This window comes from Streptomyces sp. NPDC020801, from assembly GCF_044334385.1.
Taxonomy (GTDB): domain Bacteria; phylum Actinomycetota; class Actinomycetes; order Streptomycetales; family Streptomycetaceae; genus Streptomyces.
Map to the genome: position 1 here is coordinate 175,310 of NZ_JBIRST010000006.1, position 115,343 is coordinate 290,652.

At 69.7% G+C, this 115,343-nt stretch carries 90 protein-coding genes, 3 tRNA genes and 2 pseudogenes (1 of these 95 cut by a window edge); 56 read left to right on the forward strand and 39 right to left on the reverse strand.

The window, feature by feature from the left end:
- The 4 genes from rplI to rpsF all read right to left on the reverse strand — a co-directional run.
- Positions 1-133 carry the 5' end (the start) of a 50S ribosomal protein L9 gene (gene rplI / locus ACH4UM_RS14930; protein WP_398178085.1) on the reverse strand. The gene continues 314 nt to the left of window position 1, outside the view, so only the first 133 of its 447 coding nucleotides appear in the window; it begins with the start codon at positions 131-133; its stop codon lies off the left edge, out of view.
- A gap of 18 nt (positions 134-151) precedes the next feature.
- Positions 152-388, reverse strand: coding sequence for a 30S ribosomal protein S18 (gene rpsR / locus ACH4UM_RS14935; protein WP_003949403.1), 237 nt, complete (start codon positions 386-388; stop codon positions 152-154).
- Positions 389-430: 42 nt separating this feature from the next.
- Positions 431-1,021: a single-stranded DNA-binding protein gene (locus ACH4UM_RS14940; RefSeq protein WP_398178088.1), complete on the reverse strand. Its 591-nt coding sequence runs from the start codon at positions 1,019-1,021 to the stop codon at positions 431-433.
- Positions 1,022-1,095: 74 nt separating this feature from the next.
- Complete coding sequence (gene rpsF, locus ACH4UM_RS14945) at positions 1,096-1,386, reverse strand: 30S ribosomal protein S6 (protein ID WP_398178091.1); 291 nt, start codon at positions 1,384-1,386, stop codon at positions 1,096-1,098.
- A 298-nt stretch (positions 1,387-1,684) separates the two neighbouring features.
- Here rpsF and ACH4UM_RS14950 point away from each other — a divergent pair, with 298 nt between their 5' ends.
- From ACH4UM_RS14950 to ACH4UM_RS14960, 3 genes are all read left to right on the forward strand, one after another.
- Positions 1,685-2,008, forward strand: a complete 324-nt coding sequence (locus ACH4UM_RS14950) for a hypothetical protein (RefSeq protein ID WP_398178094.1) — start codon at positions 1,685-1,687, stop codon at positions 2,006-2,008.
- Positions 2,009-2,222: 214 nt separating this feature from the next.
- The gene (gene femX, locus ACH4UM_RS14955; protein ID WP_398178097.1) at positions 2,223-3,344 is read left to right on the forward strand and encodes a peptidoglycan bridge formation glycyltransferase FemX; all 1,122 of its coding nucleotides are present in this window, start codon (positions 2,223-2,225) and stop codon (positions 3,342-3,344) included.
- Positions 3,345-3,441: 97 nt separating this feature from the next.
- A complete protein-coding gene (locus tag ACH4UM_RS14960) occupies positions 3,442-4,473 on the forward strand; it encodes an alanine racemase (RefSeq protein WP_398178099.1) in 1,032 nt (343 codons plus the stop codon).
- A gap of 141 nt (positions 4,474-4,614) precedes the next feature.
- Here ACH4UM_RS14960 and ACH4UM_RS14965 read toward each other — a convergent pair whose 3' ends face one another.
- Positions 4,615-6,123 carry a glycosyltransferase family 87 protein gene (locus ACH4UM_RS14965; protein ID WP_398178102.1) on the reverse strand — a complete coding sequence of 503 codons (1,509 nt, stop codon included), beginning with the start codon at positions 6,121-6,123 and terminating at the stop codon, positions 4,615-4,617.
- Between the two features lie 2,164 nt (positions 6,124-8,287).
- Positions 8,288-9,046, reverse strand: a complete 759-nt coding sequence (locus tag ACH4UM_RS14970) for an ATP-binding cassette domain-containing protein (protein ID WP_398178105.1) — start codon at positions 9,044-9,046, stop codon at positions 8,288-8,290.
- Between the two features lie 1,056 nt (positions 9,047-10,102).
- Here ACH4UM_RS14970 and ACH4UM_RS14975 point away from each other — a divergent pair.
- Positions 10,103-10,195, forward strand: a complete 93-nt coding sequence (locus ACH4UM_RS14975; protein ID WP_398178654.1) for a hypothetical protein — start codon at positions 10,103-10,105, stop codon at positions 10,193-10,195.
- A gap of 190 nt (positions 10,196-10,385) precedes the next feature.
- On the opposite strand, the gene ACH4UM_RS14980 is transcribed toward ACH4UM_RS14975, so the two are convergent.
- Positions 10,386-13,070 carry a transglycosylase domain-containing protein gene (locus ACH4UM_RS14980; protein ID WP_398178107.1) on the reverse strand — a complete coding sequence of 895 codons (2,685 nt, stop codon included), beginning with the start codon at positions 13,068-13,070 and terminating at the stop codon, positions 10,386-10,388.
- A 396-nt stretch (positions 13,071-13,466) separates the two neighbouring features.
- On the opposite strand from ACH4UM_RS14980, the gene ACH4UM_RS14985 reads away from it, so the two are divergent.
- The 4 genes from ACH4UM_RS14985 (at position 13,467) to ACH4UM_RS15000 (ending at position 17,379) form a co-directional block, all read left to right on the forward strand.
- On the forward strand, positions 13,467-14,150 hold the full coding sequence (locus ACH4UM_RS14985; protein WP_398178110.1) for a helix-turn-helix transcriptional regulator: 684 nt from the start codon (positions 13,467-13,469) through the stop codon (positions 14,148-14,150).
- A 45-nt stretch (positions 14,151-14,195) separates the two neighbouring features.
- Entirely contained in the window at positions 14,196-15,278 is a 1,083-nt protein-coding gene (locus ACH4UM_RS14990) for an inositol-3-phosphate synthase (protein ID WP_398178113.1), read from the forward strand.
- Between the two features lie 201 nt (positions 15,279-15,479).
- The gene (locus ACH4UM_RS14995) at positions 15,480-16,742 is read left to right on the forward strand and encodes an MFS transporter (RefSeq protein ID WP_398178116.1); all 1,263 of its coding nucleotides are present in this window, start codon (positions 15,480-15,482) and stop codon (positions 16,740-16,742) included.
- Between the two features lie 127 nt (positions 16,743-16,869).
- A complete protein-coding gene (locus ACH4UM_RS15000; protein WP_398178119.1) occupies positions 16,870-17,379 on the forward strand; it encodes a hypothetical protein in 510 nt (169 codons plus the stop codon).
- A 109-nt stretch (positions 17,380-17,488) separates the two neighbouring features.
- On the opposite strand, the gene ACH4UM_RS15005 is transcribed toward ACH4UM_RS15000, so the two are convergent.
- Positions 17,489-18,964, reverse strand: coding sequence for a CCA tRNA nucleotidyltransferase (locus ACH4UM_RS15005; RefSeq protein WP_398178122.1), 1,476 nt, complete (start codon positions 18,962-18,964; stop codon positions 17,489-17,491).
- Positions 18,965-19,262: 298 nt separating this feature from the next.
- Here ACH4UM_RS15005 and ACH4UM_RS15010 point away from each other — a divergent pair, with 298 nt between their 5' ends.
- From ACH4UM_RS15010 to trxA, 7 genes are all read left to right on the forward strand, one after another.
- The gene (locus tag ACH4UM_RS15010; protein ID WP_398178125.1) at positions 19,263-21,776 is read left to right on the forward strand and encodes a DUF6049 family protein; all 2,514 of its coding nucleotides are present in this window, start codon (positions 19,263-19,265) and stop codon (positions 21,774-21,776) included.
- Between the two features lie 45 nt (positions 21,777-21,821).
- Positions 21,822-24,143 (forward strand): murein biosynthesis integral membrane protein MurJ, encoded by a 2,322-nt coding sequence (murJ, locus tag ACH4UM_RS15015; RefSeq protein ID WP_398178128.1) that lies wholly within the window; start codon positions 21,822-21,824, stop codon positions 24,141-24,143.
- 118 nt (positions 24,144-24,261) lie between these two features.
- Positions 24,262-25,980, forward strand: coding sequence for a protein kinase family protein (locus ACH4UM_RS15020; protein ID WP_398178131.1), 1,719 nt, complete (start codon positions 24,262-24,264; stop codon positions 25,978-25,980).
- A gap of 27 nt (positions 25,981-26,007) precedes the next feature.
- Complete coding sequence (sigM, locus tag ACH4UM_RS15025; RefSeq protein WP_398178134.1) at positions 26,008-26,733, forward strand: RNA polymerase sigma factor SigM; 726 nt, start codon at positions 26,008-26,010, stop codon at positions 26,731-26,733.
- Positions 26,730-27,683 (forward strand): hypothetical protein, encoded by a 954-nt coding sequence (locus ACH4UM_RS15030; RefSeq protein ID WP_398178137.1) that lies wholly within the window; start codon positions 26,730-26,732, stop codon positions 27,681-27,683. Before sigM ends, ACH4UM_RS15030 begins: the two co-directional genes overlap by 4 nt.
- Before the next feature lie 169 nt (positions 27,684-27,852).
- Positions 27,853-28,824, forward strand: a complete 972-nt coding sequence (gene trxB / locus ACH4UM_RS15035) for a thioredoxin-disulfide reductase (RefSeq protein WP_398178140.1) — start codon at positions 27,853-27,855, stop codon at positions 28,822-28,824.
- Between the two features lie 44 nt (positions 28,825-28,868).
- Positions 28,869-29,201 carry a thioredoxin gene (gene trxA / locus ACH4UM_RS15040; RefSeq protein ID WP_398178142.1) on the forward strand — a complete coding sequence of 111 codons (333 nt, stop codon included), beginning with the start codon at positions 28,869-28,871 and terminating at the stop codon, positions 29,199-29,201.
- 94 nt (positions 29,202-29,295) lie between these two features.
- Here trxA and ACH4UM_RS15045 read toward each other — a convergent pair whose 3' ends face one another.
- The 9 genes from ACH4UM_RS15045 to rpmH form a co-directional block, all read right to left on the reverse strand.
- Complete coding sequence (locus ACH4UM_RS15045) at positions 29,296-29,913, reverse strand: GNAT family N-acetyltransferase (RefSeq protein WP_398178145.1); 618 nt, start codon at positions 29,911-29,913, stop codon at positions 29,296-29,298.
- A 327-nt stretch (positions 29,914-30,240) separates the two neighbouring features.
- A complete protein-coding gene (locus ACH4UM_RS15050) occupies positions 30,241-31,344 on the reverse strand; it encodes a ParB/RepB/Spo0J family partition protein (protein WP_398178148.1) in 1,104 nt (367 codons plus the stop codon).
- Positions 31,341-32,414 (reverse strand): ParA family protein, encoded by a 1,074-nt coding sequence (locus ACH4UM_RS15055; protein ID WP_398178657.1) that lies wholly within the window; start codon positions 32,412-32,414, stop codon positions 31,341-31,343. The genes ACH4UM_RS15050 and ACH4UM_RS15055 overlap by 4 nt, the downstream gene beginning before the upstream one ends.
- Positions 32,415-32,716: 302 nt before the next feature.
- On the reverse strand, positions 32,717-33,433 hold the full coding sequence (rsmG, locus tag ACH4UM_RS15060) for a 16S rRNA (guanine(527)-N(7))-methyltransferase RsmG (RefSeq protein ID WP_398178151.1): 717 nt from the start codon (positions 33,431-33,433) through the stop codon (positions 32,717-32,719).
- A gap of 116 nt (positions 33,434-33,549) precedes the next feature.
- Positions 33,550-34,062 (reverse strand): protein jag, encoded by a 513-nt coding sequence (locus tag ACH4UM_RS15065; protein WP_398178154.1) that lies wholly within the window; start codon positions 34,060-34,062, stop codon positions 33,550-33,552.
- Between the two features lie 15 nt (positions 34,063-34,077).
- Complete coding sequence (gene yidC / locus ACH4UM_RS15070; protein ID WP_398178156.1) at positions 34,078-35,370, reverse strand: membrane protein insertase YidC; 1,293 nt, start codon at positions 35,368-35,370, stop codon at positions 34,078-34,080.
- Positions 35,371-35,373: 3 nt separating this feature from the next.
- A complete protein-coding gene (gene yidD / locus ACH4UM_RS15075; protein WP_398178159.1) occupies positions 35,374-35,727 on the reverse strand; it encodes a membrane protein insertion efficiency factor YidD in 354 nt (117 codons plus the stop codon).
- Entirely contained in the window at positions 35,724-36,095 is a 372-nt protein-coding gene (rnpA, locus tag ACH4UM_RS15080; protein ID WP_398178161.1) for a ribonuclease P protein component, read from the reverse strand. The genes yidD and rnpA overlap by 4 nt, the downstream gene beginning before the upstream one ends.
- Positions 36,096-36,116: 21 nt before the next feature.
- Positions 36,117-36,254, reverse strand: coding sequence for a 50S ribosomal protein L34 (gene rpmH / locus ACH4UM_RS15085; protein ID WP_003956500.1), 138 nt, complete (start codon positions 36,252-36,254; stop codon positions 36,117-36,119).
- A gap of 399 nt (positions 36,255-36,653) precedes the next feature.
- Between rpmH and dnaA the strand changes: the two genes are divergently transcribed.
- The 9 genes from dnaA (at position 36,654) to ACH4UM_RS15130 (ending at position 49,585) form a co-directional block, all read left to right on the forward strand.
- Complete coding sequence (gene dnaA / locus ACH4UM_RS15090; RefSeq protein WP_398178164.1) at positions 36,654-38,723, forward strand: chromosomal replication initiator protein DnaA; 2,070 nt, start codon at positions 36,654-36,656, stop codon at positions 38,721-38,723.
- A gap of 838 nt (positions 38,724-39,561) precedes the next feature.
- The gene (gene dnaN / locus ACH4UM_RS15095) at positions 39,562-40,692 is read left to right on the forward strand and encodes a DNA polymerase III subunit beta (protein ID WP_398178167.1); all 1,131 of its coding nucleotides are present in this window, start codon (positions 39,562-39,564) and stop codon (positions 40,690-40,692) included.
- A 181-nt stretch (positions 40,693-40,873) separates the two neighbouring features.
- Positions 40,874-41,749 (forward strand): phosphogluconate dehydrogenase (NAD(+)-dependent, decarboxylating), encoded by an 876-nt coding sequence (gene gnd / locus ACH4UM_RS15100; RefSeq protein WP_398178170.1) that lies wholly within the window; start codon positions 40,874-40,876, stop codon positions 41,747-41,749.
- A 52-nt stretch (positions 41,750-41,801) separates the two neighbouring features.
- On the forward strand, positions 41,802-42,923 hold the full coding sequence (gene recF / locus ACH4UM_RS15105) for a DNA replication/repair protein RecF (protein ID WP_398178173.1): 1,122 nt from the start codon (positions 41,802-41,804) through the stop codon (positions 42,921-42,923).
- Positions 42,920-43,462 (forward strand): DUF721 domain-containing protein, encoded by a 543-nt coding sequence (locus ACH4UM_RS15110; RefSeq protein ID WP_398178176.1) that lies wholly within the window; start codon positions 42,920-42,922, stop codon positions 43,460-43,462. Before recF ends, ACH4UM_RS15110 begins: the two co-directional genes overlap by 4 nt.
- 412 nt (positions 43,463-43,874) lie before the next feature.
- A complete protein-coding gene (gyrB, locus tag ACH4UM_RS15115; protein WP_398178179.1) occupies positions 43,875-45,956 on the forward strand; it encodes a DNA topoisomerase (ATP-hydrolyzing) subunit B in 2,082 nt (693 codons plus the stop codon).
- 42 nt (positions 45,957-45,998) lie between these two features.
- Positions 45,999-48,593: a DNA gyrase subunit A gene (gene gyrA / locus ACH4UM_RS15120; RefSeq protein ID WP_398178182.1), complete on the forward strand. Its 2,595-nt coding sequence runs from the start codon at positions 45,999-46,001 to the stop codon at positions 48,591-48,593.
- Positions 48,594-48,611: 18 nt separating this feature from the next.
- Positions 48,612-49,373: a DUF3566 domain-containing protein gene (locus ACH4UM_RS15125; RefSeq protein ID WP_398178185.1), complete on the forward strand. Its 762-nt coding sequence runs from the start codon at positions 48,612-48,614 to the stop codon at positions 49,371-49,373.
- A gap of 135 nt (positions 49,374-49,508) precedes the next feature.
- Positions 49,509-49,585, forward strand: a tRNA-Ile gene (locus tag ACH4UM_RS15130).
- A gap of 502 nt (positions 49,586-50,087) precedes the next feature.
- Here the strand turns inward: ACH4UM_RS15130 and ACH4UM_RS15135 are convergent.
- A complete protein-coding gene (locus tag ACH4UM_RS15135) occupies positions 50,088-50,444 on the reverse strand; it encodes a DUF6344 domain-containing protein (RefSeq protein ID WP_398178188.1) in 357 nt (118 codons plus the stop codon).
- Positions 50,445-50,781: 337 nt separating this feature from the next.
- On the opposite strand from ACH4UM_RS15135, the gene ACH4UM_RS15140 reads away from it, so the two are divergent.
- Both ACH4UM_RS15140 and ACH4UM_RS15145 read left to right on the forward strand, forming a co-directional pair.
- Entirely contained in the window at positions 50,782-50,910 is a 129-nt protein-coding gene (locus ACH4UM_RS15140; RefSeq protein ID WP_003999697.1) for a DLW-39 family protein, read from the forward strand.
- A 187-nt stretch (positions 50,911-51,097) separates the two neighbouring features.
- Positions 51,098-52,495 (forward strand): hypothetical protein, encoded by a 1,398-nt coding sequence (locus tag ACH4UM_RS15145; RefSeq protein WP_398178191.1) that lies wholly within the window; start codon positions 51,098-51,100, stop codon positions 52,493-52,495.
- Positions 52,496-52,552: 57 nt separating this feature from the next.
- On the opposite strand, the gene ACH4UM_RS15150 is transcribed toward ACH4UM_RS15145, so the two are convergent.
- On the reverse strand, positions 52,553-54,331 hold the full coding sequence (locus ACH4UM_RS15150) for a protein kinase (RefSeq protein WP_398178194.1): 1,779 nt from the start codon (positions 54,329-54,331) through the stop codon (positions 52,553-52,555).
- Between the two features lie 138 nt (positions 54,332-54,469).
- On the reverse strand, positions 54,470-55,018 hold the full coding sequence (locus tag ACH4UM_RS15155; RefSeq protein ID WP_398178197.1) for a helix-turn-helix domain-containing protein: 549 nt from the start codon (positions 55,016-55,018) through the stop codon (positions 54,470-54,472).
- A gap of 183 nt (positions 55,019-55,201) precedes the next feature.
- Between ACH4UM_RS15155 and ACH4UM_RS15160 the strand changes: the two genes are divergently transcribed.
- Positions 55,202-55,274: transfer RNA gene (locus ACH4UM_RS15160), tRNA-Ala, on the forward strand.
- 78 nt (positions 55,275-55,352) lie between these two features.
- Here ACH4UM_RS15160 and ACH4UM_RS15165 read toward each other — a convergent pair.
- Positions 55,353-56,096 carry a DUF5324 family protein gene (locus tag ACH4UM_RS15165; RefSeq protein ID WP_398178200.1) on the reverse strand — a complete coding sequence of 248 codons (744 nt, stop codon included), beginning with the start codon at positions 56,094-56,096 and terminating at the stop codon, positions 55,353-55,355.
- 330 nt (positions 56,097-56,426) lie between these two features.
- Here ACH4UM_RS15165 and ACH4UM_RS15170 point away from each other — a divergent pair, with 330 nt between their 5' ends.
- Together ACH4UM_RS15170 and ACH4UM_RS15175 are read left to right on the forward strand one after the other, a co-directional pair.
- Positions 56,427-56,960: a peptidylprolyl isomerase gene (locus tag ACH4UM_RS15170; RefSeq protein ID WP_398178203.1), complete on the forward strand. Its 534-nt coding sequence runs from the start codon at positions 56,427-56,429 to the stop codon at positions 56,958-56,960.
- Positions 56,961-57,109: 149 nt separating this feature from the next.
- Positions 57,110-58,051, forward strand: coding sequence for a rhomboid family intramembrane serine protease (locus tag ACH4UM_RS15175; RefSeq protein WP_398178204.1), 942 nt, complete (start codon positions 57,110-57,112; stop codon positions 58,049-58,051).
- A gap of 259 nt (positions 58,052-58,310) precedes the next feature.
- Here the strand turns inward: ACH4UM_RS15175 and crgA are convergent, their stop codons facing one another.
- Complete coding sequence (gene crgA, locus ACH4UM_RS15180; RefSeq protein ID WP_398178207.1) at positions 58,311-58,565, reverse strand: cell division protein CrgA; 255 nt, start codon at positions 58,563-58,565, stop codon at positions 58,311-58,313.
- 140 nt (positions 58,566-58,705) lie between these two features.
- Between crgA and ACH4UM_RS15185 the strand changes: the two genes are divergently transcribed.
- Genes ACH4UM_RS15185 through ACH4UM_RS15210 form a run of 6 tightly spaced genes read left to right on the forward strand, consistent with a single transcriptional unit; the run spans position 58,706 to position 62,856 of the window.
- Entirely contained in the window at positions 58,706-59,485 is a 780-nt protein-coding gene (locus tag ACH4UM_RS15185) for a DUF881 domain-containing protein (protein ID WP_398178209.1), read from the forward strand.
- 25 nt (positions 59,486-59,510) lie between these two features.
- Positions 59,511-60,200, forward strand: a complete 690-nt coding sequence (locus ACH4UM_RS15190; protein ID WP_398178212.1) for a class E sortase — start codon at positions 59,511-59,513, stop codon at positions 60,198-60,200.
- Between the two features lie 52 nt (positions 60,201-60,252).
- Positions 60,253-60,414, forward strand: a complete 162-nt coding sequence (locus ACH4UM_RS15195) for a hypothetical protein (RefSeq protein WP_030939017.1) — start codon at positions 60,253-60,255, stop codon at positions 60,412-60,414.
- Positions 60,411-61,049, forward strand: coding sequence for an aminodeoxychorismate/anthranilate synthase component II (locus ACH4UM_RS15200; protein ID WP_398178214.1), 639 nt, complete (start codon positions 60,411-60,413; stop codon positions 61,047-61,049). The genes ACH4UM_RS15195 and ACH4UM_RS15200 overlap by 4 nt, the downstream gene beginning before the upstream one ends.
- Positions 61,046-62,092: a class E sortase gene (locus ACH4UM_RS15205; RefSeq protein ID WP_398178217.1), complete on the forward strand. Its 1,047-nt coding sequence runs from the start codon at positions 61,046-61,048 to the stop codon at positions 62,090-62,092. The genes ACH4UM_RS15200 and ACH4UM_RS15205 overlap by 4 nt, the downstream gene beginning before the upstream one ends.
- A 14-nt stretch (positions 62,093-62,106) precedes the next feature.
- Entirely contained in the window at positions 62,107-62,856 is a 750-nt protein-coding gene (locus ACH4UM_RS15210; protein WP_398178220.1) for a class E sortase, read from the forward strand.
- 244 nt (positions 62,857-63,100) lie between these two features.
- On the opposite strand, the gene pknB is transcribed toward ACH4UM_RS15210, so the two are convergent.
- From pknB to ACH4UM_RS15240, 6 genes are all read right to left on the reverse strand, one after another.
- Positions 63,101-65,107 carry a Stk1 family PASTA domain-containing Ser/Thr kinase gene (pknB, locus tag ACH4UM_RS15215; protein ID WP_398178222.1) on the reverse strand — a complete coding sequence of 669 codons (2,007 nt, stop codon included), beginning with the start codon at positions 65,105-65,107 and terminating at the stop codon, positions 63,101-63,103.
- Between the two features lie 171 nt (positions 65,108-65,278).
- Positions 65,279-66,763: a peptidoglycan D,D-transpeptidase FtsI family protein gene (locus ACH4UM_RS15220; protein WP_398178225.1), complete on the reverse strand. Its 1,485-nt coding sequence runs from the start codon at positions 66,761-66,763 to the stop codon at positions 65,279-65,281.
- On the reverse strand, positions 66,760-68,196 hold the full coding sequence (locus tag ACH4UM_RS15225) for an FtsW/RodA/SpoVE family cell cycle protein (RefSeq protein WP_398178228.1): 1,437 nt from the start codon (positions 68,194-68,196) through the stop codon (positions 66,760-66,762). Before ACH4UM_RS15225 ends, ACH4UM_RS15220 begins: the two co-directional genes overlap by 4 nt.
- Before the next feature lie 27 nt (positions 68,197-68,223).
- A complete protein-coding gene (locus ACH4UM_RS15230; protein WP_398178230.1) occupies positions 68,224-69,795 on the reverse strand; it encodes a Stp1/IreP family PP2C-type Ser/Thr phosphatase in 1,572 nt (523 codons plus the stop codon).
- A 120-nt stretch (positions 69,796-69,915) separates the two neighbouring features.
- Positions 69,916-70,434, reverse strand: a complete 519-nt coding sequence (locus ACH4UM_RS15235) for an FHA domain-containing protein (protein WP_398178233.1) — start codon at positions 70,432-70,434, stop codon at positions 69,916-69,918.
- A gap of 10 nt (positions 70,435-70,444) precedes the next feature.
- The gene (locus ACH4UM_RS15240) at positions 70,445-71,311 is read right to left on the reverse strand and encodes an FhaA domain-containing protein (protein ID WP_398178235.1); all 867 of its coding nucleotides are present in this window, start codon (positions 71,309-71,311) and stop codon (positions 70,445-70,447) included.
- A 579-nt stretch (positions 71,312-71,890) separates the two neighbouring features.
- Between ACH4UM_RS15240 and ACH4UM_RS15245 the strand changes: the two genes are divergently transcribed.
- Positions 71,891-71,974: transfer RNA gene (locus ACH4UM_RS15245), tRNA-Leu, on the forward strand.
- Positions 71,975-72,175: 201 nt separating this feature from the next.
- Here the strand turns inward: ACH4UM_RS15245 and ACH4UM_RS15250 are convergent.
- Complete coding sequence (locus ACH4UM_RS15250; RefSeq protein WP_398178238.1) at positions 72,176-72,907, reverse strand: hypothetical protein; 732 nt, start codon at positions 72,905-72,907, stop codon at positions 72,176-72,178.
- A 7-nt stretch (positions 72,908-72,914) separates the two neighbouring features.
- Between ACH4UM_RS15250 and ACH4UM_RS15255 the strand changes: the two genes are divergently transcribed.
- A complete protein-coding gene (locus ACH4UM_RS15255; protein ID WP_398178241.1) occupies positions 72,915-73,898 on the forward strand; it encodes a hypothetical protein in 984 nt (327 codons plus the stop codon).
- A 41-nt stretch (positions 73,899-73,939) separates the two neighbouring features.
- Here the strand turns inward: ACH4UM_RS15255 and ACH4UM_RS15260 are convergent, their stop codons facing one another.
- Positions 73,940-74,788, reverse strand: coding sequence for a hypothetical protein (locus ACH4UM_RS15260; RefSeq protein WP_398178243.1), 849 nt, complete (start codon positions 74,786-74,788; stop codon positions 73,940-73,942).
- Between the two features lie 96 nt (positions 74,789-74,884).
- On the opposite strand from ACH4UM_RS15260, the gene ACH4UM_RS15265 reads away from it, so the two are divergent.
- The 4 genes from ACH4UM_RS15265 (at position 74,885) to ACH4UM_RS15280 (ending at position 77,833) form a co-directional block, all read left to right on the forward strand.
- Positions 74,885-75,073 carry a hypothetical protein gene (locus ACH4UM_RS15265; protein ID WP_398178246.1) on the forward strand — a complete coding sequence of 63 codons (189 nt, stop codon included), beginning with the start codon at positions 74,885-74,887 and terminating at the stop codon, positions 75,071-75,073.
- A gap of 28 nt (positions 75,074-75,101) precedes the next feature.
- A complete protein-coding gene (locus ACH4UM_RS15270) occupies positions 75,102-75,560 on the forward strand; it encodes a hypothetical protein (RefSeq protein WP_398178249.1) in 459 nt (152 codons plus the stop codon).
- A gap of 338 nt (positions 75,561-75,898) precedes the next feature.
- Positions 75,899-76,537, forward strand: a complete 639-nt coding sequence (locus ACH4UM_RS15275; RefSeq protein ID WP_398178252.1) for a hypothetical protein — start codon at positions 75,899-75,901, stop codon at positions 76,535-76,537.
- Between the two features lie 33 nt (positions 76,538-76,570).
- A complete protein-coding gene (locus ACH4UM_RS15280; RefSeq protein WP_398178254.1) occupies positions 76,571-77,833 on the forward strand; it encodes a helix-turn-helix domain-containing protein in 1,263 nt (420 codons plus the stop codon).
- A gap of 7 nt (positions 77,834-77,840) precedes the next feature.
- Here ACH4UM_RS15280 and ACH4UM_RS15285 read toward each other — a convergent pair.
- The 3 genes and pseudogenes from ACH4UM_RS15285 to ACH4UM_RS15295 form a co-directional block, all read right to left on the reverse strand.
- Positions 77,841-78,015 (reverse strand): annotated as a pseudogene (locus ACH4UM_RS15285) (3-dehydroquinate synthase); the annotation flags it as partial.
- Between the two features lie 40 nt (positions 78,016-78,055).
- A pseudogene (locus ACH4UM_RS15290) lies at positions 78,056-78,187 on the reverse strand (hypothetical protein); the annotation flags it as partial.
- A 25-nt stretch (positions 78,188-78,212) separates the two neighbouring features.
- Positions 78,213-79,184: a LuxR C-terminal-related transcriptional regulator gene (locus ACH4UM_RS15295; RefSeq protein ID WP_398178257.1), complete on the reverse strand. Its 972-nt coding sequence runs from the start codon at positions 79,182-79,184 to the stop codon at positions 78,213-78,215.
- A gap of 418 nt (positions 79,185-79,602) precedes the next feature.
- Here ACH4UM_RS15295 and ACH4UM_RS15300 point away from each other — a divergent pair, with 418 nt between their 5' ends.
- The 12 genes from ACH4UM_RS15300 to ACH4UM_RS15355 all read left to right on the forward strand — a co-directional run bounded on the left by ACH4UM_RS15300 (position 79,603) and on the right by ACH4UM_RS15355 (position 104,085).
- Positions 79,603-79,773 (forward strand): hypothetical protein, encoded by a 171-nt coding sequence (locus tag ACH4UM_RS15300; protein ID WP_189289577.1) that lies wholly within the window; start codon positions 79,603-79,605, stop codon positions 79,771-79,773.
- Between the two features lie 7 nt (positions 79,774-79,780).
- Positions 79,781-80,080, forward strand: coding sequence for a hypothetical protein (locus ACH4UM_RS15305; RefSeq protein WP_398178259.1), 300 nt, complete (start codon positions 79,781-79,783; stop codon positions 80,078-80,080).
- Positions 80,081-80,553: 473 nt separating this feature from the next.
- Positions 80,554-80,790 (forward strand): MbtH family protein, encoded by a 237-nt coding sequence (locus tag ACH4UM_RS15310; RefSeq protein WP_398178262.1) that lies wholly within the window; start codon positions 80,554-80,556, stop codon positions 80,788-80,790.
- Positions 80,790-82,379 carry a condensation domain-containing protein gene (locus ACH4UM_RS15315; RefSeq protein WP_398178265.1) on the forward strand — a complete coding sequence of 530 codons (1,590 nt, stop codon included), beginning with the start codon at positions 80,790-80,792 and terminating at the stop codon, positions 82,377-82,379. The genes ACH4UM_RS15310 and ACH4UM_RS15315 overlap by 1 nt, the downstream gene beginning before the upstream one ends.
- The gene (locus ACH4UM_RS15320) at positions 82,315-83,634 is read left to right on the forward strand and encodes an MFS transporter (protein WP_398178268.1); all 1,320 of its coding nucleotides are present in this window, start codon (positions 82,315-82,317) and stop codon (positions 83,632-83,634) included. Before ACH4UM_RS15315 ends, ACH4UM_RS15320 begins: the two co-directional genes overlap by 65 nt.
- 8 nt (positions 83,635-83,642) lie before the next feature.
- Positions 83,643-84,686 (forward strand): TauD/TfdA family dioxygenase, encoded by a 1,044-nt coding sequence (locus ACH4UM_RS15325; RefSeq protein WP_398178271.1) that lies wholly within the window; start codon positions 83,643-83,645, stop codon positions 84,684-84,686.
- Positions 84,687-84,688: 2 nt separating this feature from the next.
- Complete coding sequence (locus ACH4UM_RS15330) at positions 84,689-88,510, forward strand: amino acid adenylation domain-containing protein (protein ID WP_398178274.1); 3,822 nt, start codon at positions 84,689-84,691, stop codon at positions 88,508-88,510.
- Positions 88,503-94,190, forward strand: a complete 5,688-nt coding sequence (locus ACH4UM_RS15335; RefSeq protein ID WP_398178277.1) for an amino acid adenylation domain-containing protein — start codon at positions 88,503-88,505, stop codon at positions 94,188-94,190. The genes ACH4UM_RS15330 and ACH4UM_RS15335 overlap by 8 nt, the downstream gene beginning before the upstream one ends.
- Before the next feature lie 62 nt (positions 94,191-94,252).
- Positions 94,253-101,539, forward strand: coding sequence for an amino acid adenylation domain-containing protein (locus ACH4UM_RS15340; RefSeq protein ID WP_398178280.1), 7,287 nt, complete (start codon positions 94,253-94,255; stop codon positions 101,537-101,539).
- 25 nt (positions 101,540-101,564) lie between these two features.
- Entirely contained in the window at positions 101,565-102,404 is an 840-nt protein-coding gene (locus ACH4UM_RS15345) for a thioesterase II family protein (protein WP_398178283.1), read from the forward strand.
- 253 nt (positions 102,405-102,657) lie between these two features.
- Positions 102,658-103,107 (forward strand): cysteine dioxygenase, encoded by a 450-nt coding sequence (locus ACH4UM_RS15350; RefSeq protein ID WP_398178659.1) that lies wholly within the window; start codon positions 102,658-102,660, stop codon positions 103,105-103,107.
- 417 nt (positions 103,108-103,524) lie between these two features.
- On the forward strand, positions 103,525-104,085 hold the full coding sequence (locus tag ACH4UM_RS15355) for a GNAT family N-acetyltransferase (protein ID WP_189289568.1): 561 nt from the start codon (positions 103,525-103,527) through the stop codon (positions 104,083-104,085).
- Between the two features lie 379 nt (positions 104,086-104,464).
- Here the strand turns inward: ACH4UM_RS15355 and ACH4UM_RS15360 are convergent, their stop codons facing one another.
- The 6 genes from ACH4UM_RS15360 to ACH4UM_RS15385 form a co-directional block, all read right to left on the reverse strand.
- Entirely contained in the window at positions 104,465-104,866 is a 402-nt protein-coding gene (locus ACH4UM_RS15360; RefSeq protein ID WP_398178285.1) for a hypothetical protein, read from the reverse strand.
- Positions 104,867-105,052: 186 nt separating this feature from the next.
- Positions 105,053-105,259 (reverse strand): hypothetical protein, encoded by a 207-nt coding sequence (locus ACH4UM_RS15365; protein WP_398178288.1) that lies wholly within the window; start codon positions 105,257-105,259, stop codon positions 105,053-105,055.
- A 38-nt stretch (positions 105,260-105,297) separates the two neighbouring features.
- The gene (locus tag ACH4UM_RS15370) at positions 105,298-106,734 is read right to left on the reverse strand and encodes an MFS transporter (protein ID WP_398178291.1); all 1,437 of its coding nucleotides are present in this window, start codon (positions 106,732-106,734) and stop codon (positions 105,298-105,300) included.
- A 6-nt stretch (positions 106,735-106,740) separates the two neighbouring features.
- Entirely contained in the window at positions 106,741-107,937 is a 1,197-nt protein-coding gene (locus tag ACH4UM_RS15375) for a type III PLP-dependent enzyme (protein WP_398178294.1), read from the reverse strand.
- Complete coding sequence (locus tag ACH4UM_RS15380; RefSeq protein WP_398178297.1) at positions 107,934-109,628, reverse strand: IucA/IucC family protein; 1,695 nt, start codon at positions 109,626-109,628, stop codon at positions 107,934-107,936. Before ACH4UM_RS15380 ends, ACH4UM_RS15375 begins: the two co-directional genes overlap by 4 nt.
- A 72-nt stretch (positions 109,629-109,700) precedes the next feature.
- Positions 109,701-111,287: an IucA/IucC family protein gene (locus ACH4UM_RS15385; RefSeq protein WP_398178300.1), complete on the reverse strand. Its 1,587-nt coding sequence runs from the start codon at positions 111,285-111,287 to the stop codon at positions 109,701-109,703.
- A 498-nt stretch (positions 111,288-111,785) separates the two neighbouring features.
- Between ACH4UM_RS15385 and ACH4UM_RS15390 the strand changes: the two genes are divergently transcribed.
- The 3 genes from ACH4UM_RS15390 to ACH4UM_RS15400 all read left to right on the forward strand — a co-directional run bounded on the left by ACH4UM_RS15390 (position 111,786) and on the right by ACH4UM_RS15400 (position 114,967).
- Entirely contained in the window at positions 111,786-112,544 is a 759-nt protein-coding gene (locus ACH4UM_RS15390; protein WP_398178303.1) for a response regulator transcription factor, read from the forward strand.
- Complete coding sequence (locus ACH4UM_RS15395) at positions 112,541-114,031, forward strand: sensor histidine kinase (RefSeq protein ID WP_398178305.1); 1,491 nt, start codon at positions 112,541-112,543, stop codon at positions 114,029-114,031. The genes ACH4UM_RS15390 and ACH4UM_RS15395 overlap by 4 nt, the downstream gene beginning before the upstream one ends.
- A 189-nt stretch (positions 114,032-114,220) precedes the next feature.
- Positions 114,221-114,967, forward strand: coding sequence for a response regulator transcription factor (locus ACH4UM_RS15400; RefSeq protein ID WP_398178662.1), 747 nt, complete (start codon positions 114,221-114,223; stop codon positions 114,965-114,967).
- Positions 114,968-115,343 lie beyond the last annotated feature (376 nt).

Genomic DNA, 115,343 nt, shown 5'->3' on the forward strand with positions numbered 1-115,343 from the left:
TCTCGCCACCCTTGGTCCAGCGGATCGCGAACTTCCGCGGGATCAGGTAGTTGCGAGCGTAACCGTCCTTGACGTCGACGACGTCGCCCGCGGCACCGAGGCCGGAGACCTCGTGGGTGAGGATGATCTTCATGAGTGGCTCATCCTTCCCTTAGCGCGCGGTGGAGGTGTAGGGCAGCAGCGCCATCTCACGGCTGTTCTTCACGGCCGTGGCGACGTCACGCTGGTGCTGCGTGCAGTTGCCGGTCACGCGGCGGGCACGGATCTTGCCGCGGTCGGAAATGAACTTCCGCAGCATGTTCGTGTCCTTGTAGTCCACGTACGTGACCTTGTCCTTGCAGAAAGCGCAGACCTTCTTCTTAGGCTTGCGCACAGGCGGCTTCGCCATGGTGTTTCTCCTGTGTGATCAAGAAGTTTGGGTGCGGCCCGCCTAGAAGGGGGGCTCGTCCGAGTAGCCGCCACCGCCGCCGGAGCCGGAGCCGGAGCCGCCGCCCCAGCCACCGCCGCCCTGGTTGCCACCGGCGGGAGCGCCGGTCGCCCACGGGTCGTCGGCAGGAGCACCGCCGGCCTGCTGGCCGCCGCCGGAGCCACCGCCCCAGCCCCCGCCACCCTGGCCGCCACCGCCGCCGTAACCGCCCTGGCCCTGGCCGCCGCGGCCGGCGGTCTTGGTGACCTTGGCCGTGGCATTGCGCAGGCTGGCGCCGACTTCCTCGACGTCCAGCTCGTAGACCGTGCGCTTGACGCCCTCGCGGTCCTCGTAGGACCGCTGCTTCAGCCGGCCCTGCACGATGACGCGCATGCCTCGCTGGAGCGACTCGGCGACGTTCTCCGCCGCCTGGCGCCAGACCGAGCAGGTCAGGAAGAGGCTCTCGCCGTCCTTCCACTCGTTCGTCTGGCGGTCGAAGGTGCGGGGCGTGGACGCGACACGGAACTTCGCGACCGCCGCACCGGAGGGGGTGAAGCGCAGCTCGGGGTCGTCGACAAGATTGCCGACGACCGTGATGACGGTCTCGCCTGCCATGGGGAACCTCTCGGCGGGTGTGCTGCTGGCTGCTTGGTGCTACTCGAAACCCGAGATCAGCTGAGCGGGAGAGCTCAGTGGGTCTCGGGGCGGAGGACCTTGGTCCGGAGGACCGACTCGTTCAGGTTCATCTGGCGGTCGAGCTCCTTGACGACCCCAGGCTCGGCCTGCAGGTCGATGACCGAGTAGATGCCCTCGGGCTTCTTCTTGATCTCGTACGCGAGACGACGACGGCCCCAGGTGTCGACCTTCTCGACCTTTCCGCCACCGTCACGGACGACAGAAAGGAAGTTCTCGATCAGCGGGGAGACAGAACGCTCCTCGAGATCGGGGTCGAGGATGACCATCACCTCGTAGTGACGCATGTGGAACCCACCTCCTTTGGACTCAGCGGCCACGGTCGTTCCGTGGCAGGAGGGTTGTGATGCGTACGCAACAGTGTTTGCCAGTAAAACAGCCGCCACTGACAATCGCGGCCAGTCGGCGGAGTCTTCAGGCCGATCTCCAGGCTGTCCTGACATTCGGTCCGGGCAGACACCGGTGCAGACGGTACAGAGTACCTGCACCGCCGCTCCGGTTGAAATCGGGCCGCAGGACCCGTCAACCTGGACACCTCGGGTGTGTATGGCGCTACGATGCGCCGACTTTCGCAGGAGGTGCCCCATGGCACAGACGATGCGACCGAACGCCGCAGCAGGCAGCAACGGCCTGCTCGCCACGGACGGCAAGCCCCATCCCCTCCAGGACGCCCTGCTCGTGGTGACCCTGGTGCTGGGTGTGATCGCCTTCATCACCGGACTCTTCTTCCACAGCCTGCACCTGCTGAGCTCCTGGGCAGGTCTGGTGGGCATCCTCACCGGCGCGTACGGCCAGTGGATCTCGGTGACGACGCGCGAGCGCTTCGGGCTGATCCTCGGCCTCGGCGCCTCGGCCGTCGGCTTCTACCTCGGCCTGGCGTACGGCGGTCTGTTCGGCGGCATCTTCTAGCCGGTACCGGGCACCACGGCCGCTCACGACCGGCGGCGTCCGCCGAACGCCGCGGACGCCGCCCGTACGGCCACACGCAACGCCCCGGCGGCCGACAGGCCGGGGCGAAGGTTGCGTACGGCCAGTCTGCGCGCTCCCCGGGCGCAGTAGGCTCTGGCGCGAGAGCCGGAGCCCCTGTACCCATGGGGACACGCCAGCCCGAGGAGCGCCCCGAATGAGCCTGACCCTGAGGACCATCAGTCGAGAGCAGCATCTGGCCTACATCCAGAGCCTGCCCGCGGCGAGTCACATGCAGGTTCCGGCGTGGGCGGACGTCAAGGCGGAGTGGCGCTCGGAGAACCTCGGCTGGTTCGACGACCGTACCGGCGAGATGGTCGGCGCGGGCCTCGTCCTGTACCGCCAGCTGCCCAAGATCAAGCGGTACCTCGCCTATCTGCCCGAGGGCCCGGTCATCAACTGGTTCGCGCCGAACCTTGACGACTGGATCCAGCCGATGCTGGCGCACCTGAAGCAGCAGGGCGCGTTCTCGGTGAAGATGGGCCCGCCGGTGGTCATCCGGCGCTGGAACGCCGAGTCCATCAAGAGGGGCATCCAGGACGGGGACGTCAAGCGTCTGCGCGACCTGGAGGCCGACTTCATCGAGCCGCGTGCCTTCGAGGTCGCCGACAAGCTGCGCCGCATGGGCTGGCAGCAGGGCGAGGACGGCGGCGCCGGCTTCGGCGACGTCCAGCCCCGCTACGTCTTCCAGGTGCCGCTCGCCGGCCGGTCCCTGGAGGAGGTGCACAAGAACTTCAACCAGCTGTGGCGCCGCAACATCAAGAAGGCCGAGAAGGCCGGCGTCGAGGTCGTCCAGGGCGGCTACCAGGACCTCGAGGAGTGGCAGCGGCTGTACGAGATCACGGCCGTACGCGACCACTTCCGGCCCCGCCCGCTGTCGTACTTCCAGCGCATGTGGTCGGCCCTCAACACCGAGGACCCCAACCGCATGCGGCTGTACTTCGCCCGGCACAACGGCGTGAACCTGGCCGCGGCGACGATGCTGATCGTCGGCGGACACGTCTGGTACTCCTACGGCGCCTCCGACAACATCGGCCGTGAGGTCCGGCCCTCGAACGCCATGCAGTGGCGCATGCTGCGCGATGCCTACGCGCTCGGCGCCACGGTCTACGACCTGCGCGGCATCTCCGACTCGCTGGACGAGACGGACCACCTCTTCGGTCTGATCCAGTTCAAGGTCGGCACGGGCGGGCAGGCCGCCGAGTACCTCGGCGAGTGGGACTTCCCGCTGAACAAGCTGCTCCACAAGGCGCTCGACATCTACATGTCGCGCCGCTGACCTGGCGTCCGCGCTGCGGCACCGCCGACGTCGTTCGACGCTGCCGGCAGCTCCCCACCTGACACCCCTGCCCACGAGAAAGGTTCCGGGTCCGGCCATGGCGCTCACCCTCTACGTCGACACCGCGCGCTGGCGGGCGCATCACAAGCACGTCCAGGAGCAGTTCCCGGGACTCGTCCCGGTCTGCAAGGGCAACGGCTACGGCTTCGGTCACGAGCGACTGGCGGAGGAGGCCACCCGGATGGGCTCGGACGTCCTCGCCGTCGGCACGACCTACGAGGCCGCTCGCATAAAGGACTTCTTCAGCGGTGACCTGCTGGTGCTGACGCCCTACCGGCGCGGCGAGGAGCCCGTGCCGCTGCCCGACCGGGTGATCCGCTCGGTGTCGTCGGTCGACGGGGTCTACGGCCTCGTCGGCGCCCGCGTCGTCATCGAGGTGATGTCCTCGATGAAGCGGCACGGCATCAGCGAGCAGGACCTGCCGCAGCTGCACGCCGCCATCGAGAACATCCGCCTGGAGGGCTTCGCCCTGCACCTGCCGCTGGACCGCACCGACGGCTCCGACGCCGTCGAGGAGGTCATCGGCTGGATGGACCGGCTGCGCGCGGCCCGGCTGCCGCTGCACACGATGTTCGTCAGCCACCTCAAGGCCGAGGAACTGGCCCGGCTGCAGCAGCAGTTCCCGCAGACCCGCTTCCGCGCCCGCATCGGCACCCGGCTGTGGCTCGGCGACCACGAGGCCACCGAGTACCGCGGCGCGGTCCTGGACGTCACGCGCGTCGCCAAGGGCGACCGCTTCGGCTACCGGCAGCAGAAGGCGGCCTCGGACGGCTTCCTGGTGGTCGTGGCGGGCGGCACCTCGCACGGGGTGGGCCTGGAGGCCCCGAAGGCGCTGCACGGCGTCATGCCGCGCGCCAAGGGTGTCGCACGGGCCGGCCTGGCCACGGTGAACCGGAACCTCTCCCCGTTCGTCTGGGGCGGCAAGCAGCGCTGGTTCGCCGAGCCGCCGCACATGCAGGTCTCGATCCTGTTCGTGCCCTCGGACGCCCCGGAGCCGAAGGTCGGCGACGAGCTGGTGGCCCATCTGCGGCACACCACCACGCAGTACGACCGGCTCGTGGACCGCTGAGACCCCGCCAGGTGAGCCACTGAGAAACCCCCGCCACACTCCTGGCACGCCAAAGGCCGTACACGGCAGGCACCGTGTACGGCCTTTCGCACAGGACCCCCCGGGGGACTTCCCGTAGGACTCCCCGAGAGCCCTGTTCGCTCAGGGCGAACCGTCCTGGGGGGAGATCGCTTCCCGGCTGCCCCACTCCACCTGCGGCCCGTCGAAGTGGGCCGCGTGGCGCGGCGGATGGGCCGCGCCACCGAGGACGAAGACATCCTCCGCGCCGTCGAGCACACCGCCCGAGGGGTCGTCGTCCCCGGCCCGGCGCACCACGTCCCGCTCCGGCATGAGGATGTCGCGCACGACGATCGCGCACAGGTACAGCGTGCCCAGCAGGTGCACGGCAATGGCCCAGTGGTAGCCGGCAGTCGGCAGGCCCTTGTGGGCGTCGCCGCTGGTCGTGTACGCGAGGTACATCCAGATCCCGAGGAAGTACGCCACCTCGCAGGCCTGCCAGATCAGGAAGTCCCGCCACTTCGGGCGGGCCAGCACGGCCAGCGGGACCAGCCACAGGACGTACTGCGGCGAGTAGACCTTGTTGGTGAGGATGAAGGCCGCCACCACCAGGAAGGCCAGCTGCGCGAAGCGCGGCCGGCGCGGTGCGGTCAGCGTCAGGGCCGCGATGCCGAGGAAGGACAGCAGGACCAGCAGCGTGGCCGTGGTGTTGACGAAGTCGGTGCTGGGCGGATTGCTGGTGTTCTGGGCCCAGATCAGCCAGAAGGACCCGAAGTCGACGCCCCGGTCATGGCTGAACTTGTAGAACTGCCACCAGCCGTCGGTGGCGAAGGCCATCACCGGCAGGTTCACCACCAGCCAGGCGACGACCGCGGCCGCCAGGGCCTTGCCGAAGTCCCGCCACTTGCCCGCACGCCAGCACAGCACGAGCAGCGGACCCAGCAGGAAGACGGGATACAGCTTGGCGGCCGTGGCGAGCCCCAGCAGGACGCCGAAGGCGAGCGAGCGTCCCCGGGACCACATCAGCATCGCGGCGGCCGTCAGAGCGACCGCCAGCAGGTCCCAGTTGATGGTGGCGGTCAGCACGAAGGCCGGCGCCAGCGCGACCAGCAGGCCGTCCCACGGCCGCCGGGCGTGCGTCCGGGCCACACAGACGGCGATGACGGCCGCGCACACCATCAGCATCCCGGCGTTGACCATCCAGTACCACTGCTCCTGGTGCTGGATCGATCCGCTGCCCGGGGTGAACCAGGCGGCCACCTCCATGAACACGCCGGTCAGCACCGGGTACTCGAGGTACGGCATGTCGCCGGGGAGCTTGTCGAAGTAGGGCACGAGACCGTCGGCGAATCCGCGCCCCTGGTAGAGGTGCGGAATGTCCGAGTAGCAGGCCTTCGTGTACTGCGAGCTCGCACCGAAGAACCAGGCGCTGTGATAGCAGGGCGCCTTCTGGACCAGCCCGAGGGCGAACATGCCGATCGCGACGAGCGCGACGATCCGCACGGGGGTCCACCAGGACGTCCCTGGCAGGGCGCGCCGCCCGACGGGACCGCCGATCAGCTCGCTGCCGGCCGCGGCGACCTTGTCCTGCCTGGTCGGCCGCACCGGCTCGGGCTCGTGCGCGCTCGCTTGCGTCAATTCAGCACGGGGCATGCGGACATCCTGCCGTAGGTGCCTGAGCTCCGCATCGCACGCACGGCACGCATCCTGGACAGGCACAGCGAAGCTTCGCCCACATCCGGCACACCCGCCACCGCTCCGACCCTGGTCCTTGTGCGTACCGCATGTCACCGGTGCATCGCTTACCCGACGATCTATCACACTCCCACGCAGCCGCACCAATTAAAGGTCGGTAGTCTCCGGTCCTGTTTCAGGGACCCGTCATCTCATAGCGCAACGTGACGTTCACCCGGTTCGACGCAGGAGCAGTCTAAGGCTCCGGATTCTCCATGATGTCACCTCCAGGCTAGCTACTCCGGAAATCAGGCTCAGTCCGGCTGTGACCCAGGCAACGGGGCTGGAGAGAGGAGCCGCTGTCCAATCCCATACGGCTCCATCGCTGAACCACACGAGAGGGAAAACAGAAACCAGCGGAAGGACCCATATCAGTTCTTGCCGAAGAAAGCGCGCGGAAAGGATAGCAAGCCCCAACCACACAAGAAATGATCGCGCGAAGATGCCACCGAGTTCTGGACCCACCGCAATGGATTCGATCAGCCATGACACAGCACACACGACGGCTGCGAGACCAGCAAAATGGATCAGCCGAACACAGCGTACACGAGGGCCAGCCATGACCTCTTGCTCCGGCATGGATCCGCTTAGCGAACCAGCAGAAAAGACTGCCGAGAGCAAAGGAAGCTCACGGCGGAATGGAATCCCACTCGACACTGCACTCTCCCCTAGGGCGGGAACGGGAAAACGAACACCGCCCAGGAAGGCGGAGAGTAGCGCAACGATAGTGATGCCCAAAATGACGATACCCGTGCGGTGGACCCGAATGTAAAGTATCGCACTCGTAGGTGTAAGGTACTTCAAGCAGGGCACCCGACCTTACGAAGTTGTTCCCGCTCTCGCGAGATCCACTTACGTTGCTCTCTCTCCGGCAGTTGAACTGCACGCGCTGCGACCTCTTGCGCATTCCCAACACCGGTCACATGCATTCCCTCATCGGCCCTCTTCGGATCCTCTCCCATGGCCCGATACTCCAACCAGAGATCAATGCGGTTGGCTGCGTCCCATGCGCGGACAGCGTTCTCAGGGGGAAGGCAACTACGGAAAGAAAGGGATGATACCTGCCCAGCCATGGCAACAGCGGCACCGCGTACGCGGCCCTCGGGGATATCGAACCCTGCATCACCGTGCGAGGTTGATCGCAAACCTTCCTCATAGAAGGTGCTCGGCGTGCGCACCCAGGATTGAGGCACATCCTTTAGTCGCTGAGCCATCGCCGTGAGTCTCGCAAGGTACTTGCGATGCTCCGGCCAAACGCACACCTGAGGTGCTGCATCTGTCGCACGAGCACAGAGTTCCTCTGCCTCCGAAGCTTTCCTGTCCGTGTGTATGGGGCCAGCAGCGGGAAACGCCGCAAGCACTGCCAGACAGCATATGACTACGCCGAAGAAGAACCCGCGATTTTTCGTCGCAGGAAGAGGCCGTCTTGGCAAATCTCTATGCCTATGTGGTAGCTCGGGAGCCAGAACAGCTAGCGCAGCGAGCAACGCCGCCAGCAAGAGCCGAAGTACTATAGGAAGGGTGCGCGCGGTCTCGGACGGCGAACCCGAAATGACGAATATACCGTAGCTTTGACCAACGGCAAGGAGTAGTACGAACCCTCCCAAAGCGCAAATTACAGGGGTGAAAGCAGGCGACGGCCAATATCTACCAGCCAAGTGTCCCACTGCGGCGAACATAGTAAGCGTCGCAGCCCCCAGCAAGAGATAAGACGGCCAGAGGAATCCCGGCCCCGCATCCGAAAACGACACGACGGCGGCTACGACGGCCCCGAACGCATAAGCCGAGAATCCCATGGTGAGAGTAGCTGCGAGACGGGCAATCTCGATAATCCAAGCCGGGCGAGCGGCTGCCAGCAGGAACTCTGGCATTTCTGCCCGAGACGATCGCCCTGCCTGCCATGCGGAGACTGCCGCCAGAACCGGCCCGAGAAAGAGTGTAACCAGTTGGGCGGCAGCACTGGCCTCAGGCCATACACCCACCCAATAGCGAGAGCGCCCGAACAGAACTGCCAAATCTACTGTAATTAGCAAGGGGAATGCCGCCAATAGCGGAGAACGCCGCAGCTCAATGCGATAAACCTTCAGCATGCAGACCCCCGAACGCCCGTAGTTGACGTGAGGACAGTCATGTAGCCGCGTTCCAGTGGACTGTCACCAGGAGCCGATTCGGCGCCGATCTCAGAAAGACCCTTTGGGGCGCCTCGATACCTGATCTGCCCCCCATGTAGAACGAGCACCTCGTCGCAGGCTGCCCCTATGTCTTCCACCAAGTGCGTGCTGAGCAAAACCGCTATTCCGTCTCGTGCGAGAGACCTAATAAGTTCGCGGAAATCCAGACGTTGGGCAGGGTCGAGTCCAATTGTAGGCTCGTCAAGGAGCACCAGTGAGGGATTGCCGACAATGGCAGCGGCAATCCCTACGCGGCGGAGCATTCCACCGGAAAGCGACTTCATTTTGTCTCGGGCGCGGCCGCCAAGGCCGACTGACGCTATTGCGTGATCAGTAGCGGCTTCGGCCTGGCCTTCCGGCACCTCTCGCAACCATGCACAGTAACGAACGAATTCGGCAACTGAGAAATTCGGATAGTAGCCGAATTCTTGCGGCAAGTAGCCAATTCTTCGTCGGACACGGCGCGCTGCGGCCTCTGTCTTTATTTCCTCATCGAAAAGTTCCAGGCTTCCGACCTGAGGAGGTGTGACCGTGCTGAGCGTACGTAGCAGCGTTGTCTTGCCGGCGCCATTGGGACCGAGCAATCCGGTCACTCCAGGGCTGATCGTCAGACTCAGCTCATCTATGACTGGGCGGTGGCCATAGCCCTGGCTGAGCCCGGTGAGTCGCACGAAAGGGGAGGGCAATACAGGTCTCCAAAAGGCGATGGGGCCGCTCTTGAAGCGGCCCCACGAGAGTTTCCTACCGAGCTAGTTCCCTATCCGTAGGTGACTAGTACGGCGCCGTGACTGTGGTCTTGTTGATGGAGAAGATGCACTCAAACGAAGTGAATTTACCCACGTACCCCGGCGTAAGAACGTCGCCGCCGTACGAGTCAGCTTCAGACGCACAGTCGTATTTCGCACTGTAATACCCGTTGGCAGTAGCACCCTTGCAGTAGCCGTGGCCGGATGTGCTGTACCAGTAACCACGGCAGCCTCTTTTCCAAGTGGACTCGTAGCTGGCACTTGCCGTGGGAGCAGCAAGGCCAATGGCCGCTGCCGTAAGCGCTCCAATAGCGACAAACTTGCTGACGTTACTCCGGGTTCTCCACAGAGGAGCGGTGGAAGAAATGGACTTCGTCACTGATTTAGCCCTTCTCGCGATGATGCGGCGAAAGAGATGCGGGGTCCTAGCGTGATGCACTGGGACCCCGTCTCGCCGAGAAACTGCAATGCCCCCCAAGCGCTGAAGGACCTCTACAAGTCCGACCCGACGACTTTGCGATCTTATGAAATTGTTCGCGACCTGTCAACACAGACTGTCCGCAAAGTCCGATAGTGGAATTTTGGAGTAAATCCAGCAGACTACCCGCCAAGTGTGAGCGCGATGTCGTTGACGTCTGCCAGTGTGTAATCGTCGCGGTTGCCGCTTGCATGAGGTATTCGCAAGGGTGGTGGGCTGACGCCCGAACGGCAGGCGTTTCGCGGGCGGACCGGATGGAGTGGCCACCGAACGGTTCGGTGCCAGCGCCTCCATCACGGTGAGGGGACGCTCCCAGCGCCGGGTTTGACTAGGCCAGGGCCTAGTCAAACCCGGCGAGCGTTCGCGGCTCATCTACCGGGCAATGATCTACCCGGAGCATAAAAGGGGCGAACGACGCAGCTTCGCGTGGACCCACTACCGCCACCTTCTCATCACGGCCCACGCAGCCCAGCCAGCCGATCGTCCTGATCTGGGACAATCTCATTGTCCACCGTGACCGCCGCATACGCGTGTTCATCGACGCCCAGCACTGGATCACCGTCCACTACCTGCCGCCGTACGCGCCCCGCAACTGAACCAGGTCGAGTGCATCTGGTTCCGGCTTCGCAGGCGCTGCCAGGCCGACACCGTCTTCACCGACCCCGTCCACCTGATGCGCACCCTCCGGCGGGGACTGCGCCAGGTCCAATACGGGCCCGACCTCATCGGCGGATGCCTTGCCGGAACCCAGCTCGCCCTGACGACACACGCCTGCGACCTCAGTAGCTAGCCTGTCGATCCTCCGAAGAACCCTCCGTTGCCATTGCCTCTGGTCGTGCCTGTGCCGCCGTTGCTGGTGCCACTCGTGTCGGTCGGTGTCGGCGACGGGGTGACACCACCGTCCGTACCGCCGTTGCCCGTCTGGCCTCCGGTGCCGGGGCAGGCGAAGAAGCCGCAGTTCGAACGGGTCGGTGTGGGCGTCGGGCTGGTCAGGGTCTGACTCGGCGTGGGCGACGGCGTCGGGCTCGACTCCTGGCTCTGGGTGACCGAGGGGGTGGGCGTGGGGCTGGGCGCGGCGTTGACGATCTCACCGATGGGCTGGGGAGCCGGGAACTGCTGCGCCGGCTGGCCCTGCAGGGCCTGCAGCATGTAGTCGTGCCAGATCTCCGCGGGGAACGAGGCGCCGTGGATCTTCTCCTGGCCACCCGTGCCGTACATCTTCAGGAACGTGCGCGACTTGTTGTTCGCGTTGTCGTCCATCCGGAACATGCTGATCGCGGTGGACAGCTGCGGGGTGTAGCCGACGAACCAGGCCGACTTGTTGCCGTCCGTGGTACCGGTCTTGCCGGCCACGTCACGGCCGGGCAGCTGGGCGTTGGTGCCCGTGCCCTTCTCGACCACGGTCTTCAGCACGTCGGTGACGTTGTTGGCGACGTTCTCGCTGAAGGCCTGCTTGGTCTGGCTCTTGTGCTCATAGACCGGCCCGTCCTTGTCCTCGACCTTCGAGACCGAGAACGGGTCGTTCTGCTTGCCACTGGCGGCGAAGGTCGAGTACGCGCCCGCCATGCGGATGGCGCTGGGGTCGGAGATGCCGATGGAGAAGGACGGGTAGGTGGTACCGGTCAGACTGCCCGGCAACAGGCCCGCGTCCAGCGCGGACTGCTTCACCTTGTCCAGGCCCACGTCCATGCCGAGCTGCACGAAGGCGGAGTTCACCGACTCCCGCATCGCCTCGCGCAGGTCGATCATGTAGCTGGGCGGGGTGCCGTAGGACTCGTGGCCGTCGTTGCTCTGCAGCCACTCCTCGCCCTTCTCGTTCTTCCAGACGTCCCCGTTGTATTCCTTGATCTTGAGGTTGTTCTGGCCGCTGAAGCGGCTCTGGGGCGAGACCTGTGTGCGTTCGTCCTGTGCCTGCGACGGGTCGCCGTGCGGGTTGCGGACGCCGTCACGCATGGCCGCCGCGAGCACGAACGGCTTGAACGTCGAGCCCACCTGGGCGCCGGTGGCGTCGGCGTTGTTGGTGAAGTGCTTGGTCCAGTCCTCGCCGCCGTAGATCGCCTTGATGGCGCCCGTGTTCGGGTCCACGGAGGCCCCGCCGAACTGGACGAACCTGTCCGTCTTCGGTCGGAGCTTGGGCTTGATGTTGGCCTTCTGGACGTTCTGCACCGCGGTCTTCAGTTCCTCGACCTTCTTCTTGTCGAAGGTCGTGTGGATCTCGTATCCGCCCTGCTGCAGCTTTTCAGCGGTGATCTTCGTGTTGTGGATCAGATACGACTTGGCAAGGTCGACAAGGTAGCCGATCTGGCCGCTCAGTCGGGTGTTGGCCCGCGGGCTCTGCACCTTCGGGAGAGCGGTGTACTGAGCCCGCACCGCCGCGCTCAGATGCCCGTACTTGACCATCTTGGTGAGCGTGTCCTGCATCTGCGCCAGGGCACGCCTCTTGTTCGCGTCGGGGGTGGCGGCCGGGTCGATCGAGACCGAGCCCGCCGGGTCGTAGTAGGTCGCGCCCTTGAGCATCGCCGCCAGGAAGGCGCACTCGCCCGGGTTCATCTGGGCGGCGTCCTTGTTGAAGTACGCGTGCGCCGCCGCCTGGATCCCGTAGGCGCCCCGGCCGTAGTAGGCGGAGTTGAGGTAGCCCGCCATGATCTCGTCCTTCTTGACCGTCGCGCCCACCTTGATCGAGATGAAGATCTCCTTGAACTTGCGGGAGATCGTCTGCGACTGGTCGTCGAGCCGTGCGTTCTTCACGTACTGCTGGGTGATGGTGGAGCCACCCTGTGTCTGGCCACCCGTGGCCATGTTGAAGACCGCACGGGCGATGCCCTTGGGGTCGATGCCGCTGTCGGTGTAGAAGGTCTTGTTCTCCTGGGAGACGACGGCGTACTGCATCGCCTTGGGGATGTCCGAGAGGTTGACGATCTGGCGGTTGACCTCACCGCCGGTACGCACCATCTCGCTGCCGTCGGACCAGTAGTACACGTTGTTCTGCGCGGTCGCGGCCAGAGCGATGTTCGGCACGGCCACCATCTTGTACCCGATCCCCGCCACCAGCACTAGGCTCCCGAGGAAGCCGATGAACAGGCCCGTCACGAGCTTCCAGGACGGCGTCCAGCGACGCCAGCCGTACTTGTCGGCACGCGGGTAGTCGATGAACCGCTTCTTGCCGGGAGGCGACGAGCGCCCTCTGCCACGTCCGGGCCCGTTCGGCCCGCCGGGGTCGGCCCCTCGGCGCCGGCCTGCGCCTCTCTGGGCGGCCCGCCGAGCCTCGGCACGGCTGCCGTATGTGCGCTCCGCACTCCCCGCGCCGGGGGAGGCCGACCCATAGGATCCGGTCCCATAGGAGTCGGCAGGAGATCCGGTGGCGCCTCGCGGTGCCGCGCGGCGGCCGGAGGACGCACCGGACTGGCCGCGTCGGGCCGCGGCACGTCCGCCTTCCTGCGGCTGCGGCGGTTTGCGACGGTGCTCGCTCATCGAACGATTACTCCTCGGGCAGGCGCACCCTTGCGCGCCTGGAAACGGCGGCTGGTTTCCGGTCCCCCCGAAGTACGGATGTGGTCGGTCGCGCATTCACCCGTACTGCACCGAGGACGAGGACGTCCCCGAGCGTCACTCGGTTCCCGGTGGTGTGCATGGCGCACAGACTACGCACCGCCAAAATCACTCAAACCTCGAAGTTCACCCCAAATCAGGCAACTTGCCTCCGGCGAATCGGTGATGTGATCCCGTTCACCCTGTCCACCCTTGTCGCATACGGAGGGTCGTTCTATCGTCGTGATGTATCGAGTCGATACATCAGCGCGACATAAAGACCGTCACGGCACCCGGGTGGCTCCCGCCAATCCGGGTCGCGGCAGAGAGGAGGCGACGATGGGCCGGCGTTCCGGGATCCTCGAGTTCGCCGTTCTCGGCCTGCTCCGCGAGTCTCCGATGCACGGCTATGAACTGCGTAAACGGCTCAATACGTCGCTGGGTGTGTTCCGTGCGTTCAGCTACGGGACCCTCTACCCCTGCCTCAAGACGCTGGTCGCGAGCGGCTGGTTGACCGAGGAGCCGGGGAACACCTCCGAGGACGCCCTGGCCGCTCCGCTCGCGGGGCGCCGCGCCAAGATCGTCTACCGGCTGACGGCGGAAGGTAAGGAGCACTTCGAGGAGCTGCTCTCCCAGACGGGCCCCGACGCGTACGACGACGAGCACTTCGCCGCGCGGTTCGCCTTCTTCGGGCAGACCTCGCGCGATGTACGCATGCGCGTGCTCGAGGGCCGCCGCAGCCGGCTGGAGGAGCGCCTGGAGAAGATGCGCGCCTCCCTCGCGCGCACCCGGGAGCGCCTCGACGACTACACACTCGAGCTCCAGCGCCACGGGATGGAGTCCGTGGAGCGCGAAGTGCGCTGGCTGAACGAGCTCATCGAGAGCGAGCGGGCCGGACGGGACCTCAAGGGCTCCGCCGCCGGGGGAACCGCTCAGCAGGACACCACAACTGGAGCGACGGGCGGCCTGCCCCGGCCCGGGGAGCCTTCCCGGCCGGATACGCCCGACGACACCGTCACGTGAGGTCCCGTCGGGGCTTCACCGAGTACACACAGGGAGCAACCGCCAATGGGTTCGGTTCGCGTAGCCATCGTCGGCGTGGGCAACTGCGCCGCGTCGCTGGTGCAGGGCGTCGAGTACTACAAGGACGCCGACCCGGCCTCCAAGGTCCCGGGCCTCATGCACGTGCAGTTCGGCGAGTACCACGTGCGTGACGTCGAGTTCGTCGCCGCCTTCGACGTCGATGCGAAGAAGGTCGGCCTGGACCTCGCGGACGCCATCGGCGCCTCCGAGAACAACACGATCAAGATCTGCGACGTGCCCTCCACCGGTGTGACCGTCCAGCGCGGCCACACCCTCGACGGCCTCGGCAAGTACTACCGCGCCACCATCGAGGAGTCCGCCGAGGAGCCGGTCGACGTCGTCCAGGTCCTCAAGGACAAGCAGGTCGACGTCCTCGTCTGCTACCTGCCCGTGGGCTCCGAGGACGCGGCGAAGTTCTACGCGCAGTGCGCCATCGACGCCAAGGTCGCCTTCGTCAACGCCCTCCCGGTCTTCATCGCAGGCACCAAGGAGTGGGCGGACAAGTTCACCGAGGCGGGCGTCCCGATCGTCGGTGACGACATCAAGTCGCAGGTCGGCGCCACCATCACGCACCGCGTCATGGCGAAGCTGTTCGAGGACCGCGGTGTCATCCTGGACCGCACGATGCAGCTGAACGTCGGCGGCAACATGGACTTCAAGAACATGCTCGAGCGCGAGCGCCTGGAGTCCAAGAAGATCTCCAAGACCCAGGCCGTCACCTCCCAGATCCCCGACCGGGAGCTCGGCGAGAAGAACGTCCACATCGGCCCGTCCGACTACGTGGCCTGGCTCGACGACCGCAAGTGGGCCTACGTCCGCCTCGAGGGCCGCGCCTTCGGCGACGTCCCGCTGAACCTGGAGTACAAGCTCGAGGTCTGGGACTCCCCGAACTCCGCCGGCGTGATCATCGACGCCGTCCGCGCCGCGAAGATCGCCAAGGACCGCGGCATCGGCGGCCCGATCCTGTCGGCGTCCTCCTACTTCATGAAGTCCCCGCCGGTCCAGTACTTCGACGACGAGGCCCGCGAGAACGTCGAGAAGTTCATCCGCGGCGACGTCGAGCGATAGCGAGACTGGGCGCAGCGCGATAGCGAGACTGGGCGCAGCGCGATAGCGAGACCGGGCGCAGCGCGACAGCGAGACCGGCCTCGCGCGACAGCAAGACACGGCACCGCGCGTCGGAAGGCGCCGCATCCGCTCCTGCCAGGGCTGTGAAGGGTCCCCGGGTTTCACGACCCGGGGACCCTCCCGTATGTGAGGCTGTGCCCCATGGCCGTCGTCCGTGACCTGCGCGTCCTGCTGCGTTTCCGGGACTTCAGACGCCTGCTCGCCATACGGCTGCTCTCCCAGGGTGCCGACGGCGTCTACCAGGTCGCGCTCGCCACATACGTCGTCTTCTCCCCGGAACGGCAGGCCTCGGCCGCCGCGATCGCCTCCGCGATGGCGGTGCTGCTCCTGCCCTACTCCCTGGTCGGCCCGTTCGCCGGCGTCCTGCTGGACCGCTGGCGGCGCCGCCAGGTCTTCCTCTACGGCAATCTGACGCGCGCGGCGATGGCCGCCGCCACGGCCGCGCTGATGGCCGCCGCCGTCCCCGAATGGCTGTTCTACGTCTCCGCGCTGTGCGTCACCGCCGTCAACCGCTTCGTCCTGTCCGGTCTGTCCGCCGCGCTGCCGCGCGTGGTCGACGCCGAGCGCCTGGTGATGGCCAACTCCCTGTCGCCCACCGCCGGTTCCCTGGCCGCGTTCGCGGGCGGCGGCCTGGCCTTCGCCCTGCGGCTGGCGGGGGCGGACTCGGACGCGGCCGTGGTGCTGCTGGGAGCCGCGCTGTACCTGTGCGCGGCGCTCGCCTCGCTGCTCATGACCCCGCAACTACTCGGCCCCGACCGGGCGTTGGTGCGTCCACGGCTGAGCACGGCGCTCAGCGGCACCGCGCGTGACCTGATGGCGGGCGTACGCCATCTCGGCGCGCCGCCGCGCCGGGTGGCCGCCTGGGCGATGGCCTCGATGACCGTGATGCGGTTCTGCTACGGCGCGCTGACGGTCATGGTGCTGATGCTGTGCCGCTACGGCCTGACCTCGGACACGGAGGACGGGCTGCGCCTGCTCGGCCTGGCGCTGGGCTTCTCCGGTGCCGGGTTCTTCGCGGCGGCCGTGGTGACGCCGTGGGCGGTGGGGCTGCTCGGTCCCGTCCGCTGGATCGTCGTGTGTGCCGCGGCCGCCGCGGTGCTGGAACCGTCACTCGGCCTGCCGTTCGCCACCGGGCCGCTGCTGTTGGCCGCGTTCGTCCTCGGGCTGACCACCCAGGGCGCGAAGATCTCCACGGACACGGTGGTGCAGTCCGCGGTCGAGGACGGATTCCGCGGCCGGATCTTTTCCGTCTACGACGTGCTGTTCAACGTCGCCTTCGTCGGCGCGGCGGGCGTCGCCGCCCTGATGCTTCCGCCGGACGGCCGCTCGGCAGCACTGGTGGTCACGATCGCCGCGATCTACGGAGCGGTTGCAGTGGCTATGGCCCGCTTTGAACGACGGTAAGTGTCACATCAATGCCACAGAGCCCCGGTGGGTTACAGGGTTGTCAGTGGGGGGCTGTAGCTTACGTGCGTCTTATTTCGACGCCATGTTCGCGTCATACTGCCTACGTTCCAGGGGGGACCCCCAAGTGACCACTCCGCCGCCACCCCAGGGCCAGAACCCGTACGCCCAGGCGCCCACCGCTCCCATGGGGCAGCAGCCCGGTCAGCCGGGTGTCCCGCAGCAGCCCTACCCGCCGCAGCAGCCGTACGCCCCCTTCCCGCAGCAGCAGGGCGCGCCGGTCCCGCCGCCGCCCGTGCCGGCGAAGCGCGGGGGGAAGAAGGCCCTGCGCATCGTCGGATCGATCGTCGTCCTGATCATCGCCGCTGCCGTCAAGTTCGGCATCGGCTGGTGGGCAAGCGAGTCCGACGCCGAGACGACCTCCGTTGGCGCCTGCATGCACAATGACGGCACGGAAAACAACGCCGACCTCAACGAGGTCGACTGCTCGTCGAGCCAGGCGCAGTACAAGGTGGTCAAGAAGTTCGACGACACCAGCGACCAGAACAAGTGCCAGGGTGTCGCCGACGCACCCGTCTGGTACGTCCAGTCGGGCGGCGGCCATGACGTGGTGCTCTGCCTCAAGGAAACCAAGTAGCACTTGGCACGACCCACGCAGAGGGGGGCGATGTTTCACGTGAAACATCGCCCCCCTCTGCGCTTCCCAGGGTCACGTTTCACGTGAAACATGACCCCGTTCCATGGCCTCAGCCCTGATCGGCCTCCCGCGCCCACCACTCCTTGAGGGCCGCCATCGCCGCGTCATGCCCCATCGGGCCATTCTCCAGACGGAGCTCCAGCAGGTACTTGTACGCCTTGCCCACGGCCGGGCCGGGCTTGACTCCCAGGATCTCCATGATCTGGTTGCCGTCGAGGTCCGGGCGGATCGCGTCGAGCTCCTCCTGCTCCTGGAGCTCGGCGATGCGCTTCTCCAGACCGTCATAGGCACGGGACAGCGCGGCCGCCTTGCGCTTGTTCCGCGTGGTGCAGTCCGAGCGGGTCAGCTTGTGCAGGCCGTCGAGAAGAGGGCCGGCGTCGCGGACATAGCGGCGGACCGCGGAGTCCGTCCACTCTCCGGTGCCGTAGCCATGGAAGCGCAGGTGCAGCTCGACCAGCCGCGAGACGTCCTTCACGAGCTCGTTGGAGTACTTCAGCGCGGTCATACGCTTCTTGGTCATCTTCGCCCCGACCACCTCGTGGTGATGGAAGGAGACCCGGCCGTCCTTCTCGAAGCGGCGCGTGCGCGGCTTGCCGATGTCGTGCAGCAGCGCGGCCAGGCGGAGGGTCAGGTCGGGCCCGTTCTCCTCCAGTGCGATCGCCTGCTCCAGAACGATCAGCGTGTGGTCGTAGACGTCCTTGTGCCGGTGGTGCTCGTCGCTCTCCAGGCGCAGTGCGGGCAGCTCGGGCAGCACCCGGTCGGCCAGACCTGTCTGCACGAGCAGGCTCAGGCCCTTGCGCGGGTGGGCGGAGAGGATCAGCTTGTTCAGCTCGTCCCGGACCCGCTCGGCGGAGACGATCTCGATGCGTCCGGCCATCTCCTTCATCGCGGTGACGACCTCGGCAGCGACCTCGAAATCGAGCTGGGCGGCGAAGCGCGCGGCCCGCATCATGCGCAGCGGGTCGTCGGAGAAGGAGTCCTCCGGCGTACCGGGGGTGCGCAGCACGCGCGCCGCGAGATCCTCGAGCCCGCCGTGCGGGTCGATGAACTTCTTCTCCGGCAGCGCCAAGGCCATCGCGTTGATGGTGAAGTCGCGCCGGACGAGGTCCTCCTCGATGGAGTCGCCGTACGACACCTCGGGCTTGCGCGAGGTCCGGTCGTACGCCTCCGACCGGTAGGTGGTCACCTCGATCTGGAAGCACCTATCGACATCCTCGACGCGGGCGCTCTTCTGCGCGCCGACCGTGCCGAAGGCGATCCCGACCTCCCAGACGGCGTCCGCCCACGGCCGCACGATCTTCAGTACGTCCTCGGGGCGGGCGTCGGTCGTGAAGTCCAGGTCATTGCCGAGCCGGCCGAGCAGCGCGTCCCGGACCGAGCCGCCGACCAGGGCCAGCGAGAAACCGGCCTCCTGGAAGCGGCGCGCGAGGTCGTCGGCGACGGGGGCCACCCGCAGCAGTTCGCTCACCGCGCGTTGCTGGACCTGGTTCAGGGCAGTGGGAGTGTCTTTGTTGGCGTTCGGCACAACAGAAGAGGGTACGTGGCCCGGGCACCCGGCCGCGCCGCCATTAAGAGGGGTGCGGACGCACCTCGCAGGATCCTTCCAGCTCCCTCGGTACCCATCGGCACTTCCCCCTATATAAGGTTCAAGCACTGTCTTTGTGACGTACGGAACAGATACCCCGGAATCCTGTTCATACGGGCGATCGGGCACCGCTTCCCGATCTTGTGTGCGCCTCCGCGGCACTTCACCTCGGCGCACATCGTTACCATGCGTGGACGCACATTCCGACGACCACTGACGACGAGGGACGGGCGAGCGCGTGGCCGAGGCGGCAGACTTCCAGGGGACCAGTCCTCCACCTGCCCGTCGCTGGCTGCGGCGGGCCGGGGCACTGCTCGCCGGGGCGCCCCTGCTGGCCGGCGTGCTCCAGCTGCCTGCCGCGCCGTCCGCGCACGCCTCCGCTCAGCTGTCGGTCCGGGCCGCTTCCGACTCAGGCACGGTGGCCGTCTCCCTGGACTCGTTCAGCCCCAGCGCGCCCTCGGACGGTGACACGCTGACCGTCGCCGGCACCGTGACGAACAAGGGCAAGCAGGCCGTCACCGCCGCCCACGTGGACCTGCGCGTGGGCCCCGAGCTGAACACGCGCTCGGCGATCGACACCGTCGCCGGGCGCACCGGGTTCGTGCCGGGTGCCGACGGCTCCGAGGTCGGTGGCAAGTACGTCCAGAAGTTCGCCACCCTCGCCCCCGGCGTCGCCCAGCACTTCAGCATCTCCGTGCCGGTCGACAAGCTGAACCTCGGCGCGGACGGGGTCTACGGGTTCTCCGTCTCGCTGTCCGGCCAGACCTCCGCTCAGCCCTGGGACCAGGTGCTGGGCATCCAGCACACGTTCCTGCCGTGGCAGCCCGCCGAGGCGGACAAGAAGACGAAGACGACGTATCTGTGGCCACTCGTCTCCACCGTCCACGTGACGGCGGAGACGGGCCCGGGCGAGCAGCAGACCCCGGTCTTCCTCAACGACGACCTCGCCAAGGACATCGCCCCGGGCGGCCGCCTGGAGCAGATGCTGTCGCTGGGCAAGGACCTCGACGTCACCTGGGTGATCGACCCCGATCTGCTGGCCTCCGTCGACGCCATGACGCGCAGCTACCGCATCCGGCGCCTCGGCGGGACCCCCGTGGCGGGAACCCACCAGGCGGCCGCCAAGCAGTGGCTCGCCGAACTGCAGCAGGCGGTCGCGGGCAAGGAGGTCGTGGCGCTGCCCTTCGCCGACCCGGACCTGGCCTCCCTCGCCCACGGCGGCACGAGCGTCACCGGCTCGCTCAGCCAGCTCAAGGACGCCACCGACGTCGCCGCCAGCACCGTGGAGACAGTGCTCCACGTGAAACCCAGCACGGACTTCGCCTGGCCCGTGAACGGCGCCGTCGATCCCTCGATCGTCAAGGTCGCCACCTCGGCGGGCGCCGACAAGATCATCGCGCGCAGCGACAGCCTTCAGGAGACCGGCGGTCTGACCTACACGCCCTCCGCGGCCCGCCCGATCGGCGGCGGCACCACGGCGGTCGTCGCGGACGCACGGCTGTCGACGGCGTTCGAGGACGACCTGACGCAGGCCGGCGCCACCACGCTCGCCGTGCAGCAGTTCCTCGCCCAGAGCCTCGAGCTCGACGGTCAGACGGGCAAGCAGCGCAGCATCGTCGTCGCCCCGCAGCGCATGCCGACCGCGAGCCAGGCCCAGGCCATGGCCCAAGCACTGACGGTGCTCCAGCAGAGCGCCTGGTCCCAGTCGCAGGACCTGGCCGCGGCCGCCAAGGCCAAGCCGGACCCCAGCGCCACCACACAGGTTCCCTCGACCGCCGACTACCCCTCCGCTCTGCGCAGGCAGCAGCTCGGCCGGTCCGCCTTCGTGGCCATCGCCCGGACGCAGGACAAGGTCGACAACTTCAAGGTGGTCCTGACCGACGAGTCCCGGGTCGTCACGCCCTTCGGGCGGGCGATGAACCGCGAGATGTCGACGTCGTGGCGCGGCCGGGACGGCGACGCGGAGAGCTTCCGGAACGGCGTGGAGGCCTACCTCGACGACCTCTCCGAGCAGGTCAAGCTGATCGACAAGTCGGAGACGAAGCTTTCGGGCCGCAGCGCCACGATCCCCGTCACCGTGCAGAACAACCTGATCCAGGGCGTCGACCACCTGGTGCTGCGGCTCACCTCGACCAACCCCACCCGGCTCAAGATCGGCGGCAAGGCGTACGCGGAGCAACCGGTCACGGTTTCCGGCGGGCACAGCCAGTCGGTGAAGTTCGCCACCTCTGCCAACGCCAACGGCCGGGTGACGGTCGTCGCCCAGCTGTACACGCAGGACGGCCAGGAGTACGGGACTCCCGTCACCTTCGACGTGAAGGTCACCGAGATCACGGCCACCGTGATGCTGGTCATCGGCGCCGGTGTCCTGCTCCTGGTCCTCGCCGGCTTCCGCATGTACACCCAGCGCAAGCGCGCGGCGGCCCGGGAGAGGGCGGAGGCCGGGCAGCAGGATGGGGACGACCCCAGCAGCCCCGGTGAGTCCGGTGAGGCCGGTAAGGCCCGCGAGTCCGATGAGGCCCATGAGATCCCTGAGGCGGGCGAGGCCAGTGAGGCCGGGGAGGCCGGTGAAACCGGTGACGAACCGGAGCACCAAGAGCCGGAGAACCTCCAGGGCCCCCCGGACCGTCTCAAGAAGGAGTCCGGCACTCGGCACCGGGCAGACGACCCGGAGCAGCCGAGTGACCCGACACCGGACACCGCAGCGGAAAGCGCCGACCCGTCCGGCACGGGTGAGAAGGTGGACCGTTGAGGATGTCGTGGCCCGGAGGGCCCGGGACGATGAGGTGGGGTAACCATGAACGCGCCGTACGACGGTGACCGCGGCCAGGCCGCGGGCAGCTCGGGCTACCCCGACGGCCCGCCGCCCCAGCACGGCCAGGTGCCGCCGCAGCCGCATGCGGACATGTACCTCCAGGACGCCTACGACGACGACCCCTACCGATCCCAGGACCTCACCGCCCAGGACCCGGTCGGCGAGGCCCTGTACGACCGTGCAGCACACCCGCCGCCGCCCCCGGGCGCATACGGCCCGCAGCAGCCGCTGTACGACCCGCCGCCGCAGTCGCCGTACGCCCCCGACCCGCGCGTGTGGGCCCAGACCCCGCCGCCGGAGCCGTCGGGCACCACCCAGTACCTGCCGCACGGCGAGGATCCCCGCACCACCCAGTTCGTCGGCGTCGACGATCTCGTCAGCCACTCCGGCGAAGAACACCACGAACCGGATGCCTTCGCGCATCTCTTCCGGGACCAGCAGCAGGGCGGCTACCAGGACGCGCGGCAGAGCGGCTACGGCCAGGACCCCGGGCAGTACGGCTACCAGCCCCCGCAGCAGGCCGACGGGAGGCCCCCGGTCGACGTCCCCTCGGTTCCGGGCCCAGCCCCCGCCCCGACCGCCGGTCAGGGGCCTATGGGCCCGTACGCTCCCGCACCGGCTGTCGCCGTCGCCCCGGCGGCCGAGCCCGCCCCTGCGCCGGCCGCGAAGAAGGGCGGGCGGGCCTCGGGCCTGCTGAAGTCGAGCGCCGTGATGGCGGCGGGCACGATGGTCTCCCGTCTCACCGGGTTCATCCGCTCCGCGATGATCGTCTCCGCGCTGGGCGTAGGCCTGCTCGGCGACACCTTCCAGGTCGCTTACCAGCTGCCGACGATGATCTACATCCTGACCGTCGGCGGCGGCCTCAACTCCGTCTTCGTGCCGCAGCTCGTGCGAGCCATGAAGGAGGACGACGACGGTGGTCAGGCCTACGCCAACCGGCTGCTGACGCTGGTCATGGTGGCACTGGGCACGCTCACCGCGCTCGCGGTCCTCGCCGCACCGCTGCTGATCCACCTGCTGTCTCCGTCGGTGGCAGGCGACCCGGCGGCCGATGAGGTCGGCATCACCTTCGTCCGCTACTTCGTGCCCTCGATCTTCTTCATGGGCATCCACGTGGTGATGGGACAGGTCCTCAACGCGCGCGGCAAGTTCGGCGCGATGATGTGGACCCCGGTCCTGAACAACATCGTCATCATCGTGACGCTCGGCATGTTCATCTGGGTGTACGGCACTGCCGCCGACTCCGGCATGAAGGTCACGAGCATTCCGCCCGACGGCCAGCGGCTCCTCGGCATCGGCATCCTTCTGGGCCTCGTCGTGCAGGCTCTCGCGATGATTCCCTACCTGCACGAGACCGGCTTCCGGCTGCGGCTGCGCTTCGACTGGAGGGGACACGGCCTGGGCAAGGCGGCAACCCTCGCCAAGTGGACCGTCCTGTTCGTGCTCGCCAACCAGGCCGGAGCGATCGTCGTCACCCAGCTCTCCACCGCGGCGGGCAAACACTCGCCCGTCGACGGCACCGGCTTCGCCGCCTACGCCAACGCCCAGTTGATCTGGGGCCTTCCGCAGGCCATCATCACCGTCTCGCTGATGGCCGCCCTGCTGCCGCGGATCTCCCGCTCGGCCGCCGAGGGCGACAGCGGCGCCGTCCGCGACGACATCTCCCAGGGCCTGCGCACCACGGCCGTCGCGATCGTGCCGGTCGCCTTCGGCTTCGTGGCGCTCGGCATCCCCATGTGCACACTGATCTTCGGCTCCTCGGGCACCAGCGAGGCCACCAACATGGGCTACATGCTGATGGCCTTCGCCCTCGGCCTGATCCCGTACTCGGTGCAGTACGTCGTGCTGCGGGCCTTCTACGCGTACGAGGACACCCGGACGCCCTTCTACAACACGGTCATCGTGGCCGCGGTCAACGCGGGCGCCTCGGCCCTCTGCTACTTCCTGCTCCCGGCTCGCTGGGCGGTGATCGGCATGTCCGCCGCGTACGGCCTCGCCTACGCCATCGGCGTGGGGGTCGCCTGGAACCGGCTGCGCCGGCGGCTCGGCGGCGACCTCGACGGCGCCAGGGTGATGCGGACCTACGCCCGGCTGTGCATCGCCTCGGTGCCGGCCGCACTGATCAGCGGCGCGGCCTGCTACGGCATCGGGCACACCCTGGGACAGGGTGTGGTCGGGTCGTTCGCCGCGCTGGTGGCCGGTGGCGCCCTGCTGCTCGGCATCTTCTTCGTCGCCGCCCGGCGCATGCGCATCGAGGAGCTCAACTCCCTCGTGGGCATGGTCCGCGGGCGCCTGGGGCGTTGAGGCGGGGGTAGGCGCACAACCATCGTCCGCAGCCGTGTGTCGTGCATAGCGGCGGACTGTGGGCACAATTGGTTTCGGCGTCGGACAGCGCGCAACGGATGGGGAGGCAGGAGCGACGGTGGCGGAACGGAGCACGGCTGCCGTCGACGTGGCAGACAACAGCGGTGACGAGCCGCTGACCGCCAAGGCGGACCAGTCCACGGCCGACGGGGTGGCCCAGAACCGGGAGCGGGACACGGACAGCGACGAGGCACAGGGGAGCAGCGGGAGCGAGGGTCCCGGAAAGAAGGCCTCACCGCCCGAACTGCACAGCGGGCACAAGCTCGCCAGACGCTATCGGCTCGAGGAGTGCGTCACCCGTCTGGACGGATTCAGCAGTTGGCGAGCGGTGGACGAGAAGCTCCGTCGCGCCGTCGGCGTGCACATCCTGCCCGCGGACCATGCGCGCGCCCGGTCCGTGCTCGCCGCGGCCCGCTCCTCCGCCCTGCTCGGGGACCCCCGATTCGTCCAAGTCCTCGACGCCGTCGAGGAGAACGAGGTCGTCTACGTCGTCCACGAGTGGCTGCCGGATGCCACCGAGCTGACCACGCTGCTGTCCGCCGGCCCGCTGGAGCCGCACGACGCCTATCAGTTGGTCAGTCAGGTCGCCTCCGCGATGGCCGCCGCGCACCGCGAGGGCCTCGCCCATCTGCGGCTGAACCCCAACGCGGTGCTGCGGGCCTCCACCGGCCAGTGGCGCATCCGGGGCCTCGCCGTGAATGCCGCTCTGCGCGGCATCAGCTCCGACACACCGCAGCGCACGGACACCGAGGCGATCGGCGCCCTGCTGTACGCGGCGCTCACCCAGCGCTGGCCGTACGAGAACGACGCCTACGGCCTGTCCGGCCTGCCCAAGGACGTCGGTCTCATTCCCCCCGACCAGGTACGCGCCGGCATCCACCGCGGTCTGTCCGAGCTCTCCATGCGCGCCCTCGCCAACGACGGCGCCACCGCCTCCCGCCATGAGTCTCCGTGCACCACGCCGGAGGAGCTGGTGAAGGCGATCGGTGAGATGCCGCGGATCCGCCCGCCGGAGCCCGCGTTCACCGCGCCGCCGGAGTACCAGCACACCTCCTACCAGCAGGGCACGTACGGCCGTCAGGCACCGCACCCCGGCGCCACCCAGCCGGTCGCGGCCCCGCCGCCCCCGCTGCAGAGCCGCACCGGCAAGGCCCTGAAGTGGGCCGTCTCCGCCCTCCTCATTGCGGCCCTAGGCCTCGGCAGCTGGCAGCTCGCGGACGCCCTGATGGACCAGGGCAAGTCCAATAACGACACCCAGACGCAGACACAGGACGGCAACGACAAGAGCGGCAAGCAACCGCAGCCGGCCCAGCCCATCAAGATCCAGGGCGCCCAGGAGTACGTCGCGAGCGGTGACGCCCAGGCTCCGGGAGCCGTCGGCAACACCTTCGACGACGACAGCTCCACCTACTGGCGGACCAAGCGCTACAACGCCGGTCCGGCACTGGCTCCCTACAAGCCGGGTGTGGGCATCGTCTACGACCTGGGCTCGGCCCACACGGTCTCCACCGCGTCGATAGGGCTCCGCTATCCCGGGGACCACACCACGATCCACCTCTACGCCACGGACTCCCTCACCCCCTCGACCGGAGTCGACGGGATGAAGGAGATCGGAACCGCGACCACCAGCGGTACCTCTCTCACAGTGAAGGCAACGAAGCCGCTGAAGACGCAGTTCGTCCTGCTGTGGATCACGGATGTGCCCAATGCGCCAAGTGACGGCTACAGCGGTGCCGGCTACAAACAGGCCATCACCGACGTGAAGTTCACGGGCTGACGTCTCACCGAGGGGGGAGGGGGTCCTATGGCGGACGACACCGCGTACGGCGACATGAGCGACCAGGACCTTCTTGCCCGCCACGTGGAGGGTGACCCCGAGGCCTTCGGCGAGCTCGTCCGGCGCCACCGCGACCGCCTCTGGGCGGTCGCCCTGCGCACACTGGGCGACCGGGAGGAGGCCGCCGACGCCGTGCAGGACGCGCTCGTCTCCGCGTATCGTGCCGCTCACACCTTCCGCGGGCAGTCTGCCGTCACGACCTGGCTGCACCGGATCACGGTGAACGCCTGTCTGGACCGGGCTCGCAAGGCGGCCTCACGGAAGACCTCGCCGGTGGACGACACCGAGCGCCTGGAGCAGCTGCTGGAGCCGCACGAGTCGGCCTCGGCGCCCGCGGAGAGGAACGACGTGCAGCGGCAGCTCGTCGAGGCGCTGGGCACCCTCCCGCCCGACCAGCGGGCCGCCCTGGTGCTCGTGGACATGCAGGGCTACCCCGTGGCCGAGGCCGCCCGGATCCTCGACGTCCCGACCGGGACGGTGAAGAGCCGCTGCGCACGGGGCAGAGCCAGACTTCTGCCGCTGCTCACCCATCTCCGGCCGGACAGCACCGGTGGCGAGAAAGAACCGGACACGGAACGGAACCGTGCGCACGGGACATCCGTCCCACCGGCAGCGGGCCCGCAGGACACGGGCGCGCGGGACGCCGGGCCAAGCGATTCAGCTGCTGTGAAGGGCGGAGGTGGGCGAGCGTGACATCCATGACAGACAGGGCCGGGCATCCGGACGTCTCCGAGCTCTCCGACCTCACCGAGGGACTGCTCGCCCCGTCCCGGACCGCGGACGTACGGCGGCATCTGCACGAGTGCGAGCTGTGCGCCGACGTCTACGCGTCGCTGGGGGAGATCCGTGGCCTGCTCGGCACGCTCCCCGGGCCGACCGCCATGCCCGCCGATATCGCCGGCCGGATCGACGCGGCGCTCGCCGCCGAGGCTCTGCTGAGCGCCACGACACCCGAGTCCCCGTACCGACCGGACACACCGGCCGCCGGCGATGGGTATTCCGTGCAGCCCGGCGCGGCCGGCACCGAGACGCCTGTTTCACGTGAAACATCGGCGGCCGACCGTCCCGCGGGCCACGCTCGAGTCTCCAGCACCGGACCGGGACGCAGGGCCCGCACGGCCCGCACCCGGCGCGGGCGCCGCAGGATCGCCGTTCTGGGCTCGGCCTTCGCCGTCGCCGCCCTGGGTGTCGTCTCCGTCGTTGTGGTGTCCGTCCACAACGACAAGGGAGGCACCAGCACGGCCCATGGCCGGCCGAGCGTCTCCGCCGGCACCTTCGCCGAGGGAACGCTCCAGAGCCAGGTCACGGACCTTCTGCACAAGGCCCAGGAATCACAGGACGCCACCCACGCACCGCACAGCCTCGGCGTGGACTCCGCTCAGGGCACCGACAGGCCGAACGTACTCAAGAGCCAACCCACGGTGTCGGTGCCGTCCTGCGTCCGGCAGGGCATCAACAACGCCGGCACTCCACTCGCCGCCCAGGAGGGCACCTACGACGGTAAGGACAGCTATCTGGTGGTGCTGCCCGATGCCTCCGGCGACAGCACCCGGGTCACGGCCTACCTCGTCGACGCGGCCTGTGTCCGGCATCCGTCGGCCTCCGCGAAGATTCTTCTCTCACACTCCTACGCGCGTTCCTGAGCGCCAACGCCCGGTCATCGCCCCTTGTGGTATCCGCTACCGTGTGGCGCCTCCGTGTGCCCGGGCACACCGGGAATGCGCGCCCCTTAGGATCCGTTGGGTGGGGTGAGAGCTGTGAGAGAGGCTCCCACCGGCCGTACGACACAGTCCAGAGACGAGGAATCAAGCCGTGAGCGACGTCCGTAACGTGATCATCATCGGCTCCGGGCCCGCCGGCTACACGGCGGCGCTCTACACCGCGCGCGCGTCGCTGAAGCCGCTGGTGTTCGAGGGCGCCGTGACCGCGGGTGGTGCCCTGATGAACACCACTGAGGTGGAGAACTTCCCGGGCTTCCGCGACGGCATCATGGGCCCCGAGCTGATGGACAACATGCGCGCCCAGGCCGAGCGCTTCGGCGCCGAGCTCGTCCCGGACGACGTCGTCTCCGTCGACCTCACCGGCGAGATCAAGACGGTCACGGACACCTCGGGCACGGTGCACCGGGCGAAGGCCGTCATCGTCACCACCGGCTCGCAGCACCGCAAGCTCGGCCTGCCGAACGAGGACGCCCTCTCCGGCCGCGGCGTCTCCTGGTGTGCCACCTGTGACGGTTTCTTCTTCAGGGAGCAGGACATCGCCGTGATCGGCGGCGGCGACACCGCGATGGAGGAGGCCACCTTCCTCTCGCGCTTCGCCAAGTCGGTGACGATCGTGCACCGCCGCGACACGCTGCGTGCCTCAAAGGCGATGCAGGAGCGCGCCTTCGCCGACCCGAAGATCAAGTTCGTCTGGGACAGCGAGGTCGCCGAGATCCAGGGCGACCAGAAGCTCTCCGGTCTGAAGCTGCGCAACGTCAAGACCGGCGAGCTTTCGGATCTGCCGGTGACGGGCCTGTTCATCGCGATCGGCCACGACCCGCGCACCGAGCTCTTCAAGGGCCAGCTGGACCTCGACGAGGAGGGCTACCTGAAGGTCGACGCGCCGTCCACCCGTACCAACCTGACGGGTGTCTTCGGCGCCGGTGACGTGGTCGACCACACCTACCGCCAGGCGATCACCGCGGCCGGCACCGGCTGCTCCGCCGCCCTCGACGCCGAGCGCTTCCTCGCCGCCCTCGCGGACAACGAGCAGCAGGCCGAGCCCGAGAAGACCACCGTCTGACACCCCCAACCACCCCACCGCACGAACCAGTTAAGGAGCCCGCCGTGGCCGGCACCCTGAAGAACGTGACCGACGACTCCTTCGAGCAGGACGTCCTCAAGAGCGACAAGCCCGTCCTGGTGGACTTCTGGGCCGCCTGGTGCGGTCCCTGCCGCCAGATCGCTCCGTCCCTCGAGGCGATCGCCGCCGAGTACGGAGACAAGCTCGAGGTCGTCAAGCTCAACATCGACGAGAACCCGGGTACGGCCGCCAAGTACGGCGTCATGTCCATCCCGACGCTGAACGTCTACCAGAACGGTGAGGTCGCCAAGACCATCGTGGGCGCCAAGCCGAAGGCCGCGATCGTCCGCGACCTCGAGGACTTCATCGCCGAGTAACCCGCCAGGCTATTGAACCGACGGCGCGTGTTTCACGTGAAACACGGATGGGCCAACCCAGGTGGGTTGGCCTATCCGTGTTCTGGCGGCTCGATCACAGCGGCCGCAGCGCAGGCTCCTTCTGTACGGCCCCCAGCAGCCGGTCGAGCGCCATCTCCACGTCCTCCTTCCAGGAGAGCGTGGACCGCAGTTCCAGGCGCAGCCTCGGGTGTGTGGGATGGTGGCGGACCGTCTTGAAACCCACGGCCAGCAGATGGTCGGCCGGCAACATGCAGGCGGGTTCCTTCCAGCGGGCGTCGCCGAACGCCTCGACTGCCTTGAAGCCCCGCCGCAGCAGATCCTTGGCAACCGTCTGAACCATCACCCGGCCCAGTCCCTGCCCCTGGTAGCCCGGCATGATGAAGCCGGTCATCAGCTGCACCGCGTCCGGGGAGACAGGACTCGTGGGAAACGCGGTGGAGCGGGGAACATAGGCGGGGGGAGCGTAGAGCACGAAACCCACGGGGACGTCGTCCACGTATACGACCCGCCCGCAGGATCCCCAGTCCAGCAGGACGGCGGAGATCCAGGCTTCCTTCTCCAGTGCGGGTGTGCCCGCCTTCACCGCGGCTTCGCCGCTGACTGGGTCCAACTCCCAGAAGACACACGCACGACAGCGCTGGGGAAGGTCCTGAAGGTTGTCCAGCGTGAGCGGTACGAGCCTACGGCCCATGGAGGCTGTTCCTCGCTTCCTTCGCCCGCAGCGTCACGGGCGGCTGTCAAAGCGCTGCGCTCCCGGAGCAGGCTGCCGACGAAGCCGCCGACCGCCCCCAGCCCCAGGCCAGCACTCACCAGTCCGGTGCGGCTCACCGTTCGCATGGCCCCCGCCTCCCACTAGAGGTGCCGCCTGCCAGGTGGATGCGCCATACCCGAACGCATCGTATCCACGATGCGATTGCATCGATACCGACTGAAAGCAAAGAGCGGACCGTATTCCGGTGCACACCGGACACGGCCCGCCTCTGCCGATCGGCCGAGCCGAAACCCCTCCACGGGCGACTCAGTCGTCCGACTCCTCAGTCACACCGTCCAGAAGGCTCTTCTGGAGTACCGGGCCCTCGCCCGGGGCCAGCGTGCCGAGGATCCGCTCCAAATCCTCCATGGAGGCGAACTCCACGGTGATCTTGCCCTTCTTCTGCCCCAGGTCGACCTTCACCCGTGTTTCGAAACGGTCGGACAGCCGGGTCGCCAGATCGGACAGGGCCGGCGAGACCCGGCCCCCGGCACGCGGGCCCTTGGAGCGCGGTGCCGCCTGCGGGCGGGACCCCATCAGCGTCACGATCTCCTCGACGGCCCGCACCGAGAGTCCCTCGGCCACGATCCGGTGGGCGAGGCGATCCTGCTCCTCGGAGTCGTCCACGGAGAGCAGCGCCCTGGCGTGCCCGGCAGAGAGGACTCCGGCGGCGACACGGCGCTGCACGGCCGGCGAGAGCTTCAGCAGACGCAGGGTGTTGGACACCTGCGGGCGGGAACGGCCGATACGGTCCGCCAGCTGGTCATGGGTGCAGTTGAAGTCCTTCAGCAACTGGTCGTAGGCCGCCGCCTCTTCCAGCGGGTTCAGCTGGGCCCGGTGCAGGTTCTCCAGCAGGGCGTCCAGAAGGAGCTTCTCGTCGTCCGTGGCCCGCACGATCGCCGGGATCGCCTCGAGCCCCGCCTCACGGCACGCCCGCCAGCGTCGCTCGCCCATGATGAGCTCGTAACGCGCGGGGCCGAGCTGCCGTACGACGACGGGCTGGAGCAGCCCGACCTCCTGGATGGAGGTGACGAGTTCGGACAGGGCGTCCTCGTCGAAGACCTCGCGCGGCTGACGCGGGTTCGGCGAGATGGTGTCCAGGGGGATCTCGGCGAAGTGCGCACCCACCGGAGGCGCGGGCGTCTCCGCGGCCCCGTCCGGCGACAGCTCCTCCGTTTCACGTGAAACAGAGGGCAGCATGGCCACCTTCGCCGCGGCCACTCCACGATCGGACGTCAGCACCGGGACAGCGGCCGGAGACGCGGCAGCGGCGCCTCCCGCCCCACCGGATACCGGTGTCTTCTCCGTTGGGGCAGTGGGGATCAGCGCCCCGAGACCACGGCCCAGTCCCACCCTCCGTCGCTCACTCACTGAATCCCCTCCACCATGCTCGGGTCGCTCTGTGCGCCGATGTGGGCGTGTGTGCCGTCGTAACTGACACCGACGCCCTTCAACGCGATTTCTCGTGCCGCCTCAAGATAGGAGAGGGCACCGCTCGATCCTGGATCGTAGGTCAGTACCGTCTGCCCGTAGCTCGGCGCCTCGGAGATACGGACCGAGCGGGGAATGCTCGTCCGCAGCACCTCGTCACCGAAGTGGTTGCGCACCTCTTCCGCGACCTGGGACGCCAGACGTGTCCGGCCGTCGTACATGGTGAGGAGGATGGTCGACACATGAAGCTCGGGGTTGAGGTGCCCCCGGACCAGGTCGACATTGCGCAGCAGCTGACCCAGGCCCTCAAGCGCGTAGTACTCGCACTGGATCGGGATGAGGACCTCCTGCCCGGCGACCAGGGCGTTGACCGTCAGCAGACCGAGCGAGGGCGGACAGTCGATGAGGATGTAATCCAGCGGCTGCTCGTAGGCCTGGATCGCCCGCTGGAGTCGGCTCTCCCGTGCCACCAGGGACACCAGCTCGATCTCCGCACCGGCGAGATCGATCGTGGCGGGGGCGCAGAAGAGACCCTCGACATCGGGGACGGGCTGGACGACCTCGGCCAGAGGCTTGCTCTCCACCAGCACGTCATAGATCGAGGGAACTTCGGCGTGGTGGTCGATTCCCAGCGCGGTGGATGCGTTGCCCTGCGGGTCGAGGTCGATCACCAGGACACGGCCGCCGTGCAGGGCCAGCGACGCGGCAAGATTGACGGTCGTCGTCGTCTTGCCGACGCCACCCTTCTGGTTGGCGACCACCATGACCCGGGTCTGTTCGGGCCGTGGCAGACCCTCGCCGGCGCGACCCAGAGCTTCGACCGCCAGTTGGGCAGCACGACCGATGGGAGTGTCGTCCATCGGGGGCGGTGTTTCACGTGAAACATCCTCCCCCATTGACTCGGTACGGGGACCGGGGACCGGATCGGTCATCGGTCCCGCGATGTTGGCGTCGGACCGCAAGGATTCACTCTCCTCGACTTCAGGCTCGCAATGAACAGAGCCTCCCATGTCTTCGGGGTGGTGAACCAGTGAGGCCTGACCTTCTGTGGAGAAATCCACCTCTGTGGACAACTCCGTTCCCTCTCCGAGTGAACCGAGAGGCTTACGGTCGCGCGGTTGGGCCGCAGCGCGGCCACGGTTGATGATGCCGTGCAGCAGTGAGCGACGTTTCACGTGAAACACGATGCACAGCGGCCGTGGCCGAACTGTCGCGACACTCCGGGATGCGTAGGTTTGGCAGCTTGTGTGGAGTACGGCTCGCCGTCAGGGGCCGGATTGCCGACGTCGCAAAGTCCACCCCGGAACAACAACTAACGGCGCCGACGCGTCCGCCCCGTCCTGGCCGCCTTGGCACGCTTGGCCGCGAAGCGCACACCACCGGGACTCTCCCCGACCTCGACCCGCACCACGGTGGACAGGGGATCCACGACTCCCTCACCCACATGCAGGATCGAGGTCTCCACCGCACCGAGCTTGCTCAGGGCGGTGGCCGCACTCTTCAGCTCCTCCTCGGCCGTGTCGCCCTTGAGCGCGAGCATCTCGCCGTACGGGCGCAGCAGCGGAATGCCCCACGCGGCCAGACGGTCCAGCGGGGCCACCGCCCGGGCGGTCACCACATGCACCGGCGGCAGCTTCCCCATGACCTCCTCGGCACGGCCACGGACGACCGTGACGTGGTCGAGGCCCAGCAGCTCGACCACTTCGGTGAGAAAGTTGGTGCGCCGCAGCAGCGGCTCCAACAGCGTGATCTTCAGATCCTCCCGGACGAGCGCCAGGGGAATGCCCGGAAGGCCGGCGCCGGAGCCGACGTCGCACACCGTCACCCCCTCGGGAACGACCTCGGAGAGCACCGCGCAGTTCAGCAGGTGCCGCTCCCACAGCCGGGGTACCTCACGAGGACCGATGAGCCCACGCTGCACGCCTGCCTCGGCGAGCAGCTCGGCGTACCGGACCGCATCCGCGAAGCGATCACCGAATACGTCACGTGCCTGCTCGGGCGCAGGGGGGAGCTCCGCTGCCTCCGTCACGGGGACCGTCCTTCCGTAGCGCGTCAGCGCGATCAGCGCCGACCACCAGAACTACCAGGCTGACAAAGTTCGGCCCCGCCTGCGCTACAGACGGGGCCGGTGAATGGTGAAACCGCTCAAGCGGGCAGCACGACGACGAAGCGTTGCGGCTCCTCGCCCTCTGACTCACTGCGAAGGCCCGCGGACTTGACCGCGTCGTGCACCACTTTGCGCTCGAACGGGGTCATCGGCTTCAGCTTCACGGGCTCACCGCTGCTCTTGACCTCGGCCGCGGCCTTCGCGCCCAGCTCGGACAGCTCAGCCCGCTTCTTGGCGCGATAACCCGCGATGTCCAGCATCAGGCGGCTGCGATCGCCGGTCTCCCGGTGCACGGCAAGGCGCGTGAGCTCCTGCAGTGCCTCCAGCACCTCACCCTCACGCCCGACCAGCTTCTGCAGGTCCCGGCTGCCGGCTTCGCTGATGATCGAGACAGAGGCGCGGTCCGCCTCGACGTCCATGTCGATGTCACCGTCGAGGTCGGCGATGTCCAGCAGACCCTCGAGGTAATCCGCCGCGATCTCGCCCTCCTGCTCCAGGCGGGTCAGGGCGTCTGCACCCTCGGCAGCAGCGGAGGTGGTGCCTTCCGTCACGGGATGGGCTCCTTCTTACTTCTTGGACGGGGACTTGGGCCGCTGCGGACCCTTGCGCTGGCCGGACTGGGCCTTGCTACGGGTGCCGTTGCCCGGCTTCGAGGCGGCCTTGTCGGCAGCGGCCGGCGGGGCGTCCTGCGGCTCGTCGGACTTGCTCAGCGACGTGGACGGCGTGGACGGCTCGGCGTCACCGGCCGGCTTGGTGCCGCCCGACTGGCGCTGCGCCTTGCTCTGCCGCTTGGGCTGCTGACGCCGGGGCGCGGCAGCGGCGGCCGCGGTCGTCGTCGTACCGTCCTCGGTCGCCACGACCACGGCACCCTCGCCCTTCACCACGGTGCCGTCGGCCTGGGCCGCCAGGCCCGCCTTGCTCAGCCCGTTGATGAACTTGCGCTCGAACTCGTTGCGGTCGCGGCCCTTGGAGACGATCGCCTTGACGATGGCCTTCTCGCTCCGCCTGCGGATCTTGCCGTGGTGCGTGACGTGCTTGGTCAGACGCTCCAGGTACGCGGCCTGCGCCTTGGAACCCGGGGTCGGGTTGTTGTGGATGACGTACATCTGCTGGCCCATGGTCCACACGTTGGTGGTCAGCCAGTAGACGAGAACACCGACCGGGAAGTTGATGCCGAAGACGGCGAACATGACCGGGAAGACGTACATCAGCATCTTCTGCTGCTGCATGAACGGCGTCTTCACCGTCGTGTCGACGTTCTTCGTCATCAGCTGGCGCTGCGTGTAGAACTGCGACGCCGACATCAGGACGATCATGACCGCGGTCACGACGCGCACATCTGTCAGCGTGGCGCCGAGCTGGGCGACCTTGTCAGCACTGTCCGTGAACTTCGCGGCCAGCGGCGCACCGAAGATGTGGGCCTTACGGGCACTTGCGAGCAACTGGTCGTCGATGACGCCGATCGTCTTGCCCGTCGCGATGCCGTTGAGCACGTGGTAAAGGGCGAAGAAGAACGGGGACTGCGCCAGGATGGGAAGGCACGAGGAGAGCGGGTTGGTGCCCGACTCCTTGTACAGCTTCATCATCTCTTCGGACTGACGCTGCTTGTCGTTCTTGTAGCGCTCCTGGATCTTCTTCATCTCGGGCTGCAGCGTCTGCATGGCCCGGGTCGCCTTGATCTGCTTCACGAAGAGCGGGATCAGGCAGATGCGGATCAAGATCACCAGAGACACAATGGACAGGCCCCAGGCCCATCCGGTGTCAGGGCCGAAGATCGCGCCGTACACCGTGTGGAACTGGACGATGACCCAGGAGACGGGTGTCGTGATGAAGCTGAAGAGGCTGGCAATCGTGTCCACTAATCATGCTCCTTGGGCATGGGACGAGGTCTCTGCGGCCGGGCTCGAAGGGATTTCCCCGTCGGTGGCCGTTTCGGCGGCGGAGGGCCCGCCCTTGCGTGCGCGCCAGGCGCTGCGCAGCATTTCGTGCCACCGCGGGCGCTTGCGCGGCGGGACATGGTCCACACCGCCGAGCGACCACGGATTGCACCGCAGGATGCGCCAGGCGGTCAGAGCCGTTCCCTTGACCGCACCGTGCCGGTCGATGGCCGTGTAGCCGTAGTGGGAACACGACGGGTAGTACTTGCACACCGGCCCGAGCAACGGACTGATGGTCCACTGGTACAGCTTGATCAGAGCCAGCAGCGGGTACTTCATCGCGCGCCCCCTCCCAGCAGTCGTTGAAGGGCGGCATCCAGGTCTCGGGCCAGCTGTGCGTGGTCGGCGTCGCCCGCTCCGGGCAGCGCTCGTACGACTACCAGGCTACCGGGGGGCAGCAGGGCGACCCGGTCACGCATCAGATGACGAAGTCTGCGCTTCACCAGGTTGCGCACGACCGCTCCACCCACTGCCTTGCTCACGACGAAACCCGCACGCGTCGGGGGAGCGCTCTCCCCAGGCGCATGCGGGTCCGTGGCACCGCTACGAAGGTGGACGACGAGGAGTGGGCGGCCTGCCCGGCGCCCTCGTCGTACCGCGGTCGCGAAGTCCTCGCGCCGCCTCAGCCGGTTCTCGGTGGGCAGCACGACGTCATGACCTGATCGGGATCAGGCGGACAGACGGGCGCGACCCTTGCTACGGCGGGACGCGAGAATCGCGCGGCCGGCACGGGTGCGCATACGCAGCCGGAAGCCGTGGGTCTTCGCGCGACGACGGTTGTTCGGCTGGAAGGTGCGCTTGCTCACTCGGGGGCTCCAGAAAGAAATCGGTAGTTGCGGGGTGCCGTCCTGGCTGTCACCGTGCGCCCACGAGTAGCTCGCAGTTACGCCCGATTGCACCGCTTACCGATCACCTTGCGCGATCTGTGCCCTTCGGAGGCAGGCGGCAGCAGCCATCGACAACTCGACCTGGTTACGGTACGCGCGGCTGCGCCATTCGGTCAAACCAGGGGTCGCCGAGAGACACTGTCCACAGGCTGGGGACAACAACTTGAACCGCACCCGCCGCGCTGACTACCGTGACTGGACTCCGATTCGTTCCCTTGTCCCCCGCCCCGGCGGGTTTGGTCCCGACCGTCCACCCGATTCACATCCCGACCCGTCCCCGAATCACACGTTCGTGGGACCTGTGAGAGAGCGTGCCCTGTGGCTGACGTACCTGCCGATCTTGCCGCAGTGTGGCCACGAGTACTGGAGCAGCTTCTCGGGGAGGGTCGCGGGCAGGGCGTCGAGGCGAAGGACGAACACTGGATCCGGCGCTGCCAGCCGCTCGCGCTGGTCGCGGACACCGCCCTGCTCGCGGTGCCGAACGAGTTCGCCAAGGGCGTCCTCGAAGGGCGACTGGCCCCCGCCGTCAGCGAGACGCTGAGCCGCGAGTGCGGCCGCCCGATCCGCATCGCGATCACCGTCGACAGCTCCGTCGGCGAACCCGCGGCCCCCACGCCGCCCGCGCCACCCACCCCGCCGCGCTACGAGGAGCAGGAGCTCCCCACCGGCCAGAGCGGCTACGAGGGCTACGGCCGGCACCGGGCAGACGGCCACCGCCCCGGCCGCGCCGACCAGCTCCCCGGCGCACCGGGCGACCAGCTCCCGGCCCCGCGCACGGGCCCACAGCCCGCCGACGGCGCCGACCAGCTCCCGACCGCCCGCCCCGCCTACCCCGCGGAGTACGCGGACTACCAGCGCCCCGAGCCCGGTGCCTGGCCGCGTCCGAAGCAGGACGACTACGCCTGGCAGCAGCAGCGGCTCGGCTTCCCGGAACGGGACCCCTACGCGTCCCCGTCGCAGGACTCCTACGGCGCACAGGACGGCTACGGCCCACAGGCCCCGTACGGAGCGAACGATCCCTACGGGGCCCAGGACTCGTACGCGCCCCCGAAGGACTCCTACCCCCCGTCCCAGGACTACCGCCAAAAGCCGATGGAGCGCCCGCCGTACGACCACCACGGCCGCTCCGACTACGAGACGTCACGCGCCGAGTACGAACAGCGCTATGAGGAAAAGCGCGAATACGACCAGCGCTACGACGACCAGCGCGACACCGGACGCCGGGAGCTGCCCGAACCGCCGGCCGGCGCGGGCCACGTGCACCGCGGCGGTCCGGTGGGGCCGCACCTGCCCGTCTCCGGCGCCCCCGGCCCCCTGGCCGCGCAGCCCGCCCCGGCGTCCGGCCCGGGCGAACCGACCGCGCGGCTCAACCCCAAGTACCTCTTCGACACATTCGTCATCGGCGCGTCCAACCGCTTCGCGCACGCCGCCGCCGTCGCCGTCGCCGAAGCACCGGCCAAGGCCTACAACCCGCTGTTCATCTACGGGGAGTCGGGTCTCGGCAAGACACACCTGCTGCACGCGATCGGGCACTATGCCCGCAGCCTCTACCCCGGCACGCGCGTGCGGTACGTGAGCTCCGAGGAGTTCACCAACGAGTTCATCAACTCCATCCGCGACGGCAAGGGCGACAGCTTCCGCAAGCGCTACCGCGAGATGGACATCCTGCTCGTGGACGACATCCAGTTCCTGGCGGACAAGGAGTCGACGCAGGAGGAGTTCTTCCACACCTTCAACACGCTCCACAACGCCAACAAGCAGATCGTGCTCTCCAGCGACCGGCCGCCCAAGCAACTGGTCACACTGGAGGACCGGCTGCGGAACCGTTTCGAGTGGGGCCTGATCACCGACGTCCAGCCGCCGGAGCTGGAGACGCGCATCGCGATCCTGCGCAAGAAGGCGGTGCAGGAGCAGCTCAACGCCCCGCCGGAGGTACTGGAGTTCATCGCCTCCCGGATCTCGCGCAACATCCGCGAACTGGAGGGCGCGCTGATCCGGGTGACGGCGTTCGCCTCGCTCAACCGGCAGCCGGTGGACCTGGGCCTGACGGAGATCGTCCTCAAGGACCTCATCCCCGGCGGCGAGGACTCGGCCCCGGAGATCACGGCCACGGCCATCATGGCCGCCACGGCCGACTACTTCGGCCTCACGGTCGAGGACCTGTGCGGCACCTCGCGCGGCCGCGCCCTGGTCACGGCCCGGCAGATCGCCATGTACCTGTGCCGCGAGCTGACCGACCTGTCGCTGCCCAAGATCGGCGCCCAGTTCGGTGGCCGCGACCACACGACCGTCATGCACGCCGACCGCAAGATCCGCGCGCTGATGGCCGAGCGGCGCTCCATCTACAACCAGGTCACCGAGCTGACCAACCGCATCAAGAACGGCTGACGGCCGGCCGGACACACCGCCGAGGGCGCCCCGGGAGGAGATCCCGAGGGCGCCCTTCGTCGTCGTGCCGCATCCGCTGTTCGAATCCCCGCGGGGTTACGGCCTCTCTCCACAGATTCAGTGACTTTCTGCCGTCCACACCCTGGGGACTGCCGAGTTGTCCAGATCGTGTCCACAGGCGCCCCCACCAGAACCCCGTCCGCGCAGCTCAAGGGGCTGTGGAACAGTGGATGACGGGCCTCCACAGGCTGTGGACGAAGCGGAGATCCACAGCCTGTGCACGAAGTTGTCCACGGGCAACCCACAGCCTGGGGCCGGTTGTCCCCAGTGATCGGCGGCTTCTCCACATCCCTGTCCACTGTTCGGCAACGCGACGCACCCCGCCACCGCGTCGAGTGAAAGCCGTCACACGAAGGTGCCGGATTGGGCTGTGGGAAACGTGGGTAATTCTGGGGACGCAGCTGGGGAGAACTGCCCTCTGGCTGTGGGCGGGGTGTGCAGAACTTCCTGTTCTCCACAGAGACCCCGAGTTGTCCACCGGCGCCACCCACAGGGCCAGTGGACAAAATTCCCGTGCTGAGCTGGGCAAACGTGGTTATCCACGGTATCCACAGGCCCTACTACTACTCCCAACCAGAGAGAGAGCGGAATCCGTTTCGAAGCGGGACCTGTGCACAACTCGCCCTCTCCAGCCCGACCGCCCCTCGGAGCGACTTGACCCCGACAGGCACCTACTGTCAGTGCCGTGCGTCAGACTGGTCCCCGGTGTCCTTCCCGTCGCAGTGGGCGGTGACACCGAGTCGGAGGACTCAGTAGCAACAGCAGGAGGCGGCTTACGGTGAAGATCCGGGTGGAACGCGACGTACTCGCGGAGGCAGTGGCCTGGGCGGCACGCAGCCTCCCGGCCCGTCCGCCGGCGCCTGTTCTCGCCGGCCTGCTGCTGAAGGCGGAGGACGGGCAGCTGAGCCTGTCCAGCTTCGACTACGAGGTCTCCGCCCGCGTGTCGGTGGAGGCCGAGGTCGAGGAGGACGGCACGGTCCTGGTCTCCGGCCGTCTGCTCGCCGACATCTCCCGCGCCCTGCCCAACCGCCCGGTGGAGATCTCCACGGACGGTGTACGGGCGACGGTGGTCTGCGGCTCCTCCCGCTTCACGCTTCACACACTGCCTGTGGAGGAGTACCCGGCCCTGCCGCAGATGCCCAACGCGACGGGTACGGTCCCCGGCGAGGTGTTCGCCTCCGCCGTGCAGCAGGTCGCGATCGCCGCCGGCCGCGACGACACGCTGCCCGTCCTCACCGGTGTCCGCATCGAGATCGAGGGCGACACGGTGACCCTGGCCTCCACCGACCGCTACCGCTTCGCGGTCCGCGAGTTCCTGTGGAAGCCGGAGAACCCGGACGCCTCCGCGGTCGCCCTGGTGCCCGCCAAGACGCTGCTGGACACCGCCAAGGCGCTGACCAGCGGTGACCAGGTGATCCTGGCGCTGTCGGGCTCGGGCGCCGGCGAGGGCCTGATCGGTTTCGAGGGCGCCGGACGGCGCACGACCACGCGTCTGCTGGAGGGCGACCTCCCGAAGTACCGCACGCTGTTCCCGACGGAGTTCAACTCGGTCGCCGTGATCGAGACCGCCCCCTTCGTGGAGGCCGTCAAGCGCGTGGCCCTGGTCGCCGAGCGCAACACCCCGGTGCGGCTCAGCTTCGAGCAGGGTGTGCTCATCCTGGAGGCCGGGTCCAGCGACGACGCACAGGCTGTGGAAAGGGTGGACGCCCAGCTCGAGGGCGACGACATCTCCATCGCCTTCAACCCGACGTTCCTGCTGGACGGCCTCAGCGCCATCGACTCGCCGGTGGCCCAGCTGTCCTTCACGACGTCCACCAAGCCCGCGCTGCTCAGCGGCAAGCCGGCGGTGGACGCCGAGGCCGACGTGGCCTACAAGTACCTGATCATGCCGGTGCGGCTGAGCGGCTGAGCGGCTCTGGGCAGCCGGCTGCTGTGAGTGGAGCCGCCCTCCATCGGTGGCGATGGCCGCAGGTCAAGGCGTACGTATGAGCGCGTATGCCCACGGATGTGCGCGAGCGTCCGGGTTTAGGCTCGGACGCAGGTACGAAAGTGCCGCAACGCCACGTCGTGCAACCTAAGGAACGCAACTGATGGAGCTCGGTCTCGTCGGCCTCGGCAAGATGGGCGGCAACATGCGCGAGCGGATACGCCGCGCGGGCCACACCGTCATCGGATACGACCGCAACCCCGACCTCGCGGATGTCCACAGCCTTCAAGAGCTTGTGGGCAAGCTGCCGGGCCCGCGCGTGGTCTGGGTGATGGTCCCGGCCGGCGAGCCCACCCAGAACACGATCGACGAGCTCGCCGAGCTCCTCGAGCCCGGCGACGTGGTCGTGGACGGCGGCAACTCCCGCTGGACGGACGACGAGAAGCACGCGAAGGAGCTGGCGGCCAAGGGCATCGGCTTCGTCGACTGCGGCGTCTCCGGTGGCGTCTGGGGCCTGAAGAACGGCTATGCGCTCATGTACGGCGGCGACGCGGAGCACGTCGCCAGGGTGCAGCCGGTCTTCGACGCGCTCAAGCCGGAGGGCGACTTCGGCTCGGTGCACGCCGGCAAGGTCGGCGCGGGCCACTTCGCGAAGATGGTCCACAACGGCATCGAGTACGCGATGATGCAGGCCTACGCCGAGGGCTGGGAGCTGCTCGAGAAGGTCGACTCGGTCACGGACGTCCGTGAGGTCTTCCGCTCCTGGCAGGAGGGCACCGTCATCCGCTCCTGGCTGCTCGACCTCGCGGTGAACGCCCTCGAGGAGGACGAGCACCTGGAGCAGCTGAAGGGGTATGCACAGGACTCCGGCGAGGGCCGGTGGACCGTGGAGGCAGCCATCGACAACGCCGTGCCGCTGCCCGCGATCACGGCCTCGCTGTTCGCGAGGTTCTCCTCGCGTCAGGAGGACTCGCCGCAGATGAAGATGATCGCCGCGCTGCGCAACCAGTTCGGCGGCCACGCGGTGACGAAGAAGTAGTCCACAGGACCGCTCGGCGGTCCACAACGCCGGGGGAGGTCGGCGAACGACCATGCACGTGACGCATCTGTCGCTGGCCGACTTCCGTTCGTACGCCCGGGCCGAGGTCCCGCTCGACCCGGGTGTCACCGCGTTCGTCGGTCCCAACGGCCAGGGCAAGACGAACCTCGTCGAGGCGATCGGCTACCTCGCCACCCTCGGCAGCCACCGGGTCGCCTCGGACGCCCCGCTGGTCCGCATGGGCGCCGAGCGTGCCGTGATCCGTGCGCAGGTCAGGCAGGGTGAGCGGCAGCAGCTGGTCGAGCTGGAGCTGAACCCGGGCCGGGCCAACAGGGCCCGCATCAACCGGTCCTCGCAGGTCAGGCCCCGGGATGTGCTGGGTATCGTACGGACGGTGCTGTTCGCGCCCGAGGATCTGGCCCTGGTCAAGGGCGATCCCGGCGAGCGGCGCCGTTTCCTCGACGAGCTGGTCACGGCTCGCTCACCGCGCATGGCGGGCGTGCGTTCCGACTACGAGCGGGTGCTCAAGCAGCGCAACACACTGCTGAAGTCGGCCGCGCTGGCGCGTCGGCACGGCGGCCGCTCGATGGACCTGTCCACCCTCGACGTGTGGGACCAGCACCTGGCGCGCGCGGGTGCCGAGCTGCTGGCCCGTCGGCTCGACCTGATCGCGGCGCTGCAGCCGCTGGCCGACAAGGCGTACGAGCAACTGGCCCCGGGTGGCGGTCCCGTCGCACTGGAGTACAGGCCGTCCGCGCCCGGCGAGGCGCACGCGCGCGAGGATCTCTTCGCGCAGCTGATGGCGGCGCTCGCCGAGGCCCGCAAGCAGGAGATCGAGCGGGGCGTCACCCTGGTGGGGCCGCATCGGGACGATCTGGTGCTGAAACTGGGTCAGTTGCCCGCCAAGGGGTACGCCTCCCACGGCGAGTCGTGGTCGTATGCGCTGGCGCTGCGCCTGGCGTCGTACGACCTGCTGCGCGCGGAGGGCGATGAGCCGGTGCTGATCCTCGACGACGTCTTCGCCGAGCTGGACGCCCGTCGCCGTGAACGCCTGGCCGAGCTGGTCGCGCCCGGTGAGCAGGTCCTGGTGACCGCCGCGGTCGACGACGACGTACCGCATGTGCTGGCCGGGTCGCGGTTCGTCGTGTCGGACGGGACGGTGGAGCGCGTATGAGCACCGACGAGCCCGTATCCGGGCAGCCGGGGAAGTCGCCCGAGCCGTCCGGTGTCGACCTGGCGCGCGTGGCGCTGCGCGCGGCGAAGGAGGCGGCACGCGCGCGGGGGGACGCGGCGCAGCAGCGGAAGCAGGCGCGGCGCGGTGGTCTGCGCTCCGGCGCGCGCGCCGATGGCCGCGATCCGATGGCCCTCGGCGCGGCGATCAACCGGCTGATCACCGAGCGCGGCTGGGAGACCCCGGCCGCGGTGGGCGGGGTGATGGGGCGCTGGCCTGAGATCGTCGGCGCGGACGTGGCCAAGCACTGCGTGCCGGAGAAGTACGACGAGGACGAGCGGGTGCTGACCGTGCGCTGCGACTCCACGGCGTGGGCGACGAACCTGCGTCTGCTCGCCCCGACGCTCGTCGCCCGTCTCAACGAGGATCTCGGGCATGGCGCGGTCCGGCTGATCAAGGTGCATGGCCCCGGCGGCGGCCCTCGCCGTTACGGTCCGCTGCGCGCGCCCGGCAGCACGGGACCGGGCGACACCTACGGCTGACATCCGCGGGCGCGACCCACGGCCGCCTCTGTGAGTGACAGACCTCACACAACGCGGTCGCGGACGTGCCCGCGCGGGGGCGTGGTGACCGCCCGTCGTGCAACCGCACGCTCTTGCGAATCCCGACCTGACCCTTGAGTAGCGAAGGGTTGACAGCCGGAAGCGCTGAGTGCCGCTGTGAGCCTCTTGTAGCCCCCTTCCGTATATCGGGACCCGGCGGAGACCGGTTCAGGGCGCCACATGCGGACTCAGGTACCCGCAAACCCCCATCACTGTCGGCGCTACCGGTAGACTGGAAGACAATCCCGCCCCGAACGTGGGGACCGTCCGGGAAAAGCTGAGCAACGCTGAACAAGGCTTACCAACGCAACATGCCGCAGCCGCTCCGGCAACCCGCCGACGAGCCCGGCTCGTGCTGTGCCAGAAAGGGCGCTTCGTGGCCGATTCCGGCAACCCCAACGAGAACATCCCGTCCACCGACGCCGGCGAGAACGTGGCCGCCTCCTCGAACGGTGAGGTCACGGCCTCGTACGACGCCAGCGCCATCACCGTCCTCGAGGGTCTGGACGCGGTCCGCAAGCGACCCGGTATGTACATCGGTTCGACCGGTGAGCGCGGCCTGCACCACCTCGTGTACGAGGTGGTCGACAACTCCGTCGACGAGGCGCTGGCCGGGCACGCGGACACCATCGACGTGACGGTCCTCGCCGACGGCGGCGTCCGGGTCGTCGACAACGGCCGTGGCATCCCGGTGGGCATCGTCCCCTCCGAGGGCAAGCCGGCCCTCGAGGTGGTCCTGACCGTGCTGCACGCGGGCGGCAAGTTCGGCGGTGGCGGCTACGCGGTCTCCGGTGGTCTGCACGGCGTCGGCGTCTCCGTGGTCAACGCCCTGTCAGCGAAGGTCTCCGTCGAGGTCAGGACCGACAGCCACCGCTGGACGCAGGACTACAAGATGGGCGTTCCGACGGCGCCGCTGGCCAAGCACGAGGCGACGCAGGAGACGGGCACCTCGGTCACGTTCTGGGCCGACCCGGACATCTTCGAGACCACCGAGTACTCCTTCGAGACGCTCTCCCGGCGCTTCCAGGAGATGGCGTTCCTCAACAAGGGCCTGACGATCCGGCTCACCGACGAGCGCGAGTCGGCGAAGGCGACCTCCGGGGCGGACGAGGCGGGCGCGGACCAGAAGGACGAGGTCAAGTCCGTCACGTACCACTACGAGGGCGGCATCGTCGACTTCGTGAAGTACCTCAACTCCCGCAAGGGGGACGTGGTGCACCCGACGGTGATCGACCTGGAGGCCGAGGACAAGGACAAGAGCCTGTCCCTCGAGGTCGCCATGCAGTGGAACGGTGGCTACAGCGAGGGCGTGTACTCCTTCGCCAACATCATCCACACCCACGAGGGCGGTACGCACGAAGAGGGCTTCCGCGCCGCGCTGACCTCGCTGATCAACAAGTACGCGCGCGACAAGAAGCTGCTGCGCGACAAGGACGACAACCTCACCGGTGACGACATCCGCGAGGGTCTTACGGCGATCATCTCGGTCAAGCTGAGCGAGCCTCAGTTCGAGGGCCAGACCAAGACCAAGCTGGGCAACACCGAGGCGAAGACCTTCGTCCAGAAGGCGGTCTACGAGCACCTCAACGACTGGCTGGACCGCAATCCGAACGAGGCGGCGGACATCATCCGCAAGGGCATCCAGGCGGCCACCGCGCGTGTGGCGGCCCGCAAGGCCCGCGACCTGACCCGCCGCAAGGGCCTGCTGGAGTCGGCGTCCCTGCCGGGCAAGCTGTCGGACTGCCAGTCGAACGACCCCACCAAGTGCGAGATCTTCATCGTCGAGGGCGACTCCGCCGGCGGCTCGGCCAAGTCCGGCCGCAACCCGGAGTACCAGGCGATCCTCCCTATCCGCGGCAAGATCCTCAACGTCGAGAAGGCGCGCATCGACAAGATCCTGCAGAACCAGGAGATCCAGGCGCTGATCTCCGCGTTCGGCACGGGTGTGCACGAGGACTTCGACATCGAGAAGCTCCGCTATCACAAGATCATCCTGATGGCGGACGCCGACGTCGACGGCCAGCACATCAGCACCCTGCTGCTGACCTTCCTGTTCCGCTTCATGCGGCCGCTGGTCGAGGCCGGGCACGTGTACCTCTCCCGTCCCCCGCTGTACAAGATCAAGTGGGGTCGCGACGACATCGAGTACGCCTACTCGGACCGCGAGCGCGACGCGCTGATCGAGATGGGCCGGCAGCGCGGCAAGCGGGTCCGGGAGGACTCGATCCAGCGCTTCAAGGGTCTCGGCGAGATGAACGCCGAGGAGCTGCGGGTGACCACCATGGACCAGGAGCACCGCGTCCTCGGCCAGGTCACCCTCGACGACGCCGCCCAGGCCGACGACCTGTTCTCGGTCCTCATGGGCGAGGACGTCGAGGCCCGCCGGCAGTTCATCCAGCGCAACGCCAAGGACGTCCGTTTCCTCGACATCTGAGTCGGTCTCAGCTGACCGCACCAGGAAGGATCCTCACCAGCAATGGCCGACGAGAACACTCCCGTGACGCCCGAAGAGGGCGGCGAAGTCGCGATGCGCGTCGAACCCGTCGGGCTCGAGACGGAGATGCAGCGCTCGTACCTCGACTACGCGATGTCCGTCATCGTCTCGCGTGCGCTGCCCGACGTCCGTGACGGTCTCAAGCCCGTCCACCGCCGCGTGCTGTACGCCATGTACGACGGCGGCTACCGCCCCGAGCGCGGCTTCTACAAGTGCGCCCGTGTCGTCGGCGACGTCATGGGCAACTACCACCCGCACGGCGACTCCTCCATCTACGACGCCCTGGTGCGCCTCGCCCAGCCCTGGTCGATGCGGATGCCGCTGGTGGACTCCAACGGCAACTTCGGCTCCCCGGGCAACGACCCGGCGGCGGCGATGCGCTACACCGAGTGCAAGATGGCGCCGCTGTCCATGGAGATGGTCCGTGACATCGACGAGGAGACCGTCGACTTCACGGACAACTACGACGGCCGCTCCCAGGAGCCGACCGTCCTGCCGGCCCGCTTCCCGAACCTGCTGATCAACGGCTCGGCCGGTATCGCGGTCGGCATGGCGACCAACATTCCGCCGCACAACCTGCGCGAGGTCGCGTCCGGCGCCCAGTGGTACCTGGAGAACCCGGAGGCCTCGCACGAGGAACTCCTGGACGCCCTCATGGAGCGCATCAAGGGCCCGGACTTCCCGACCGGCGCCCTGGTGGTGGGTCGCAAGGGCATCGAGGAGGCGTACCGCACCGGCCGCGGCTCCATCACCATGCGCGCGGTGGTCGAGGTCGAGGAGATCCAGAACCGCCAGTGCCTGGTGGTCACCGAACTGCCCTACCAGGTCAACCCGGACAACCTCGCGCAGAAGATCGCCGACCTGGTGAAGGACGGCAAGATCGGCGGTATCGCCGACGTCCGCGACGAGACGTCCTCCCGCACGGGCCAGCGCCTGGTCATCGTCCTCAAGCGGGACGCGGTCGCCAAGGTCGTCCTGAACAACCTCTACAAGCACACCGACCTGCAGACCAACTTCGGCGCCAACATGCTGGCGCTGGTCGACGGCGTGCCCCGCACCCTGTCCCTGGACGCGTTCATCCGGCACTGGGTGACGCACCAGATCGAGGTCGTGGTGCGCCGGACCCGCTTCCGGCTGCGCAAGGCCGAGGAGCGCGCCCACATTCTGCGCGGTCTGCTGAAGGCACTGGACGCCATCGACGAGGTCATCGCGCTGATCCGGCGCAGTGAGACCGTCGAGGTCGCGCGCGGCGGCCTGATGGGGCTGCTGGAGATCGACGAGATCCAGGCCAACGCCATCCTCGAGATGCAGCTGCGCCGGCTGGCCGCCCTGGAGCGCCAGAAGATCGTCCAGGAGCACGACGAGCTCCAGGCGAAGATCAACGAGTACAACCAGATCCTCGCCTCGCCGGTCCGTCAGCGCGGGATCGTCAGCGAGGAGCTGGCCGCGATCGTCGAGAAGTACGGCGACGACCGCCAGACCAAGCTGATCCCGTACGAGGGCGACATGTCCATCGAGGACCTGATCGCCGAGGAGGACATCGTCGTCACGGTCACCCGCGGCGGCTACGTCAAGCGGACCAAGACCGACGACTACCGCGCCCAGAAGCGTGGCGGCAAGGGCGTACGCGGCACGAAGCTGAAGGAAGACGACATCGTCGACCACTTCTTCGTCTCCACCACGCACCACTGGCTGCTGTTCTTCACCAACAAGGGCCGGGTGTACCGGGCGAAGGCCTACGAGCTGCCCGAGGCCGGCCGGGACGCGCGCGGCCAGCACGTGGCGAACCTCCTGGCCTTCCAGCCGGACGAGGCGATCGCGGAGATCCTCGCGATCCGCGACTACGACGCGGCGCCCTACCTGGTGCTGGCCACGAAGTCCGGCCTGGTCAAGAAGACGCCTCTGAAGGATTACGATTCGCCCCGCTCAGGCGGCGTCATCGCGATCAACCTGCGCGAGCAGGAGGACGGTTCCGACGACGAGCTGATCGGCGCCGAACTCGTCTCGGCCGACGACGATCTGCTGCTGATCAGCAGGAAGGCGCAGTCGATCAGGTTCACCGCCTCGGACGACACCCTGCGTCCGATGGGCCGTGCCACCTCGGGCGTGAAGGGCATGAGTTTCCGCTCGGGCGACGAGCTCCTCTCGATGAATGTTGTTCGACCCGGTACGTTCGTGTTCACTGCCACCGACGGTGGGTACGCAAAGCGGACCCGAGTCGACGAGTACCGCGTCCAGGGTCGCGGCGGCCTCGGCATCAAGGCCGCCAAGATCGTGGAGGACCGCGGTTCGCTCGTGGGTGCGCTGATTGTCGAGGAGAACGACGAGATCCTCGCCATCACACTCTCGGGCGGTGTGATTCGCACGCGAGTCAACGAGGTCAGGGAGACGGGCCGTGACACCATGGGCGTCCAACTGATCAACCTGGGCAAGCGCGATGCCGTGGTCGGTATCGCACGTAACGCCGAGGCGGGACGTGAGGCGGAGGAAGTCGACGGCGACGTGGCCGTGGACGAGACCGCCGAGGGTGTCGCGCCCACCGGCACGGACGAGGGTGAGGCGCCCTCGGCCGAGTAGCACGAGGAGTGAGTCATCGTGAGCGGAGCCACGGGCGCCGGATCGGCCGGTACCTCCACTGGTACGGGAACGGACGGCGGCGGCCGTGGCTCCGCCGCGCATGCGACGGACCCGCACACGACCAACCTGAAAGCGATCAAGTCGCCCGCGACGGACTCGCACTCGCCCGACACGCACGGATCCCAGGGGGGAACGGTGACGGACACCCGAGGCCCGCAGACCCAGCAGGCCCAGGCCGCGGCCGGCCAGCCGGCGACTCCCCCGCAGCAGGGAACGGCCTCGCCGCTGCCGGGGGAGCGGCAGCCGCAGCAGCCCGCGGGTCCGTACCACCCGCCCCAGGCCTACCCGGCGGCCGCCGGCACCCCGGGCTCGGTGCGCAGACCGCGCACGGGCGCCCGTACGATGCCGCGCACCCGTAAGGCACGGCTGCGCGTGGCCAAGGCCGACCCGTGGTCGGTGATGAAGGTCAGCTTCCTGCTCTCCATCGCGCTGGGCATCTGCACGATCGTGGCCGCCGCGGTGCTGTGGATGGTCATGAACGCGATGGGCGTGTTCTCGACGGTGGGCGGGACGATCTCGGAGGCGACCGGTTCGAACGAGTCCAACGGCTTCGACCTCCAGTCCTTCCTGTCCCTCCCCCACGTCCTGATGTTCACGACGATCATCGCGGTCATCGACGTCGTCCTCGCGACGGCCCTCGCGACCCTCGGCGCGTTCATCTACAACCTCTCCGCGGGCTTCGTCGGCGGCATCGAGCTGACGCTGGCCGAGGACGAGTGACCGAGGCTCGGCAGGGGGCCGAAAAGCACCGCCGCACGTCCGCTGACAGTCCTGCGACAACCGATTTTGGGACTGCCCACCTCGTGCGCTAATCTTCAGGAGTCAGCGCGCGGGACACGCACCGCAGAGCGCGGCGGGGCTATAGCTCAGTTGGTTAGAGCGCATCCCTGATAAGGATGAGGCCACAGGTTCAAATCCTGTTAGCCCCACCAGCCAGAAGACCCCCGGTCCTTGGGACCGGGGGTCTTCTGCGTCCATGGCTGCCGACACTGACGGCCGGCATCGACGGCTGACATCGACGGCTGACATCGACCGGTGGTCGACGCCGGCTGGTGGTCTGTGCCGGGCCGTGATCCGTGCCGGGCCGTGATCCGTGTCGGCCCTGGGGTCCGTGTCGGCCCTGGGGTCCGTCCCGGCCGTGTGGTCCGTTCCGGCCGTGTGGTCCGTTCCGGCCGTGTGGTCCGTTCCGGCCGTGTGGTCCGTTCCGGCCCCGTGGTCCGATTCAGAGCTCGGTCCATGTCATCTGGTGGCCGAGGCCAGTCGTCGGCCGGTGCCGGCCGGTGGCTGCCCGGCGTGGATCAGGGGGGCGCCGGCAACGCGAAGTGCCCCGGTCGGTGTCGACCGGGGATCTTCGGACATTCGGATGGTGCGGTACGCAATTCGCCGTTACGTCATGGTGCGGGTCGCGGCACCGGCGGGGCCGGTGCGGCCCTGTCAGCGCTGCAGGGGGATGGTGGGCCGGACCGGTGGGGCGGCCGGGGCCCGATCGGGGTCGACGGCCAGTGAGGAGGAGGTGTCGGCCGAGGGGTGGTGGCGGCAGCCGGGGGACTTGCCGTGGGCCTCGGCGCGGATGCGCTGTTTCATCGTGGGGGGCAGGGACCGGGCGTGGTTCCGGGACCATGGTGATGTCGTCTGTGCCGGCACCGGCGCGGTGTTCTTGGGTGCCGTCTCGGGCTGTGGTGCGGCCGTGGCCGCGGTGGCGGTCGTGGTGACGAGTCCGAGCGCCGTGCAGAGCGCGAGGAAGGCGGTGACGATGGCGGTCCACAGCTTCATGACCTTGTGCTGCTCCATGTCCCCTCACTTTCGGGTTGGGCGATTTGCGTACTTTCCTCATGATGTGTATGAGCCTCGCGAAGTGGTGGACCGACGCCCATGGCGCGTCGATCTTCGGATGAACACCACTCGGATGGGGGCATGAGGGGCGAAAAGGTGTGCAGACGGGAGGAGGGCGGTCAAAGTAACCGTCCGTGCGGGTGTGATCACCCTCCGATCCCAGCGGCCGGGTCCGCTTCTACTGCGCTCCCGCACACGGCAGTTGAGGGTCGACGCAGGTCACCGATCGGTATCGGTCGGTGTGTATAGTCGGGCGCCAGAGGTCCCCAACGTCAAGGAAAGACGAGGTCGCGCGGTGAAGAAGCTTCTCCTGGTCGCACTGGCCGCCATCGGCGGGCTCCTCGTGTACCGCCAGATCCAGGCGGATCGCGCCGAGCAGGATCTGTGGACGGAGGCGACTGACTCCGTGCCCACGGGTTCGTGAGCACCGACATCCGATACTCAGCAGGCCCCGACCGCCGTAGCGGTCGGGGCCTTGTGTTGGGCGTCCCTGTTGCCGCCGCGTCTTGATTTGCGGGGTGGCGACGCCTGCGGTAGCCCTCGTCTCGTCAGCCGGGCGTTTCGGACGCTCGTACGGAATGCGTGGATGGCGTAGCGGCTCGCGGGGCAGGATGGGCGACGTCCGGAGCGACGAACGCGAGGGGTGGCGCGGGATGGTGGGGCACAGGGCGGGACGGCAGGCGCGGCCGGGGCGCGCTCGGCGCGGCCGGGGCGGGCGCCCGGCGTCGGTTTCCGCCGCCGTGCGCGGGGCTGCCACCGCGGCCGTACTGTCCCTGGCGGCGGCCACGGCGGGACCGAGCGCGGTTGCCGCGGGGACGCCTGGGCCGTACGCCTTCACCGGCGGCGACCGGGCCATGGCCGGAGCCGGGACCACCACCGACGCCCGCCGTCTGGAGCCCGGCCGTACCTACAGGAGCTCCCTGCCGCGAAACGGGCACCTCTACTACCGCCTCGATCTCGACGCCGCCTCCACCGCCTATGTCTCGGCCACGGCCGTGCCCGACGCGGGCACCACGGTCTCCGCCACCGACGGCCTGAGGGTCTCCGTGCAGGACGCCCGCGGCACCTCCTGCTCCTTCCAGGCCACCCGCTTCGGAGCGAGCCGCAGCCCGCATCCGATCGCCGCCTGGGGAGTCCGCGAGGCCTCCCCGGGCCATGCGCTGTGCCAGGGATCCGGGACGTACTACGTGCTCGTCGAGCGCATCGACGCCGCCGGCTCCTCGCCGAACACCTGGCCCCTGGAGCTGACGGCGGTCTCCGAGCCGCCGCTGCGGCGGACCGGCGCGACGAACGCGCCCGAGTCCTGGGACTCCGCCTCGCCCGAGCCGGTCACCGGCCAGGCCGTGGACCGGGCCGGCGGCGCCGGGTTCGCCGGGGCGAGCCCGGTCGGGCAGGGAGTCTGGCGGGACCGGCTCCGGCCCGGTCAGACGGCCTTCTACGAGGTGCCGGTCGACTGGGGGCAGCAGCTGACCGCCGCGGCCGAGCTCGGCGGTTCCAGCGGCGGCAGCGGCTACGCCGACAGCGCGCTGACACTGTCGCTCTACAACCCGGTGCGTGGTTACGTCGAGGAGGCGTACGCCGGTTACGCCGGACGGCAGGCCTCGGCCGCGCTCGCGGCCCTGCCGCTCGTCGCCTACGCCAACCGTTACGGCTTCGCCGACCAGGAAAAGGCCATGCGGTTCGCCGGCCGCTACTACCTGGTCGTGCACCTCGCCGCCCAGACGGCCGGCACGTTCGGCGAGGGGCCCTACGGCCTGACGCTGCGGGTGGGGGTCAACGGCGCGGCACGGTCCGGGCCGGGGTATGCCGGCCGGTCCGTCCCGGAGAAGCTCTTCGAGGTCACCGACCAGGACCGGCAGGCGGCCACGCCGGCCGGGGCGGCAGGAGGCGGTTCGACGGTCCTGCGGACGATCGCCGTGGCTGGAATCGGCGCGGGCACCGTCCTGCTCGCCGTCCTCGGGGTCTGGACGGTGCTCGCCCGGCGCAGGGCCGGAACCGGGACCTGGTAGCGGGGGCAGGGACGGCCAGGGAGGGCGGGTGATCGTCGTGAGCCCGCCCGGCCGGGCTCACATCCGGGTCAGTGCCCAGAAACCCACGGCGTAGCACGCCAGTGCGAGCAGCAGCAGCGGGACGGCCACCTTGGCGGGAGGGCCGGGGCGAGGGGCGCGCACGGCGCGGTGCCGGGACGTTCGCTGTGCCGGAGCGGAAGGAGGAGCCTGCGGCACCTGCGCGGTGTAGGAAGCCGTGACGGCCTCGGCGCCCTGTCGCGTTGCCGGAGCAAGCGGCCCGGGGGAGGCCGGCCCGGGCGAGGCCGGCACGCGCGTGGTGTCGTAGGGGGAGACGCCGGCCTGCGGCGGCGGCAGGTGGAAGCTGCCGGTGTCCGACATGGTGGACGGTTGCGCGGGGCCGGACGCCTGCTGAGGGCCGGTCGCCCGATCCGGGCGGCCGGGAGGCGGGGCGGCGCCCGTCGCCTGCGCCGCGCCGGGCTCCGGCCACCTCGGATCGCCGCGCAGACCTAGGTGCAGATCCAGTCGCGGGTCCGAAGAGACGGAGCCGGGGTCCGAGGTGACGGAGCCGGGGTCCGAAGAGACGGAGCCGGGGTCCGAAGCCCCGGAGCCCGGGGCGGACGCCGCTGACCCGGCGCCCGAGCCCGCTGACCCGGCGCCCGAGCCTGCGGCAACGGGCCCCGTGTCGGCGTGAGCCGGTACCGGGGGAGCCGGTACGAGGGGAGCGGGCGCGGGGGACACGCCGGAGTCCCGGGAGGAGGCCCGGCTGCCCGTGTACGACCGAGCCCGTGCCTCGCCGTCGCCGGGCGTACCGCCGTCGCCGGGTGTCCTGCCGCCGTTGGGTGTCCTGCCGCCGTCGGGCGTACCGGTGCCGTCCGTCCGAGAGGCCCCCGTCCTCTCCACCGACCCGGCCCTCGTCGTCCCCGCCGCCGCTCCTGCCGCCACCCCCGGACTCCGCTTCAGCGGGCCCTCCGGCCCGAACCCCGGGGGCAGCGGCCCCAGTTGGTCGAAGACCTCGATCAGTTCGTCGTCGGGCCCCGGTTCCGGCAGCAGCTCGGCGGCCGCGGCGAGGGCCTTGCGCGCACCCGTGGCCGTACGGAACCGGGCCTCGGGATCCGGCTGCAGCAGCATGGCCGCGACCTGCCAGAGCGGTTCGGGGACGCCCTCGGGCGCACCCGGCGTCCCGCGCTCCGCGAAGTACTCCACGAGCGCCTTGGCGTCCGGCTTGGCACCCTGCAGCAGATAGAGGGCGACCAGGCCGACGGCGAACAGGTCGGCGGGGAAGTCCGGTTCGGCGCCCATCATCTGCTCGGGCGCGAGGTACCCCGGTGTACCCACCACGAGGTTGGTCTCCGTCAGCCTCGGCTCGCCCAGCCGCATCGCGATGCCGAAGTCGGACAGCCGGAGCCTGGGCCGCCCGGTGCCGGTCGCCTCCAGCAGCACGTTGGCGGGCTTGATGTCACGGTGCACGACCCCCTCCGCGTGCACCGCGGCGAGCCCCGACAGCAGCTGGTCGAGCAGGGTGCAGACGAACGCCGGCGGCAGCGGGCCGTAGTCCCCGATCAGATGGACCAGCGAGCCGCCGGTCACCAGGTCCATGGTGAACAGGACCTTGTCGTCGTCGGCGGCCCAGCTGGCCGGTGCGAGCACATGGGGATGGTCGATCCGCAGCGCCTGCTCCCGCACGAAGCGCAGCAGCGAGTGCGCGTCGCGCTGCTGCAGCACCTTGGCGGCCACGTACCGGCGGCGGCGGTGGTCCCAGGCGCGCCAGACCGCGCCGACGCCGCCGCGTCCGATCGGGTCGGCCAGCTCGTACCGGCCGGCGAAGACCTCACCCATGGCTGTGCGTCGCTCCTCCCCCTGCGGCTGCCCCCTGCCCCACTGCTTCCCCCCGCCGAGCGGCACGATCCCCGCGGTGCCGACTCCGATGGGAAGCGGTACGGTCCGTCGGGTAGCAGTACGGTCCGTCCGGAACGGTCAGTTCTGGTGGGACTGGTAGTGCGCCACCGCGTCCGAGGTGCGGCCGGCGCCGTACACCCGGAGGAACTCGGCCAGTTCCGGATGGGTCGGGGCGAGGGTGTCCGCGGCGTCGATGATGTCGCCGGCGGCGGCGACCGAACGCAGCAGCGACTGGATCTCACGGACCACCCGCTTGACCGTCGGCGCCCCCGAACTGCTCGTCGTCTGCGTGGTGTTGCTGAGCACCGAGCCCCCCTGCGACCTCTTGATCTCGTCCATGCGCTCGGTCGCCTCGGCCGCGCTGACGCTGCCGTCCGCCACCTGTCCCGCCAGCTCCTGCAGCAACTGCACGCGCTGGACCACGGCCGGGTTGCCGATCTTGGCGCGCTGACCGCTCATCAACTGCGACAGCATCGGCGCGGACAGTCCCAGGACCCCCGCCAGACGGGCCTGGTTGAGCCCGAGATCGTCTATGAGCTTACGGAAGAGCGCCCCCAACGGCTCCCCGTACCAGTTCCGCTGCAGCTCCCGCGCTCTTGCCGTGGCTTCCTGCTGTGCGGCGTCCATTGCGTCTCCCCATCGCTTCCCCAGATACCGCGGTTCGCTGTAGCGAACCACGCGGAGCATCTTACGGAGAGTGGTCGTCCACGGGGACCCCCAATCTTTTTGCGAGATCCGGGGGGTGACCCGGTACTCTGGTCTGCGGCACCCGACCGGTACGCGGTTCCTCCGGCCGGATGCGCCTCTTCCGGGGCCTTAGCTCAGTTGGTAGAGCGCTGTCTTTGCATGGCAGATGTCAGGGGTTCGACTCCCCTAGGCTCCACGGACGAACGAAGAAGCTCCCCTTTGACCCGCGAAAACGTGGGTCAAAGGGGAGCTTCTTCGTGCCACCTACAAGCGGTCAGCCCCGCTCGTCGCGGTCCGCCTCCTCCTCGGCCTCCTTCGCCTGGACCTCGGGGTCCAGCAGGGACTGGCCGCTGCCGTCCACCGAGGTCAGCCGGCCAGACTCGGGGACCTCGGTCGCGGCCGGCGGTTCCACCAGCCAGTCGGGGTTGGCCTGCTTGTCCCACCACTTCCAGGCGGCGAAGGCACCGCCGGCCAGGGCGCCCACCACCGCGAGCACCTTGGCGACACGCCCGGCCCGCAGCCGCCGCTCGTGCTTGCGGGCCAGCTTCTGGATCTTCTGCGCCGGGACCTGACCGCGCAGCGCGACCAGCGCGGCGGCGCCGCGCGCGGCGGCCTCGTCCGCGACGGGCGCGGCCGCGGCCACGGCCTGCTCGATCTTGGGCCGGGAATAGGCCACGGCCTGCTCGATCCGCGGCCTCGAGTAGTCGGCGGCCTGCCGGGCGGCCTTGCGCGTCCGCTCGGCGGCCTCGTGGGCGGCCTGGTCGACCTTCGGCGGCACATGGGCCATGGCCTGCGTACGGGCCTGCTCCAGCCGGGGCGCGACATAAACGTCGTACTGGACGCGGGCCTGGTCGGCGGCCAGCGAGACCTTCGGCGCGAGCCGTACGCGTGCCTCGTGTGCGTAGTGCGCGGCCCTTTCCTTGGCCGTGTCGGCGTAGGGCGCCACCACTTCCGCGGCGTGCAGCACGCTGTCCTTCGCCGAGCCGGTCGCGGCGCGCACGCTGTCGATGCGGGTCACGGGTTCCTCCTCCTCGGTGGCGTACGGTAATTCGACTTTCCACCCTTTTACGGATCATGCCTGTCAACGAGCCCTGGGGCATGTGAGGACGGGCATCCGGGTCACGGGTCGGAGAGACGATCAAGTGCAATAGAGGATGAATACGGGGCAACAGGAGCTTGTCGTCGACAATGCCACGGATCGCCGCGCCGCGCTCCCGCCCCGGGAGTACTGACCCGGATTTCCGCAACCGAATCGGGTGGATGTCCGCCCGGAAGCGGTCGACAGGCGACGCACGGCATGCCCCGTGCGAGGATCGGGGGGTCACAGGAAGACAACGGAAGGCAGATCGTGGCTGAGCAGCTCTACGCCACCCTGAAGACCAACCACGGCGACATCGAGGTCCGGCTGCTGCCGAACCACGCCCCCAAGACGGTCCGGAACTTCGTGGAGCTCGCCAACGGCGAGCGCGAGTGGACGCACCCCGCCACCGGCGAGAAGTCCACGGCGAAGCTCTACGACGGCACGGTCTTCCACCGGGTGATCAGTGGCTTCATGATCCAGGGCGGCGACCCGCTGGGCAACGGCACCGGCGGTCCCGGCTACAAGTTCGAGGACGAATTCCACCCGGACCTCGCCTTCGACAAGCCCTATCTGCTGGCGATGGCCAACGCCGGCCCGGGCACCAACGGCTCGCAGTTCTTCGTCACCGTCGCCCCGACGGCCTGGCTGAACCGCAAGCACACCATCTTCGGCGAGGTCACCGACCCGGCCAGTCAGAAGGTCGTCGACTCCATCGCGACCGCGCAGACCAACCCGCGCACCGACCGCCCGCTCAACGACGTCGTCATCGAGTCGGTCGTCGTGGAGACCCGCGAGGGCTGAGGCGAGGGCTGAGGCGAGGGCTGAGGCCAAGCCGGGCCCGACGGTTCCCGGAGGGAACCAAACGCCCCGCTCGTCCGTAAGGATGAGCGGGGCCGTGCGTTGCCCGCGCAGGAGCCACGCACCGCCCACGACGAATCGAGGGGACCCCCATGGACCAGGCACCAGGCAGCCCGCAGGGCCCGTCGGACCAGGGGCCGGCCGGTCACGGCCCGGCCGACCGGAGCCCGCGGGACGCCAAGGGCCTGCCCACCTGCTACCGCCACCCGGACCGTGAGACCGGCATCCGCTGCACCCGCTGCGAGCGGCCGATCTGCCCCGAGTGCATGGTCGACGCCTCGGTCGGATTCCAGTGCCCGGAATGCGTGCGCAGCGGCTCCGGCACGGGCCACGCACCGGCCGCGAGCCGGCCCCGCACACTGGCCGGCGGCTCGGTCGCCGCCGACCCGCGGCTGGTCACCAAGGTGCTGATCGGCCTGAACCTGGCCTTCTTCCTGGTCCAGCTCTCCGTCGGAGACCGCTTCACCGAGCGGTTCGAGCTGCTGGGCGCGGCCTACGTGCCGCTCCTCGGCTCCGTCGAGGGGATCGCCCACGGACAGTGGTACCGGCTGCTGACCGCGATGTTCCTGCACGGCAGCTACGTCCACATCCTGTTCAACATGCTCAGCCTGTGGTGGATCGGCGGCCCGCTGGAGGCGGCCCTCGGCCGCGCCCGCTATCTCGCGCTCTACTTCGTCTCCGGCCTGGCCGGCAGCGCGCTCAGCTATCTGCTCGCCGCGCCCAACCAGCCCTCCCTCGGCGCCTCCGGCGCGATCTTCGGGCTCTTCGGTGCGACCGCCGTGCTGATGCGCCGGCTCAACTACGACATGCGGCCGATCATCGCCCTGCTGGTGATCAACCTGATCTTCACCTTCGGCTGGAGCAACATCGCCTGGCAGGCCCACATCGGGGGCCTGGTCGCCGGGGTCGTCGTCGGCTATGCGATGGTCCACGCCCCGCGCAAGCGGCGGGCCCTGGTGCAGTACGGCACCTGCGCCGTCGTGCTGGCGGCCGTCATCGTGATGACGCTGCTCAGAACGGCTCAGCTGAGCTGAGACCGCATCGTTGTCCACAGTCGGTGGCGGATCTTGTGCACAGCGTGTGGGAACATGTGTGCGCCCTGTCGCCGACCTGGGTTTTCGCAGGTCAGGCAGGGCGCGAACATGGTTGCGGAGAGTGGTGTGACAGTCGTACCGGCGTCAACGCCAGACTGGTTATCCACAGATCGTCGGGTTTTCCCCAGGGAATTCCACAAGCCTGTGGATAACTCAGCGGATAGCCGTGGGCAGAGCTGTGTTCACCGGGAGGACCGGTTCACTTCCACTGGGTGGAAACGCCGAAGCCGGCGGCGATGAAACCGAAGCCCACCACGATGTTCCAGTTGCCCAGCGCCTCGATCGGCAGCGAGCCGTCCGTCACGTAGAAAAGGACGATCCAGGCCAGACCCAGCAGGAACATGGCCAGCATGACCGGGGCGACCCAGCCGCGGCTGTCCAGCTTGATGCTCGCCGTCTGCTTCGCGGGCGGCGGCGTGTAGTCGGCCTTCTTGCGGATACGTGACTTCGGCACGAGGGTCTCTCCTGTCGATGCGCTGCGTGGCCGCGCAGGGAACTGGGCTGCTCCGGGGCAGCGTACAAGGGGACACTGAGCGCTCCCCCGGGCGTCCGTTAGCGTAGTGCTTCCGCGGCGCCGAAGGAGATAAGGGTACGTTGAGCAATTCTGCCGACTCCCCGGGGACGGGCGCAGACCCGGCCCGCACCGGCCGTTTCCGGCCCGTGCGGATCCTCACCGTGGCCGTGTTCGCCCTCGCCGGGCTCATTTTCTTCACCAGTTTCAACACGGCCAAGGGCACCAACATCCGCACCGACACGTCCCTGCTGAAGTTGTCCGACCTCATCCAGGAGCGCAGCCGCAAGAACAAGGAGCTGGACGAGTCCAACGCGACCCTGCGCGACGACGTCGAGTCCCTCGCCGAGCGCGACGACGGCAGCAGCAAGGCCCGGGACGAGAAGCTCTCCGGGCTGGAGAGCAACGCGGGCACGCAGCAGCTGAGGGGCAGGGCCGTCACGGTCACGCTCAACGACGCCCCGCCGAACGCCACCGCCAAGCTGCCCGGCTATCCCGAGCCGCAGCCCGACTACCTGGTCATCCACCAGCAGGACCTGCAGGCCGTGGTCAACGCGCTGTGGAACGGTGGTGCCCAGGGCATCAAGGTCATGGACCAGCGGCTGATCTCCACCAGCGCGGTGCGCTGCGTGGGCAACACGCTGATCCTCCAGGGCCGGGTCTACTCCCCGCCGTACAAGATCACGGCGGTCGGCGACCCGGAGAAGCTGCAGAAGGCGCTCGCGGACTCCCCGGCGATCCAGAACTACATGGTGTACGTCAACGTCTACGGCCTCGGCTGGAAAGTCACCGAGGACGGGACGGTGACTCTGCCGGGCTACTCGGGCACAGTGGACCTGCACTACGCGAAGCCCGTGAAGTAGCCGCTCTCCCGCGCAGGAGCCGCCGGTGCGCGTGATCGTGAGGACCGTCAGCGAGCTCTGCATCACCGCCGGCAGCCTGATCGTGCTGTTCGTGGTCTACGTGCTCTTCTGGACCGGTGTGACGGCCGACAGCGTGATGCGCGACCAGATCGACCAGTTGCAGCGGCAGTGGTCCAAGGGGGCGGTTCGGCAGCCGGCGGGCGGCCCGGCGGCCGCGGCGAGTCCTTCGAAACCCGTTCCGTACGTCGGCGGCAGGCCGTTCGCGATCATGTACATCCCACGGCTCGGTTTCACGTGGAACAAGCCCGTGCTGGAGGACACCGAGGTCGGCACGCTGAAGAAGGGACTCGGGCACTACGCGGGCACCGCGCACCTCGGGCAGGTCGGCAACTTCGCCGTGGCCGGCCATCGGCGCACCTACGGCGACCCGTTCAAGGACTTCCCCGAGCTGCGCCAGGGGGACGCGGTCGTACTGACGGACGGGACCACCTGGTTCACGTATCGGATCGACAAAGGGCCCTACAAAACCGTGCCCACGGACGTTGAGGTGATCGACCCTGTGCCACGTAAGTCCGGGTACACGCGTCCCGGCCGCTATCTGACGCTGACCACGTGCGATCCGGAATGGGGGCACAGTCACCGGCTGATCGTCTGGGCGCACCTGGACTCCACACAGCCTGTGGAGGCCGGGAAACCGAGGGCCCTGCGCCGTTAGTCTGGTGGCGTACGGCGTGAATCCGGTGCCGTGGGGAAACGGAAGGGACGGCATGTACGGCTGGATCTGGCGGCATCTGCCGGGGAACGCGTGGGTGAGGGCGCTGATCTCACTGCTGCTGGTGCTGGCCGTGGTCTACGTGCTGTTCCAGTACGTCTTCCCGTGGGCCGAGCCGCTGCTTCCCTTCAACGATGTGACGGTGGACAACCAGTGAGTGCGCGGATTCTCGTCGTCGACAACTACGACAGCTTCGTCTTCAACCTGGTCCAGTACCTGTACCAGCTGGGCGCCGAGTGCGAGGTCCTGCGCAACGACGAGGTGTCGACGGCGCATGCCCAGGACGGCTTCGACGGTGTGCTTCTCTCGCCGGGGCCGGGCACGCCCGAGCAGGCCGGCGTGTGCGTGGACATGGTCCGGCACTGCGCGGCGACCGGTGTCCCCGTCTTCGGTGTGTGCCTGGGCATGCAGTCGATGCAGGTGGCGTACGGCGGTGTGGTGGACCGGGCCCCCGAGCTGCTGCACGGCAAGACCTCGCTGGTCGAGCACGAGGGCCGGGGCGTCTTCGCCGGGCTGCCCTCCCCCTTCACGGCGACCCGCTACCACTCGCTGGCGGCCGAGCCGGCGACCGTCCCGGACGAGCTGGAGGTCACGGCCCGCACGCACGACGGCATCATCATGGGCCTGCGCCACCGGGAACTTCCCGTCGAGGGCGTGCAGTTCCATCCCGAGTCGGTGCTGACCGAGCACGGGCACCGGATGCTGGCCAACTGGCTGGTGGAATGCGGCGACCAGGGTGCCGTGGCGAGGTCGGCGGGGCTCGCCCCGGTGGTGGGCAGGGCCACGGCGTGACCGCGCTGCGCCCCGAGCGCGAGTCCGGCGCCGACTGGTACGGCACGGGGGCGTACGACGCCTCCGAGGAGCCGTACGCCTCGGTGCCGTACGACACTCGTGGCTCGGCGGCGCAGTACCTGTCTCCGGCCGACGACGAGACGATGGCGCTGCGGATCCCCGATCCGCCGCCTGCCGCCTCCTACGCCACAGGGGCCACTGGACCCAATGGACCCACGCCGGGCGGCCGCGCGGCCCGCAGAAGGGCCGCCAGGCGCCGTCACGGCCGTCATGGGGGCGGGGCCGGAACCCCGGACGCACGGCCGGAGGGCGATCGGCCGTCGGCGCCCCTGTCCCGTGTGGAGGCCCGGCGCCGGGCCCGGGCGCGCAAGCCCAGCGCGGGCGTGGTCATCAGCCGGATCATCGGCGAGGTGTTCATCACCACCGGCGTGGTGATGCTGCTCTTCGTCACCTACCAGCTGTGGTGGACGAACATCCGGGCGCACGCGGAGGCGGGCAACGAGGCGCACCAGTTGCAGAACGACTGGGCGAGCGGGAAGCGGAGCCCGGGGACCTTCGAGCCGGGGCAGGGCTTCGCCATCCTGCACATCCCCGCGCTGGACGTGGTGGTGCCGATCGCCGAGGGCACCAGCAAGTCGAAGGTGCTGGACAAGGGCATGGTCGGGCACTACGGCCGGGGGGACCTCAACACGGCGATGCCGGACGCGAAGACGGGCAACTTCGGGCTCGCGGGGCATCGCAACACGCACGGTGAACCGTTCCGGTACATCAACAGGCTCAAGCCGGGTGACCCGATCGTGGTGGAGACGCAGGACACGTACTTCGTCTACAAGATGACGTCGACGCTGCCGGTGACATCGCCGGCCAACACCAGCGTCCTCGACCCCATTCCCAGGGGATCGGGTTTCACCCGGCCCGGCCGCTACATCACACTCACCACCTGCACGCCGGAGTTCACCAGTAAGTACCGGTTGATCGTCTGGGGCAAGATGGTCGAGGAACGGCCGCGCAGCAAGGGCAAGCCGGATGCGCTCGTCAGTTGAAGGCAGATGAAAAAGTGGCAGCGACCACGGACGACACGGCAGAGCACACCGACTCGGGCTCCGCGGCGCGCCGCCGCGGCCCCGGCGGGCCGGCCCTGGCGGTCAGCGTTTTCGGTGAACTCCTCATCACGGCGGGTCTGGTCCTCGGCCTGTTCGTCGTCTACTCGCTGTGGTGGACCAACGTCATAGCGGACCGCAAGGCCGACCAGCAGGGCCACAGGGTCCGCGACGAGTGGGCCCACTCCGTACCCGGCGGCCCCGGCGCCCTCGACACCAAGGACGGCATCGGCTTCCTGCACGTGCCCTCGATGAGGAACGGCGAGGTCCTGGTCAAGAAGGGCACCTCCACGGACGTCCTGAACGACGGCGTGGCCGGCTACTACACGGACCCCGTCAAGGCCACCCTCCCGATGACCGGCAAGAAGGGCAACTTCGCCCTCGCCGCGCACCGTGACGGCCACGGCGCGAAGTTCCACAACATCGACAAGGTGCGCAAGGGCGACCCGATCGTCTTCGAGACGCGGGACAAGTGGTACGTCTACAAGGTCTACGACATCCTCGACGAGACCTCGAAGTTCAACGTCAAGGTCCTCTCCGCGGTCCCGAAGGAGTCGGGCGTGACCAGGCCCGGCCACTACATCACGCTGACCACCTGCACCCCCGTGTACACCTCCCGCTACCGGTACGTGGTATGGGGCGAGCTGGTCCGCGTGGAGAAGGTGGACGGCAGGCGGACACTGCCGATGGAACTGCGTACTGGCTGACTGACCTCCTTCGGGAAGGCCAGCCGCCCATGGCAGCGGCCCGAAGCCGCAACTTGTACCTGCGGCTTCGGGCCTCGTGCTTCCGCAGCTGTCGCAGTGCCCTGAGACGGGCTCCCGCGCTCCACGTCTCCAGCTCTTCGAAGACACGATCGGCATGCGCACAGGTGTGTGCGGTGAACGGGTGAGCCCCGGCACCTTCCAAGGTGCCGGGGCTCACCCGTTCGTCAGGGGCGGGACCGGGTGGTCAGCCGAAGATGCCGCCGTTGCCGCCGCCTCCGTTGTTGCCTCCGCCGGGGTTGCCGCCACCACCGATGGTCTGGAGGGTGACCTGTGTGCCGCCGGGGTTGTCGACCTGCTGGTTGGGCTTCGGGTCCTGAGCGAGGACGAACGCGTTGTCGTCCTGGCTGCTGCCGTTCGCGAACTGGATGTTGGTGAAGCCGGCCGCCTGAAGGGTCTGCCTGGCCTGCGCCACCGTCAGCCCGACCACCCGGGGCACCGGCGTCTTCTGCTGCTGGGCCTGCTTACCGATCTGGATGGTCACCGTCGAGCCCTTCTCGACCTGGGTGCCGATGGCCGGGGCGGTCTGGATGACCTTGCCGACCTGGTTGGGGTCGTTGGTGTCCACCTCGGTGCAGTTGCCGGTGAGACCGTTGGCCTGCATCTGCTGCTTGGCGGCGTCGCAGGACTGGTTCGAGACGTCGGGAACCGTGACCTTCTCGACCGCCTTGGAGACGGTGAGGGTGACCGTGGAACCCTTCTCGACCTCCTTGCCGTTGACCGGGTTCTGTTCCAGGACGGTGTTCGGGTCCTCGCTGGACTCCCGGAACTTGGTCACGACGTTGAACTTGTAGTCGTCGCCCGTGAGCTTCGACTTGGCGTCGTCGAGGCTCAGCCCCACCACGCTGGGCACCTGGACCTTCGGCGCCCCGGTCGACACCACCAGGTTGATCGTGGTGCCCTTCTTGACCTCGTTGCCCTTGGGCGGGTCCTGTGTGCAGACGTTGCCCTTGGGCTGGTTGTCGCAGGTCTTCGGGGTGAAGGCCACCTTCAGGCTGACGTTGCCCGCGGACTGCCTGGCCTCCAGCCTCGTCTGGCCGACGAAGTTGGGCACGGCCACCGTGTCGTTGCCCGCGCCCTTCCCGCTGAAGGCCCACTTGCCGATCAGGATGGCGCCGACGAGGACCAGGATGCCGGCGACGACCAGGAGGATCGTCGAGGTGTTGGACTTCTTCGCCTGGCGGCGGCGGTCGGGACGGTCGTCGTAGCCGTAGCCGCCGTCGTCCGGGTTCATGGGCGGCAGCATCGTCGTGGCGCCCGCCGGGCCCTGGTCGGAGCGCAGGGCCGTCGTCGGCTGGTCGTCGGGGTAGCCGCCGTAGCCCACCGAGCCCATGGCGGCCGTGGCCGCGACCGGCTGGCCGTCGAGGCAGGCCTCGATGTCGGCGCGCATCTCGTCGGCCGACTGGTAGCGGTAGTCGGGGTCCTTGACCAGCGCCCGCAGCACGATCGCGTCCATCTCGGGCGTGATCTCGGGGTCGAAGACGCTCGGCGGCTGCGGCTCCTCGCGGACGTGCTGGTACGCCACCGCGACCGGGGAGTCGCCCACGAAGGGCGGGCGTACCGTCAGCAGCTCGTAGAGCAGGCAACCCGTCGAGTAGAGGTCCGAGCGGGCGTCCACCTGCTCGCCCTTCGCCTGCTCCGGCGAGAGGTACTGGGCCGTGCCGATGACCGCCGCGGTCTGGGTCATGGTCATGCCGGAGTCGCCCATGGCGCGGGCGATGCCGAAGTCCATCACCTTGACCTGGCCGTTGCGCGTCAGCATGACGTTGGCCGGCTTGATGTCGCGGTGGACGATGCCGTTGCGGTGGGCGTACTCCAGGCCCTGGAGGATGCCGATGGTCATCTCCATGGCCCGCTCCGGCAGCAGCTTGCGGCCACTGTGCAGAAGCTCACGGAGTGTGGAGCCGTCGACGTACTCCATCACGATGTACGGGATCGAGACCCCGTCGATGTAGTCCTCGCCCGTGTCGTAGACCGCGACGATCGCGGGATGGTTGAGCGAGGCGGCCGACTGGGCCTCCCGGCGGAACCGGGCCTGGAAGGAAGGGTCGCGCGCCAGGTCGGCGCGCAGCGTCTTCACCGCCACGGTGCGGCCCAGGCGGGTGTCATGCGCGAGGTACACCTCCGCCATGCCACCACGGCCGAGCACCTGGCCCAGCTCGTACCGGCCGCCGAGGCGACGCGGCTCTTCCATAGCTACCTACCAGCCCTCTCCGTCGGTCCCGACCGGCACCAGGTGGTGGCGGTCGGAGCTGCCGTCCGGGCCTACCGTACCCGGCTCGCCTTGTGTGACCTGGCCAAGCCCGTCACCCGATACAGGACCGGTATCGCAACGTGCACCGATGTGAAGGGGACGTGACAGGGGTCACTTCTTGGAGTTGATGACCGCCTCCATCACGCTCTTCGCGATCGGCGCCGCGAGGCCGCCGCCGGAGATGTCGTCGCGGTTGGCGTTCTCGTCCTCGACCACCACGGCCACCGCGACCGGCGAGCTGCCGTCGGGGAGCTTGGCGTAGGAGATGAACCACGCGTAGGGGTTCGCGCTGTTGGCGACGCCGTGCTGGGCCGTACCGGTCTTGCCGCCCACGGTGACGTTCGGGATCTGCGCCTTCTGGCCCGTGCCGTCCTTGACGACGGTCTCCATCATCGACTGCAGGATCTGCGCGTTCTGCGAGGACAGCGGCTGGCTCAGCTCCTGCGGCTCGGTCTGCTCCAGGGTGTCGAGGTTCGGCGACTGGAGCTTGTCGACCATGTACGGCTTCATCAGCTTGCCGTCGTTGGCGACGGCGGAGGCGACCATGGCCATCTGCAGCGGGGTCGCGGCGGTCTCGAACTGGCCGATGGAGCTGAGCGCGGTCGAGGGCCGGTTCATCTCCTCGGGGAAGTTGGAGGCGGCCGTGCGCACCGGGGTGTACTGCTCGGAGTCGAAGCCGAACTTCTTCGCCTCGGCGAGCATCTTGTCCTTGCCGAGGTCCGCGCCGATCTTGCCGAAGACGGTGTTGCAGGACACGCGCAGCGCCTCGCGCATGGGCGCGTTCTTGCAGGGGATGTTGCCCTCGTTCTTCAGCTCGGTCGTGGTGTCCGGCAGGGTGTACGGCAGGGGCGAGTCGGTCGGCTGGTCCGCGGACTTGTACAGCCCGTTCTCCAGCGCGGCCGCCGCGGTGACCACCTTGAAGGTGGAGCCGGGCGGGTAGGTCTCGCGCAGGGCCCGGTTCAGCATCGGGTCGGCCGGGTTGTCCTTCTTCTGCAGCTTCTTCCAGGCATCGGCGTCGGTGCTGGAGGTGCCGGCGAAGGCCGAGGGGTCGTAGGACGGGTAGGACGCCAGGGCGAGGATCTTGCCGGTCGAGGGGTCCAGCGCCACCGCGGCGCCCTTGCCGCCGACGTTCTTCAGACCGCTGTACGCCGCCTTCTGCGCCGCCGCGTTGAGGGTGGTGACCACGTTGCCGCCCTGCTTGGGCTTGCCGGTGATCATGTCCAGGGTGTTGCGGAAGAAGAGCCGGTCGTCGTTGCCGGTGAGGATGCCGTCCTCGATGTTCTCCAGCTGGTTGGCGCCGAAGGCCTGGGAGGCGTAGCCGGTGACGGGCGCCCACATGGCGCCGTTCTTGTAGGTCCGCTTGTACTTCAGGTCGTTGAGGCCGTTGCTCCTGGTCTCGGCGGACCCGGTGATGGGGCTGCCGCCGACGATGATGTCGCCGCGCGGGGTGGAGTAGCGGGCGATGGTGACGCGGCGGTTCTTGTCGTCGTTCTTGAGGCTGTCGGCCTTGACGTACTGGAGCCAGTTGTCGCGCATGAGCAGGGTGAGGACCAGGAGGCCGCAGAAGAGCGCGATCCGGCGCAGGGGCTTGTTCACGGGCGGACCACCTGGGTCATCTCGGCGTCGGGGTTGGAGGCGGGGGCGGGCGCCGGGCGGCGGGCGGTGTCGCTGATCCGGATGAGGATGCCGACCAGGGCCCAGTTGGCGATGACCGAGGAACCGCCGTACGCCACGAAGGGCATCGTCATACCGGTCAGCGGGATGAGGCCCATCACACCGCCGGAGACGACGAAGACCTGCAGCGCGAAGGCGCCGGAGAGGCCGATGGCGAGCAGCTTGCCGAACGGGTCGCGGGCGGCCAGCGCGGTCCGCACGCCGCGCTCCACGATCAGGCCGTAGATCAGCAGCAGCGCCATGATGCCGGCCAGGCCCAGCTCCTCGCCGAAGGTGGCGAGGATGAAGTCGGAGTTGGCGGCGAACCGGATGAGGTCGGAGTGGCCCTGGCCGAGGCCGGAGCCGAGGGTGCCGCCGGAGCCGAACGCCCACAGCGCCTGCATCGACTGCTCGGAGTGGCCCGCGACGCCCGCCTGGCTGAGCGTGTACTCCTTCATCGGGTCCAGCCAGGCCTGGACACGCATCTTCACGTGCGGTTCGAAGCTCGCCACGCCGACGGCGCCGGCCGCGGACATCAGCAGACCGAAGACGATCCAGCTGGTCCGCTCGGTGGCGACGTACAGCATGATGACGAACATTCCGAAGAACAGCAGCGAGGTGCCGAGGTCCGTCTCGAAGACCAGGATGAGGATCGAGATGAACCAGACGACCAGGATCGGGCCCAGGTCACGCCCGCGCGGCAGGTACAGGCCCATGAAACGGCGGCTGGCGAGTGCCAGCGCGTCCCGCTTCACCATCAGGTAGCCGGCGAAGAAGATGGCGAGCACGATCTTCGCGAACTCACCGGGCTGGATGGAGAACCCGGCGACCGAGATCCAGATCTTGGCGCCGTAGATGTTGGCGCCCAGGCCCGGCACGAGCGGCAGCAGCAGCAGGAACAGCGCGCCGACCATGGAGATGTAGGTGTAGCGCTGCAGGACTCTGTGGTCCTTGAGGAAGATCAGCACCACGATGAACAGGGCGATGCCCATCGCCGTGTACAGCAGCTGCCGGGGCGCGGCCGTGCCGGCCTGCTTGATGGACTGCAGCAGCTTGGACTGGTCCAGGCGCCAGATGATGACCAGGCCGAGCCCGTTGAGCAGGGTGGCCAGTGGCAGCAGCAGCGGGTCCGCGTACGCGGCGAACTTACGTACGACGAGGTGGGCGACGCCGGCCAGCAGGCCGAGGCCCAGGCCGTAGCTCAGCAGGCCGGAGGGCACCTGGTTGTTGATGGCCAGGCCCACGTTGGCGTAGGCGAACACCGGGATGACGACGGCAAAGACCAGCAGCGCGAGCTCGGTGTTGCGGCGGCTGGGCGCACCGATGGCGCCGATCGTGGACGTGTGGTGCGTCGACGGGTTGGTAGTACTGCTCATCGTGTGACAGGGCCTCTCACGGCTTGCCTACTGCTTACCGCACAGCGAGACGACCTTCTGCTCTTCCTCCGAGAGAGTGGGGCCGGGGCTGGGAGTGGGCGCGGTCGCGGACTTGGAGGGGGACGTTGACGGGGACGACGGGGACTTCGACGTCGACGGATTCGGCGTCGGTGTCGCCTTGGACGTAAAGGCGGTGCGGGTGGTTCCCGTGGTGGTGCCGGTGCCCTTGGTGCCACTGGTTCGGCCCTGGGCCGTACCGGCGTTGTTCTGGGTCTCGGCGGCCCGGTGCTCCGCTTCCTTCCGGCACGCGGAGGCCTGCACGGACAGCTCGTCGACCTTCTTCTGGGCGTCCTGCAGCCCGCCCTCGGCGATCGTCGCCTTGACCTGCTTCTGCTGGTAGGGCGGCAGGTACTTGAGTTCGATCTCGGGGTGGTCCTTCTGCACCTTGGACAGCTTCACCCAGGCCAGGTCCTGGCTGATGCCCTGGTAGAGCGCCACGTGCTGGTCGTTGGCGCCGACGTAGTACTGCGTCTGCGTCCAGCGGTAGCCGCCGTAGAGCCCGCCGCCGATGACGGCGAGCGCGAGGACGCCGTAGCAGGATCTCTTCAGCCACCTTCGGCCCTTGCGCGGCTTGACGAAGTCCTCGTCGCTGTAGCCGAAGCCGGCCGCCGGGACGTAGCCGGTGGTGTCGCCGGAGCCGGGCGGGCCGAACTCGCCGCCCCCGCCGCCCTGGCCGGGCACCTGGCGGCCGAGGCCGGAGGCGCGGCCGGCCGGGGTCTGCATGATGCCGTTGTCGTGCAGGTGGTGCTGGTTCTCGGCGACGGCGCCGACCACGACCGGAGTGTCGGACAACTGCCCGGCGAGGGTGTCGCCGGTGTCCAGGTCGAGTACGTCGGCGACGATGACGGTGATGTTGTCCGGGCCGCCGCCGCGCAGCGCGAGCTGGATCAGCTCCTGCACGGTCTCCTGCGGGCCCTGGTAGCTGGCGAGGGTCTCCTCCATCGTCTGGTGGGAGACGACGCCGGAGAGGCCGTCGGAGCAGATCAGGTAGCGGTCGCCGGCGCGGACCTCGCGGATGGACAGGTCGGGCTCGACGTGCTCGCCGCTGCCGAGGGCGCGCATGAGCAGGGCGCGCTGCGGGTGGGTGGTGGCCTCCTCCTCGGTGATGCGTCCCTCGTCGACGAGGCGCTGCACCCAGGTGTGGTCCTGTGTGATCTGCGTCAGTACGCCGTCGCGCAGCAGGTAGGCGCGGGAGTCGCCGACGTGGACGAGGCCGAGCCGCTGCCCGGTCCACAGCAGGGCGGTCAGGGTCGTCCCCATGCCCTCCAGCTGCGGGTCCTCCTCGACCATGGCGCGCAGCTGGTCGTTGGCGCGCTGTACGGCCTGGCCGAGCGAGGTGAGGATGTCGGAGCCCGGGATGTCGTCGTCGAGAGCGACGATGGTGGAGATCACCTCGGAGGAGGCGACCTCGCCGGCGGCCTGGCCGCCCATTCCGTCGGCGATCGCGAGCAGGCGGGGACCGGCGTAACCGGAGTCCTCGTTGCCCTCGCGGATCATGCCTTTGTGCGATCCGGCGGCGAAGCGCAGTGACAGACTCATGCGCACCTCGCCTGTCGGCTCCGGGTACATCCGCACGGTGCCCACCCTCCGGTCGGGAGCGCGCCGGGGCCCGGGGTGCCGGCCACCGCTGCGTGCTCGCTCCGCTCGCTCATTGTCGTACTACTTCCGCAGCTCGATGACGGTCTTGCCGATGCGGATCGGCGCGCCCAGCGGGATCGGCGTGGGAGTCGTCAGCCGGGACCGGTCCAGATACGTGCCGTTGGTGGATCCGAGGTCCTCGACGATCCACTGGCCGTCGCGGTCCGGGTAGATCCTGGCATGACGGCTGGAGGCGTAGTCGTCGTCCAGCACGATCGTGGAGTCGTGCGCCCGGCCGAGAGTGATCGTCTGGCCCTGGAGCGCGACGGTGGTGCCGGTGAGTGTGCCCTCGGTCACCACGAGCTTGGTGGGGGCGTTGCGGCGCTGCCGGCCGCCGCCGGCCTGCTGACCGCGCTGCTGCGGAGGCGCGGCCGCCTGGCGCGCGGCCTGCTGCGGGCGCGCGGCCTCGCGGCGGGCTCCGCGCTGGGTGACGCGCGTACCGAACAGGTCGCTGCGGATGACCTGCACGGCCACGATCACGAACAGCCACAGTACGGCCAGGAAACCCAGCCGCATGACCGTGAGGGTCAGCTCTGACATTGCCCCCGCTTCACCCTTCGGCTTGCCTATAGATAACGGTGGTGCTGCCCACGACGATCCGCGAGCCGTCGCGGAGCGTAGCGCGGGTGGTGTGCTGCCCGTCCACCACGATGCCGTTGGTGGACCCGAGATCCTGGATCGTCGAGGGCGTTCCGGTCCGGATCTCACAGTGCCGGCGGGAGACGCCGGGGTCGTCGATCCGCACGTCGGCTTCGGTGCTGCGGCCCAGCACCAGCGTCGGGCGGGAGATCTGGTGGCGGCTGCCGTTGATCTCGATCCAGTAGCGGGTGCGGCCTCCGGCGGCGGGCGCCTGTGTGGGCCGCTGGGCGGCGGGCTGCGGGTAGCCGTAGCCACCGGGGCGGCCGCCGGGCGGCGGTGCGGACGGCATCGGGGGTGCGCCGGCGGGGCTCGCGGCGGGCGGATAGCCGTAGCCGCCCTGGGCGCCGGCGGCGGGACGTCCGGGCGGGGCGGACGGGCCCGCGGCGGGGGCCTGCTGGCTGCTGGAGGAGGCGAGCGTACGGCTGCGCACCCGGTACAGGCCGGTGTCCAGGTCGTCCGCCTTCTCCAGGTGAACCTTGATCGGTCCCATGAAGGTGTAGCGCTGCTGCTTGGCGTAGTCGCGGACCATGCCGGCGAGCTCGTCACCGAGCTGGCCGGAGTAGGGGCTCAGCCGCTCGTAGTCCGGCGTGCTGAGCTCCACGATGAAGTCGTTGGGAACCACGGTCCGGTCGCGGTTCCAGATGGTCGCGTTGTTGTCGCACTCGCGCTGCAGCGCACCCGCGATCTCCACGGGCTGGACCTCGGACTTGAACACCTTGGCGAAGGTGCCGTTGACCAGACCTTCGAGACGCTGCTCGAACTTCTTCAGGACTCCCATGGGGCACCTCCTCCGTCGTTGCCGTCGCTGCGGGTCTTGCCGGTGTTGCGGGTCTTGCCTGTACTGCGGATTCTGCCTGTGGTGCGGGTCCTGCCGTCGTGCCGCCTTGCACCGCTTGCGCCGTGCTGCCGTGTACTGCCTACCTGGTACTGCTTACTGATCGTATCCACGCGCCGGTAAATCGGCTGGTTCCCCCTGTCGGCCCCGTCGACGGGTGTCGACGTCTGCTCCTCGGCTGGTACTCCTCCGTACTTCTGCCCAGGATCGTAGAGGCGGCTGCAGACCAGTGTCCCGCACCTGACCGCGGACCTTGCCCTGCTCCTGGGGAGACGGGCGGTACCGGTACGAGGTTGATACGTGAACAGGCACATGTTGCTACGGAGCGGGAGCCTCCTGGGTGGGTCGTTCCGGCCTGGTGGGGACGGGCCCGGCCGGTGGGTTCCGGTGGACTTTGGTGGGCCCCGGGGCGGACGCCTGCCCACGGGAAAGCGATGTGAATCCACCCTGCGCGGCATGCTAATGTTCTGGATGTCGGAAGGCACCGGCCCCCAGGGGCGAGAGCCGGAGGACACACCCAATGCGCGGGTGGCGGAATAGGCAGACGCGCTGGATTCAGGTTCCAGTGCCCGCAAGGGCGTGGGGGTTCAACTCCCCCCTCGCGCACAGCGGAGCACCGACGAAAGTGCTCTGGTTGCACCGACGGAACGGGCGGCATCGTGATCACGATGCCGCCCGTTCCGCTTTGTGTGGGCAGAAACACGTGGACCGCCGACGGCTTGAGGCCGTCGGCGGTCCGGTTTTCGGGTGGATCTTCGGTTGCGTCGAGGGTGGGCTACTGGTGGCTTGTGAGGAAGGTCTCAGGGGTTAGGGCTCCTTGACGTAGCCCTTGGGAGTCCAGATGCCCAGTGGCTTTGTCTTGCGACGACGGGTGGGCCGGCGGCGCGGTCGGTCGTCGTGGAGGGCGATCGAGTCGGCCCAGGCCCTGAGCTTGCGGCGGTTGGCGTGTGCGAGCTGGAAGGCCAGCAGGAGGGTCTGGGCGGCGATACCGCGGATCCGGCGGGTGCCGGCGTCTTCGAGGCGTTCACGAAGGGTGTCCTTGGCGTAGCCGTTGATGCCTTCGACGCTGTTGCGTAGCCGGAAGTACACGCGCTGCCAGGCTTCGGAACCGTACTGGAGGGGCTGCCAGAGGCCGGCGCCGGCCTCCGGCGGGACGGTGACTGTCTTCTGGCTGCAGCAGGGAGGCGAGCCCGCGGGGCTGGGATCGGGGTCGACGAGGGGCAGGTGGATGCCGCGGCCAAGGGTGTAGGCCTTGAGGGGGCACTGGGTTCGGTTGGCCTCAGCAGGGCACATCACACGGCGGTGGCCTTCGGCGTCGGGCCGCTGCTTGGGCATGAAGAGGTAGGCGGCTCGGGCGCGGATGCGGTTGATCCAGGTCTGCTTGTCGATTTTCTCGTTGACCAGGTCCTTGGTGGCTTCCTTGAGCTCCTCGGGCATGGACGGGCAGTACCAGTTGCCCTCGATGAGTTCGGCGCCGGCGAAGCCGGCCTGGACGCCGAGTTGGTCTTTTGCGTAGTCGTAGACGGGTTCGTAGCCCATGGCGCGGATGGGGAGCTGGAAGTTTCTCCGGCTTCTGGTTGTTGTACGCGCGGTCGCCCGCCAGGTAGCCGCGCGGGAGGCTGTCGTCGATCTGCTGCAGAGCCTCGACGGCGACGTGACCGGGGCGGTGGGTGGGCTTGTCGACGGAGAATGCGATGACCAGGGTCGGGACGACGTCGGGGTCGGCGGAGCCGTCAGGCAGGGGGACGCCGTTGCGGCTGGGGTCGCGGGCGATGACGAGGGAGGCGTCGTAGCCGAACAGGCTCTTCTTGATGCGTTCCGCCTTCTTCTGGCGCCTGGCGCCCTTCTTGTCCTGCCGGTCGGGAGCGAGGTCGTCGAGGGCGAGGGGATCTTTGTGCTTGGTGGTGCGCACATACCAGGCAGCGTCGGGGTCGGTGGCGGTGACGGGGCTGTTCGGGGCGAGCCCCTTGGCGTAGGTGCCGACGACGGTGGCATCGATGCAGACCGAGCCGTTCCAGCGGTCTTCCAGGAGAGGCATCGCCTCCCGCAGGGACATGGCCAGGATCAGGTTGGCCAGTTTGATCACGAGTGCGCGCTTGCGGGCGAGCTCGTCCGGGTCGGCCTTGGCCATGAGTTTCTCGGCATGGCGGCGGGCCAGGCGGTGGTTCTTGGGCAGCGGGGACGGGTCGATCGCTCCGAGGATGCTGTGCAGGCGGCGGCGGACGGTGGCGTAGGCGGCTTCGAAGCCGCGGTCGTGGTCGGGGTAGCGGCGCAGGCCGAGTTGCTCGCGCATCGGCTCGGAGAGGGAGAAGAACAGCAGGTCGGTGACGGCGGTGAACGTCACGACGCCGCCGCTGCGGGCGGAGGCCAGGCTCATGCCGACCAGCAGGGCCTCAACAGGGAGCTTGCAGGGGCAGCCGGTGCGGCGTGCGACGAGCGGCTCGATCTCCTCGATCAGGCCGGAGCCGGCCACTTCGTCGAGGATCTCGGCGACTTCGAGGTCGGGAACGAGGGCGCGCTGGGAGCGTAGGCGGGCGATACGGGTGTGGCGTGCGAGGCGGCTGGTCGTGGTCAGAACTCCTTGAGCGTGGCGGCGGCCTGGTCGGGCGAGAGGTTGCGGACGTGGGGCAGGACCCGGTCGATGGAGCGCAGGGTGGTCAGGCCTGCGGCGGCCATCAGGGTGGGCAGGTGCATGCGGGCTTCGATGGCGTCGACGAGCCAGGTGGCCCGGGCCCGGCCTATGACCAGCAGAGGCGTTCCTGGCGGCTTCTTGGTGCGGGCGAGGAAATTGGTGACAGTGTTGGTGCCACGGGCGTGGCTGCTCGGGCGGAAGAGATAGCGGGCCTGGCCGGGGCGGGAGGCCCAGGCAGTGGCCTCGGTGAGGACCGGGGCCCAGGCGGTGCGGCACAGCACCACACGGGCCCGCTGTCCGCGGACCGCGACAGCGACGGCGCCGTTGGGCGCCTCGCGGACGTCGTGGGTGCGTAGCGGGATGATCTCGGGCGAGTCCAGGGCGCAGCCGAAGCCGAGGGCGAGCAGCGTCAGCAGGCCGTTACGGAGTTCGTCGGTGGGCTGGGCGCGGGCGGAGGCGTACAGCTGGGCCTGTTCCGGCTGTGTGTAGGGGCGGGAGGCGTCCGAGCCGGAGTAGGCGGCGGGGTTACCGGTGATCAGGTCGGGGCCGAGCAGGGCGCGGCGCAGTTTGTTGAGGCGGCAGCGGCGATTGGATCGGGAGGGCTCCTCCAGGTGTAGGCAGCCGGTGGCCAGGTACCACTCGATCGCCTCCGGGGTGAGCAGGTGCTCGGCCTTGGTGGGGCGCCCGCAGGCGTCGGCGTGAGCGGCGGCGTGAGCCAGGGCGCCGAGCCAAGCGTTCCCAGGTACTCGATACGGCCGGGCGAGTCCTTTCGTCGGGCCGCGGCGCACCACCTTCGCCGTGAACTGCGGCTGCCCGCACTTCGGATCGCCCCGGTCACAGGACGGCTTCCCGCTTCCAGGGATCGCCGGTGCGAGGAGTACTTCGTGCTGGCGGCCCCTGCGGCAGGGGGCTGGCCCTGTGACGTCCGCGCTCTGCTGTCGCCAAGCGCGCGATGGTGGACGACGGCCGAACTGCGGGACGCGGACGTGCAGGTGGAGCCGCAAGTGCTGCTCGACCTCATCGACGGTTACTGGGAGGGATGGCTGCCCGACGGGGTGGTCTCCCTCGAGTGAGCCCTGGGACAGGAGAAGCACAGTGTCCATGTACGCCATCGAGATCGTCCTGACCCGTGCCGTGTGCGCGGTTGAGCTGAGGGCCGCACAGCAGCGAAGTCGTCTTGCCGTGGCGTCCTCCGATGACGGCAGTCGCCTGGTGGTCCTCGTATCCGCGAAGAGCGAGCCAAGAGCCATACGGAGGATCTGGAAACGGCTGGGAGACACACTGCCCGTCGACGTGCTCTGCGGACTGTTCCCGGGCGTCGACGGCACCTACCTCATGAGCATCCCGATGGAGCCGGAAACCGCCGAACGCCTTCAGCGCCTCGCGGCGGAAGCCGGACAGACGCCGGAGATGTACCTCAAGACGGCCATCGCCCGGGCGCGGGCCCGTGACCGCTCCGCACGACGGGCGCGGTTGGCCTGCGCTCTGAGCCGGCTGTTCGACGATTTCACGCCCGAGGAAGTCACGGCAGGGGCGGCACGACGGATCAGTAGAACCTGACCCACTCACTTGGATCGGTGGTCATCCGTGGTGCCACTGCCAGATCCCGGGAGAGCGAAACCTCCCTTCCGGTGACACGGACCTGCTAGTCGAGCAGGGCGCATCCGCAGCTTCGCCTGGAGCGTCCGCACCCTTCAGGAATCGAGGAGCCGAGGCGTCCGCCAGGCACCAAAGACGGGCGACTGTCGTCCTGGCCGCCACGGTAAACCCATGGCTCAGAAGGCCAGTTGAGCCAGGATGACAAAGTCGAACTGACGTGCGATGATGTGTTGGTTTCAGAAACGCCACCTCGACTGAGGTATGATTTCTGAAACCGACGATGTCTGGAGGATCCGACCTTGGCCCAGCCCGACCCCCAGCAGCACGCTCAGCGACTTGCCGACCTTGATGTGTCCGCCGACCTGTTCACCGTGGTGCTGAGCATGGCGCTGGAGGACGTGCGCGGATGCACGGACTTCGACGCTCCGGCCGCGCGGGGTTTCTTGTTCTGGAGCCGGGCCAACCGCTATCTGGCGGAGCTGCTGGTGCCCGAGGAGAGATGGGGGCACACGTCAAGGGACAGCATCCTGCGGGTCATCCACCCCGACCGGACGCACGCCATCACCGCCATCAGCGCGGAAGGCGGGGTCGCCGACCTGGACAAGCGGGTGCGCTCGAAGAACCCCAAGGGACCTGCCATGGCGCGGATGGTGGAGCAGAACGGCCAGCTGGCGTTCCTCTCCCGCGATGAGGTGGAGTACGGGGTGGAGCTGGACGAGCTCCCCACGTGGTGCCTCTTGTACAAGCGGGAGGAGGGGCTCATCAAGGCGGAGCTGTCGCTGCCGGTGAAGATGAACGGCAAGTTCGTCGACGAGTGGCTGCACCGCATACCCATCAGCCTCCCGCCGATGGAGGACCCCGGCTTCGACATCTCGCTGGACGAGCCCGGGGATGACCAGGGGCCGGAGGTCATGGTGGAGTTCCTGGGGGAGAATTAGCTGGTCAGAGCAAGACATGGGAGTTGAGGAAACGTGTTCACGCCAGAGCGGCTGGTCCTCGCGCGCAAGCGCCGGCGCATGAGCCAGGCCGCTCTGGCGGCGGCCTCCGGCCTGTCGCCGCAGAGCATCAACGCCTTCGAGAAGCACCGCAAGGTGCCGTCGGCGGAGACCCTCGCCTCGCTTGCCTGGATCCTGCGCTTCCCTGTGGCCTTCTTTCAGGCCCCGCCCGCTCCGGAGATGCAACTGGACGCGGTCAGTTTCCGGGCGCCGACCAAGATGAGCGCTCTGGAGCGCGACGCCACCCTGAGCTCGGGTGCCGTGGCCTCCACCCTCAATGCCTGGCTGGAGGAGCGCTTCCGCCTGCCGGCCCCCAACGTGCCCACCTATCCGCACCTGACGCCTGAACAGGCCGCCGAGCAGGTGAGGGCGGCCTGGGGGCTCGGTGAGGCGCCGGTACCCAATCTGGTCCACCTGCTAGAGGCCAACGGCGTGCGGGTGTTCTCCCTGGCGCCGGACTGCCTGGACGCGGACGCCTTCTCCACCATTTACGCTGGCACCCCGTATGTCTTCCTCAACACCCGCAAGACCGGTGAACGCGGCCGGTTCGACGCGGCCCATGAGCTCGGCCACCTGGTGCTGCACTCCGAGCACCGCATCCCCGGCGGTCGGGAAGGAGAGCCAGAGGCCAACGCCTTCGCCTCCGCCTTCCTCATGCCTCGCGCCGGCATCATCGCCCAACGCCTGAACGACGCCTCCGTGGAGCGGATCCTCAGCGCCAAACGCCGCTGGGGCGTCTCCGCCATGGCCCTGGCCTACCGGCTCCGTGCGCTCGGCCTGCTGTCCGAATGGCGCCACACCCAGACCGTCAAGAAACTCGCCCAGATGGGATACCGTAGTGGCGAACCCGGCTCCCTGCTGTCCCGAGAGAGCAGTCAGCTCCTGGCCAAGGTCTTCGACGCCATGCGCGCCAAGGGAATGACCGCCGCCGATGTCGCGGCCCAAATGGGAATTCACCCCGACGACCTGAACGACTACGTCTTCGGACTCGTCCCCATCAGCGTCCCGGGCGAAGGAATGACCTCGACAGCACCGCGCCCCGAACTCCGCCTGGTCCACGACGCGACCCCGGCCGGACACGCACAGTCCGTCACCGCGCTCACACCGTCCATTTCTTCCGCAATCGTCACAACGCCGACGAAGACACCTTTCGAAGAACCAGACGATGGCGCCCCAGCTCCTCCCACACCCTTGCGACGGCCCACGCGATCTGGTCCGACGGTGCCCCGAGGTAGGTGACCTCTGTCTACGGGCCAGCCTTGCCGTACGCGGCGAGCAGCACGGCCGGGCCCGGTCCTTTCAGGGACGGTCGGCTCGGCCGGGCCATTGAGGACGATGAAGCGCAGCAGGTCGCCGCGGGACCTCTTGTCGACCCTTATCGCCTCCAGCAGCATGGGCCACGGGTCGTAGCGGCAGTGGAGTGCCCTCCAGGTTCTTGCCCTTGGTGGTGTTGATACCGGTCTTGCCGCCGACGGCCACGTCCACCATCGCGAGGACGGTGGTCGGGCTATCCCAGTGGCGGAAGTCGACGCGGAGCAAAACTGTGGTGCTCACCCCGCGACTCGACGCTGTTTTGTTCGGTTTGGGTGTCATCGGCCGGTGGCGGCCGTCGGTTTCGTCAGAGCCAGCCGCGTTGTGCGGCCTTGATGCCTGCTTCGAAGCGGCTGGAGGCGCTGAGGCGTTCCATGATCGAGGCGACCTGCCGCCGGATGGTGCGATCGGTGAGGCCGAGGCGCTGTCCGGCGGCTTCGTCGGTGAGGCCGGTGCCGAGCAGGCGCAGGAGTTCGCGTTCGTGGTCGGTGAGGCCGGCCCGAGGGTCGTCGGGGCGGGTGGTTCCGAGGGGTACGGCTGTGCTCCAGGCCTGCTCGAAGAGTTCGAGCAGGGCGGTGACGATGCCGGGTTCGGTGACGTGCAGTGCGCCCTTGCGGTTGTCGGCGGGGTCGGTCGGCACCAAGGCGTGGGTGCGGTCGACGATCACCATGCGTTGGGGGATGGTGGGGGCGGTGCGGACCTCTCCGCCTTGGCTGAGCAGCGTGTTGGCGTAGGCGGCGATGTGGGTGTGGCGGCGGGCGTGTTCCTGGTAGAGGGCGCGCAAGGCGACACCACGGCCGAGGGCGGCGAGGTCGTGGTCGCGGCCGGCGTTCAGGTCGTCGGGGCGCTGGATGCCGGGCTGGACGCCGATGATCTCGGTGTGGGCGGCGCGGCACAGGCGCTCGAGCCGGTTGTGGATGGCGTCCATGCCGAGCAGGCGCTCGCCGTGGGCCGAACGGTGTTGGGCGCGATCGGCGACCATGCGGGTGACGGCTGCGCGGGATGCGGCCAGTTGGGCTTGCCGGGCGGCGAGTTCGGCCTCCTGGCGGGCGACGATGTCGGCCAGGCCGATGTCGGGGTCGACGGCCCGCATCTGTCCGGGGTGCTCGCTGGACGCGCGGACCAGCATCAGCCGGCCGAGTTCGTCGAGGCAGTCGTGCACCTGCGTGGGAGTCAGGCCGCACACGTCAGCGATTTGATCCACGCCGTAGTCCGGGTGGACGAGCATCGCCTGGTAGACCTCTGCGGCGGCGTCGCTCACTCCGAGTGCTTGCAGCATGCCCCCGTAACTCCTTCCTGACGCCGTCCCCCGGCGCGCGTCGAGTCTCATGATCCCAATCCCCGGTGCCCGCATTCAAGATTTTTTGAGCCACACATGCCGACTTCTGGCGCACGGACATCCCGCCGGTGGCCCACGGGTGTGTCCCCGGGCGCGACGGCGGACGAAACCGGAATGTCCGCACCCGTTCAGGGCTCGCAGGGCCTGCGGCGGCTGCAGACGAGCGCGGCCGCATGTCCTGATCCGGATAGGCCCTGTTCAGGACTCCCGGAAAACCTTCCACCGGTTCTGGTCTGCGGTGAAGCTATTCATCGCCGGCACGCAACAGCCCGAACGGCAGCCGGTCGAAGCGTCAACCGCGGGACGCGAGACCGGACCAGGGCACCTCGCCATCTGATTCGGAAGGAACGTTCGCACCATGCTCCGCACCTGTATCGCCAAGGCCGCCGCGGTCGCCGCCCTCGTACTCGGCGTCACCGTGCTCGTCACCCCCGCCGCGGTCGCGGCCGTACCCTCCACCACGGCGGGAGCCGCCCCGGCCGCTGCCACCCAGGTGGCGTCCCCGAGCACAGGTACCTGGGGCGGCTGACCGCCGTATGGAGATCGTCTACACGAGCCTGAACCGTCGCGGCAGAGGTCTTACCGACCCGATCAGCGAGGTGTCCGAGGTGCTGGGCACCCTGTGGGCCCACACCACATCCGAGGACGGTTTGGAGCACGCTTCCGGCCGTGCCGAGAGAGACCGTGTCGACCTGCTGATGTACCTGCTCACTCTCGATCCCACCGCGCCCGGTTTCCGCAGTGCGACCTGCCGCATCAACGACCTGTTGCACCGCTGCCACGCGGCTTCACCGCTGATGCAGCACCGCTACCTGCCGCCCGACATGCCGGTGTAGCCGCGTCACCGATCGCCTTCCGACACGCCGCCGAGGCCGGCCCCCGCCCTTTCGACCGCTGTTCCTGCAGGACAGCAGTCCGCACCAGGCCAGCAGAGCGCGTCGTGCGCGAAGCCGTCCCCCGTCGCCACGTCCTCGCGACGGCTGTTCCCGCAGCACAGCCGCGATGACGTGAGCTCCGTGCCGTCCCCTGTGCCTGCCCTTGGAAAGAGGCGATCAGTCATGCCTGCCATCCGCCGCCGCACCCCTGCGGTCGCCGCTGTCTCCGTCGGAGGAGCGGTTGCCCGGTGCGTCGGCGACCGACCACGCCGGCACGGGGACGGTGCCGACAGACACGGACAACCGGGACCTGGGGTCGCGTCGCGCGTCTCGTCGCACCGGGGCCGATGCGCAGCACGGCGTGCGGACGGCCTCACCACGACCGACCCGGCCGCCGGCGCAATCCCATGGAACATCAGGCGAAGCGAGGTGTGATGTCGAACCAGCTCGACAACCCCCAGGGCAGTTTCCACGTCGTAGTGAACGGTGAGGGCCAGTACTCGATCTGGCCCGCCTTCGCGGACGTCCCGGCCGGATGGACCGTGTGCCACGGCGCTGCCGACCGGTCCTCCTGCCTCGAATACATCAACACGCACTGGACCGACATGCGTCCGCTGAGTCTGGTCGCACACATGGCGCAGGCCTCCGCCGACGGCCGGGGGGAGCGGTGATGACCCCCGGCGGCTCCGATGCCACTCCCGAGGCACTGATCTCCGTACCGCAGCGAGCCGATGCGCCGGGTGAGGGAAGAACGGCGCGGTCACGCCTGGACGCGATATCGCCGGCGAAGCGCGCACTCCTGGCGAAGCGCCTGGCCGGCGGCGGCAGGCGGCCCGGTGCTGCCTCCCCGCCCGCGGCCGGGGCGGAATCCCCTGCGCTCTCCGCCGATCAGCGGCGCGGACCGCTGAGCTTTCCCGAAGAGCGTTTCTGGATCGCGTACACCTTCGAGGACCATTCGTCCGCCTATCACGTGCCGGTCACCCTCCACCTCAGAGGGGCCCTGTCCGTGCCCGCCCTCACGGAGGCGCTGCGGACGCTGACCGCCCGGCACAGCATTCTGCGCACGCGCTATCCGATCGGGCCCGAAGGCGAACCGATCGCGGTCGTCCACGATCCCGAGCCTGTGGACCTGCCGTGCCGGGACGTGGAGGGGAACGTGGGGGAGCTGCTCGACCGTGCCGCCGCCGCGCCGTTCGACCTGGAGGCGGACGCGCCGATCCGCTCCGTGCTGCTGAAGGTCTCCGACGACGAGCACTATCTGCACGTCACGCTGCACCACATCGTCACGGACGCCTGGTCGACCAACATCCTGCTCCAGGAGCTGACGACCGCGTACACCATGCACATCCGCGGCGAGCGGCCCGGACTTCCCGAGCTCACCGTCCAGTATCGCGACCACGCTCGCTGGCAACGCGCCCAGGCCGAGCCCTTCGCCAGGCAGCTGGCCTACTGGCAGAAGACGCTCGACGGCGCTCCACGTGACCTGGGGCTGCCCACCGACCGGCCCAGGCCGGCGGAGCACCGGCCGCTGGTACCGGGGCGCTGTCTCACCACCGCGATCCCGGCGGATCCGGCCCTCCGACTGACCCAGCGCACCGGGGCGACCCTGTTCATGGTGCTGCTCGCGGCCTACTCGGCGGTCCTCGGCCGCCGCGCGGGGCGCCAGGACGTGGTGGTCGGAACGCCGGTGGCCGGCCGGCCCGACCCCGAGGTCGATCCGTTGATCGGCTGCTTCATCAACACGCTCGCGATGCGGACGGACCTGTCCGGCGACCCCACCGCCGCCGAGTTGCTCTCCCGGGTACGAGAGCGCACGCTCCACGCCTACGAGAACCAGGACGTGCCGTTCCAGCAGGTCATCGAACGCGTGGGTGAGCGGACCGACGGTCGCAAGGCGTTGTTCCAGGCCTGGCTGGCCCTGCAGAACGTTCCCGACGCACCCCTGGAGATGGCCGGCCTCGAGGTCGAGGAAGCGGCCGACACCATCGAGGCGACGAAGTTCGACCTCACCTTCCATGTCCTCCCGACGGGGGACCGGCTGGAACTTCGTGTCGAGTACGACACCTCGCTGTTCGACGAGGAGAGCGTGCGCGGCCTGATCGAGGAGTTCAGCGCCTTCCTCTCGGCCGCCGCGGCCGCCCCGGACCGACGGCTTTCCGAGATCGCAACCCATACGACCGAACTGGAGGTCTCCAGTGGCGATAACCGCCAAGCCGGGCTCCCTCTTCCGGCACCGCAGTTTCTTCCTGCTGTGGTCTAGTCAGTCCATCTCGTTCCTCGGAACGCAGGTCACCTATGTCGCGCTGCCCCTCACCGCGGTGCTGGTCCTGGACGCGACAGCCATGGAGTCCGGGCTGGTGGGGGCGCTCGAGAAGCTGCCGTTCCTGTTGTTCGGACTCTTCGTCGGCGTGTTCGTGGACCGCCGGGCCCGACGGCCGATCCTCATCTGGACCAACGCCGTCCGGTTCGCCGCGCTGGCCTGGATCCCCTTCGCCTACGCGCTGGACATGCTGACCATGGCACAGCTGTTCCTGGTCGTCTTCGTCGTCGGCACGATGACCGTCTTCTTCGAAATCGCCTATCCGTCCTACGTCCCCGGCCTGGTCGGCCGCGAACGGCTGATGGAGGCTAACGGGAAGCTCCAGGTGTCGGAGTCCGTGGCCGAGGTCGTCGGCCCCGGCGCCGCGGGTGTGCTGATCAGCGCCCTGAGCGCGCCCGTGGTGATCCTCCTGGACGCCGTGAGCTACGCCGTTTCCTCCCTGGCGCTGCTGAAGCTGCCGGCGGACGCGGCTCCGCACGCCCCGAAGGCCGACGGGAAAGCGCCCTCGGTCTGGGCGTCGGTACGCGAGGGCTTCAGCGTCATCAAGCAGCATGCCCTGCTGTGCTGGTGCACGGTGGCCGCGGTCTTCACCAGCCTCTTCTTCAGCGCCGTGATGGCCGTGTACTTCCTCTTCCTGATCAGGGAAGCCAAGGTCGGAGCAGCCGAGATCGGCGTGATCACGGCAATCGGCAGCGCCGGCGCCCTGTGCGGTGCGCTGGCCGCCGACCGGTTGACCCTCCGGCTGGGCGTCGGACCCACGCTGGTCCTTTCCCTGACTTTCCCGGCACTGGGCTACCTCGTCCTCGCGAGCGTGCACGGGAACTCCTTCGGGGCGGTCGCGACCGCGGCGGTCGCCAGCTTCGTCGCCCTCTTCGGCATCCCCGTCTTCGACGTGACCGTCATCAGCTTCCGGCAGGCGGTGACCCCGGACCACCTGCTCGGGCGGGTGAACGCCACGGTGCGCACCTTCGCCTGGGGCGCCCTCTCGGTGGGCTCGCTGCTCGGTGGCGCGCTCGGCACCGCCCTGGGCCTCAGGCAGGCCGTCCTGGTGTCGGCGATCGGCCTGTTCGTGCCGTCCGTGATCCTGCTCCTCTCCCCGGCTCGCGGTGTGCGCCGGCTGGACGAGGCGGCACAGGCGGCACAGGCCGCGGACGAGCCGCAGTCCCCCCAGCCGTCTCTCCAACTCGACCAGTGAGGACCATCATGACCACAACGTCTCCCACGAGCGTCCGGGGCATCCGTCGCCGTGTCGCCGTGTCCGGCACGCAGGAACTGGTGTCCGTCAGCCACAGCCGGCATTCCGTCATCTCCGTGGTCGAGCCCACGGCGCCCTCGGTGGACCTCGCCCACTGGGTGCGCACGAACCGCTCCCGCGTGGAGACTCTGCTGGGCGAACGCGGCGCGGTGCTGTTCCGGGGTTTCCCCATATCCGACGCCGAGGACTTCCACGCCGTCGTCAAGTCGTGGTCCCCGGAGCTGCTCAACTACACCTACGGATCGACGCCGCGCAGCCGCGCGGACGTGGCCGGGGTGTACACGTCGACCGAGTACCCCGCCGACCAGACCATCCCGCAGCACAACGAGATGGCCTATGCGCGGATCTGGCCGACGTACCTGTGGTTCTACTGCCACCAGGCGGCCGTCGCGGGCGGCGCGACACCGCTCGCGGACAGCCGCCGGGTCGCGGCACGCCTGGACCGCTCGCTGCTGGACGAGTTCGCGCGGCGCGGGGTGCGGTACGTGCGCAACTACGGGACCGGGTTCGACCTGAGCTGGCAGCAGGCGTTCGAGACCGAGGACCGCACCGAGGTCGAGGCGCTCTGCCGGGCCCAGGGCATCGAGTTCACCTGGTACGGGGATGACCAGCTGCGCACCTCGCAGATCTGCCAGGCCGTGATCGAGCACCCGGTGACCGGGGCGGAACTCTGGTTCAACCAGGCCCACCTCTTCCACACCTCCGCGCTGCCCGCCGAGGTGAGCGCCGAACTGCTGGACGGCGACCCCGCGGACATCCCGCGGCAGGTCTATTTCGGGGACGGCGAGTCCATCGAGGACGCCGTGCTCGACGAGGTGCGCGCGGCCTTCGACGCCGAGACGGTGCGCGAGCCCTGGCAGGAGGGCGATGTCCTGCTGATCGACAACATGCTCGTCTCGCACGGGCGGGACCCGTACGAGGGCCCGCGCCGGGTCCTGGTGGCGATGACCGACGAGCACGACGGATCTCAGAACGAATGTACGGGGGAATGACGATGACCGCGGTCGAGCCCGAGCAGATCGAGGGTTACCAGCTTTCGCCCCAGCAGCAGGCGGTCTACCTGCGGGAGGGCGCACAGAACAGGGCCGAGCGCAGCGTGCGCTGCCCGTCGAGGATCGGCGCCGGCCTGCTGGCCGGGCGGCTGACCGCACTGGTCGAGGAGCACGAGATCCTGCGGACCAGGTACGTGGCCCTTCCCGGGCTGCGGCTCCCCGTCCAGGTGGTGGACGCGGCCGGACCGGCCGACGTCGGGCCCGGACCGCTCGGCAGCACGCTGCTGCGGGCCGGCGAGCTCACGGTCGAGCACACCGACAGCCCGGACGGCACCCTGCTGCGCCTCGGTCTGCCGCGGCTGAGCGTGGACCGGACGACCTGGAGCCTGATCACCGGTTTCCTGCTCGGCGAGGAGCCCCGGGACGGCGACGCGCAGACCGCGCAGGAGCGGCTGCAGTACGCCGACGTCGCCGGCTGGCTCACCGACGAACTCGCCGCGGCGGACCCTGCCGAGGATACGGAGGAGACAGCCGGCACACGGACCGCGCTCCCGTTCCTCGCGCCCGACCGGGTGTGCGACCCCGACGCCGCACCCGAGACGCTCACCCTGACGGTCCAGGGCCCCGTGCTGCAGCGGCTGCGCGCCGTCGCCCGTGACCTCGACGTGGACGAGGCGGCGCTGCTGCTCGCCGCGTGGCGCTCCCTGTACGCGCGCTACACCCACAACAGTGACGACCGGGTCCTGGTGGTCACGGACGGGCGCTCCGCGGACGGACTCAGCGCAATGCCCGGTCCGTTCGACCGCCCGGTGGCCACGCGTCTGCCCCTCGACCCGGAGGACGCGTACGCGAGCGCCGCGCGTGCCGCGGCCGGTGCCCTGCGGAACGCCGCGGCCAAGGAGTGCCAGTGCGACCCGCAGACCGCCGTCAGCGGCGAATTGGGCCCCGTACTCTCCTTCCGCCACCAGCGGGACCCCTGGGCCGCGGTCATCGAACCGGGGCTCCTCGACAGGTCCGAGACGCCCGGCACGCTCCACCTGGAGTGCACCGAGGGCCCCGAGAGCCTGTTCCTGACCTTCGCGGGCACCGGCGCCCGGATCGCCCCCGACGACCTGGTGCCGCTCGCCGAAGCGTACGAGCAGCTGCTCGCCGACGCCCTCGCCGATCCCGGGCGGGCCGCGGGCACGCTGCGTCTGGTCGCGGCCGCCGTGCCCGAGCCGGCGGCCGAACTCGCCGGCGAGCACGAGACGGTGCTGCGACGCTTCCTGGAGCAGACCGGGCGAACCCCTGATCTGGCAGCCGTACGCAGCGGGGACGAGACTCTGACCTACCGCGAACTGGCCCGGCGGGCCGAGGCGGTCGGTGCCCTGCTGCGCATGCGGGGAGTACGGGCCGGCGACCGGATACCCCTGCTGGCCCCGGCATCGGCGGACACGCTGGCCGCGATGCTCGGCATCTGGCTGGCCGGGGCCGCGTTCGCGCCCGTCGACCCGGCGTGGCCCACGGAGCGCATCGAGACCGTGGTCGGCCAGCTCGGTTCCGCACCCGTGCTGGTGCCCCGGGCCGCAGCGCAGGTGGCGCTCTCCGTCCCGTCGCTGCCCGTGCCGGACCTCGACGGGCCGGCCGCCGACCGCACGCCGGACTCGGTCACCGCCGAGGGCCCCGCGTACGTGATCTTCACCTCGGGTACCTCGGGGCTGCCGAAGGGCGTCGTGGTGGGCCACCGACAGCTGGCCCACTACGCCGACGCGGCGCTGGACCGGTTCGGGCTGCCGGACGGCGCCGGGTTCGCGGCCGTGTCCACGCTGGCCGCTGACCTCTCCTACACGGCCGTGTTCCCCACGCTCGCGAGCGGCGGCTGCGTCCATCTCTTCGACACGGACGTCGCCGCCAGCCCGCGGGCGCTCGCCGAGCGGCTGCGCGCCCACCCCGTGGCCGCGATGAAGCTCGTGCCCTCGCACCTCTCCGCGCTGCTGGCCGAGGCCGACGACCCGCGGGAGCTGCTCCCGCGCGAGGTGCTGGTGCTCGGCGGCGAGCCGCTGCCGCGCGCGCTGCACGACCGGCTGCGCGAACTCGCCCCCGCGCTGAGGGTCTTCAACCACTACGGGCCCACGGAGACCACCATCGGAGCCTCGTGCCTGCCGCTGGAGGCGGCGGTCGACGCGCGGTGCTCCTCGGTACCGGTGGGCACCGGCCTCGGGCGGAACACGCTGACCGTCATCGACGGCGAGGGCCGGCCGTTGCCGCCGTGGTGCCCCGGCGAGGTGCTGATCAGCGGCCCCGGCGTCGCCCTCGGCTACCTGTCCGAACTCGACAAGGGCCGCACCGGCTTCGGCCGCCCCGGAGACGAGGGAGGCTACCGGTCCGGCGATGTCGGCCGAGTGGTGCCCGGTGTCGGCGTCGAGATCATCGGCCGCCTCGACGACCAGGTCAAACTGCGCGGCTACCGGCTCCAACTCGGTGAGGTCGAGGCGTTGCTGCACCGCCGGCCCGGCGTGCGCGCCGCGGCCGTGGTCGCGCGCACCGACGAGAACGGCCTGGTGTCCCACCTCGACGCCTACGTCGTGGGAGCCACCGAGGAGAGCGCCCCGTCGGTCGCGGACCTGCGGAAGGCTCTCGGTGACGAGCTGCCCGCGGCCCTGGTCCCGACCGGATGGCAGGTCCTGCCACGGCTTCCGCTGACCCGCAACGGCAAACTCGACCGGAAGGCACTGACGCCGGTGGAGGCGCAGCGCACCCGGGCCGGCCGCCCGCGCGACGCCGTCGAACAGCGGCTGCTCGTGCTGTGGGCCGAGGTCCTGGGCGTGGACGGCATCTCACCCGAGGACGACTTCTTCGAGCTCGGCGGACACTCGCTGCGCGCCATCAAGCTGATCTCCCGCACCAACGCCGCCTTCGGCTGCCGGCTCCCGATGTCCGCGATCTTCAAGGCGCGGACCGTCGCCGCGATGGCCGAACTGGTGCGCGGCAGCGATGCCCAGGACTCCAACCTGGTGCCGCTGCGGCACGCCAAGGGCGCCGCCCCGGTGTTCTGCATCCACCCCGGCGGCGGCAGCACGCTCAGCTACTGGGAACTCGCCCGGCTGCTCCCGGCCGACCGGCCCGTGCTCGGCGTCGAGTCCTGGGGGCTGCACGGAAGGCCGCCGCACCGGGACTTCCGCGAGATGGCCGAGAGCTACGCGGAGACGATCGCCGCGGCTTGCGACGAGCCGCCGGTGCTCATCGGCTGGTGCTACGGCGGACTGATGGCCCTGGAGACGGCCCGGGCCCTGCGCCGCAAGGGCGTGGAGGTGGCCAGGCTGGTGATCGTCGACTGCCCGGCCCCCGGGTACGACGAGGAGGACGAGGCCGGTGACGCGCCGCAGCCGCTGACCGAGTCGGTCCTCGTCGGCCGCTTCGCCTGGCACTACGAGCTTCAGCTGCCCGACGAACTGCCCTCCGGACCCGCGGCGTACGACCTCCTCCTCGAGGCCATGCAGAGCAACGGGCACCTGCCGCCGACCGCCGGCGAGGCGGAACTGCGCACGCTGTTCGACGTCTACGCGTCGAACATGACCGCGCTGGAGGGGCTCTGTGAGGACACGGACGACAGCACCCGGACCCCCGACTACCCCGTCCTGCTGGTCCGCGCCGAGCCCACGGGCGAGCCGCAGGACGAGGACCGGAGCTGGGGCTGGCGCGCGCTGGTCGGGCCGGGCCTCTCATTCGCCTCCGTCGACGCGGACCACCACGGCATCATGCGCGCGCCCGAGGTCGGCGAGCTCGCCGGCCTGGTGACGCGGGCGATCGAGGAGCCCACGCAGGGTCGGGGGAACCGTGACTGAACGCCAGCAGCCGGGCTCCGAGCCGCCCGCGCTCCGTCTGTCCGCGGACCGGGTGCCCTCCGCCGAGCGCCGCCGCGGCACGCGGTCCCTCACGTTCACCCTGAATCCGGCCACGGCCTGCCGACTCGACGAGGTGAGCGGGGCGCACGGAGTCACCCGCGCCACGACGCTCCTCGCCGTGTTCCAGCTCGTCATGGGCCGGTACGCGGGGGTGCGGGACGTCGGCATCGACGTGCACCTGCCGTCGGACGGTTCCTCGGGCCCGCGCACCCGGCCCGTCACGGCGCGCTGGGAGGACGGGCAGAGCTTCGCGGAGTTCCTGCGCCAGGTGGACGAATGCCCGCCAGCGGCCCCCGGGTCGTCCGGCGGGCCGGGCACCGTGCCGCCGTTCCGGACCGAGGACCTGTACGTCGCGTGGGAGGCGGAGCCGGCCGGCGGCTCGGGGCCGGGCGTGCTGCGCGGTACGGCGGAGTACGACGGCGACGTGCTCGACCGCGCGACCGTCGAACGGCTCGCCACGCACTACCTGACCCTGCTCGAATCGGCGCTGGCCACGCCCGGGGCACACCTCGCGGACCTGGCGCACACCACGCCCGCGGAACGTGCGTTGCTGGCCGCATGGGGCACCGAAGGAGGCGCGGCCCACGCCGAGAACGTCGTGGCCGCCTTCCAGGCCCGGGCCGAGGCCACCCCGGACGCCGTCGCACTGATCTACGGCGACGAGACCCTCAGCTACGCCCGGCTCCGGGAACGCGCCGCGCACACGGCGCACCTACTCACCGAGCGCGGCGTCGGGCCGGAGAGCGTGGTCGGCCTCGCCATGGAGCGGTCGGCGTCGCTCGTCGTCGCCATGCTCGGCGTCCTCACCGCGGGTGCGGCGTACCTGCCGCTGGACCCGGGACACCCGGAAGCGCGGCTGGCGTTCATGGTGGAAGACAGCGGCGCGCGCCTCGTGCTCGCCGACCGGGACGTCGACTTCGCCGAGGTGCCCGTCCTGCGGGTGGACGCACTGCCCGCGCCGCGTGCCGGCCTCCCCGTGACCAGGGCGCAGGCGCCCGCGGTGCATCCGGAGCAGCAGGCATGTGTGCTCTACACCTCCGGGTCCACCGGCCGTCCCAAGGGCGTCGCGATCACCCACCGCGGGATCGTGCGCCTCGTGTGCGACGCGGACTACCTCGGCTTCGGACCCTCCGACGTCGTCGCGCAGGTGGCCAACACCTCCTTCGACGCGGCCACCTGGGAGGTCTGGGGCGCGCTGCTGAACGGCGCCCGGCTGGTCGGCATCAGCAAGGACGAGGTGCTCACGCCCGCCCTGCTCCGGGGCCGCGTCGAGGAGCACGGCGTCACCGCGATGCTGCTCACCACCGCCCTCTTCCACCGGTGCGTGGACACCGAGCCGGCCATGTTCGCCTCCCTTCGCACCCTCTTCTTCGGCGGCGAGGCGGCGGACGCGCGACGGGTGGCTGCCCTGCGCTCGGCCGCGCCCCGGCTGCGGCTGGTGAACGCCTACGGCCCCACCGAGGGCACCACCATCGCCAGCACGTACGACGTCGTGGACCCGGCGCCGGACGCGGCGCGTACGCCCATCGGCAGGCCCGTCGCCGACACCCGCCTGCACGTGCTGGACCCGTACGGCCGGGAGTCCGGCATCGGGGTGCCCGGCGAGCTGCACATCGGCGGTGCGGGCCTCGCGCGCGGCTACGCCGGACGGCCCGACCTGACCGCGGAGCGGTTCGTGCCGAGCCCGTTCGGCGTGGGCGAGCGCCTGTACCGCACCGGCGACGTGGTCCGCTGGCGCGAGGACGGTGCGCTCGAGTACCTGGGCCGCGCCGACACACAGGTGAAGATCCGGGGCGTGCGCATCGAGCCCGACGAGATCGCCGGAGTGCTCTCCACGCACCGGGACGTGCAGGCGGCCTTCGTCGACGTCCAGGGCACGGACGGCTCCGTGCGCCTCGTCGCGTACGTCGTCCCGCGGGGCGCGCGGCGGGCCACGCCTCGCGAGCTGCGCGCGTACGTCGCGTCCCGGCTGCCCCAGGCGATGGTGCCGGCCCGGTACGTCACGCTGCCCGAACTGCCGGTCACCCCCAACGGCAAGCTGGACCGCCGCGCCCTGCCCGCCCCCTCGGACGAGGACGGGGTCCAGGCCGAGACGTACGTCGCGCCGCGCGGTGCGACCGAAGAACTCGTCGCGCAGGTCTGGGGCGACCTCCTGGGCGTCCCGAGGATCTCCGCCCACGACGACTTCTTCGCGCTCGGCGGTCACTCCCTCCTCGCGACGCAGGCCGTGACACGCGTCGCGGCACGGCTCGGCGTGGAACTCGGCGTCCGCGCGGTCTTCGAGGCGCCGACGGTCGAGGGGTTCGCCGCGCGTGCCGCGGCGGCCCGCCGCGGGGACACCCACCTGCCCGTCGCCGCCACCGGCGACGGCCCGCACGCGCTGTCCTTCGCCCAGCGGCGCCTGTGGTTCCTGGACCGGCTGGCCCCGGGCAGCCCCCTGTACAACGTGCCGCTGGTACTCGCCGTCGACGGTCCGCTCGACGTGGCCGCGCTCGGCGAGGGAGTCCGGGCGCTGGTGCGGCGGCACGCCTCGCTGCGCACCCGGCTCGTGGCGGACGGCGACGAGCCGCTCCAGGTGGTCGACGCGGACGCGGAACTCCCCGTCCAGATCGAGGACCTGCGGCAGCTGCCGGAGACGGTCCGCGAGCGTGAGGCCGACGAGCGCGCGCGGCGCGAGGCCGAAGAACCCTTCGATCTGGCCCGGGGGCCGCTGGCCCGGGTCCGCCTGCTGCGCCTCGCCGAGGAGCGGCACCTGCTGCTGCTCACGATGCACCACGCCGTCTCCGACGGCTGGTCGGTGGGCGTCCTGATCCGCGACCTGGGTGCGCTGTACGCGGCGGCCCTGGACGGCGCGGCGGCGTCCCTGCCGCCCCTCCCGGTCCAGTACGCGGACTACGCCGAGTGGCAGCGGCGCTTCCTCGACGCCGGTGCGCGCGAGGAGCAACTCGCCTACTGGAAGGACCGCCTCGCGGGGGCGCCGGCGAGTCTCGACCTGCCGACCGACCGCCCGCGTCCCCCCGTCCCCCGGAACTCCGGGGAGGTGTTCCCGCTCCGGCTGACCCCCGAGCTCACCGAGCGCCTCGGCGAGGTGAGCCGGGCGCACGGCGTGACCCGCTTCATGACGCTCCTGGCCGTGTTCCAGCTCGTCCTGGGACGGTACGCGCAGACGCGGGACGTCAGCGTCGGCACGCCGGTGTCCGGGCGCACCCGGCCGGAGTTCGAGGAACTCGTCGGCTTCTTCGTGAACACGCTGGTGCTGCGCACCTGCTGGGAGGACCGGCTCACCTTCGCGGACTTCCTCGCCCGGGTGCGGGAGACCACGCTGGGCGCCTACGAGCACCAGGACGTGCCGTTCGAGCAGATCGTGGAGGCGGTACGGCCGCCGCGTGACCCGAGCCGGACGCCGCTGTTCCAGGTGATGCTGGCGATGCAGAACGCGCCGGCGGGCACCACCGCGCTGCCCGGCCTGACGGTGTCACTGCGCGAAGGCACGGTCAGGGCCGCCAAGTTCGACCTGACCGTGGCGTGGGAGGAGGCGTCGCTGGACGCCGGCGAACTGTGCGGCTCGGTGGAGTACGACGTCGACCTCTTCGACCGCGCAACGGTCGAGCGGATGATGCGGCACTACGTCACGCTCCTCGACTCCGCGCTCGCCACACCGGACGCCCGCCTGACCGAACTGGAGATGATCGGCGCCGAGGAACTCACCGCCCTGGTCGGGCCGGTGGCCGGGGCGCCCGAGCGGCCGTCCGCCACACTGCACGGGCTCGTCGACGCCGCGGCCGCCCGCACGCCGGAGCGCACGGCACTGGTGCAGGGCGACCGGTCGATCGGCTACGCGGAGCTGCGCGAGCGCTCGGACGCCGTGTGCGCGTACCTCCGCGCTCACGGGGTGGGCGCCGGCGACACCGTCGTCGTACGGATGAACCGCTGCCTGGCGTGGCCCGCCGCGCTGCTCGGCGTGCTCAAGGCGGGCGCCGCTTACGTCCCCGTCGACCTGGGCACCCCGCCGGAACGTCTCGGTCATGTGCTGCGCGACGCGGCGGCCGCCCTCGTCCTCGGGTCGCGCGCGGACGGCGCGCCGCCGGACGTGACGGTGCCCTTCGCCGCCGTGGAGGACACCTTCGCGGCCGGGGCCGACCTGCCCGCCGGGGAGCCGGCCGTGCACCCCGCGGCGACCGCGTACGTCCTGTACACCTCCGGCACGACGGGCCGCCCGAAGGGGGTGTGCGTCAGCCACGCGAACCTCGTGCACACGCTGGAGGCGGTCGCGGAGCGGTACGGACTCGGCGCCGAGGACCGGGTCCTGCAGTTCGCGTCGCTCACCTTCGACGTGGCGGCGGAGGAGCTCTTCGCGAGCCTCGTCCGCGGCGCGACCGTCGTCCTGCTGCCGACCGGGCCCGTGCCCGGCATCGCCGAGCTGACGTCCCTCGCCCGGCGCGAACGCCTGTCGGTGCTCAACCTGCCCGGATCGTACTGGCACGAGTGGGTGTCCGCCCTGGACCGGCACCCGCCGGCGGCGTGCCACCAGCTGCGCCTCGTGATCGTCGGCAGCGAGCGCGTCGACGGCGGCAAGCTCGCCGAGTGGCAGGCCACCGCGCCCGCACACATCCGCCTGCTCAATGCCTACGGCCCGACCGAGACGACCATCACGGCAACCGTCCACGAGCCGTCCGCCACCGCGGTGTCCGGGCGGGCGCCGGGCGGCACCGTACCGATTGGCAGAGCGCTGCCCGGGGTGCGCGCCTATGTGCTGGACGCCGCGCTGCGGCCGGTTCCGCAGGGCGTCCCCGGCGACCTGTACCTCGCGGGCCCCGGCGTCTCGCACGGCTACCTCGGCGATCCCGGGCGCACCGCCGGATCCTTCCTGCCCGACCCCTGGGGGCGGCCCGGTGAGCGCATGTACGCCACCCGGGACCGCGCCCGCCGCGGCGCCGACGGCGAACTGGAGTTCCTCGGGCGCACCGACGACCAGATCAAGCTGCGCGGCTTCCGCATCGAACTCGGCGAGATCGAGGCCGCTCTCGCCGCGCACCCGGGGGTGCGGGATGCGGCGGCGGTGCTGCGCGAGGACATCCCCGGCCGGCCTGAGCTCGTGGGATACGTGGCGCTCGCCGGCGCCACGCCGGAGGCGGAGCTGCGCGCGCACCTGGAGCAGCGGCTGCCGGGCTACATGGTGCCCACCGCGATCGTCACGCTGGACCGGCTGCCCCGCAACGAGCGCGGCAAGACCGACCGGCGCGCCCTGCCGGCCCCCGTCCGCCCGGAGTCGACGGCCACGGTGCCGGACGCGCCCATGGGCGACGTGGAGCGCGTGGTCGCCTCGATCTGGCGCGAGGTCCTCGCCGCCGAGCACGTCGGCGTGGACGACAACTTCTTCGAACTGGGCGGCCACTCGCTCCTCGTCGTGCGCGTGCAGTCCCGGCTGTCCGAGACGCTCGGCACGGCGGTGCCGGTGGTCGACCTGTTCCGGTACCCGACGGTACGCACCCTCGCCCGGCACCTCGCCGCCGGCGACGGGCCCACAGCGGCCGCCGGAGGGGAGGGGCGCCGCCGCGGCGCCGCCCGCCGGCAGCGGCAGGGCGCTCGGGCGGCGAGGACCAGGAGGCAGACGACATGAGACCGCAGACGCCGCGGACGCAGGTGAAGCCACCGATGACGGACCACTTGGAGAGAGAAGCGATGAGCGACGAAAACCACCTGCCCGCCGGCGCCGTTGCCGTCGTGGGCATGGCCCTCAGGGTTCCCGGCGCCCGCACGCCGGACGCCTTCTGGCGCAACCTGCGCGACGGCGTGGACAGCGTCACGACCCTGACGGACGAGGAACTCCTCGCCGACGGCGCGGCCCCCGAGGACATCGCGCACCCGGACCACCGTCCGGCGCTCGGCGTCCTCGACGGCATGGAGCGGTTCGACGCGCGGTTCTTCGGGTTCTCCCCGCGCGAGGCCCAGATGCTCGACCCGCAGGCCCGGATCTTCCTGGAGTGTGCCTGGGAGGCCCTGGAGCACGCGGGCCGGCCCTCGGACGCGACCGACGCCGTCACCGGTGTCTACGCCGGAGTGGGGGAGAGCGCGTACCTGCGCCACAACCTGCTGGCCCACGACGGCCTGGTCGAGCGCATCGGCGCCTTCCAGACCTCCATCGGCAACGACAAGGACTTCGTGCCGACCCGGGTCTCGTACAAGCTGAACCTGCGCGGCCCGAGCGTCAGCGTGCAGACCGGCTGCTCCACCTCGCTGGTGGCCGTGCACACCGCGTGTCAGGCCCTGATAGGCGGCGAGTGCGATGTCGCGCTCGCCGGCGGGGCGACCGTCGTCCCGCACCGGCGCGGCTACCGCTACGAGAAGGGCGGCGTCCTGTCCGCCGACGGCCGCTGCCGGGCCTTCGACTCCGGTGCGTCCGGCACCGTGCCGGGCAGCGGCGCCGGTGTCGTGGTCCTCAAGCGCCTCGCCGATGCCCTCGTGGACGGCGATGTGATCCACGCGGTGATCCGTGGTTCCGCCATCAACAACGACGGCGCCCGCAAGGTCGGCTTCACCGCCCCGAGCGTCGAGGGACAGGCCGACGTGATCGCGGAGGCCCTCGACGTCGCCGAGGTCGACCCGGCCACCGTGTCGTACGTGGAGGCCCACGGCACCGGCACCCAGCTCGGCGACCCAATCGAGGTGGCCGCCCTGAAGAACGCCTTCGCCGACGCGGGCGCCGCGCACCGCTGCGCCCTCGGCTCGGTGAAGACCAACATCGGCCACCTCGACACCGCCGCGGGCGTGGTCGGCCTGATCAAGACGGTGCTGGCGCTCAAGGCCCGGGAACTCCCGCCGTCCCTCCACTACACCGCGCCGAACCCGCAACTCGGCTTGGACGAGGGGCCGTTCTACGTCAACGCCACCCTCACCCCGTGGCAGGGCGACCTGCTGCGCGCGGGCGTCAGCTCCTTCGGCATCGGCGGTACCAACGCCCACGTGATCCTGGAGGAGGCGCCCGAGCGCGCCGCCGCCGGCCCGGGGCGCGCCCGGCACGTGCTGCCCCTCTCGGCCGCCACGCCCACCGCGCTCGACACCGCGGCCGCGGAACTCGCCGCCCATCTGCGCGCGCACCCGCAGGAGCGCCTCGACGACGTGGCGTACACCTTGCAGCGCGGCCGCTGGACCCTGCCGTACCGGCGCTTCGTCGTGGCCGGGGGCACCGAGGAGGCGGCCGAGGCGCTGAGCGGGCCCGCCCCGGCGCGCCCCGCCGAGCCCGAGACGGAACGGGACCGCGAGGTCGTCTTCGCCTTCCCGGGGCAGGGCGCACAGCGAGTCGGCATGGGACTCGCCCTGTACGAGCGCGAGCCGGTCTTCCGCGCGGAGGTCGATCGCGCCGCCGGGATCCTCCTGCCGGTCCTCGGCGAGGACATCCGCCGTCTGCTGTACCCCGCCGAGGCGGAGCGGGAGACCGCTCAGGAGAAGATCCGGCGGACCGAGTACGCGCAGCCCGCCCTCTTCGCCGTGGAGTACGCCCTCGCCCAGCTGTGGATCTCCTGGGGCATTCGCCCGGCGGCCATGCTGGGACACAGCCTCGGCGAGTTCGTGGCCGCGTGCCTGGCCGGGGTCATGTCGTACGAGGACGCGCTGCGCCTGGTCGCCGTGCGCGGTCGGCTGATGCAGGGCGCGCCCGCCGGTGCGATGGCGGCCGTTCCGCTGGCGGAGGGCGACGTCACGCCGCTCCTCGGCGCGGAGGTGGCCCTGGCCGCGGTGAACGGGCCGCGCGAGTGCGTGGTGTCCGGTCCCTTCGAGGCGGTCGCCGCCGTCGAGGAGCGCCTCGCCGAACGCGGGGTCACCACGAAGCGGCTGCGCACCTCGCACGCCTTCCACTCGCGAATGATGGACGACGCCGCCGACGCGTTCGAGGCGGAGGTCGCCCGCGTCGCGCTGGCGGCCCCCCGGATCCCCTTCGTATCGGACGTGACCGGCACGTGGATCACCGAGGAAGAGGCCACCAGCCCGGCGTACTGGGCCCGTCACCTGCGCTCCACGGTGCGGTTCGGGGACGGCCTGCGCACGGTGTGCCGCCCCGACGCGACGCTGCTCGAGGTCGGTCCGGGCCGGGTCCTGACGGGCCTGGTCCGCGGCGGGAACGACCTGCACGGGGCGGTCGCCTCACTGCCGTCGGCCGGTCCCGACGCCGAGACGGAGGTGCTGACCGCCGCCGGCGAACTGTGGCGCCTGGGAGCGCCCTTGGCGTGGGAGGCGCTGCACGGCGAGGAGACGCCGCTGCGGACCGTGCTTCCGACGTACCCCTTCGAACGCGAGCGGTACTGGGTCGACCCGCCGCGCGGCACCCGCACGGTGCGTGCGAACCCGGACGGCTTGGCGGTGCGCGGCTTCCGCCGGGTAGGCCCGGCGACCCCCGCGGGCGCACACGACGGTGCGGCACCGGCCTCCTGGTTGCTGGTCACGAACCCGGTGGGGGCCCCCGACGGCCTCACCGAGCGCCTGCGCGGCGCACACCGCCGGGTGATCGAGATCCCGGCCGACGCCGTCGGCACCCGGGACGACTGCGACCGCATCCTGGCCTCGTCGCTCCCCGCGGACGAGCGGATCGAGGGCGTGCTCCACACGGCGCTGCTCGGCACCGGCGCCGAGGAGGCCCGCGCCGACGGTGCACCGGAGGAACTGGAGACACTCGAACGGGCTCTCGCGGCCCGCGGGGACGACGGCGCGCGGCTCGTCGCCGTGGTGTCCGGCGCGCTCGACGTCACCGGTGAGGAACCGCTCGTGCCCGAGCGGGGCGCGCTGACCGCCTGGGCCCGCGCCGGACGGCCGGGCTCCCGGACGCTTCTCGACCTGCCCGTACCCGGGACCGCCGCGGCCGCCCGCAGGCTGGCCGCCGCGCTGCTCACGGAGATCGACGCCAAGCCCGAGGAGCCCGTGGTCGCCTTCCGCGGCGGGCACCGCTTCGTACCGGAGCTGGAGCCCCTGAACACCCCGGCGGGCGCCGACGCCCGCCGGCACACGGGTGCGCACTACGCGTCGACGGGTGACGAGCGGGTCGCGGCCGTGTTCGGCCGGGCCCTGTCACCCGCGGGTGCCACGGTCACCCCGCTGTCCGCGGCGGCGGCCGTACCGTCCACCGTCCTGGTCCTGCTCGACGCGACGGCCCCGCAGCAACGTGTGCGGGACGCACTGGAGCGCGCCATCGCGGCGGTCGCCCAGGCGCCCGCGGGCACCGTGCTCGCCTGCGAGGTCCATCTCGTGGGCGGTGACGACTTCGACCCGTCCCGCTCGGCCGTCGCCGCCGTCGTGGAAACGCAGGTCGCGCTGGTGCGTCGCGAGTCCGAGATCCCGTGGACCGGCTTCGTGTGGTCCCGGGCGGACCACGCCACAGTCGAGCGGTGGGCGGCGCGCGTGGTGGGCTCGGTCGCCGGCAGCTGCCAGACGGTCGTGGAGCCGAGCGCCGACCTCGCGCCGGACTCGGAGCCTGCCGCGCAGGCCGCGACCCCCGAGGGCCGCGCGGACTACGCCGACGACACCGAACGCCAGGTCGCCGCGATCTTCTCGGACCTCCTCGGCATGGCGGACATCGCACCGGACACCAACTTCTTCGAACTCGGCGGCCACTCCCTGCTCGCGGCGCAGTTCGTCGCGCAGGTCCGCACGGTGTGCGGCGTCGAGGTCCCGCTGCGCACGTTCGTCGGCGAGCCGACGATCCGAGGCCTGGCCGCCGCCGTGCGCGCCGCCCGCGCCGAGGCCGGCGACACCCTGCTGGAGGCGCTGCCGGCCGTCGTGCCCGACCCCGCGAACGAGGGTGTGCCCTTCCCGCTGACGGACGTGCAGCAGGCGTACTGGATCGGCCGTACCGGCGTCTTCGAGATCGGTAACGTCGGCATGCACGGCTATGAGGAGTTCGACGTCCAGGACCTGGACCTGCCTCGTATGCAGCAGGCGTTCCGCCGGCTCATCCAGCGGCACGGCATGCTCCGCGCCATCGTGCTCCCGCACGGCGAGCAGCAGATCCTGACCGACGTCCCCGACTACGTCATCGAGACGGAGGACCTGCGCGGGCTGCCCGGGAACGAGGTGAGCGCGGCGCTCGACAGCACCCGCGCGGCCATGTCCCACCAGAACTTCCAGGCAGACCGCTGGCCGCTGTTCGAACTGCGCGCCTCGGTCCTCGACGGCGACCGCACCCGACTGCACTACAGCATCGACGGCCTGGTCACCGATGCCCGGGCCTCCAACGTCCTGCTGCGTGAACTCGCCCACCTCTACGAGCACCCGGACGTCGAACTGCCCGCGCTGCAGCTGTCCTTCCGTGACTACGTGCTGGCGGAGAAGGACCTGGAGTCGTCCGAGCTGTACCGCCGCGCGGAGACCTACTGGAGGGAGCGGATCCCCGGCCTGGCGACGGCCCCGGAGCTGCCGCTGGCCTGCGACCCACGCACCGTCGAGTCCCCGCGCTTCAAGCGGGTGGAGGGCAAGATGCCCCGGGAGACCTGGGAGCGCGTGAAGGGATGGGCGTCGCAGCGTGGCATCACCCCCACCGCACTGCTCCTGGCGGCCTACAGCGAGGCGCTGGCCACATGGTCGAAGAACCGCCGCTTCACGCTCAACCTCCCCATGGCGAACCGGCTTCCGCTCCACCCGGAGGTGGACGCCATCGTCGGTGACTTCACCTCGGTGACGCTGCTGGAGGTCGACGCGGCGAGCGAGGCCTCGTTCGAGGCGCGTGCCTGCGCCGTGCGGGACCGGCTCATCACCGACATCGACCACCGCGTGTTCAGCGGTGTCCGCGTCATCCGTGAGATGAAGAAGGTGCGCGGTGACGCTGCCGCGGCCATGCCGGTCGTGTTCACCAGCCTCTTCCTCGACCACGGCCAGGACACACCCATCGGTGAAGTGGCGTACAGCATCTCGCAGACCCCGCAGGTCTGGATCGACGCGCAGGTCTACGAGGTGGACGGCGCGCTCGCGTTCGACATCGACGCGGTCGAACAGCTCTTCCCCGAGGGCCTGGTCGGCTCGATCCACGCGGCCACCCTGGAACTGCTGCGGTGGCTCGCGGAGGACGAGGAGAACTGGAGCCGGCCCGCGCCCCTGCTCGTCCCGCGCGCCGAACTGGCCGAGCGGGAGGCGTACAACCGGACCGAGGGCCCGCTGCCGGCGGGGCTGCTGCACGCGCCGTTCTTCGCCACGGCGGCCCGGACGCCCGAGCGCACCGCCGTCGTCACCCCCGGCCGCACGCTCAGCTACGGCGAACTCGCCGCGCGGGCCGGTGGCATCGCCCGGCGTCTGACCGGCCTCGATGTGCGCCCGGGCGACCTGGTCGCCGTCGTGATGGAGAAGGGCTGGGAACAGTGCGCCGCCGTCCTCGGCATCCTCGCCGCGGGCGCTGCGTACCTGCCCATCGACCCCGAACTGCCCGACGAGCGCGTCCAGCTCCTGCTCGAACACGGACAGGCCCGCGCGGTCCTCACCCAGGGCCGGGTCGCACAGGGCAGGGAGGACCGCTTCGACGGCGTACAGGCCGTGTTCCGGGTCGATGAACTCCCTCTGGAGGAAGACGCGGCCGACGGTCTGCGGCTGGACGGTCCCGCCACGCCGGGTGATCTCGCGTACGTGATCTTCACCTCGGGTTCGACCGGTCTGCCGAAGGGCGTGATGATCGACCACCGCGGCGCCCTCAACACGGTCGTCGACATCAACGACCGCTTCGGTGTCGGGGCGGACGACCGGGTCCTGGCCCTGTCTTCGCTGAGCTTCGACCTGTCGGTGTACGACGTCTTCGGCCCGTTGGCGGTCGGCGGTTCCGTCGTCATGCCGGACGCGAGCGCGCACCGCGACCCGGCGGCCTGGCTCGATCTGCTGGAAACGGCCCGGGTCACCCTCTGGAACTCCGTGCCGGCGCTGATGGAGCTGCTCGTCGAGCACATGAGTATGAAGGAGGCGACCAGCACCGCGCTGCGGCTCGTGATGCTCAGCGGCGACTGGCTGCCGGTCACTCTGCCGGACCGCATCCGGCGGGCACTCGGCGCCCCCGAGGTCGTCAGCCTCGGCGGCGCGACGGAGGCGTCGATCTGGTCCATCCTCTACCCGATCGGGGACGTGCCCGCCGACTGGCCGAGCATCCCGTACGGCAGGCCGATGCGGAACCAGACGTTCCATGTCCTTGACGACGCCCTCCGGCCGCGGCCGATCGGGGTGCCGGGCCAGCTCTACATCGGCGGCGTGGGTCTGGCGCAGGGCTATCTGCGCGACGAGGCCAAGACGAAGGCCAGCTTTGTCGTCCACCCGGAGACCGGCCAGCGCCTCTACCGCACCGGAGACCTCGGACGCTTCCTGCCGAGCGGCGACATCGAGTTCCTCGGCCGCGAGGACTTCCAGGTCAAGGTGCAGGGCTACCGCATCGAACTCGGCGAGATCGAGACCGCGATCATGCAGCACCCGGACATCCGGGCAGCGGTGACCGTGGTCCAGGGGGAGCCGCGCGGCGCGAAGCGGCTGGTCGCCTTCGTCGTCCCGCAGACCATGCACGATGTTCCGCAGGATCTCCGCGACTTCCTCGGTAACAAGCTGCCCCGCTACATGGTGCCGGACGTCTACGTGGAGATCGACGCACTGCCGCTCACCGCGAACGGCAAGGTGGACCGGCGGGCCCTGGTGGTTCCCGAGCAGGCGGTCGAGGAAGCCGCGCCGCCCTACGAGGCCCCGCGGACGCCGATCGAGGAGGCCATCGCCGAGGTCTGGGCAGGCATGCTCCAGGTCGAGCGCGTCGGCATCCACGACAACTTCTTCGCCCTCGGCGGAGATTCGCTCATGGCCATGCGCGCGGTGGTCCGCCTGCGCAAGGCGCTCGGCACCGAACTGCCCATCCGCGTCCTGTTCGACAGCCAGACGCTGGAGGACACCGCGCTCGTAGTCGAGGACCACATCCTCGCCGAAATCGAGGAACTGACCGAGGAAGAAGCTCAGGCGCTGCTCGCCGACTGAGCCGATCTGTCACGGAGACCTCAACGTGAACCGAACCGCAACCATCCGCGCGACGCGTGCCCACGGCTGGATCGTGGGCGCGCGGCGCCCGGCCGCACCGGCCGTCCGTCTCTTCTGCCTCCCGTACGCCGGAGGCGGTGCCTCGGCCTATGCCGCCTGGCACGCCCTCCTCCCTGACGACATCGAAGTCTGCCCCGTCGAACTGCCGGGCCGGCTGACCCGCTGGAGCGAGAACGCCTTCGAACGGGCCGAACCGCTCGTCGAGGCGCTCGCCACCGCGCTGGAAGGCGAACTCGACGTCCCCTACGCACTCTTCGGGCACAGTATGGGCACCCTTCTGGCGTTCGAACTGGCACGGGCGCTGCGCAGGCGCGGCGCCGACGAGCCGCGCGTCCTCTTCGTCTCCGGCGGCCCCGCACCCCAACTCCCGCGTCGGCTGCCGCTGATTCACGACCAGCCGGATGACGTCGTGGTGTCCAGGCTGCGCGACCTGGGCGCCGTACCGGAGGACGCGTACGCCGAACCGGAGCTCCTCGAACTGCTTATGCCGACGATCCGCGCGGACTTCTCGGTCGTCGAGACGTACACGCATCGGCCCGAGCCGCCGCTCGGGTGCCCCGTCGTCGTCTTCGCCGGGACGGAGGACCGGGAGGTGCCGCCCGACCAGGTGGCCCCCTGGCACGAGCAGACGACGGGCGGCTTCACCCAACACGTCCTGCCCGGCGACCATTTCTTCCTGCACAGCGCGCGGACCGCGCTTCTGGACACGGTCCGCGCTGCGCTGACCGCCGCAGCCGGTCGACCGTCACAGATCGCGAGACGTGCGATCAACCCGATTGACCGACCCGAACGAAAGGAACAGTAATGAACACGATGGAAGCCTCCAGCCTGATGCTTGCCCGGTGCTGTGCCCACCTCATGTCCTTTGACGATGATCTGTTCACAGTCCTCGCCCACACTGCCGCCGTCACCGCGGGCCTCCCGGCCGAGGCCTGGGCCCCGGAGTCTGTGACAGCCGCCAAACCCACTGCGGTCCGGCTGTCGGCGATCCAGGCGGTTGGTGCGTGAGCGACAGCGACCTCCAGATCGCCGGCGACATCCTCGAGGTCCCGCACCTCATGCAGCCTCCACGGGAGCATCCGGTCACTGTCGCCGAGTTCGCCGGCCTGGCCTGCTCCATCGCGGCCGACCGCTCGCAGTGGGAGCACCTCGTGGCGTACGACGCGACCACGCGCTGGAACCACCTGCTGCGAACCGGCCCGGGCTACGAGGCATGGTTGCTGTCTTGGGTGCCGGGGCAGGGCAGCGGGCTGCACGACCACGGTCGTTCTTCCGGTGTGCTGACCGTTCTGGTCGGCACACTGACCGAGCGGACGGGACGCGGCATGCGCGCGTTGTCGGAGGGAGCACAGCGGGTGTTCGCGCCAGGGTATGTGCACGAGGTAGTGAACGACACGCTGGAGCCTGCGGCGAGTCTGCATGTCTACTACCCAGGCCTCACCGAGATGCCCATGCACACTTCCGGCAGATGTGCGGCGCACACCGATCCGCGCCCGGTGAATGCCTGACGCGCTGTCGAACCTGCGGCCGTGTCTGACTATTGCGCGGTCTGAACCGGGCCGTGCCGGAGGCAGACATTACGGCGTTCGGCACCGCCGGGGACCAATTAGCCTCTTCGGGCTACCGGTAGCAAGATACGACGCTGTCTCGCTCGGCGGCGGCAACTGCCTGCGCGGCCGGACTCGCAGGAGCAACGGCAGTGCGGGGTGCGCGGTGAGTGCCGGACACCCCGTAAAGGGTGCCTTGGGGCCTCCGCAGGGTCGTCGCCGCTGCGAGCCGCGCCCAGTCAGGTTGACGCGAGCACGGCCCACAGGAGCGTCATAGCGTGGTGGGCGCTCAGGTGTGAGAGCCCACCAGAAAATCCGGTGAGCCGATGACTGCACCGTTATGCTGCCTCGTCCTACAAGCCAGGGAGGTTCCGCACCATGAGCAGCAGCACGTTACCGTTTCCCGATCGGATCGAGCTCACAGGGGAAGGGCTCGTCCTGCGTGACTGGACGGAAGCAGACCTGGCCGCGATGCCGGATTTGTTCGATCATCCCGACATCGCGTACTGGACGCCGATGGTCTCACCTTTCGACGAAGCGGCCGCTCGCGCACGGCTGGACCGGGACCGACAGATGCGGGCGGAGGGTTCGACCATCCTGCTCGCCATCACCGTTGACGGCTGCGTGCCGCTCGGCGAGGTGATGCTGCGGCGCGCTCCAGAGGGCACAGAGATTGGCTACGCGGTCGGCCCGGCGTACCGCGGCCAGGGGCTGGCCGCGCGGGCGGTGCGGGTGATGGCCGCATATGCCTTCGAGCAACTGGGCGTGGAACAAGTGATCTTGGAGCTGGAGGCCGAAAACGCTGCCAGCGTCGCCGTGGCCACCAAGGCGGGCTTCAGCCTGCTTGACGTGCCGCTGATCGAGGGGGAGGAGAAGGGACGGCCCTATGCCCTGCAGACGTGGGGCCTGCGGCCAACATCGTCAAGCTGTTCAGGGTGACTATCCGCCGCTGACGAGGGGCGTCCGGTCTTGTTCGGGAGGGTGAGGTGGAGGCCCTGAGCACCGTGCTGGCAGCGGACTTCTCCACAATGGTGTGGCCCCGCACGATCCACAGCGAGAGTGGTGAGGGCCGTGGACTCCTGGCGTGAGCCTCCCCCAGTGCGCAGCTCACCAGGCATGCGGGAAAAACAGGGGTACAGCGTGGGAAACGATCTTCAGAAGCCCCGATGTAGCCCCTGACCAGCGAGTTCCGTCGGTGCCCCACTGGTCTCTGCAGGTGACGGAAGTCACTGCAGGGGCCCGTTTCTCGTCGTGTCCGGGTTTGTGAGGGATCGCACAGCCTGGTGGTCGACGTACTTGGCCCCGCCCGTGAGCCATGTCACGGGCGGGTCCAAGCGTTTTGATACGGGTGATGTCGAGTTGTTACCCGGGGCCTGTCGGGCTGGGCGGCGGGTGCGAGGTGCCCGGTCGGGGTCCAGGTTTCCGGTTCTTTCGTCCTGCGGCGGTGGTGGGTGCGCCGTCGTGGTCGCTCGCCACCGAGGGACAGGGTGTCCAGCCACTTTTTGATCTTCCGGACCTTCTGCCATTCGGGGCCGCCGTGCTCCAGGGCCTGCCAGTGCTTGGCGCCGGTCTCTGGGCTGATGGTGATGGTGCGCCGGCGGCAGACCTTGAGCGGGCCGACGCGGCTGGGCTCCGGGTCGACCAGGGGGAGGTGGATGCCGTGGCCCATGGTGTGGGGCTTGATGGGGCACTGGGCCTTGCCCGCCTCGGCGGGGCACATCATCCGCTGGTAGCCGTCGGCGTCCCTTCCCAGGGGCGGCGGCAGAGGATCTCCCGCTTCCGGGGTCCGCGAGTGGCCACGACGACGGGTCCTTCACCGCCGGAGGCTCTGCGGGCGTCATGGACGCGCAGCGGGATGACCTCCGGTGAATCGAGGCCGACGCCGAGCCCGAGCGCCATGAGGGTCTTACAGCCAATCGCGTTGCACCTCACCGGTTCCTCGGCTGCGGCAGGCCCCATTCCCCACAGGGTCGCCGCCCTGCTCGAACCGACCCGCCGCGGCGCCCGCGCCCAGCCCCTGATCCCGACGCTCACCGCGCTTCTTGTGGCCGCGGCCCTCCTGTGCTGCGCCGATGCGGCACATGATGTCCACCGCCTGCTGCAGCTCGCCCATCAGAGCACCGATCGCTGACCTTGTCCGCCTGCCGTGCGTCACGCCGCTGGTCGGCGTGAGGCGGGCTGCGGTGTCGTTTCGCGGTGGAAGTGGCCGTCGATGGATATGGGGGGCGGTGATGCGACCGCGGTGAGCGGGGCGCTCTCCCGGGTGGTGCGGGAGCGTGCGGTGATCACGGCCGACAGGCCGATGGCGGCCATGGCGGAGATCGCGCCGCCGAGGATGAGGCTGAAGCGGGCGCCGAGGGTGTCGGAGACCAGACCGACCAGAGGGGCGCCGACCGGGGTGCCGCCGAGCAGGACGAGGAGGTAGACGGAGACGATGCGGCCGCGCATGCCCGGGTCGGCGTTCAGCTGGGTCATGGCGTTGGCCGTGGTCATCACGGTCACTGAGGCGAGCCCGGTGGGCACGAGTACGAGCAGGAAGGCGGCGTAGCCGGGCATGAGGCCGGACAGGGCCTCCAGGGCTCCGAAGACGACCGTGGCGGTGACCAGGCGGCGGCCGGTGGGGGGTTTTCGCTTGCCGGCTCCCCTGAGCGCACCGACGAGGCTGCCGATGGCGTAGGCGGCGGACAGGTATCCGAAAGCGGCGGATCCCGAGTTGAAGACGGTTATGGCGATCAGGGAGATGGTGACCTGGAAGTTGAAGCCGAAGGTGCCGACGAAGGCGATGACCGCGATCGGCAGCAGCAGGTCGGGGCTGGCGCGGATGGCTCGGAAGGCGTCCGACAGACGGGTGTTCCCGCGGTTCTTCTCCTCGGGCGCGTGGAGTTCGTCGCCGCGGATGGCGATCAGCCCGTAGAGGACGGCGAGGTAGGAGGCCGCGTTGACCAGGAAGACGGGTCCGGTGCCCGCGGCGGCGACCGCCAGGCCCGCCACGGCCGGCCCGATCGCGCGGGCGACGTTGAACTGCGCGGAGTTCAGGCTGACGGCGTTGGCCAGGCGTTCCTTGCCGACGAGCTCGGAGACGAAGGCGTTGCGGGCCGGGCTGTCCAGCGCGGTGGCCGTGCCCAGCAGAAAGGCCAGCACGTACACGGCCCACAGGTTCACCGCGCCGGCGACCGTCAGGACGCCCAGAACCAGCGACTGCACCCCCATGGCGGACTGGGTGACGATCAGCAGGCGGCGTTTGGCGAAGCGGTCGGCGAAGACGCCCCCGGAGAGACCGAAGAGGGTCTGCGGCAGGAACTGCAGGGCGGTGAGTATGCCGACGGCGCTGCCGCTGTTGTTGGTGAGCTGGAGGACCAGCAGGTCCTGGGCGGCGCGCTGCATCCAAGTGCCGATGTTGGAGACGAGCTGCCCGATCAGGTAGCGGCGGAAGTTGCGGGCCCCGAGCGTGGCGAGTGCTTCGCTCGGGGCCCGTCGCTTTCCGCCACTGCGGACCCTGCGGTGCCGGCCGCCCACGTCGAGGGTGGCAAGTCGGGCGCGGAGGGCCTGCGTCCTGTCGCTGCTGCGGACACGGCGGTGCTTGCTCATGACCTTCTACGGGTGGGAGCCGGCGGGGACAGAGGCGTGGTCGAGGTGGTGGAACTGCGGCGCGGGGTGCATCAGGAACTCGTGGTGGGAGATGTTCCAGGCGTACGCCCCGGCCAGGGCGAAGGCGATCCTGTCGCCGACGCGCAGACGTCCTGCCTGCACTCCGCCGGCCAGGACGTCCTTGGGCGTGCACAGCTGGCCGACCAGCGTGACGGGTTCGTCCTCGGCCCGGGGGCGCTCCCAGGGCCGCTCCCAGGTGTCGTCGGGGATGACGGTGAAGGGCTGGTCGTGCTGTTTGGTGGCCGGTGTGCGCAGGTGATGGGTGCCGCCGCGCAGGACGGCGAAGGCATGGCCGTGGCTGCGTTTGATGTCGAGGACCTTGGTGACGTACCAGCCGCAGTACACGGTGACCGAGCGGCCCGGTTCGATGCGCAGGGTCAGGTCCGGGTGGCCCTCCAGCAGGCGGCGCAGGCCGGTGCCGAAGGCCGTCCAGTCGAAGCGCAGGTCGGGGCGGGTGTAGTCGACCTCCATGCCACCGCCGAGGTTGACCTCGGTCAGCTTCACGCCGTTGTGGTCCGCCCAGTCCCTCGCCCAGGTCAGGACCCGGCGGGCGAGGTCGAGATGGGTGGCGGCATCGAGGCCGCTGGCCAGGTGGACGTGGATGCCGCGCAGCCGGATGCGGGGGTCGTCGGCGATGAGGGCGAGGCAGCGGTCGAGGTGGCCGGGGTCCAGGCCGAAGGGGCTCGGCCGGCCGCCCATGGCGAGGGCCACCGGGCCGAGATCGATCGGGAGGTTGACCCGGAGCAGGACGTCCACGGTGCGCTTACCGAGCATGCCGGTGAGCAGGTGGAGCTCTTGTTCGCTCTCGATGTGCAGGCGGTCCACTCCCGATTGCAGGGCCTGTTCGAGTTCGGCGGGTGTCTTGCCGGGGCCGCCGAAGGCGATCGGCGTGCCGGGGCAGGTGGTCCGGATGTGATCGAGTTCGCCGCCGGAGGCGACCTCGAAGCCGTCGACGTGGTCGCGCAGAACGTCCAGGAGCCGGGGGTCGGAGTTGGCTTTGGCGGCGTAGAAGAGCTGGACGCGTTCGGGCAGGGCGGCACGGACGGCCGCCGCGTGCTCGCGCAGGTCCTGCAGGTCGTAGACGTAGGCGGGGAGGTCTTCCGCGGCCAGCTCGGTGACGTACTGGAGAAGTTGCTGCCTCACCGGGTCACCTCTCGGGGGAAGCCCTCGCCCAGTGGGCTGGGCAGCGGGACGTAGCCGGCGTGCCGGTCGGCCTGCCGGGACCAGCGCAGCAGCAGGTTGGCCTTGGCGGGCAGCGGTACGCCGGAGAGCAGGGCGCGCAGCCGCGGCGGCTCGCCCGCGCTGCGGGAGTAGGCGTCGAGGTGGTCGCGGACCAGGCCCCACAGAGCGGGTTCCAGGGCGGGGTCGGTGTCGGCGAGGGCGGCGAGGACTTCGGCGGTGTGGTTGACCAGGAGGCAGTAGGCCACCCGGTTCCAGCCGCGCTCGGCGTCGTACGTCATCGGGGTGCGCACGTCCTCGGGCAGGCCGGCGAGGAACGTGCGGTGGTGTTCCGGGACGAGCTTGGTTCCCTCCAGGTCGCGGAAGATCACCTGGGCGGGGGTGCCGTCGCCGCACACTCCGGCGACGACGTTCTGGAGGTGGGGTTCGAGGACGATGCCGTGCTCGAAGTAGGCGGTCAGGACGGGCGGCAGCAGCAGGCCGAGGTAGGCGTCCCACCAGGCGAGTGCGTCGCCGTCGCCGCGGGCCAGGAGGCGGGAGACGTGGGCCGGGCTGGTGGGGTGCTCGTCGGCGATCGCGGCGGCCAGCAGCGGGGTCACGCCCGGACGCAGGTGTTCACGCAGGCCGGTGCGGACGATGACGCCGAAGCCCTCCACGAGGGAGAGGCCGTCGCCGAGGGCGACGGTGCGGTAGCCCGGTTCGGCGAGCAATGAACTTCCGGCATGGGCGCGGCCGATGTCGGCGAAGACGGGGCCCAGGAGCCGGTTGAGAGCCACGGCACCCGACAGCTCGTAGGCGGCGTTCTTGCGGACACAGTTGGTCAGCCGGACGTTGAGGCTGAACTTCAGGAACGTGTCGGCGTCCGGCTGGTACAGGGTCCGCACCGAAGCGGTGGGGACGAAGTCCGGGCCCACGACGCCCGTGTCGACGATCGAGCCGGCGGCCAGGGCCTCGCGCAGAGCCGGGTGGTCGCCGAGCATCCGGTACTGCCACGGGTGCACCGGCAGGGTCACGTAGTCCCCGCGTCCGAACGGATGAAGTGCGTCGAGCCTGCTCAGGTCACCTTCCTCGCGCACCAGACGCCGGTGGACGGCGAGGTAGCGCAACGGGAAGCGGGTGCCTGTCTCCGGACCGTAGTCCAGCCAGTCCTCGGGGTCGCCGGTGCGCGACTTGGGCGAGGGGTGGAAGCGGTGCCCGAAGACCAGGGACTGCTCGGACTCCAGGTACGGGTCCTGCGGCAGAGCCGCCGTGGCGCGCTGCTCCAGGACGGTGTGGATGGTGTTACGGCTGTCGGCGACCTGGGCCAGGAACTCGTCGTTGGACACGCCGGTACGCAGTTCCAGCTCCTCCTGGATGTATCCGGCGAGCTCTCGCCACCCGATCGCGGACCAGTCCCCGCCGTCGTAGCGCTTGAGCGGGCCGTCGAAGCGGTGCGCGCCGATCAGGGAGGTGCGGCGCAGGGGGACGCGGAGCAGGATGTCGCGGCGGGGCAGCGACAGCAGCAGGTGGTCCTGGTCGACGGTGACCTGGCGCTCGGGCGCGGAGACCTCGCGGATCAGGCAGTTGAGCAGGGTGTGGGCGGTGACGACGTCGGCGACCCGGGAGGGACTGTCGGTGGTGGCGAGAGCGGCGCCGGTGATGCTGGGGACGGTCATGCGGAAGGACTCCAGTCGGTGCAAGGAGATGTGCGGGCAGGCCGGCCGGGCCCGGCAGTCGGAAGCGGGCTGTCAGCGGTTGCGGGCCAGGGGGTTGGGGACGGGAGTCCACTGGGCGATACCGGAGGCTTCGGCCAGGCGCATCGCGATGGTCGCCTTCAGCGGCAGCGTGTCGCCGAAGAACACCTCCCGGTCTGAGCCCGCATCGGGAAGGTCCGCGTAGACGCGGCGGCCGACGGCGGCCACCGCTGCCCACAGCTGCTCGGGGTCGGCTCCGTGCGTGCGTGACAACACGTGGACCAGCTCGCTGAAGACGCCGCTGAGCAGTCCGCCGAACAGCTTGGTGCGCAGCGCCGTCTCGTCGTTCCCGGCCCGCGTGCCGGACAGAGGCGGGAGCGAGAAGCCGTGGCGTGCCAGCCGTTCCGGGTGGATGCGCACGCCGTCCAGGTCCCGGTAGAGCACCCGCACCGGGCGTCCGTCGCGCAGCGCGACGAGCGTGTTCTGGCCGTGGGCTTCCAGCGCCACGCCCATGGACAGCAGCGTCAGCGCGGGCGGCAGGACGAGTCCGGCGAACTCCGCCAGCCAGGTGACCGGGTCGCCGCTCACCACGCGGGCCCCGGTGGCATGGACGGCGGTGAGCGGGACGGCGATCTCCTCCGGTCCCAGGTGCCGCTCGCTCGACTCGCGGATCATCGCCGCCAGGCTCGCCGACGGCCTGCCGTCCACGCGGATGGCGCCGCCGGCGAGTTCGCGCAGGATGCGCAGGCTCTCGCCATGGCCGGACTTGTCGACGACTGCGGTGACCAGCTCGGACAGCGGGGCTCCGTCGGCCACCTCGGCCGGGGAGATGGTTCGCCGGTAGTTGGTGACCTGCACGTCCAGTGCCGTCTTGATGTGGCAGCCGGGCAGGGCGTCGACGGGGGACATGGTCCGCATCGACAGCAGCGGGCGGGCGGCGATCGTACGGTCCACCACGGCCAGCTCGGGCTGATGTGCGAGTACGTGGTCGCGTTGCCAGGGGTGGATCGGCATCAGGACGGTGTCGCCGTCGCGCAGTTCTTGCGGCCAGTCGCCGGTGGCCTGCCAGCGGCCGGCCGGTACGGCGACGAGCGCCAGCTCGATGACGGGGTGGTGCTCGGGTGCGTAGGCGAGCACCTCGGCGACGGACAGTCCGGTGCGGGTACGGCAGCAGGGGTGCTGCGGGTGGCCGTCGACCACGGCCTGTTCGGCGTCGGCGGAGTCCCGTATCTCCCGCGGCTCGTGGTTCGCCGCGCGGGCCAGGGCCAGATTGGCGATGCTGTTGCCGAGCTCGGCGCCCAGACGTGACGCGGCCTCCGTGCGGGCTCCGAGGGCGGCGAGGAGCCGGACCGGCTCGGCGATCGGGCCGTCGGGTCCCTGCACGGTGAAGTCGGCGGGGACCGGGGCGAATCGTTCGGCCGCGGCGGCAGGGCCTGCGAGCTGCCCACCGCCCGTGAGGCGGACGACGAGGGTGCCGGCGTCGTGGTCGCAGCCGGCGATACCCGGGAGGGGTTCGCGGGCGATTGCGCCCCAGAGCCGGCCGAGCACCGTGGCACGCGCACCGGGAAGTGCGGCCATGAAGGGTTCGACCAGACCGGGGCGCACGCGGCGCAGTTCGTCGATCGTGCTGCTGTACGGCATGTTTCACCGTCCCGTGGCATAGGAAAGCAAGGGGGAGGCTGCGGAGGCGAAAAGAAGGCGCGAATGCGAGCGCCGTCCGCGATCAGCCGCCGACAACGTTACGGGATCGTTAGTTAACTGATCGCCAGGGCAAAGGAAGGCCGGCATCAGAATCGATCCAGCATTCCGTCCGCTCCATCGTGCCGAAAAATGGAAGTGTCGGCGGACAACTGGCCGTATGTCCTGCCTCGCCCGCCTCGGCGAACAGAGTGGCTGTGCCCGGCTGCTGCTTGCCCGGGAAGCGGTTATTGGATGACGAAGCCTGCGCTGTACTTTCTTAACACTCTGCTTGCACAGTGCTGTCATTTCACTGACGTTGTGCTACAGCGGGGCCCGTAGGGTCAAATGGCTGGCAGGAGACAGTAAGGAATACGGTTGTTCAGGTCCGCCGAAGGTAATTCACGCGACATTCAGCGGGTTTCTCGGCGCGACGGACCGCCTGCTTGTGAATCTGTCGGCATGCGTCTCTTACTGATCGAGGACGACGATCGGGTCGCCGGCCCGCTGATGGAGGGCCTGAGCCGTTTCGGGTTCACCGTCGAGCACGCCCGTACCGGCGCCGACGGACTTGCCGCAGCGGAAGCAGAGATGGTGCTGCTGGACCTGGGACTGCCCGACATGGACGGCATCGATGTCTGCCGGACGCTCCGCCTGCGCTCCCAGGTGCCCATCATCATGATCAGCGCGAGAAGCGACGAGGTCGACCGGGTTCTCGGTCTGGAGCTGGGGGCCGACGACTACCTGTCCAAACCGTTCGGAATCCGGGAACTCGTCGCACGGATCCGCGCCGTCCTCCGGCGTGCCGGACCCGCTGCAGCCGATCCGGTCTCGGCCATGCCCGCTTCTGCGGGCGACCGACCCGATCCAGTGGCCCGCACCCAGCAGATCGGCCCGCTGGCCATCGACCGTCGGGGCCGCCAGGTCCACCTGCACCAGACCCCCGTCGGCCTCGCGCCCAAGGAGTTCGACCTGCTCGCCTACCTCGCCGACGACCCCGGCGCCGTCCGCACGCGACAGCAGATCCTGGACGCCGTGTGGGAACCGGACTACTTCGGCCCCACCAAGACCCTGGACGTCCACGTCGCCGCGCTGCGCCGCAAGCTCGGTGATGCCGCCTGGATCGACAACATCCGCGGCGTAGGATTCCGGCTCACGCCACCCGCGGACGTCGCAGCCGCCAGGCAGGCTGAAGAGAACGTCCGAGGAGGTGACCGGTGACCCGCCGCCTCCTGCTCAGCTATCTCAGCCTTACCCTGCTGGTGCTGCTGTGCCTGGAAGTGCCGTTCGGCTACGTCTACGCGCGCGGGGAGATGTCCCGCTTCACCGGCAACGGCCAGCAGGCCGCGGGCATGCTCGCAGAGGTGCTGGAGGAGAAGGTCGAGCGGCGGGGCGCCTCCGACGTCCCCGAACTGGTGACGAACTTCGCCCGGCGCACCGGCAGCCATGTCATCGTCGTGGACAACAAGGGAAAACTGCTCGCCGACTCGCGCAACGTGGTGGCCGCCGGTACGGACCTGTCCGCGCAGCCGGACATCGCCACCGCTCTGGCCAACCGGTCCAGGTCCACAACCCGGCAGGATCCGGCTCTGGACGAAGACGTCTTCCTCGTCACCGTGCCGGGCGCCTCGGGCAGCACGGTCCGTTGCGTCGTACGGGCGTCCTTTCCCCTCACCGCGGTGACGTCCAAGGTCCATGACGCCTGGCTGGCGCTGGCGGCCGTGGGGATGGGGGTGCTGGCGGCCGTCGCGCTGATAGCTCTCGCGCTGGCCCGCTGGATCACCCGCCCGGTGCGGGCGCTGGAGCAGGCCACGACGCAGCTCGCCGACGGCACCCTGAAGGACCTGCCCGCCACCGACCTCGGGCCCCCCGAGCTGCGGCGCCTGGCCGCCAGCTTCGTCCGCACCGCAACCCGGCTGCAGCATCTGCTCAAGGCCCAGCACGCCTTCGCCTCGGAGGCGTCCCACCAGCTGAAGACCCCGCTGACCGCGCTGCGGCTGCGACTGGAGAACTTCGAGCCCCACCTCGACCCACAGGCACAACCCAGCCTCGACGAGGCGGTCGGCGAGGTGGAACGGCTCAGCCGCATGGTGCACGGACTGCTCGCCCTGGCCCGGCTGGAGAACGCGGCGACCACACCGGAGGCCACCGACCTGGACTCCGTCATCGCCGACCGCGCAGCCGTGTGGGCCGCCTTCGCCGGTGAGCACTACGTGGACATCGTCGTGGCCGGGCCGAGGATCGGCCAGGTGTGGACCCTCCCCGACGCACTGGAGCAGATCATCGACAACCTGCTCTCCAACGCGCTGCGGGTCTCGCCGCCCCAGACCACGATCACCTTGGCCACCGCCAGGGCGAACGGTGCGCCCGCAACCGTCGAACTGCACGTGATCGACCAGGGCCCGGGCATGAGCGACGAACAGCGGCGACGCGCCTTCGACCGCTTCTGGCGGGCGCACGACGCCGACCACGAAGGCACCGGGCTCGGCCTGCCCATCGTGAAGCAGCTCGCCCGCGCCTCGGGCGGCGAGGTGACCTTGCAGGCCGCACCCGGCGGCGGGCTCGATGCCGTCGTCCGCCTCAGGACCGCCGGCGCACACCGCACAGGCCATCCGCGACGTCCACGGTCGGTGATACGGGCAAGACAGGACGGAGTACCACCCGTCCCCATCGAGCGCCCGCTTGCCGTGTCCGACTGGCAACAGTGAGCGCTGGGCCGAAGATTGGCCATCTCCTAACACTGTGCTGGAGGGCCTCTGCCCCCGTGCTGCCCTTCTCAGCCGTAGGGTCGTGCCGTCCGCCGCACTCCAAGGGATACACCCATGACGACGAACACCGATCCCTCGTACACCGCAGGGGGCGAGCAGGTCGTCCCGGCCGAACCCGCACCGGAGACGATGCGACTCCTCCTCGTCGAGGACGACGACCGGATCGCCGGCCCCATCACGGAAGGGCTGAACCGCTACGGCTTCGCCGTCGACCACGTGAGATCCGGGGCCTCCGCTCTGTCGGCCTCCACCGCCGACCTTGTGCTTCTGGACCTCGGACTGCCCGACATGGACGGCATCGACGTCTGCCGGGCCCTGCGCGCCCGGTCCGCCGTCCCCATCATCATGATCACCGCGCGAAGCGAGGAGACAGACCGCGTCGTCGGCCTGGAAGTCGGAGCGGACGACTATCTCTCCAAGCCCTTCGGCGTACGCGAGTTGGTGGCCCGGATCCGGGCCGTCACCCGCCGCACCCACCCCGAGAGGCACGCCCCGCCGAACACCGGGACCGCCATGACCGGCGTGCCCGTTCAAGGCTCCCCGCATGCGCAACTCCCCGAGGAGCGTGGCGTCCAGCGCCTCGGCCCGCTGACCATCAACCGGCGCACCAGGGGCGTCACCATCGACAGCCGCCCGCTCACCCTCACTCCGAAGGAGTTCGACCTCCTGGCCCAGCTGGCAAGCGATCCCGGCGCTGTGCACTCCCGTCAGCAGATCCTCGACACGGTGTGGGACCCGAACTACTTCGGCCCCACCCGCACCCTCGACGTGCACGTATCGGCGCTGCGCCGCAAGCTCGGCGACCCGGCCTGGATCGCCACCGTCCGCGGCATCGGCTTCCGGCTGACCGTTCCCGGTGACAGCGCGTACGCGTGAACGGCGGCACGGAGGTCATGCGCGTCGGCTCAGGCACAGGAAAGGCCAGGGCCGCCATGTGTCGACGGGACGTGGCGGAGCCGGCGGATGACGCGCTCAGCTCCGGCGTGGGAATCGATCTTGGACAGCGCGGGATGGCGTCCGCTGAGCGTCCTGCTTAGCCCCTGACCGGCGCATTCCGTCGGTTCCCCACAGCACAGCGAAGAACGGGTCTCTGCAGGTGGCGGAAGTCATGGCGGGGGCCCGTTTCTCGATGCTCTGACGGTTGTGAGGCATCGCACAGCGCATCGCACAGTCCTGTCAGGACATGCACAGGGTCCCGGCGCGTGAGGTATGTCACGAACGGGGCCTTTCTGTGTTGTGCTGCGGTGCTGGG

Excerpts from the sequence above, each read along its gene's own strand:
- ACH4UM_RS15045 (WP_398178145.1), bottom strand. The coding sequence starts at position 29,913 with ATGGGCCGTAGGCTCGTACCGCTCACGCTGGACAACCTTCAGGACCTT.
- ACH4UM_RS15340 (WP_398178280.1), top strand. The coding sequence starts at position 94,253 with ATGAGCGACGAAAACCACCTGCCCGCCGGCGCCGTTGCCGTCGTGGGC.
- gyrA (WP_398178182.1), top strand. The coding sequence starts at position 45,999 with ATGGCCGACGAGAACACTCCCGTGACGCCCGAAGAGGGCGGCGAAGTC.
- ACH4UM_RS15325 (WP_398178271.1), top strand. The coding sequence starts at position 83,643 with ATGACCACAACGTCTCCCACGAGCGTCCGGGGCATCCGTCGCCGTGTC.
- rpsF (WP_398178091.1), bottom strand. The coding sequence starts at position 1,386 with ATGCGTCACTACGAGGTGATGGTCATCCTCGACCCCGATCTCGAGGAG.
- ACH4UM_RS15330 (WP_398178274.1), top strand. The coding sequence starts at position 84,689 with ATGACCGCGGTCGAGCCCGAGCAGATCGAGGGTTACCAGCTTTCGCCC.
- ACH4UM_RS15195 (WP_030939017.1), top strand. The coding sequence starts at position 60,253 with ATGTACGGCTGGATCTGGCGGCATCTGCCGGGGAACGCGTGGGTGAGG.
- ACH4UM_RS15150 (WP_398178194.1), bottom strand. The coding sequence starts at position 54,331 with ATGGGTGAGGTCTTCGCCGGCCGGTACGAGCTGGCCGACCCGATCGGA.
- ACH4UM_RS15255 (WP_398178241.1), top strand. The coding sequence starts at position 72,915 with ATGGGGAGCTGGAAGTTTCTCCGGCTTCTGGTTGTTGTACGCGCGGTC.
- sigM (WP_398178134.1), top strand. The coding sequence starts at position 26,008 with ATGGCGGACGACACCGCGTACGGCGACATGAGCGACCAGGACCTTCTT.
- ACH4UM_RS15350 (WP_398178659.1), top strand. The coding sequence starts at position 102,658 with ATGCAGCCTCCACGGGAGCATCCGGTCACTGTCGCCGAGTTCGCCGGC.
- ACH4UM_RS15310 (WP_398178262.1), top strand. The coding sequence starts at position 80,554 with ATGTCGAACCAGCTCGACAACCCCCAGGGCAGTTTCCACGTCGTAGTG.
- ACH4UM_RS15400 (WP_398178662.1), top strand. The coding sequence starts at position 114,221 with ATGCGACTCCTCCTCGTCGAGGACGACGACCGGATCGCCGGCCCCATC.
- ACH4UM_RS14950 (WP_398178094.1), top strand. The coding sequence starts at position 1,685 with ATGGCACAGACGATGCGACCGAACGCCGCAGCAGGCAGCAACGGCCTG.
- ACH4UM_RS15155 (WP_398178197.1), bottom strand. The coding sequence starts at position 55,018 with ATGGACGCCGCACAGCAGGAAGCCACGGCAAGAGCGCGGGAGCTGCAG.
- ACH4UM_RS15270 (WP_398178249.1), top strand. The coding sequence starts at position 75,102 with ATGTACGCCATCGAGATCGTCCTGACCCGTGCCGTGTGCGCGGTTGAG.
- gnd (WP_398178170.1), top strand. The coding sequence starts at position 40,874 with ATGGAGCTCGGTCTCGTCGGCCTCGGCAAGATGGGCGGCAACATGCGC.
- ACH4UM_RS15240 (WP_398178235.1), bottom strand. The coding sequence starts at position 71,311 with ATGGGAGTCCTGAAGAAGTTCGAGCAGCGTCTCGAAGGTCTGGTCAAC.
- ACH4UM_RS15315 (WP_398178265.1), top strand. The coding sequence starts at position 80,790 with ATGACCCCCGGCGGCTCCGATGCCACTCCCGAGGCACTGATCTCCGTA.
- ACH4UM_RS15380 (WP_398178297.1), bottom strand. The coding sequence starts at position 109,628 with ATGACCGTCCCCAGCATCACCGGCGCCGCTCTCGCCACCACCGACAGT.
- ACH4UM_RS15175 (WP_398178204.1), top strand. The coding sequence starts at position 57,110 with ATGGACCAGGCACCAGGCAGCCCGCAGGGCCCGTCGGACCAGGGGCCG.
- yidD (WP_398178159.1), bottom strand. The coding sequence starts at position 35,727 with ATGAAGTACCCGCTGCTGGCTCTGATCAAGCTGTACCAGTGGACCATC.
- ACH4UM_RS15235 (WP_398178233.1), bottom strand. The coding sequence starts at position 70,434 with ATGTCAGAGCTGACCCTCACGGTCATGCGGCTGGGTTTCCTGGCCGTA.
- ACH4UM_RS14980 (WP_398178107.1), bottom strand. The coding sequence starts at position 13,070 with ATGAGCGAGCACCGTCGCAAACCGCCGCAGCCGCAGGAAGGCGGACGT.
- ACH4UM_RS14990 (WP_398178113.1), top strand. The coding sequence starts at position 14,196 with ATGGGTTCGGTTCGCGTAGCCATCGTCGGCGTGGGCAACTGCGCCGCG.
- ACH4UM_RS15055 (WP_398178657.1), bottom strand. The coding sequence starts at position 32,414 with ATGGGAGGCTCTGTTCATTGCGAGCCTGAAGTCGAGGAGAGTGAATCC.
- murJ (WP_398178128.1), top strand. The coding sequence starts at position 21,822 with ATGAACGCGCCGTACGACGGTGACCGCGGCCAGGCCGCGGGCAGCTCG.
- ACH4UM_RS15145 (WP_398178191.1), top strand. The coding sequence starts at position 51,098 with ATGGGCGACGTCCGGAGCGACGAACGCGAGGGGTGGCGCGGGATGGTG.
- pknB (WP_398178222.1), bottom strand. The coding sequence starts at position 65,107 with ATGGAAGAGCCGCGTCGCCTCGGCGGCCGGTACGAGCTGGGCCAGGTG.
- ACH4UM_RS15370 (WP_398178291.1), bottom strand. The coding sequence starts at position 106,734 with ATGAGCAAGCACCGCCGTGTCCGCAGCAGCGACAGGACGCAGGCCCTC.
- ACH4UM_RS14940 (WP_398178088.1), bottom strand. The coding sequence starts at position 1,021 with ATGGCAGGCGAGACCGTCATCACGGTCGTCGGCAATCTTGTCGACGAC.
- ACH4UM_RS15360 (WP_398178285.1), bottom strand. The coding sequence starts at position 104,866 with ATGTGCCCCGCCGAGGCGGGCAAGGCCCAGTGCCCCATCAAGCCCCAC.
- rpsR (WP_003949403.1), bottom strand. The coding sequence starts at position 388 with ATGGCGAAGCCGCCTGTGCGCAAGCCTAAGAAGAAGGTCTGCGCTTTC.
- ACH4UM_RS15110 (WP_398178176.1), top strand. The coding sequence starts at position 42,920 with ATGAGCACCGACGAGCCCGTATCCGGGCAGCCGGGGAAGTCGCCCGAG.
- ACH4UM_RS14960 (WP_398178099.1), top strand. The coding sequence starts at position 3,442 with ATGGCGCTCACCCTCTACGTCGACACCGCGCGCTGGCGGGCGCATCAC.
- ACH4UM_RS15230 (WP_398178230.1), bottom strand. The coding sequence starts at position 69,795 with ATGAGTCTGTCACTGCGCTTCGCCGCCGGATCGCACAAAGGCATGATC.
- ACH4UM_RS14995 (WP_398178116.1), top strand. The coding sequence starts at position 15,480 with ATGGCCGTCGTCCGTGACCTGCGCGTCCTGCTGCGTTTCCGGGACTTC.
- femX (WP_398178097.1), top strand. The coding sequence starts at position 2,223 with ATGAGCCTGACCCTGAGGACCATCAGTCGAGAGCAGCATCTGGCCTAC.
- recF (WP_398178173.1), top strand. The coding sequence starts at position 41,802 with ATGCACGTGACGCATCTGTCGCTGGCCGACTTCCGTTCGTACGCCCGG.
- ACH4UM_RS15250 (WP_398178238.1), bottom strand. The coding sequence starts at position 72,907 with ATGGGCTACGAACCCGTCTACGACTACGCAAAAGACCAACTCGGCGTC.
- ACH4UM_RS15385 (WP_398178300.1), bottom strand. The coding sequence starts at position 111,287 with ATGCCGTACAGCAGCACGATCGACGAACTGCGCCGCGTGCGCCCCGGT.
- ACH4UM_RS15390 (WP_398178303.1), top strand. The coding sequence starts at position 111,786 with ATGCGTCTCTTACTGATCGAGGACGACGATCGGGTCGCCGGCCCGCTG.
- ACH4UM_RS15135 (WP_398178188.1), bottom strand. The coding sequence starts at position 50,444 with ATGGAGCAGCACAAGGTCATGAAGCTGTGGACCGCCATCGTCACCGCC.
- ACH4UM_RS15305 (WP_398178259.1), top strand. The coding sequence starts at position 79,781 with ATGGAGATCGTCTACACGAGCCTGAACCGTCGCGGCAGAGGTCTTACC.
- ACH4UM_RS15225 (WP_398178228.1), bottom strand. The coding sequence starts at position 68,196 with ATGAGCAGTACTACCAACCCGTCGACGCACCACACGTCCACGATCGGC.
- ACH4UM_RS15295 (WP_398178257.1), bottom strand. The coding sequence starts at position 79,184 with ATGCTGCAAGCACTCGGAGTGAGCGACGCCGCCGCAGAGGTCTACCAG.
- ACH4UM_RS15355 (WP_189289568.1), top strand. The coding sequence starts at position 103,525 with ATGAGCAGCAGCACGTTACCGTTTCCCGATCGGATCGAGCTCACAGGG.
- ACH4UM_RS14985 (WP_398178110.1), top strand. The coding sequence starts at position 13,467 with ATGGGCCGGCGTTCCGGGATCCTCGAGTTCGCCGTTCTCGGCCTGCTC.
- ACH4UM_RS15300 (WP_189289577.1), top strand. The coding sequence starts at position 79,603 with ATGCTCCGCACCTGTATCGCCAAGGCCGCCGCGGTCGCCGCCCTCGTA.
- ACH4UM_RS15365 (WP_398178288.1), bottom strand. The coding sequence starts at position 105,259 with ATGGGCGAGCTGCAGCAGGCGGTGGACATCATGTGCCGCATCGGCGCA.
- ACH4UM_RS14965 (WP_398178102.1), bottom strand. The coding sequence starts at position 6,123 with ATGCCCCGTGCTGAATTGACGCAAGCGAGCGCGCACGAGCCCGAGCCG.